Origin of the sequence: Streptosporangium heterodermiicola, from assembly GCF_051390675.1 — a bacterium.
Lineage (GTDB): Bacteria > Actinomycetota > Actinomycetes > Streptosporangiales > Streptosporangiaceae > Streptosporangium.
In genome coordinates, this window is record NZ_JBPJSR010000003.1 from 1 (window position 1) to 115,343 (window position 115,343).

The 115,343-nt window shown below is 66.5% G+C and carries 92 protein-coding genes, 3 tRNA genes and 2 pseudogenes (1 of these 97 running past the window's edge); 39 read left to right on the forward strand and 58 right to left on the reverse strand.

The genetic code is table 11. The annotated features are described in order from the left end of the window. Window positions 1-34: 34 nt before the first annotated feature. From ACSC1Q_RS07215 to ACSC1Q_RS07240, 6 genes are all read right to left on the reverse strand, one after another. Window positions 35-685: an HAD family hydrolase gene (locus ACSC1Q_RS07215; RefSeq protein WP_436757881.1), complete on the reverse strand. Its 651-nt coding sequence runs from the start codon at window positions 683-685 to the stop codon at window positions 35-37. Between the two features lie 312 nt (window positions 686-997). Further along, window positions 998-1,765, reverse strand: a complete 768-nt coding sequence (locus ACSC1Q_RS07220; RefSeq protein ID WP_436757882.1) for a restriction endonuclease subunit S — start codon at window positions 1,763-1,765, stop codon at window positions 998-1,000. A 13-nt stretch (window positions 1,766-1,778) separates the two neighbouring features. Then, on the reverse strand, window positions 1,779-3,221 hold the full coding sequence (locus ACSC1Q_RS07225) for a class I SAM-dependent DNA methyltransferase (RefSeq protein WP_436757883.1): 1,443 nt from the start codon (window positions 3,219-3,221) through the stop codon (window positions 1,779-1,781). After that, window positions 3,218-5,686, reverse strand: coding sequence for an EcoAI/FtnUII family type I restriction enzme subunit R (hsdR, locus tag ACSC1Q_RS07230; protein ID WP_436757884.1), 2,469 nt, complete (start codon window positions 5,684-5,686; stop codon window positions 3,218-3,220). Before hsdR ends, ACSC1Q_RS07225 begins: the two co-directional genes overlap by 4 nt. After that, window positions 5,667-5,921, reverse strand: a complete 255-nt coding sequence (locus ACSC1Q_RS07235; RefSeq protein WP_436757885.1) for a GntR family transcriptional regulator — start codon at window positions 5,919-5,921, stop codon at window positions 5,667-5,669. The genes hsdR and ACSC1Q_RS07235 overlap by 20 nt, the downstream gene beginning before the upstream one ends. Window positions 5,922-6,415: 494 nt before the next feature. Then, window positions 6,416-6,682, reverse strand: a complete 267-nt coding sequence (locus tag ACSC1Q_RS07240; protein WP_436757886.1) for a GntR family transcriptional regulator — start codon at window positions 6,680-6,682, stop codon at window positions 6,416-6,418. 260 nt (window positions 6,683-6,942) lie between these two features. On the opposite strand from ACSC1Q_RS07240, the gene ACSC1Q_RS07245 reads away from it, so the two are divergent. Then, window positions 6,943-7,242 (forward strand): hypothetical protein, encoded by a 300-nt coding sequence (locus ACSC1Q_RS07245; protein ID WP_436757887.1) that lies wholly within the window; start codon window positions 6,943-6,945, stop codon window positions 7,240-7,242. Beyond that, a complete protein-coding gene (locus ACSC1Q_RS07250) occupies window positions 7,230-7,817 on the forward strand; it encodes a hypothetical protein (RefSeq protein ID WP_436757888.1) in 588 nt (195 codons plus the stop codon). Before ACSC1Q_RS07245 ends, ACSC1Q_RS07250 begins: the two co-directional genes overlap by 13 nt. On the opposite strand, the gene ACSC1Q_RS07255 is transcribed toward ACSC1Q_RS07250, so the two are convergent. From ACSC1Q_RS07255 to ACSC1Q_RS07265, 3 genes are all read right to left on the reverse strand, one after another. After that, the gene (locus tag ACSC1Q_RS07255; RefSeq protein WP_436757889.1) at window positions 7,753-8,346 is read right to left on the reverse strand and encodes a nucleoside/nucleotide kinase family protein; all 594 of its coding nucleotides are present in this window, start codon (window positions 8,344-8,346) and stop codon (window positions 7,753-7,755) included. The two genes, ACSC1Q_RS07250 and ACSC1Q_RS07255, sit on opposite strands and share 65 nt — an antisense overlap. Next, window positions 8,343-9,083: a P-loop nucleotide/nucleoside kinase family protein gene (locus ACSC1Q_RS07260; protein WP_436757890.1), complete on the reverse strand. Its 741-nt coding sequence runs from the start codon at window positions 9,081-9,083 to the stop codon at window positions 8,343-8,345. Before ACSC1Q_RS07260 ends, ACSC1Q_RS07255 begins: the two co-directional genes overlap by 4 nt. A gap of 576 nt (window positions 9,084-9,659) precedes the next feature. Beyond that, a complete protein-coding gene (locus ACSC1Q_RS07265; RefSeq protein ID WP_436757891.1) occupies window positions 9,660-9,998 on the reverse strand; it encodes a winged helix-turn-helix domain-containing protein in 339 nt (112 codons plus the stop codon). 220 nt (window positions 9,999-10,218) lie between these two features. Here ACSC1Q_RS07265 and ACSC1Q_RS07270 point away from each other — a divergent pair, with 220 nt between their 5' ends. The 10 genes from ACSC1Q_RS07270 (at window position 10,219) to ACSC1Q_RS07315 (ending at window position 17,662) form a co-directional block, all read left to right on the forward strand. Continuing rightward, window positions 10,219-10,566, forward strand: coding sequence for an SCO3933 family regulatory protein (locus tag ACSC1Q_RS07270; RefSeq protein WP_436757892.1), 348 nt, complete (start codon window positions 10,219-10,221; stop codon window positions 10,564-10,566). Beyond that, window positions 10,563-11,939: an FtsK/SpoIIIE domain-containing protein gene (locus ACSC1Q_RS07275; RefSeq protein WP_436757893.1), complete on the forward strand. Its 1,377-nt coding sequence runs from the start codon at window positions 10,563-10,565 to the stop codon at window positions 11,937-11,939. The genes ACSC1Q_RS07270 and ACSC1Q_RS07275 overlap by 4 nt, the downstream gene beginning before the upstream one ends. A 22-nt stretch (window positions 11,940-11,961) precedes the next feature. After that, complete coding sequence (locus ACSC1Q_RS07280; RefSeq protein ID WP_436757894.1) at window positions 11,962-12,696, forward strand: DUF2637 domain-containing protein; 735 nt, start codon at window positions 11,962-11,964, stop codon at window positions 12,694-12,696. Between the two features lie 17 nt (window positions 12,697-12,713). Continuing rightward, window positions 12,714-13,064, forward strand: a complete 351-nt coding sequence (locus tag ACSC1Q_RS07285) for a hypothetical protein (protein WP_436757895.1) — start codon at window positions 12,714-12,716, stop codon at window positions 13,062-13,064. 17 nt (window positions 13,065-13,081) lie between these two features. Continuing rightward, window positions 13,082-13,258 (forward strand): hypothetical protein, encoded by a 177-nt coding sequence (locus ACSC1Q_RS07290; RefSeq protein WP_436757896.1) that lies wholly within the window; start codon window positions 13,082-13,084, stop codon window positions 13,256-13,258. Then, window positions 13,255-13,386, forward strand: coding sequence for a hypothetical protein (locus tag ACSC1Q_RS07295; protein WP_436757897.1), 132 nt, complete (start codon window positions 13,255-13,257; stop codon window positions 13,384-13,386). Before ACSC1Q_RS07290 ends, ACSC1Q_RS07295 begins: the two co-directional genes overlap by 4 nt. Before the next feature lie 104 nt (window positions 13,387-13,490). Then, on the forward strand, window positions 13,491-14,849 hold the full coding sequence (locus ACSC1Q_RS07300) for a replication initiator (protein WP_436757898.1): 1,359 nt from the start codon (window positions 13,491-13,493) through the stop codon (window positions 14,847-14,849). Beyond that, window positions 14,842-15,027, forward strand: coding sequence for a helix-turn-helix domain-containing protein (locus ACSC1Q_RS07305; protein ID WP_425958134.1), 186 nt, complete (start codon window positions 14,842-14,844; stop codon window positions 15,025-15,027). The genes ACSC1Q_RS07300 and ACSC1Q_RS07305 overlap by 8 nt, the downstream gene beginning before the upstream one ends. Then, window positions 15,027-16,256, forward strand: coding sequence for a site-specific integrase (locus ACSC1Q_RS07310; RefSeq protein ID WP_436757899.1), 1,230 nt, complete (start codon window positions 15,027-15,029; stop codon window positions 16,254-16,256). The genes ACSC1Q_RS07305 and ACSC1Q_RS07310 overlap by 1 nt, the downstream gene beginning before the upstream one ends. A gap of 257 nt (window positions 16,257-16,513) precedes the next feature. Beyond that, complete coding sequence (locus ACSC1Q_RS07315) at window positions 16,514-17,662, forward strand: Fic family protein (RefSeq protein ID WP_436757900.1); 1,149 nt, start codon at window positions 16,514-16,516, stop codon at window positions 17,660-17,662. A 201-nt stretch (window positions 17,663-17,863) separates the two neighbouring features. On the opposite strand, the gene ACSC1Q_RS07320 is transcribed toward ACSC1Q_RS07315, so the two are convergent. The 3 genes from ACSC1Q_RS07320 to ACSC1Q_RS07330 form a co-directional block, all read right to left on the reverse strand. Continuing rightward, a tRNA-Ser gene (locus tag ACSC1Q_RS07320) sits at window positions 17,864-17,939 on the reverse strand. Between the two features lie 307 nt (window positions 17,940-18,246). After that, a tRNA-Thr gene (locus ACSC1Q_RS07325) sits at window positions 18,247-18,323 on the reverse strand. 64 nt (window positions 18,324-18,387) lie between these two features. Then, window positions 18,388-19,893: an alpha/beta hydrolase gene (locus ACSC1Q_RS07330; RefSeq protein WP_436757901.1), complete on the reverse strand. Its 1,506-nt coding sequence runs from the start codon at window positions 19,891-19,893 to the stop codon at window positions 18,388-18,390. A gap of 346 nt (window positions 19,894-20,239) precedes the next feature. Here ACSC1Q_RS07330 and ACSC1Q_RS07335 point away from each other — a divergent pair, with 346 nt between their 5' ends. Further along, complete coding sequence (locus tag ACSC1Q_RS07335) at window positions 20,240-20,968, forward strand: Crp/Fnr family transcriptional regulator (protein ID WP_436757902.1); 729 nt, start codon at window positions 20,240-20,242, stop codon at window positions 20,966-20,968. A 229-nt stretch (window positions 20,969-21,197) separates the two neighbouring features. Here ACSC1Q_RS07335 and ACSC1Q_RS07340 read toward each other — a convergent pair whose 3' ends face one another. Beyond that, window positions 21,198-21,647 (reverse strand): Pycsar system effector family protein, encoded by a 450-nt coding sequence (locus tag ACSC1Q_RS07340; RefSeq protein WP_436757903.1) that lies wholly within the window; start codon window positions 21,645-21,647, stop codon window positions 21,198-21,200. Between the two features lie 270 nt (window positions 21,648-21,917). Here ACSC1Q_RS07340 and ACSC1Q_RS07345 point away from each other — a divergent pair, with 270 nt between their 5' ends. Genes ACSC1Q_RS07345 through ACSC1Q_RS07360 form a run of 4 tightly spaced genes read left to right on the forward strand, consistent with a single transcriptional unit; the run spans window position 21,918 to window position 27,144 of the window. Next, the gene (locus ACSC1Q_RS07345) at window positions 21,918-22,655 is read left to right on the forward strand and encodes a hypothetical protein (RefSeq protein ID WP_436757904.1); all 738 of its coding nucleotides are present in this window, start codon (window positions 21,918-21,920) and stop codon (window positions 22,653-22,655) included. Beyond that, the gene (locus ACSC1Q_RS07350; protein ID WP_436757905.1) at window positions 22,652-24,721 is read left to right on the forward strand and encodes a hypothetical protein; all 2,070 of its coding nucleotides are present in this window, start codon (window positions 22,652-22,654) and stop codon (window positions 24,719-24,721) included. Before ACSC1Q_RS07345 ends, ACSC1Q_RS07350 begins: the two co-directional genes overlap by 4 nt. 16 nt (window positions 24,722-24,737) lie before the next feature. Next, a complete protein-coding gene (locus tag ACSC1Q_RS07355; RefSeq protein ID WP_436757906.1) occupies window positions 24,738-25,730 on the forward strand; it encodes a hypothetical protein in 993 nt (330 codons plus the stop codon). Continuing rightward, window positions 25,723-27,144, forward strand: a complete 1,422-nt coding sequence (locus ACSC1Q_RS07360) for a DUF4407 domain-containing protein (RefSeq protein ID WP_436757907.1) — start codon at window positions 25,723-25,725, stop codon at window positions 27,142-27,144. Before ACSC1Q_RS07355 ends, ACSC1Q_RS07360 begins: the two co-directional genes overlap by 8 nt. A gap of 357 nt (window positions 27,145-27,501) precedes the next feature. On the opposite strand, the gene ACSC1Q_RS07365 is transcribed toward ACSC1Q_RS07360, so the two are convergent. The 9 genes from ACSC1Q_RS07365 to topA form a co-directional block, all read right to left on the reverse strand. Then, complete coding sequence (locus tag ACSC1Q_RS07365; RefSeq protein WP_436757908.1) at window positions 27,502-28,359, reverse strand: PSP1 domain-containing protein; 858 nt, start codon at window positions 28,357-28,359, stop codon at window positions 27,502-27,504. Window positions 28,360-28,560: 201 nt separating this feature from the next. Then, window positions 28,561-29,715: a glycosyltransferase family 4 protein gene (locus tag ACSC1Q_RS07370; RefSeq protein WP_436757909.1), complete on the reverse strand. Its 1,155-nt coding sequence runs from the start codon at window positions 29,713-29,715 to the stop codon at window positions 28,561-28,563. Further along, a complete protein-coding gene (locus ACSC1Q_RS07375; protein WP_436757910.1) occupies window positions 29,712-30,446 on the reverse strand; it encodes a hypothetical protein in 735 nt (244 codons plus the stop codon). The genes ACSC1Q_RS07370 and ACSC1Q_RS07375 overlap by 4 nt, the downstream gene beginning before the upstream one ends. A 258-nt stretch (window positions 30,447-30,704) precedes the next feature. Beyond that, window positions 30,705-32,021: a ricin-type beta-trefoil lectin domain protein gene (locus ACSC1Q_RS07380; RefSeq protein WP_436757911.1), complete on the reverse strand. Its 1,317-nt coding sequence runs from the start codon at window positions 32,019-32,021 to the stop codon at window positions 30,705-30,707. A gap of 155 nt (window positions 32,022-32,176) precedes the next feature. Next, window positions 32,177-32,677, reverse strand: a complete 501-nt coding sequence (locus ACSC1Q_RS07385; RefSeq protein ID WP_436757912.1) for a SigE family RNA polymerase sigma factor — start codon at window positions 32,675-32,677, stop codon at window positions 32,177-32,179. A 107-nt stretch (window positions 32,678-32,784) separates the two neighbouring features. Beyond that, a complete protein-coding gene (locus ACSC1Q_RS07390) occupies window positions 32,785-33,966 on the reverse strand; it encodes a DNA polymerase III subunit delta' (RefSeq protein ID WP_436757913.1) in 1,182 nt (393 codons plus the stop codon). 193 nt (window positions 33,967-34,159) lie between these two features. Continuing rightward, the gene (gene tmk, locus ACSC1Q_RS07395) at window positions 34,160-36,220 is read right to left on the reverse strand and encodes a dTMP kinase (protein ID WP_436757914.1); all 2,061 of its coding nucleotides are present in this window, start codon (window positions 36,218-36,220) and stop codon (window positions 34,160-34,162) included. 237 nt (window positions 36,221-36,457) lie between these two features. Beyond that, on the reverse strand, window positions 36,458-37,918 hold the full coding sequence (locus ACSC1Q_RS07400) for a metallophosphoesterase (protein WP_436757915.1): 1,461 nt from the start codon (window positions 37,916-37,918) through the stop codon (window positions 36,458-36,460). A 375-nt stretch (window positions 37,919-38,293) separates the two neighbouring features. Next, the gene (topA, locus tag ACSC1Q_RS07405; RefSeq protein WP_436757916.1) at window positions 38,294-40,945 is read right to left on the reverse strand and encodes a type I DNA topoisomerase; all 2,652 of its coding nucleotides are present in this window, start codon (window positions 40,943-40,945) and stop codon (window positions 38,294-38,296) included. On the opposite strand from topA, the gene ACSC1Q_RS07410 reads away from it, so the two are divergent. Then, window positions 40,872-41,288 (forward strand): DUF5703 family protein, encoded by a 417-nt coding sequence (locus ACSC1Q_RS07410; RefSeq protein WP_425581893.1) that lies wholly within the window; start codon window positions 40,872-40,874, stop codon window positions 41,286-41,288. The genes topA and ACSC1Q_RS07410 overlap by 74 nt on opposite strands. Before the next feature lie 195 nt (window positions 41,289-41,483). Here ACSC1Q_RS07410 and ACSC1Q_RS07415 read toward each other — a convergent pair whose 3' ends face one another. From ACSC1Q_RS07415 to ACSC1Q_RS07425, 3 genes are all read right to left on the reverse strand, one after another. Beyond that, window positions 41,484-43,841 (reverse strand): chaplin family protein, encoded by a 2,358-nt coding sequence (locus ACSC1Q_RS07415; protein WP_436757917.1) that lies wholly within the window; start codon window positions 43,839-43,841, stop codon window positions 41,484-41,486. Between the two features lie 243 nt (window positions 43,842-44,084). Beyond that, a complete protein-coding gene (locus ACSC1Q_RS07420; RefSeq protein ID WP_436757918.1) occupies window positions 44,085-44,705 on the reverse strand; it encodes a hypothetical protein in 621 nt (206 codons plus the stop codon). Between the two features lie 110 nt (window positions 44,706-44,815). Then, the gene (locus ACSC1Q_RS07425; protein ID WP_436757919.1) at window positions 44,816-46,123 is read right to left on the reverse strand and encodes a M20/M25/M40 family metallo-hydrolase; all 1,308 of its coding nucleotides are present in this window, start codon (window positions 46,121-46,123) and stop codon (window positions 44,816-44,818) included. Window positions 46,124-46,289: 166 nt separating this feature from the next. Here ACSC1Q_RS07425 and ACSC1Q_RS07430 point away from each other — a divergent pair. Further along, a tRNA-Leu gene (locus ACSC1Q_RS07430) sits at window positions 46,290-46,375 on the forward strand. 535 nt (window positions 46,376-46,910) lie between these two features. Here ACSC1Q_RS07430 and ACSC1Q_RS07435 read toward each other — a convergent pair. The 5 genes and pseudogenes from ACSC1Q_RS07435 to ACSC1Q_RS07455 all read right to left on the reverse strand — a co-directional run. After that, window positions 46,911-48,029, reverse strand: a pseudogene (locus tag ACSC1Q_RS07435) (recombinase family protein); the annotation flags it as partial. Between the two features lie 5 nt (window positions 48,030-48,034). Then, window positions 48,035-48,304 carry a hypothetical protein gene (locus tag ACSC1Q_RS07440; RefSeq protein ID WP_436757920.1) on the reverse strand — a complete coding sequence of 90 codons (270 nt, stop codon included), beginning with the start codon at window positions 48,302-48,304 and terminating at the stop codon, window positions 48,035-48,037. 106 nt (window positions 48,305-48,410) lie between these two features. After that, entirely contained in the window at window positions 48,411-48,698 is a 288-nt protein-coding gene (locus ACSC1Q_RS07445; protein WP_436757921.1) for a hypothetical protein, read from the reverse strand. After that, a complete protein-coding gene (locus ACSC1Q_RS07450) occupies window positions 48,695-49,186 on the reverse strand; it encodes a hypothetical protein (protein ID WP_436757922.1) in 492 nt (163 codons plus the stop codon). The genes ACSC1Q_RS07445 and ACSC1Q_RS07450 overlap by 4 nt, the downstream gene beginning before the upstream one ends. Next, the gene (locus ACSC1Q_RS07455) at window positions 49,187-49,585 is read right to left on the reverse strand and encodes a hypothetical protein (protein ID WP_436757923.1); all 399 of its coding nucleotides are present in this window, start codon (window positions 49,583-49,585) and stop codon (window positions 49,187-49,189) included. A 699-nt stretch (window positions 49,586-50,284) separates the two neighbouring features. Here ACSC1Q_RS07455 and ACSC1Q_RS07460 point away from each other — a divergent pair. From ACSC1Q_RS07460 to fxsT, 3 genes are all read left to right on the forward strand, one after another. Beyond that, on the forward strand, window positions 50,285-50,632 hold the full coding sequence (locus tag ACSC1Q_RS07460; RefSeq protein ID WP_436757924.1) for a GntR family transcriptional regulator: 348 nt from the start codon (window positions 50,285-50,287) through the stop codon (window positions 50,630-50,632). A 1,847-nt stretch (window positions 50,633-52,479) separates the two neighbouring features. Next, a complete protein-coding gene (locus ACSC1Q_RS07465) occupies window positions 52,480-53,013 on the forward strand; it encodes a hypothetical protein (protein WP_436757925.1) in 534 nt (177 codons plus the stop codon). Between the two features lie 876 nt (window positions 53,014-53,889). Beyond that, the gene (gene fxsT / locus ACSC1Q_RS07470; protein WP_436757926.1) at window positions 53,890-56,553 is read left to right on the forward strand and encodes an FxSxx-COOH system tetratricopeptide repeat protein; all 2,664 of its coding nucleotides are present in this window, start codon (window positions 53,890-53,892) and stop codon (window positions 56,551-56,553) included. Between the two features lie 183 nt (window positions 56,554-56,736). Here the strand turns inward: fxsT and ACSC1Q_RS07475 are convergent, their stop codons facing one another. The 3 genes from ACSC1Q_RS07475 to ACSC1Q_RS07485 form a co-directional block, all read right to left on the reverse strand. Further along, the gene (locus ACSC1Q_RS07475) at window positions 56,737-57,198 is read right to left on the reverse strand and encodes a hypothetical protein (RefSeq protein ID WP_436757927.1); all 462 of its coding nucleotides are present in this window, start codon (window positions 57,196-57,198) and stop codon (window positions 56,737-56,739) included. Between the two features lie 247 nt (window positions 57,199-57,445). After that, window positions 57,446-57,787, reverse strand: coding sequence for a tyrosine-type recombinase/integrase (locus ACSC1Q_RS07480; RefSeq protein WP_436758360.1), 342 nt, complete (start codon window positions 57,785-57,787; stop codon window positions 57,446-57,448). A gap of 617 nt (window positions 57,788-58,404) precedes the next feature. After that, window positions 58,405-58,602 carry a hypothetical protein gene (locus ACSC1Q_RS07485; RefSeq protein WP_436757928.1) on the reverse strand — a complete coding sequence of 66 codons (198 nt, stop codon included), beginning with the start codon at window positions 58,600-58,602 and terminating at the stop codon, window positions 58,405-58,407. 356 nt (window positions 58,603-58,958) lie between these two features. Between ACSC1Q_RS07485 and ACSC1Q_RS07490 the strand changes: the two genes are divergently transcribed. Both ACSC1Q_RS07490 and ACSC1Q_RS07495 read left to right on the forward strand, forming a co-directional pair. Further along, complete coding sequence (locus ACSC1Q_RS07490) at window positions 58,959-59,105, forward strand: hypothetical protein (protein ID WP_436757929.1); 147 nt, start codon at window positions 58,959-58,961, stop codon at window positions 59,103-59,105. A gap of 284 nt (window positions 59,106-59,389) precedes the next feature. Further along, window positions 59,390-60,103, forward strand: a complete 714-nt coding sequence (locus ACSC1Q_RS07495; protein ID WP_436757930.1) for a hypothetical protein — start codon at window positions 59,390-59,392, stop codon at window positions 60,101-60,103. Here ACSC1Q_RS07495 and ACSC1Q_RS07500 read toward each other — a convergent pair. The 3 genes from ACSC1Q_RS07500 to ACSC1Q_RS07510 all read right to left on the reverse strand — a co-directional run bounded on the left by ACSC1Q_RS07500 (window position 60,090) and on the right by ACSC1Q_RS07510 (window position 61,598). Then, entirely contained in the window at window positions 60,090-60,848 is a 759-nt protein-coding gene (locus tag ACSC1Q_RS07500; protein ID WP_436757931.1) for a tyrosine-type recombinase/integrase, read from the reverse strand. The genes ACSC1Q_RS07495 and ACSC1Q_RS07500 overlap by 14 nt on opposite strands. 141 nt (window positions 60,849-60,989) lie before the next feature. Continuing rightward, on the reverse strand, window positions 60,990-61,178 hold the full coding sequence (locus tag ACSC1Q_RS07505) for a hypothetical protein (protein WP_436757932.1): 189 nt from the start codon (window positions 61,176-61,178) through the stop codon (window positions 60,990-60,992). Window positions 61,179-61,181: 3 nt separating this feature from the next. After that, entirely contained in the window at window positions 61,182-61,598 is a 417-nt protein-coding gene (locus ACSC1Q_RS07510) for a hypothetical protein (RefSeq protein WP_436757933.1), read from the reverse strand. Between the two features lie 267 nt (window positions 61,599-61,865). Here ACSC1Q_RS07510 and ACSC1Q_RS07515 point away from each other — a divergent pair, with 267 nt between their 5' ends. Continuing rightward, complete coding sequence (locus ACSC1Q_RS07515) at window positions 61,866-62,126, forward strand: hypothetical protein (protein WP_436757934.1); 261 nt, start codon at window positions 61,866-61,868, stop codon at window positions 62,124-62,126. 434 nt (window positions 62,127-62,560) lie between these two features. Here the strand turns inward: ACSC1Q_RS07515 and ACSC1Q_RS07520 are convergent, their stop codons facing one another. The 6 genes from ACSC1Q_RS07520 to ACSC1Q_RS07545 form a co-directional block, all read right to left on the reverse strand. Beyond that, on the reverse strand, window positions 62,561-62,692 hold the full coding sequence (locus ACSC1Q_RS07520; protein ID WP_436757935.1) for a hypothetical protein: 132 nt from the start codon (window positions 62,690-62,692) through the stop codon (window positions 62,561-62,563). 251 nt (window positions 62,693-62,943) lie between these two features. After that, window positions 62,944-63,228, reverse strand: a complete 285-nt coding sequence (locus ACSC1Q_RS07525) for a recombinase family protein (protein ID WP_436757936.1) — start codon at window positions 63,226-63,228, stop codon at window positions 62,944-62,946. Then, on the reverse strand, window positions 63,225-63,434 hold the full coding sequence (locus tag ACSC1Q_RS07530; RefSeq protein WP_436757937.1) for a hypothetical protein: 210 nt from the start codon (window positions 63,432-63,434) through the stop codon (window positions 63,225-63,227). The genes ACSC1Q_RS07525 and ACSC1Q_RS07530 overlap by 4 nt, the downstream gene beginning before the upstream one ends. A 382-nt stretch (window positions 63,435-63,816) precedes the next feature. Continuing rightward, on the reverse strand, window positions 63,817-64,200 hold the full coding sequence (locus ACSC1Q_RS07535) for a hypothetical protein (protein ID WP_436757938.1): 384 nt from the start codon (window positions 64,198-64,200) through the stop codon (window positions 63,817-63,819). A 241-nt stretch (window positions 64,201-64,441) separates the two neighbouring features. Further along, window positions 64,442-66,259: a relaxase/mobilization nuclease domain-containing protein gene (locus ACSC1Q_RS07540; RefSeq protein WP_436757939.1), complete on the reverse strand. Its 1,818-nt coding sequence runs from the start codon at window positions 66,257-66,259 to the stop codon at window positions 64,442-64,444. Beyond that, on the reverse strand, window positions 66,256-66,816 hold the full coding sequence (locus ACSC1Q_RS07545; protein WP_436757940.1) for a plasmid mobilization protein: 561 nt from the start codon (window positions 66,814-66,816) through the stop codon (window positions 66,256-66,258). The genes ACSC1Q_RS07540 and ACSC1Q_RS07545 overlap by 4 nt, the downstream gene beginning before the upstream one ends. A 365-nt stretch (window positions 66,817-67,181) precedes the next feature. Between ACSC1Q_RS07545 and ACSC1Q_RS07550 the strand changes: the two genes are divergently transcribed. After that, the gene (locus tag ACSC1Q_RS07550) at window positions 67,182-68,348 is read left to right on the forward strand and encodes a hypothetical protein (protein ID WP_436757941.1); all 1,167 of its coding nucleotides are present in this window, start codon (window positions 67,182-67,184) and stop codon (window positions 68,346-68,348) included. A gap of 313 nt (window positions 68,349-68,661) precedes the next feature. After that, a complete protein-coding gene (locus ACSC1Q_RS07555; RefSeq protein ID WP_436757942.1) occupies window positions 68,662-69,639 on the forward strand; it encodes a hypothetical protein in 978 nt (325 codons plus the stop codon). A gap of 41 nt (window positions 69,640-69,680) precedes the next feature. Here ACSC1Q_RS07555 and ACSC1Q_RS07560 read toward each other — a convergent pair whose 3' ends face one another. The 10 genes from ACSC1Q_RS07560 to ACSC1Q_RS07605 form a co-directional block, all read right to left on the reverse strand. Next, complete coding sequence (locus tag ACSC1Q_RS07560; RefSeq protein ID WP_436757943.1) at window positions 69,681-72,854, reverse strand: type I restriction endonuclease subunit R; 3,174 nt, start codon at window positions 72,852-72,854, stop codon at window positions 69,681-69,683. Further along, a complete protein-coding gene (locus tag ACSC1Q_RS07565) occupies window positions 72,854-74,083 on the reverse strand; it encodes a restriction endonuclease subunit S (RefSeq protein ID WP_436757944.1) in 1,230 nt (409 codons plus the stop codon). The genes ACSC1Q_RS07560 and ACSC1Q_RS07565 overlap by 1 nt, the downstream gene beginning before the upstream one ends. 62 nt (window positions 74,084-74,145) lie before the next feature. Next, on the reverse strand, window positions 74,146-75,897 hold the full coding sequence (locus ACSC1Q_RS07570; RefSeq protein WP_436757945.1) for an N-6 DNA methylase: 1,752 nt from the start codon (window positions 75,895-75,897) through the stop codon (window positions 74,146-74,148). A 287-nt stretch (window positions 75,898-76,184) separates the two neighbouring features. Next, entirely contained in the window at window positions 76,185-76,985 is an 801-nt protein-coding gene (locus ACSC1Q_RS07575) for a WbqC family protein (RefSeq protein WP_436757946.1), read from the reverse strand. After that, window positions 76,927-78,048 carry a YdcF family protein gene (locus tag ACSC1Q_RS07580; RefSeq protein WP_436757947.1) on the reverse strand — a complete coding sequence of 374 codons (1,122 nt, stop codon included), beginning with the start codon at window positions 78,046-78,048 and terminating at the stop codon, window positions 76,927-76,929. The genes ACSC1Q_RS07575 and ACSC1Q_RS07580 overlap by 59 nt, the downstream gene beginning before the upstream one ends. A gap of 34 nt (window positions 78,049-78,082) precedes the next feature. Then, window positions 78,083-78,211 (reverse strand): hypothetical protein, encoded by a 129-nt coding sequence (locus tag ACSC1Q_RS07585; protein ID WP_436757948.1) that lies wholly within the window; start codon window positions 78,209-78,211, stop codon window positions 78,083-78,085. A gap of 127 nt (window positions 78,212-78,338) precedes the next feature. Beyond that, window positions 78,339-79,604, reverse strand: coding sequence for a hypothetical protein (locus ACSC1Q_RS07590; RefSeq protein ID WP_436757949.1), 1,266 nt, complete (start codon window positions 79,602-79,604; stop codon window positions 78,339-78,341). A gap of 130 nt (window positions 79,605-79,734) precedes the next feature. Then, a complete protein-coding gene (locus ACSC1Q_RS07595) occupies window positions 79,735-80,808 on the reverse strand; it encodes a methyltransferase (protein WP_436757950.1) in 1,074 nt (357 codons plus the stop codon). Between the two features lie 8 nt (window positions 80,809-80,816). Further along, window positions 80,817-81,767, reverse strand: coding sequence for an ABC transporter substrate-binding protein (locus ACSC1Q_RS07600; protein ID WP_436757951.1), 951 nt, complete (start codon window positions 81,765-81,767; stop codon window positions 80,817-80,819). Between the two features lie 524 nt (window positions 81,768-82,291). Continuing rightward, the gene (locus tag ACSC1Q_RS07605; protein ID WP_436757952.1) at window positions 82,292-83,134 is read right to left on the reverse strand and encodes an SAM-dependent methyltransferase; all 843 of its coding nucleotides are present in this window, start codon (window positions 83,132-83,134) and stop codon (window positions 82,292-82,294) included. 167 nt (window positions 83,135-83,301) lie between these two features. Here ACSC1Q_RS07605 and ACSC1Q_RS07610 point away from each other — a divergent pair, with 167 nt between their 5' ends. The 9 genes from ACSC1Q_RS07610 (at window position 83,302) to ACSC1Q_RS07650 (ending at window position 95,558) form a co-directional block, all read left to right on the forward strand. Then, window positions 83,302-84,573 carry an NsdA family TPR-like regulatory protein gene (locus ACSC1Q_RS07610; protein ID WP_436757953.1) on the forward strand — a complete coding sequence of 424 codons (1,272 nt, stop codon included), beginning with the start codon at window positions 83,302-83,304 and terminating at the stop codon, window positions 84,571-84,573. Then, window positions 84,570-85,127, forward strand: coding sequence for a GNAT family N-acetyltransferase (locus ACSC1Q_RS07615; RefSeq protein WP_436757954.1), 558 nt, complete (start codon window positions 84,570-84,572; stop codon window positions 85,125-85,127). Before ACSC1Q_RS07610 ends, ACSC1Q_RS07615 begins: the two co-directional genes overlap by 4 nt. 375 nt (window positions 85,128-85,502) lie before the next feature. Then, window positions 85,503-85,676: an FxLD family lanthipeptide gene (locus tag ACSC1Q_RS07620; RefSeq protein WP_425958083.1), complete on the forward strand. Its 174-nt coding sequence runs from the start codon at window positions 85,503-85,505 to the stop codon at window positions 85,674-85,676. A gap of 108 nt (window positions 85,677-85,784) precedes the next feature. Continuing rightward, window positions 85,785-85,949, forward strand: coding sequence for an FxLD family lanthipeptide (locus tag ACSC1Q_RS07625; RefSeq protein ID WP_355610875.1), 165 nt, complete (start codon window positions 85,785-85,787; stop codon window positions 85,947-85,949). Between the two features lie 247 nt (window positions 85,950-86,196). Then, on the forward strand, window positions 86,197-89,136 hold the full coding sequence (locus ACSC1Q_RS07630) for a lantibiotic dehydratase (protein WP_436757955.1): 2,940 nt from the start codon (window positions 86,197-86,199) through the stop codon (window positions 89,134-89,136). Then, window positions 89,133-90,410 (forward strand): lanthionine synthetase C family protein, encoded by a 1,278-nt coding sequence (locus tag ACSC1Q_RS07635; RefSeq protein ID WP_436757956.1) that lies wholly within the window; start codon window positions 89,133-89,135, stop codon window positions 90,408-90,410. The genes ACSC1Q_RS07630 and ACSC1Q_RS07635 overlap by 4 nt, the downstream gene beginning before the upstream one ends. A 40-nt stretch (window positions 90,411-90,450) precedes the next feature. Then, on the forward strand, window positions 90,451-92,544 hold the full coding sequence (fxlM, locus tag ACSC1Q_RS07640; protein ID WP_436757957.1) for a methyltransferase, FxLD system: 2,094 nt from the start codon (window positions 90,451-90,453) through the stop codon (window positions 92,542-92,544). 4 nt (window positions 92,545-92,548) lie between these two features. Continuing rightward, the gene (locus ACSC1Q_RS07645) at window positions 92,549-93,646 is read left to right on the forward strand and encodes a hypothetical protein (protein ID WP_436757958.1); all 1,098 of its coding nucleotides are present in this window, start codon (window positions 92,549-92,551) and stop codon (window positions 93,644-93,646) included. Window positions 93,647-94,073: 427 nt separating this feature from the next. Beyond that, window positions 94,074-95,558, forward strand: coding sequence for a hypothetical protein (locus ACSC1Q_RS07650; protein WP_436757959.1), 1,485 nt, complete (start codon window positions 94,074-94,076; stop codon window positions 95,556-95,558). Window positions 95,559-95,639: 81 nt separating this feature from the next. Here the strand turns inward: ACSC1Q_RS07650 and ACSC1Q_RS07655 are convergent. From ACSC1Q_RS07655 to ACSC1Q_RS07665, 3 genes and pseudogenes are all read right to left on the reverse strand, one after another. Continuing rightward, window positions 95,640-95,961 (reverse strand): annotated as a pseudogene (locus ACSC1Q_RS07655) (transposase); the annotation flags it as partial. 270 nt (window positions 95,962-96,231) lie between these two features. After that, entirely contained in the window at window positions 96,232-96,603 is a 372-nt protein-coding gene (locus ACSC1Q_RS07660) for a hypothetical protein (RefSeq protein ID WP_436757960.1), read from the reverse strand. A 651-nt stretch (window positions 96,604-97,254) separates the two neighbouring features. Continuing rightward, a complete protein-coding gene (locus tag ACSC1Q_RS07665) occupies window positions 97,255-104,517 on the reverse strand; it encodes a LamG-like jellyroll fold domain-containing protein (RefSeq protein WP_436757961.1) in 7,263 nt (2,420 codons plus the stop codon). 954 nt (window positions 104,518-105,471) lie between these two features. Here ACSC1Q_RS07665 and ACSC1Q_RS07670 point away from each other — a divergent pair. Beyond that, window positions 105,472-105,687, forward strand: a complete 216-nt coding sequence (locus tag ACSC1Q_RS07670; protein WP_436757962.1) for a hypothetical protein — start codon at window positions 105,472-105,474, stop codon at window positions 105,685-105,687. Between the two features lie 109 nt (window positions 105,688-105,796). Here ACSC1Q_RS07670 and ACSC1Q_RS07675 read toward each other — a convergent pair whose 3' ends face one another. From ACSC1Q_RS07675 to ACSC1Q_RS07685, 3 genes are all read right to left on the reverse strand, one after another. After that, complete coding sequence (locus tag ACSC1Q_RS07675; RefSeq protein ID WP_436757963.1) at window positions 105,797-106,558, reverse strand: DUF2637 domain-containing protein; 762 nt, start codon at window positions 106,556-106,558, stop codon at window positions 105,797-105,799. 490 nt (window positions 106,559-107,048) lie between these two features. Beyond that, window positions 107,049-110,981, reverse strand: a complete 3,933-nt coding sequence (locus ACSC1Q_RS07680) for a type I polyketide synthase (RefSeq protein WP_436757964.1) — start codon at window positions 110,979-110,981, stop codon at window positions 107,049-107,051. A gap of 381 nt (window positions 110,982-111,362) precedes the next feature. Further along, window positions 111,363-112,412, reverse strand: coding sequence for a ketoacyl-ACP synthase III family protein (locus ACSC1Q_RS07685; protein WP_436757965.1), 1,050 nt, complete (start codon window positions 112,410-112,412; stop codon window positions 111,363-111,365). 311 nt (window positions 112,413-112,723) lie between these two features. Between ACSC1Q_RS07685 and ACSC1Q_RS07690 the strand changes: the two genes are divergently transcribed. Together ACSC1Q_RS07690 and ACSC1Q_RS07695 are read left to right on the forward strand one after the other, a co-directional pair. Beyond that, window positions 112,724-113,971: a multidrug effflux MFS transporter gene (locus ACSC1Q_RS07690; protein WP_436757966.1), complete on the forward strand. Its 1,248-nt coding sequence runs from the start codon at window positions 112,724-112,726 to the stop codon at window positions 113,969-113,971. 641 nt (window positions 113,972-114,612) lie between these two features. Beyond that, window positions 114,613-115,343: the start of a thiamine pyrophosphate-binding protein gene (locus ACSC1Q_RS07695; protein ID WP_436757967.1), read on the forward strand. 940 nt of this gene lie beyond the right edge of the window; 731 of the gene's 1,671 nt are visible here — the first part of the coding sequence; its start codon is at window positions 114,613-114,615; its stop codon lies beyond the right edge, outside the window.

Genomic DNA, 115,343 nt, shown 5'->3' on the forward strand with positions numbered 1-115,343 from the left:
AGCAATCCTCGCCGGACTGCAGCACGCCGCTCGATCACCGTTCGCTGTGCAGGATCTCCATGGCCTGAAGCACGTCAGTCACAACATGATCAGCGCTGTGATCGTGGCCGGCCCAAGTGCCTCGGTCAATCCAGATCGTACGTAGTCCGGCCGCCTGTCCCCCGCCGATGTCGGCGACGAGGTTGTCACCGACCATCCATCCCCCGCCTTCGAGAGTCATACCGCAGCGCCGGGCCGCGACCTCGAACAGGCCGATGTCGGGCTTACGGATGCCTTCGAGTCCTGAGAGCACGTAGCCGTCGATGGCCTCGGCCAGTCCCGTCTGCTGGATCTTGCCGAACTGGTTATCCGCGGTGCCGTTGGTGACGATCGCCACCTTCCACCTCGACGCGCGGAGTCTAGACAGCCCGTCCATCACCTCGGGTCGACAGTGGACAAGGTACGGCATGCGGTGGCGGTAGCGATACCACAACTCGTCGACCGGCTCGGGTAGAGCGAAACGATCCCGGACCTTAGTGAAGAACACCTCACGGTGGGGGTATCCGGCTTGGTCGAGAGCGATCAGCCAATCAACCGCTTCGCGGCCTAAATCGTGCTCCCCGGCGAACTCCCAGGCCCATACCTGGAACGCCTTGTCCAGATTGACAAGGGTGTTGTCTAGGTCAAAAAGCGCAAGTTGTTGCACGATGCCACCTTATGAGGGCGCTTCATTGCGAGACACCCGGATTAGGAGAGCGGCGGCTGTACGGCTGGCCTACACAGTGTGAGCCACGCGAACGCCCCGCACCGCTTGCATGATCATCTCGCGCATGTCCCGCACTCGCAAAGGCCGGCTATCACGTTATTCGATGGCAAGCTGACCCGGAGCGCAGGGCCGTCAAGGCCCGAGCACCGGAAGCGGCGCGGCAGTCTCAGACACGCACCCGGCAGGTCATAAGGCGCGGGCGCATCAACTATTCACTTCGATGAGCAGCACTCTCTGTCCGAAAACTTGATCTTAATTCAGAATGAGAGAAAGCCGATCAAGCAGGCGGAAAGCCTCATCCAATCGTTTTGCAATACGCTCTTGTTCGGAGAGTGGCGCCAACGGGATAGTGAAGGACTTGAGCTGCTTACCATTAATGCCTATATTTCCAGCGGTTGTTGTCGCAACACTCTCGATTTGCCCGCGGACAAAACGAGAATTTATCACATGTCGAAGATAGGAATGTGAGACAATAATGGCGCGCATGCAAATGAGCTTATCTGGATGAAGAATCGGTCGGTTAACTTCCACGGGAACCTGAGAGACTCTACCGACATAGCGCAGGTTGCCATTGAAGCGGCAAGCAAGCAAGTCGCCTGGGCGAATAGTGAATGGGTCGGCTTGACTCTCCGGAAGATCAGCAAACTTATGATCTGATAGGTCAACAACCCCATCGCTTCGCGAAGTTGCCGCACTGATTCGAAGGAGTGGGTAACCCACTCCTATATTGTTCGGCTTCGCCGATGTTCCGTTTCGACAATGGGCTAAAATTTCACCCAAGGCTACAATTCGCCAGGTATCAGGTAGGGCAAGAGAGCTATCCGACTCTAGTGCACTTACGCCACCTTTGAGCCCTAGAGAATCCTTTTCAATGGCAATTTGCGCAAGCAAATCATCAGCGCTCTCATTCGACAGCTCTGACTCCACTAGGTGCCCGGTAAGCGCAAGATCAACTATTGCATCCCTTACCCTGTTGATTCCACCAGGAATGCGAACCAGCTCGTCTAGGCTCTCGATCATGAGCCGGAGATCATCAATATTCATAACTCTTCAACGCCTGATTCAGCAGATTTCTAATGGCATCGATAGTTTGTGCCGCCTGGAGCTGCCTACTGCGATAATCAGCAAGTAGCTCGGCAAGGCTTTCTTGTCGATCAGGATCTACGTTCGGATTCTTGATATCGAGATTGAAATCGCGTTTCCGTACTTCCTCAACGCTGACGCGCCATGCATTGACCGACTCAGTTCGGTCTTGCCACCAAGAACGCTCTTCATCGAACTCTTCGGACCGTATAGGCTTGCTTTTATTATAGCTCTTCAATTCTATTGGAAGCAGGTGCTCGTAATACCAGATCTCTTTTGTGGGTTCCCCTTTGGTAAAGAAGAGGAGATTTGTAGCTATATTAGTGTAAGGAGAAAAGGCGCTATTTGGTATTCGTACAATGGTATGCAAGTTACAGTCTTCGAGCAATTGCTCTTTGATGCGAGTCTTGACGCCTCCGCCAAATAGGGTCCCATGCGGCAAAACAATACCAGCACGACCGCCCGGCTTCAGTAATCTCATGATCAAGACAAGAAACAAATCTGCGGTTTCCCGAGTCCTGAAGTTATGAGGGAAATTCTGCTCAACTCCAGGCTCTTCAATCCCACCAAACGGCGGGTTTGTAACAATCACATCTACACGGTCAGCCGGACCGTAGTCACGGAGCGGTCGAGTGAGTGTGTTAGCTCGGCGAATGCCTGTAGGAGCATCGATACCGTGCAAAATCATGTTCGTCAGACACAGCAAATGCGGCAACTGCTTCTTCTCAATGCCACGCACAGATGATTGCAGCAGGGTCTCATCATCGGCAGTCTTTACCTGCTTTCGCATGTGCTCGATAGCATTAGCGAGAAACCCGCCAGTCCCACATGCAGGGTCTAAAACAACTTCACCTAACCGAGGGTTTACCATCTCAACGATGAACTCCGTCAAGGCTCTGGGCGTGTAGTACTCGCCAGCATTTCCAGCGCTCTGGAGGTCTTTGAGAAGTTTCTCATAAAGATCGTTGAACTGATGCCTGTCGGCTTGGGCTGTAAAATCAATTGAGTTAATCTTGTTTATTACTTGACGCAGTAGCGTGCCGCTCTTCATGAAATTATAAGAATCCTCGAAGGCTTCACGAACAATAAGTGTACGAGGATTGCTTTCACCAGTCAGCTTACGCAGCCCTGGAAACAGGTCGTTGTTGACGAAATTGGTGAGATCGTCACCAGTAAGACCCTCAGCGTTGCCGGCCCATGACCGCCACTGATATCTCGCTGGTATTGTCGATATGTACCTATCGGTCATCAGCTCCAGTTCTTGCTCAGTGTCGTCTAGAATCTTCAAAAAAATCATCCAGACGAGCTGGCTGAGGCGCTGGGCATCACCGTCCACGCCTTGGTCCTGCCGCATAACGTCCTGGATAGACTTGATCAAAATAGGTGATATCACAACGCCTCCGGATACAGCTGCTGCTCAAGACTACGGACTTCCTTGAAGTAAGTCTCACGATCTCCGAAGAGTTGAATGATCTCCATAGGACGACCCACTGAGCGGAACGGCTCCACCCGCAAGACGCCGATATCTTCGACTGATCGCACGCCAGAATCAACGTACGTGTCGAGCAACGCCTCCATCACGAAACGTACCTTACCTTGGTACCTGTCAAGGTAGCCGCCAGTGCGAACGGCACCTGCTCGTTCCTCGCGTTGGCGTGATCGCCCTGTGGACTCATAGCAGACGCTAAGAGCTACGTCGAAAGGATCAAGCTCTTGATCGGGTTGATCCACCAAATCCTCCAGTGGAATGCCCGCTTCAGCCAACTCATCCAGGAGAGTAGATAGACGCTTGGCAGCCAACCAAGCTGCCGAGAATGTCTCCACGGTCGGATACCGCTCTAGCAAATTTTTGCGGGCAAACTCCTTGAGCTTCGCCGTGACCGGCTTGCCGTCGGCACCCACCATCTGGACCTGCTCGCCGATGATTGTCACAGGTTGGCCGCTAACTATGATTCTCTTGCGCCGAGTCTTGCGGGCTTCCGGCCGCTCGACCCACTGATCCCGCGTGTCATCGTCTTCATCGACGTCTTGAGTCTCGCCAATATCATCGAGATCTGTGACGGCGTCACCCATATTTCCGGTAGAAGATAATTCGTATACCTTGACCGGTTCTCCGTCGAAGTGCTTGTCTGCAAACAGCCTCGTGACATTTTTGAAGTCCATGACGACGAAAAACCACTTATCATAGTCTGTCCGCACACGGGAGCCACGACCTATCATCTGCTTAAAGTCGGTCATGCTATCGACTTTGCTGTTTAGTACGATGAGTTTGCAGGTCTGTACGTCTACACCTGTGGCGAGGAGCTTTGACGTAGTCGCAATTACGGGATAGGGAGACTCGGGGTCGATGAAATTATCGAGCTCCTTCTTGCCCTGCTGGTCATCGCCCGTAATCTGCATAACATATCGTGAGTTCTTGCGAACTTCGTCGGCGTTAAGGTTAGCCAAGGCTCGCCGCATACGGTTCGCGTGGGGGATATCTTCGCAAAAGACGATCGTCTTTGCATACCTGTTGGTGCTCTTCAAGTACTCTGTAATGCGCTCCGCAACACGCTTGTCGCGTTCCGGAAAAATTATCGAGTCGTCGATGTCTTCGTAATTGTAGTGCCGATCGGGAATCAGCGTCCCCGAGTCGTCATGCTGGCCCTGCTCAGGACGCCAGCCAGAAGCATCAATATCAAGGGATGCTTGAATTACCTTATAAGGAGCGAGAAATCCATCTTCGATTCCCTGTTTCAGGGAGTATGTATACAGCGGGTCGCCGAAGTAGTCGCTATTGCTAACGGTCTTCGTCTCTTTGGGTGTCGCTGTCATGCCAAGCTGGATTGCTGAGGTGAAATACTCGATGATGTCGCGCCAAGCGCTGTCTTCTTTGGCACTTCCCCTGTGGCACTCATCAACGATCACAAGGTCAAAGAAGTCAGGAGAAAATTGCTTATAGATCTTGTTTATCTCGCCCGTTCCGGTTACAGCTTGGTAGAGTGACAGATATAACTCGAAGCTCTTATCTATCACCTTATTGACAGCATTAGAACCGTCGGGACTCGAGGTTTTAGTAATCGTCTTATGGGTCGTACTGAGCTTCGCCATACGGCCCTTAAACATGGCGAAGTCGTTCATCATCGTTTGATCGACCAGAATATTGCGGTCAGCCAAAAACAAGACGCGAGCTTGGCCTTTGCTGGGATTGATCCTCTTGAATGACTCCATGAAACGCCAGATGATCTGAGCGGCAGTGTAGGTCTTACCCGTCCCAGTTGCCATGACAAGTAACAGCCGCCGCTGCCCCTTCGCGATGGCTTCCATGGCGCGGTTGACTGCAATGCGCTGGTAGTAGCGGGGACGGCGGCCTGACCCGTCATCATGGAACTGGCTTGCGACTACAGGTTCTTCCGAATCCGTAATGCCTTTCCACTTCTTATATAACGCATAGAGAGTTTCCGGTGAAGGGAACTTATCAAGTGAAATTTCAATCTCGACATCTGGTCGGCTCCCAGTGCGGTCATGCCACACGAATGATTCGCCGTTACTAGTGAATACGGAAGGTATATCGAGTTGCTCGGCGTACTCGATGGCCTGCTGCATTCCGCTACCTGGCTCATGATTATTGTCTTTGGCCTCAACGAGGGCAACCGGCAGGCCGGAGCGCCATTCAAGCAAATAATCGACCCTTTTGGCCTTCTTTCGCACCCCCTTTTTGCCGATCACTTGGATACGTCCGGCAGAGAAGTAGTAGTACTCCTCACGGAGCGATGTAAGTGGCCAGCCAGCCTTGATTAAGGCGGGAGTGATGTAACGAGTACGGATCTCCGTCTCGGTCAACTGGCCCTTATCAGAATCACTCACGGTGTTGCCCACTTTCTTCGGGAGTGATCACGAAACTGCCCATGCCTGGCTCGGTGTGGATCAAACCGTCGGCGCGCAGGGCTCGCATGACCTTCTGTCCGGTAGCGTTGGCGATGCCGAATTCCTCAATAAGGGCGACAAGTGAGGGAATGCGCTCACCTGGCTTGTACTCACCAGCGTGGATGCGCTCCGCAATGATCGCGTGCACTTGTCGCCACCTGGGCTGATTTGCTTTCAACACCACCACCTGAGCACGGTAGAGGGCTACTACGTGCCATGGCGATGAACAGCACGCTATAGTGCGCTATAGCGTGCTTCTTTGAGTACAACTATAATTGGCCACGACCGGGTCTAAGCTGTGGATACTGGCTTGTTGGGCTTGCATGCGTCAGTGGTGAGTGAAGCAATCAAGGCCCCCATCGCCCACTTCCCCAGTCATCTCCATGATGACCTTGCGACCGAGATCCTACGGAAGGCCCATAAAGACCTAAGCCCACTGCAGTGCGTTTGATTGACCGTCGATAGCTGTCCCGCTGCTGGCCGGTCTCAGCGTGTATGAAGCGCTTCGCCTCGACTTCTGAGGGCGCGTGGGCGGCGCTGGCCGCGACCGGCCGAAGAGCCGCAGCGCGGCCAGCGACCGCCCGACGCGCGCGGGGCGCCGCAGGCGGCACGCGCCTTGAAGACGTAGAGAAAGTTCTCATCCGGAGTGAGCAGACTCCGATGATCTTGAGTTCGTAGCAGCTACTCGGACGCCTCGTCGGATGCCGTGGTTCGTTCCTCGGCAGTGGTGACGAAGCTGCCCATGCCGCGTTCGGTGCGGATCCATCGATCCTTGCGCAGGGCGTTCATGACCTTTTGTGCGGTCTGGGTAGCGATGCCGAACTCTTGGGTGAGGTCAACGACCGAGGGGATTCGCTGACCTGGCCTGTACTGGCTGGCTTCGATGCGCTGGACGATGATGTCTCGCACCTGGCGCCACCTGGGCAGATCGTCCCGCAACTCGGTCATGAGTACACGGTAGGAACCCGCAGTGGAGGGTACCTCAGTGGAACATACTGCTGTGTTCTATGGTGTACCACGGTATTGCCTGCCTATGATGCAGCCGTGGGCATCGGTGAGCGGTGGGCCTACAAGCTCGGAACCGGCTTCCCCATACCAATCCGTTCCTCGGTGCTGGAGGGCTCCGAGGGACATGGTCCCGGGTTCTGCTCACCGGTGCCCACCAAGGCAAGGACCTTCGCCGGGCGACACGGAGAAGAAAGCGAATCGTGAGCACCTTGGGCCACCTGGCGGCGTACTACCACGGGATCCACCTGGCTCCGCTGCGCGACGGTCACGAGGTGCTGCACTGGCGTCCCAGGGTGCCGCGCTTCGATCGAGTCCGGGTGCGTGAGCACACCTGCGAGTGCGAGCCGCTCACCTACGAGTTCTGCACGGCAGGCGGGGTGGCGTTCATCCGCCGACGTCGGGGTGAGGGCAAGAAGATCACCCTGCGGGAGACCGAGTGGCTGTTAACCGCCGAAGGGGAGCGCTTGTGGACAGCGATTCTCACCGGATGGGCCTGCTGATGGTGTCGGAGACAGGAAGGGAACCAATGTCCGATCGGCTGCTCTCGGCGCACACGTCGACTCCGGTGACCTATGGCCCGTTGCTCGATGGGTGGTACGCGGAAACCGGTGCGTCGGGCGTCCTCTACGCGCGCCGGACTCTCGAACGGCCGTTGGAGCGTCATGAAGTGCTTGCCGGGTTCACCCGCTACCTCGTGGCGCACAGCCTGAACGAGCTGATCCGCCTCATCGCTGGGCAACTGCGTATCGAGGAATACCTACAGGCAGGATCGCCGCCACCGACGTGCCCGTACTGCGGGCGCGGTCCTGGGGAGGCTCCGATCATCGTGACCGTGGATGAGTCGTCTGTCACGGCGGAGAGCTGCGCGCGGAGCTACGGGATCGGCGCCGAGTGCGGGCACACTCGGGTCGAGTGGACTTATGAGCTTCCGCTTCCCGACGGTGCGCGCTGCCGTGACTGCGGCATCTGGTGGCGGCTCGACTTGATCCCCGACAAGGTGGCGGCCCGGCTCAATGACGGCACTCCTGCGCCTGGGGGCATCCAGCGTCCCGCAAACGATCATAGGCACTCATGATCTCGCGTGCTGCGGCATCGGCTCCGAGACGGTTGGTGTGGATGCGCAGATGAAAGAACCCGGCGTCGGTGTTGGTCTCCAGGTCGGCGAGCGTCTCGTCCCACGCGGCAAGGCGCTTGGCGGTGTCGACGTCACCGCGGGACTGGGATCGCTGCTCGGTGACCTCACGCGGGATCCACAGCAGCACACGAAGCCACCCGTCGGGGACCTTGCCGACGAGTTGCCGCAGATCACTGACATTGCCCATGTGAACGACGGGGACGTAGCCGGCGGCGTGGCGGTCTTCGATCGTCTGGCGGTCGATGGCGTAGACGTTGCCGTAGCGGTGTGTCTCGGCGACCAGGCGGCCAGCTTCCCGAAGCTTGTCCAGGTGCTCGGCGCTGACGAACTCGTACCCGTCGGCTCGGCCGGTGCCGACCTTGAGCTTGGACAGCAACGTGAACCGCGGATCCAGGTGGGTGAGGGCGGCGGTGATGGTGTCCTTGCCGCTGGCGGGCGGGCCGTAGATGACGATTCCCTGTGGGCTCACGTGAGGATCCGCTTGAGGGCTTCGCGGGTCTGGTCGGCAAGGCTGATCGCCGCGCCGAGTCGGTTGTCGATGGTGACGTGTGCGGTGGGCGGGCTGGACTCGACGTTCAAGCTCGCGGCGTACTGCTCCCAGTTGTTCAGCTTCCAGGCGTCGCGGGCGGCGCCACGGAACTCGATGTACTCGCGCATCGACTCGGGGTCGCAGCGGACCCAGATCGCCGCGACGTCGATCCCCTTGGCGGCGCACCGGTTCTCCAGGCGGGCGAACCATGCCTCATCTTTGAGCTCGGCGATGAACGGGGCCGCCAGGATGGCCGAGGTGCCGACGTGGAGGTTGTCCCACGCGGTCTCCATCAGGCACCGGTACTCCAGCGGCCGGACCTCCTTGAGATACAGGTCGGTGTGGCGGTCGTTGGGGTCGCCACCGAGAGAGACGAGCAGCCGCTCGACGATGCATCGGGTCAGAGAGTCCTTGTCCAGGAACGCCCACCCGGTGATGTCGGACAAGAAGCGGGAGAACTCCGTCTTGCCGGATCCGGCGTACCCACCAACCAGGGCGAGGATGGGGCGGGGGCTGCCTCCGCCGTGTCGTCTGCGCCAGGCGTCGACCACGCGGCTGCGGAGAAGTCCCGGCGGGGAGTCGCTGGACTCGATGCCACCAACGGAGACCTTGGTGAACGTCTCCTCGATGACCAGGGCGGCAGCGTTGTCAGCGGCGGGATCAGCGGGTGCAGGCAAATCGGAAATCACAATTTTCGCTTTCTGTGATTCACCGGGCAGGGGGGGACGAAACCCTAGTTCGGGTTCGGTGGCCTGATAAAGCAGGCAGTAAGCGCGCCGGTAATGCGGGCCTGGGAACACGGTTCCTTGCTCGTGTCCCCAGAGCGTTTGGAAGTTGGCGGCCGGAACGCTCAGCCCGTGACTGGCGGCTGCCTGGCGTAGACGTTCGCCCGCGGCTTCCAAGGTGAGGCCGTGGGCGTCGCGGTGTTCCCGCAGGCGGGAGGGGTTCCAGCCGGGTCGCTGGGCCGTCTTCAGTTGCATGCTTTCGCCTTCACGCTTCGGGGAGTGGGCGCGGTGTGCGGTCGTGCATGTGAAAACGCATGTGTAAATGGCGTTGAGCGGAACTGAAGAAGCTTAACTAGATCGGCGTGATACCGGAAACCCCCAGCTCACGGTGAACTTAAGCCATCGCGAAAGGCGAACCGCACCGCAGAGCAAGGGAGGAACCGATGAACGTCGACCCGCAGCGGATCATCTGGGAATTGGCCGCGATTCGGTCGGAGCTGGAAGAGTTGGCATGCCGGATCGGTGAGATCACTTCGGCTCTGCGAAGACTGCCGCCTCCAGAGCGGCGAGTCGATCCCCCAGCTCCTTGAGGGTCTGGCGCGTCTGGGCAAGCTGGTCCAGGATCTCGGCGTTCACGTCCGACGTCTCCTCGGACTTGGAGGTCTCGGCGGGGGTTTGGCGGACAAACACGCCCTTGCCCTGCTGGCCGATCACCAGTCCCTCGGTGCGGAGCACGCTGATCGCGGCCTTGACCACACTGGCGGAGACGTCGAAGCGCTCGCCCAACTGGGCGATGGAGGGCAGCGCCGTACCGGGCGTGAGTGAGCCGGTGCGGATCTGACCGCGCAGCTCTTCGACGATCTGCAAGTAGGCCGGCTGGCCAGTCCTCTCCACCATCGCACTCGTCTCACTTCGTGTTGTCGCTTGTGACGCACTTGGCGCGCCTGACGCGTTTTCACTGACCTTTTGCGTCCAGTTCAACACACCCCCGCAGAGAAACCAACCAAGCCGCCGAAGAACTCATTGACAACATAGAATGCCAAGTGTTCTATGTACTCCAAGAGTCCCAGCTAGCAGAGGAACGATCATGCGCAACATCCCCATCCCCGTCGACGTCACCAAGCTTCAGATCACCTGCGTCAAGGCTGCCAAGCCTCGCCTCGTCAACAAGGACACCGGCGAGATCAAGCGCGACAAGGACGGCAACGTCATGTACGAACTCACCTTCCTGTTCGAGGACGACCTTGGCCGGATGGAACTGGTCAAGGTCAGCACCACCCCCGAACCGCCCATCACCCCCGGCGAGGAGATCGTCCCGGTCGGCCTGGTCGGCTACGTCTGGGAACAGGGCGGACGCTGGGGCATCTCCTACCGGGCCGCATCCTTCCTCCCCGCGGGCTCCGCCATCCCGACCAGAACGGGGGCGGACCTGTGATCGACCTCGACCACCCCCTGTTCAAGGTCCTCGCCGTCCTGCTCGTGCTCATCGCCTGGCGGCGCTGGGCTCCCACCTCCTACTGGTACGCCCTCGTCTTCCCGCGCAAAGCCCTGTGGCTGCGCTGGACCTGGCGTCACGTCGCCTCCGGCTGCGGGCTGACCAAGAAGCGGCACCGCTGGTGGTTCACCACCGTCCCCGGCCTGGTCGCCTCCACCGGTGTCGTACGGGTCAAACGGCGCTTCCAGCGGGTCGCCGTCGACACCAAGCCCTGGATGGGCCTGCCCCGGCCCGTACGGTACGGCTTCCGCATCACCTTCCACCTCCTCGACGGCCAGGTGCCCGACGACTACGCCAAGGTCTGTGAACGGCTCGCGCACGCCTGGCGCATCGAGGCGGTTCGCGTCGTCGGCTCCCGGCCTGGCCGCGTCACTCTCCAGGGCATCACCCAGGACCCTCTAACCCACGTTGCCCCCGCCTCCCCTCCAGCTGAACCGCGCGACGGCTGGCGGGCCGATGACCTGCTCCGGCCCATCGTCGGAGTACTGGAGACCGGCGCGGCCTGGCGGATGGACCTGCGGCTCATCCCGCACTGGATGAACGCCGGCGCCACCCAGTCGGGCAAGTCCAACCTGATCAACGCCCTCATCGTCGGACTGTCCCCCCAACCCGTCGCCCTGGTCGGCTTCGACCTCAAGGGCGGGGTCGAACTGTCGGCCTACGCGGCTCGACTGACCGCACTGGCCACGACACGCGCCGAGTGCCTCGACCTGCTCAGCGATCTCATCGCGGTCATGGGCGCCCGGATGCTGGCCTGTCGCCGCTACGGGGTGCGCGACATCTGGCAACTCCCCGACGCTGCTCGCCCCATCCCGGTCGTGGTCCTGGTCGACGAACTCGCCGAGCTGTACCTGACCGCGGACAAGGCCGAAAAGGATCAAGTCACCCGTACGGCTACCGCGCTGCTGCGCATCGCCCAGCTCGGTCGCGCCTTCGGCATCCACCTGATCCTGTCCGGCCAGCGGATCGGCTCCGACCTCGGCCCCGGCGTGACCGCGCTGCGTGCCCAGATCGGCGGACGGGTCTGCCACCGGGTCAACGACCCCGAAACCGCGGTGATGACCCTCGGCGACCTCGACCCCGACGCCCTCGTAGCCGCCCGATCTATCGCCCCCGAACTCCCCGGTGTCGCCGTGATCACCGGCTCCGACGGCCGGTGGTACCGCGCCCGGTCCGGCTACGTCTCCACCACCGCCGCCGAGCAAGCCGCCCACACCTACGCACAGATGACCCCCTCCTGGGCGCAAGTCGCCGCCTCCGGCCTCGGCCACGAACTCCCCGGAGTCGACGACATCCCCGAAATCGCCGCCTAACCCCTGGAAGGAGAACACCACCGTGACCACGACCGCGCCTCGCCTGGCCCTACGGCTGGCCGACTCCGCCCCCGTCCTCATCCTCGCCCTGATCGCCGGGGCCGGCAGCTTCACCCACATCCGCGACACCGCCACCGAACACGGGCAATCCGGCCCGATGGCCTGGGCCGTGGCCGTCTGCGTCGACCTCACCTGTGTCATGGCCGCGCGGGAACGGCAACGCGACAAGAAGAACGGACGGGAACGCAACGGCTGGATCTCCTGGCCCACCCTCGTCCTCATCGGCGGAATCGTCCTGTCACTGGCCGCCAACCTCGCCCAAGCCGAACCCTCGGCCTGGGGATGGATCACCGCCGCGACCCCGGCCGGGGCGTTCCTGATCGCGGTCTCCATGCTGGAGCGCCGCGCCTCAGAACCCCGTCCCGAACCGTCCCCGGTACTCGTTCCCGCTGCGGACGCCGTACCGGAAACCCTCCCCACGGGCATCCTCGAACCCTCGGCGCCTGCCCTACTGCCCGGCCTCGCCGTCCCCGCCCAGAACGAACCCCAGAACGGACAGAACGGCGCCGAGAACGGCCAGAACGAAGCCGGTACGACCGGTGCGCTGCTCGATTACGCCCGCCGCGTCGCCGACGAACACCACGCCCGCCATGGCAGACCCATCACCCGCGACACCCTGCGCGCCCGCCTCGGAGTCTCCAGTCAACTCGCCTCCGACCTCCTGCGCTCCATGCGCGACAGCCCCGAACCCGCCTGACAGCGAAGGACACCCCCATGAACACCACCGACCACCGCACTGCGGTCATCACCGGACTCCTCGACCTGGCCGCCTTCCTGGAAGCCAACCCCGACGTCCCCGTCCCGACCCTCCCCAAGCTCCTCCACTTCGCCGCCGGAACCGACCCCGACATGTGCGCCGAGATCGACGCCATCGCCGAACTGCTCGGCACCGCCATCGACCCCGGCGACATCGGTTACGGCCACTACCGGACCTGCCGCGCCTTCGGGCCGGTCGAGTACTCGGCCGTGGGCATCCTCGCCCGCGCCAAGGCCCGCTACGACGCCGAAAGCTCTTACTTCGGCTGCGTCGACCCCGACCCCGTCCCCTCGTCCCGTACCGCCTGACCAGAGAAGAGCCCCTCATGCGCATCCGCATCGACGGCACCTACGCCGAAATCGTCCACGCCGCCAACAAGATCCGCACGATCCTCCCGATCGGCTCCGTCTCGCCGGTTCTGCCGCTGCACGAACGGCCCCACACCTGGCGCGTGTTCCTCGACACCGCGCCCAAGCGCACCGGAAGGAGGTGGATCACGTGACCGACAACCAGGACGCCCCGCTCGTCGACATCGCTCCCAAGCGCTGGCTGTGCTGCCACTGCGGAGGAACCGGCGTCGACAGCCACTCGGAAACCTGCGAGCACTGCGAGGGCCTCGGCTTCAGCTGAGAGTCCTCAGCGCCCCCGGCGTGACCACACATCCGCCAAGACGTCCGCCACGTCGGGGGCCATCCCACACCGAACATCCACAGCCCGGAAGGGACACCCCCATCATGCCAAGCACCTACGCGGTAGCCGGGATGATCACCCGGCTCCACGACCCCCAATACGCCCGCTGGGCCTCCCAGATCCGCCGAACCGGCGGCTGCCGACAACCCATCCACCTCCGCGGCCACGTCCACCACCTCGACCCCGCCACCGGCAAGCGCCTGCACAGCTACAGCACCGCAGGCGAACCCGACGGCATCCTTCGCGTCCCCTGCAAGACCCGGCGCGCCTCCCGCTGCCCGGCCTGCGCCGAGACCTACCGGGCCGACACCTACCAACTCATCCGCGCGGGCCTCGTCGGGGGCAAGGGTGTCCCGACCTCGGTCACCGCGCACCCCTGCCTGTTCGTCACCCTCACCGCTCCCTCCTTCGGCACCGTCCACACCCGGCGAGAGAAGAACGGCACCGTCCTGCCGTGTCACGCTCGACGCGACGCGGCCACCTGCCCCCACGGACGCGTCATGTCCTGCACCACCCGGCACGGGGTCGACGAGAGTCGCCTTGGCGAACCGCTCTGCCCGGACTGTTATGACTACGCGGGCTCGGTGTTGTTCAACGCGATGTCCCCGGAGTTGTGGCGGCGCTTCACCGAAGCTCTTCGCCGCCGCGTCGCCAAGAACGCCGGACTGACGCAGCGAGAGCTACGGGAACAGGCCGTGATCTCCTTCGCCAAGGTCGCCGAATACCAACGGCGCGGCGTCGTCCACTTCCACGCGGTCATCCGCGTCGACGGTCCCGAGGGGCCGGCTACAACTCCACCGGCCTGGGCGACGGCCGACCTGATGACCGACGCCGTACAGCACGCCGCCTCCGCCGTCGCGGTCACCGTTCCCGCGGTACCCGGCGAACCCGCGCGAGCCTTCCAATGGGGCGCTCAACTCGACGTCCGCGAGATCACCATGACCGGTGACCTCACCGAACAAGCCGTAGCTGCTTACATCGCCAAGTACGCCACCAAAGCCGCCGAATGCGTCGGCACCCTGGACCGGCGCATCAACCCCCTCGACGACCTGACCGCCCTGCCGATTCGGGACCACGCCCGGCGGCTCATCGCCGAGTGCCTGCGCCTGGGCGCCTTCGACGAACTGACCGAGTTCCGGCTCATCAAATGGGCGAACATGCTTGGGTTCCGCGGCCACTTCTCCACCAAGAGCCGCCGCTACTCCACCACCCTCGGCGACATCCGCCAGGAACGCACCGACTACATGCGCGGGGAAGCCATCACCACCGGACGGCTTCCGCTCTTCGATGAGGACACGGTGCTCGTCGTCTCGCACTGGGAGTACGCCGGACAGGGCCACTCGGCCGGTGATGCCCTTTTGGTAAGCGCCCTTACCGGAGCTTCGGGAGGCGTCCATGAGTAGTCCTGCGTTGCTCACCGTCCCGCAGGCCATGACCGCTCTCCAGGTCAGTCGGTGGACGCTCTACCAGCTCATCCGCTCCGGTGAACTCGACTCGATCGTGGTCGGCGTGCGCTGCCGCCGTATCCCCGAATCCGCCCTGAACGACTACGTGAACCGACTCTGTGGAAAGGCCGCCTGATGGGCAAGCGCTCGAACGGTGAGGGCTCGGTCTTCCCGTACAAGGACGGTTGGGCCGGCTACGTATGGGTCGTCACGCCAGAGGGCAAGAAGACTCGCAAATGGGCCTACGGCAAGACCCGCGAGGAGACCCACGAGAAGTGGCTCAAGCTCCACGACCTCGCGAGCAAGGGACCGGTACCGACCAAGCACCCCACCCTCGCCGCGTACCTGACGCGCTGGCTCGCCGAGGTGATCGAACCTAACCGGGAGCCGACCACCTACGCCGGTTACGAAGCGCTGGTCCGGCTCTACCTAATCCCCGGTCTCGGCAAGAAGCGGCTCGACAAGCTCACGGTTCGCGAGGTTCAGACATGGCTGAACACGCTAGTCACGCTCTGCACCTGCTGCGACCAGAAGAAGGATCACCAGCGGCCGGAAGCCAAGCGTCGGTGCTGCTCCAAGGGAGAGTGCTGCAAGGGGTATCCGTCCCGGAGCACGATCGCGAGCATCCGCCGCATCCTGCGTTCGGCTCTCAGTAACGCCATCCGCGAGGAACTGATCTCCAAGAACGTCGCCGCGCTGACCGTCCTGCCCAACGCGAGCAAGACCAAGAAGGCCAAGCAGCACAGCGTGTGGAACGTCGACGAGGCGCGGAAGTTCCTTGAGCACCTGCGCTCGGTGGACGAACCGCTCTACGCCGCGTACGTGCTGATCCTGATTCTCGGCCTGCGGCGGGGCGAGGTGCTCGGACTCGCCTGGGACTGCGTCGACCTTGATAGAGAACAGCTCTGGATCTCCCGCCAACTCAACCGAGTCCGTGGTGAGCTCCTGCATCGAGAGACGACCAAGACGGAGGACTCGACGGCCTCTCTGCCCCTGTTCGGGCTGTGCATAGCTGCGCTCCGGGACCGTCAGCGGATTCAGGAAGAGGCCCGCCGGGATGCCGGGAAGAGGTGGAAGGGGTCCGACCTCGTGTTCACTACGAAGAACGGGACCCCGATCGAGCCGCGCAACTTCTATCGGTCCTTTGAGCGCTACTGCGAGAGGGCTGGCGTCCCTCGTATCCGCGTCCACGACACACGCCACACCTGCGCCTCGATGCTCGCCACGCTGGGCGTGCATCCTAGAGTCGCCATGCGCATCCTGCGGCACTCGCAGATTTCGGTGACCATGAACGTGTACACCCAGATCGCCGATCCAGAAGCGCGCAAGGCACTCGATCAGCTTAACGAAAGCCTAGATCGTTAGGTGCTCAACACTCTGTACTGCTGGGCTAGAGCGAAGGCCACTCCTATGCAACCGGGGTGGCCTTTGCGAAATTCTCAGGGTTGTGATCTAACCCGCAAGCAACCCGTAGACCCACTCCGGACGATGCTTTGGATGATCGCTGAGCTTGTCCTACATCTAGATGCCCCGCCATAGATCGCCTATGTGGCGTCACGCAGCGTGACAGAAGATCCATCCAAGATACAACGAAAGTCCGTTTCTTGTTGTACCCTACCAACGTGGACCCACAGCGCTTTGTATCCGACGAGTATGGCCATGTAGCAAAACATTCGGACGATAAGTGGGCATTTTGGTTTTATCGGCCGAACACGATGCCTCGTGAGCTCAACTTGTCCGCAGATACCGTGTTGGCTTTGTCGAGAGCAGATCGCGCACTCGGACGGTTAAGTGGCACTGGGCGACTACTAAAAGATCCCTCAGTCCTACTTCATCCTTACATGACAAGGGAAGCTGTTTCCAGCTCAAGGATCGAAGGAACAGTTGCATCTTTGTCGGAAGTTTTTCAAGCAGAAGCTAGCGATGAGCCGTCGGAGGATGAGGAAGTCAATGAAGTACTGAACTATCAGCGTGCACTGGATCGTGGACTAAAGCTTCTCGAATCCACCAATATGGGCATTGCCATTGCCCGCGAGGTTCATCGTGTTCTCCTTACCGGTGTTCGCGGCGAGGAAAAGAAACCAGGAGAATTTCGGGACGGCCCTGTCTGGATTGGTTCGGCAACCGACTCACCCGAAACCGCTGCCTTCGTACCTCCCACGCCTGATCACCTGGATGAAAGCCTCGCAGACTGGGATGACTTTATACGGAATTCCAGACGTCTCCCACCGTTAGTACGGTGCGCCTTGATGCACTATCAATTCGAGACCATTCATCCATTCTTTGATGGGAATGGTCGAGTTGGACGCCTTCTGATAATCCTGATGCTGACAGAACAGCAACTACTTCCAACCCCCCTCCTATACGTAAGTCCTTATATGGAGGCGCGGCGCCGTGAGTATTATGGACATCTTCAGGCCGTACGGGAAGAAGGACGACTAGAGGAGTGGATCCAGTTCTTCCTAACAGCTGTAGAGAAGCAAGCCGAGGATGCCGAGAATAGAGTCGTGAAGCTCTTTAAGCTTCGCGAACATTACCGCAATGAGTTGCTCGGAACTCGAAGTCGAGCCATAGAGGTCGTCGAACTCCTATTCAGCAATCCGTTTCTTACGGTCCGTCGGGTCGAGCGCGCATTGAATATCACCAATCAAGGCGCCAGGAACTTGATCGAGGCGGTAGAGAAGAGGGGATGGATTAGTCGCATTGGCTCGATCGGTCGGGCAGGACGCTTGTACTGGGTAGGGGACGAAGTCTTCGAGACCATCCAGTAGGCTCCGACGCATTCTTGGAACATCGTCGGCTAGCACCCAAGCTTGTTGGAGGTCGAGGACCTAGCTCCAACGGTTTGCCTTGGTTGGTTGGAGCGTCAGCTCGTGCACCCACACCAACGTTGGACCCTAACCGGCGCGATACAACAGAAGGCCAAAGAGCGTTGGACCATTGGGTCCAACGCTCTGGGACAGGTATGATGGTGGTGGCGCCGGCGGGATTCGAACCCGCACCTGGACCTTTAGCGGAGGACTGCTCTCTCCATTGAGCTACGGCGCCACACGAAGCCCGATCGCATGCGTCTTGCCGGACCAACTGCGCTCGGGCTTCAGCTGTTTACAACCTTACCATGAGTCTCCAACGGTAAGTCCTCTTACGTAGGACCCCCTCCCAAGACAGAGGCATGAACGTTGGATGCTGGGCCTCCATGGTCACGACGGCCTCTAAGACGGTGAGATCGCTACCTCAAGGGCCTTAGCCAGGTGCCCAGTTCCAGGCCGCTCCGATCTTCAGCGACGGTTGCTGTACGGCGCTGCTGTACAGCCACGAAAAAGGCCCTCCGGGATCTCCCGGAGGGCCTCTGACCTGGAGCCGCCTTGGGGAATCGAACCCCAGACCCCTTCATTACGAGTGAAGTGCTCTGGCCGACTGAGCTAAGGCGGCGTGCCGTGTTTCACCACGGCCTACGGCAGTCTACAGGCTCCCGGGGCCTTCCCGCGCCCTGGAATCAGCTGATCTTGGGACAGTGGGTTCCGTCCTTGGGAACGGTCAGATCGATCAGGTAGTCGTCCACCAGACGGTCCACGCACGTCGACCCCGTCAGGTAGGCGGTGTGCCCGTCACCGTCGAAACCGACGAGGACCCCGGAGGAGAGCTGGGAGGCGAGGGCCTCGGACCACTGGTAGGGCGTGGCCGGGTCGCGTTCGGTGCCGACGACCATGATGGGCGGGGCGCCGGGGGCGTCGATCTTCGCCCGGGGGCCTCCCTTGGCCGGCCAGTACGCGCAGGGCAGCGAGCTCCACATGACGTACGCGCCGAAGAGCGGGGCGTCCTTGGCCGACTCGCGGGCCGCCGTGGCGTAGGCGGCGGAGTCGCGGGGGTAGGGGGCGTCGACGCAGTTGACGGCCAGGTTGGACTCGGTCTGGTTGGTGTACTCGCCGTTCGCCTCGCGGTCGATCAGCAGGTCGGCCAGGCGGAGCAGGGTGGTGCCGTCGCCCTTCAGCGCCCGGTCGAGCGCCTGGCGGAGGACCGGCCAGGCCTGCCGGTCGTAGAGCGGGGTGATCAGGCCGAGGGTGGTCCAGGCCTCGGTCACCGTACGGCCGTCGCCCGTCCCGTTGGTCAGGGGGGCCGTGTCCGCGCGGCGGAGCAGGGCGGCGATCTCCGCGCGGGCGGAGCCGACGGAGCCGCTGAAAGGGCAGTCGGTGGCGGTGAGGCAGTCCCCGAGGAACGCGTCGAGGGCGACCTCGAAACCGCGTGCCTGCGCGGTGTTCAGCTCCAGCGGGCCGAGCGAGGGGTCCACGGCGCCGTCCAGGACGAGGGCGCGCACGCGGCCGGGGAAGAGGTCCGCGTAGGCGGCGCCCAGCTGGGTGCCGTACGACTTGCCGAGGTAGGTGAGGCGGGAGTCCCCGACCGCGGCGCGCAGCAGGTCCATGTCCCGGGCGGCGTCGGCCGTGCCGACGTGCGGCAGGAGCCTGCCCGAACGGGCCTGGCAACCGGCGGCGAACCGCCGCGACCCCTCCTCCAGCATGGTGACCTCCCCCGGCGAGTCGGGCGAGCTGTCGAGGCCGACGTAGGTGTCCAGCTCGCTCGTCGACAGGCACCGGACGGGCGCGGACCCGCCGACCCCGCGCGGGTCGAAGCCCACGACGTCGAAGCGGTCCCGTACGGCCTCGCTCACCGCCGTGCGGGCACCTCGCGCGTACTTGACCCCGGCAGCGCCGGGTCCGCCCGGATTGAGAAGGATCGAACCGATCCGGTCACCCGAGGCGGGCAGCCGGATCACGCTGAGCTCGATCTTCTCGCCGTCCGGCTTGGCGTGGTCGAGGGGCACGGGGAGCTTCGCGCACTCGAAACCGTCCCCGCACTCCTCCCAGCCGAGCGACGACCTCCCCGCCCCCGCCTCACCACTGCCCGTGCCACTGCCGTTACCGGAGCCGGCGTTGGCATCGGTTCCGGTGCACGCGCCCGCCAGCAGGGCCACCGCCGCCAATACGGCGGCCACCTGGGATTTCACGCCTTGTCCGGCCCGTGGGGAGAGTCGTATGCCGATCCGGCATACGAGGTCCGGTCACGGAGCTCCCGACGCGACGAATCCTCATACTTCTGAGGTGCACGCATCCGCTTCACCTTCTCAAGGCCGGAATGTCAAGATTGTGGGACACGACCGTCACGCGCTCGGTAGGAGAGCCCTGCGTCCTTCACGTGACCACCGGCCGAGCAGGCACCGGTGGCATCTTAGCCAACCGGCCTGATCCCGATGGCTGTCCTCCATGTTCTCCCGGTTCTCCCGGTTCTCCCGGTTCTCCCCCGCGAGTATGGCGAGCGGATGAAGCACGCACCCTCACCGTCGAGGAGGCCTCATGTCCAGTAGAGCACCCCGCCAGGCCCCGGGCTCTCCCTGGCCCGCGGGGACCCTGATCTCAACCCTTGACGAGAAGGGGCGCAACGAGCTCTTCGGCCTCGGCGAGTCGCGGCGCCACGAGCCCGGAGCGATTCTGATCCGGCAGGGCGACCTTCAGTGTGATCATGTCCTGCTGCTTCGTTCCGTCCGGTCCACGTCGCCCGCCTGCGCGAAGATCACGGCGATCCTCGACAACGGCGCCGAGGCGTTGCTCGGCATAAGACTGAGCGGTGACCTGGTGGGCGAGATGGCCGCGCTCCGGGAGACGGGGCGCTCGGCGACGGTCACGGCCTGCACCCCGCTGGTGGCCTTCCGGATCCCCGCGACCACGTTCTTCGCCTATCTCGACGAGCGCCCGCGCCTGTGGTCCGCACTGGCCTCCATGATCGCGGAACGGCTGGAATGGGCCAACCAGCGTCGGCTTGAGTTCGCCGCCTTCGAAGTCCCGGTACGGCTGGCACGGGTGCTCAGCGACCTGGCGGCACGTCACGGATTCGCCGTCGCGGGCGGTACCGACCTCGGTATCAGGCTGTCGCAGCCCGAGCTGGGACGGCTCATCGGAGCGAAGGAGGCCGCGGTGAACAACGCGGTCCGGCTCCTCAAGAGGGACGGGTTGCTGCTGACCGACTACCGGCAGGTGGTGATCACGGACCTGGAGGCGCTCCACGCCTTCGGCGCCGCGAGTTGAACGCGCCGCACGGGTGTGGCGTCCGTCGCCACCACCCGGATCGCGCTCCGCGAGACGCCTTCCCGTGACGCTCCCGGAGCGCTTTCCCATGACGCCCCCCGGAGCCCCTCCCATGACGCCCCCGAAACGCCTTCCCGCGACGCTCCCGGAACGCCCTCCCGCGACGCTCCCGGAACGCCCTCCCGTGACGCCCCACGGGTCGCGCCCGCGGAGGCGTCGTGCGACGGGGTCATCGCCATGCCGCGACGAGCACCGTCAGCGATATCGCCGAGACGAGCGACAACCCGGTCCAGGGCAGCGCGCTGGACACGTGACGATACTTGCGGTCGGCGATCTGGGCGAGGAGACGCGTCATCGCCCACGCCTCGCCGATCCTGGTCGCGACGTCCTCGTCCATCGCCGGGGGTCCGTGGTCGGCGACCCCGGTGATGCCGTACCTGCTCCGCGTGCTCGGTGGCCGCAGGACCGGGCGGATGGTCTGGAGCATGTGGTAGCCGGACACGAGAAAGCCCAGCAGGAAGAGCCCCAGCAGCACGGTCCCCGCGACGAGACCCGCGTGGGCGAGCCTGGCGGCGCTTCCGGCCTGGGCGGCGACCATCGCCGCGGCCCCCGCGTGCGACACGGCGAGAATGCCCACCTTCCCGTCGGCGTGCTGAACGTAATTCTGGAACGAGATCATCACCGCCAGCGCGCCTTCTAGATCCTGATTCGTTAACTTTTGAGGTTTTTGTCGCATCCAGGACACCGTTTTCCCTTCGCCTCTTGGCACCAAACTCCAGGAAAGAGGGCAAACTAGGTTGCGAGTAGGTATTAATCCACCTTGGGGTTTATTCTCCATGTTTGCTAGGGCCACATCCCCTATCAGTAGGGGATGTGGCCCTCGACATTCCCTCATACTGATGGCTTCAAGCTGGAATTACGCCCAGATCATAAGGAACCGGAATAATCCATGAAAAGCGGCGATTTCGGACGCGCCCTCATCATGTCCAGCGATCTTCGAGGATACGGACAAGGAGCTGACAAACGCCACGAGACCATGCAGCACGGCTTCGTCGGCCTTCACGAGAGCGCGGCCGCCCAGGCGGGGCTCAATCGGCACCGGTGGGCGATCCAGCCGGGAGGCGACGGCGAGCTCGCGGTGCTCCCCGCCGACGAACCCGACCCCCTAGTCGTCGACCAGTACGTAAAGGCCCTCCACCAAGGGCTCGTCGACCACAACGACGGCCTCCCGGCGGAGGAACGGCTCCGCCTCAGGGTGGCCCTCGCCTTCGGCACCGCCTACCCGTCGGCCAACGGATACGCCGGCCAGGCGGTCGTCGAGGCGAGCCGGCTGGTCGAGTGGCAGCCACTAAAGAAGATCTTCAAGAAGAGAGAGGACATGAATATTGTTCTCATTCTCTCGGAGCGGGTTTTCGAGGACGTCGTACGGCAGGGACACACCTCCTACGAGATCGGCGACTTCCACCGGGTGGAGATTCGGGAGAAGGAGTTCTCCGGCTCCGCGTGGATATGGAGCCCGGAATTCAGGCCCGGGGATCTGCGTCTCCTGTCCGGCTCAGCGGACACGAAGGCGAACGATCAGGCGGAGAACCTCGGAACCGGCCCTTCTCAGCGAGCAGATGTGATCAACAATCTGAGCGGGCCCGTCGACGCACGCCGCGCGGTCTTCGGGATCGGCCGTAAATGACGACGGCGGAACCCCCTCCGAACGAGGATTCACCGGCCGAGCCTCCCGCCGAACCGGATCGGGAGGAGCGGCAGCAGGCCGCCCCGGACGAACCGGCCGCCGGGCACGCGGACGAGGACTTCGACGAGGGCGCTCTCGGCCAGACGGCCACGGTGATCAACAACTTCTTCGCCGAGGTACAGGCGCGGAACGCGACGTTCGGCATGGCGGGCACCAGGACGGCGCGATCGACGTCGCGGCGGCTCGACGAGAAGGAGATCGAGCACGCCCTCCGGCACTTCGTCAGGCCGCCGGGTTTCGACAGGGCCGTGACGACCCTGCGCGAACGCCGCGTGGTGGTCCTCGCCGGGAACGAGGGCATCGGCAAGTGGACGAGCGGGACCGCCCTCCTCGACCGGGTCAGGCTCCCCGCGGACACGGTCGTCGTCCTCTCCCCGCGCCGTGACCTGGAAGACCTGCTGTCGACCTCGTTCAAGAAGAACCGCGTCTACTTCATCCACGGCTGGACCGACGACAAGGCCGAGAAGGGCCTGCGGCGCTTCACCTTCGACACGCTGAGCGCCAACCTGACCCGGGCGGAGGCGTATCTGGTGATCACCCTCAACCGCGCGGAGGCGCGCTTCGAGCCCGAGGCGTTCGAGATCGCGTGGGAGCCTCCCGACTCCCTGAAGCTGCTCGAAGCCCACATCGGCATGGATCACCCCGCTCTCTCCGAGGACCGGGTCCGCGAGCACGTCGCCGGGCTGCGCTCGCCACAGCGGGTCGTCGAGCTGGCCGAGCAACTGGCCGGTGGCGCCCGGCACGCGGGGGAGATCCTGGCCGACCTGGACGGCAGCACCGTCGTCCAGTGGTTCGACGGCGAGCCGAAACGCTCCGAGGTGCTGGCCGTCGCGGCCCTGGCCTTCGCGTACGGCGTGCCGGAGCGGGTCTTCGAGCGGCTCCTGGTGCGGCTGACGAGCGTCGCGGACGAGATCGAGCGCCAGGGGGCCGAACGCGAGACGCGCCCGATCGGGGAGGACCTGCCGCAGAGCCGGAAGCTGTGGAACAGCCGGCACTCGCTGATCGGCGTGTCCGCCGAGGCGGGCGAGCCCAGGGTGGTCTTCTGCGGCCCCCGCCACCGCGAACACGTGATCACCCAGCTCTGCCTGCGCTACGGGTACAACGTGTGGGAGCCGTTGCGCGAGTGGATCCGCGGGCTGGCGGGGGAACTCCCCGAGGTCCAGGTACAGGTCGCGGCGGGGCTCGCGCTGCTCGCGAGGACACGTCCCGAGGAGGTCGGGGAGTCCTTCCTGCGCCCCTGGGCCGGGGGCCTGGTCCAGGAAAGGCTCACCGCGGCCAGCACGCTCTCCATGATGTGCGTGGACGACGTCACCGCGGCCATCGCCTTCGGCACCGCCCTGAGCTGGGTGGAGAACGCCGGGCAGCCACAGGCCATGACCGCGGCCCTCGCCTTCGCCGGCGGCCTGTCCATCCGCTATCCGGGTGAGGCCGTCGACTGGCTCTGGTATCTGTCACTCCGCGGGATCCGGGTGAGCAACGTGGCCCAGCGGGCGCTGACGCTCCTGTTCCAGACCGCGGCGGAACGGGACGGTGAGGCGCTGACCGGGCTGCGGCTGCTCGCCAAGCACCTGGAGCGCGACCTCGCCGAGGGCATGCCGCCGCAGCTGGCGAGGAGGGCCCTCGGAGCCGTGCTCGGCGTGCTGGAGTCCGACCGGCTGGAGAGCGAGAGTCCCCTCATGACGTGGCTCCTCCTGTCCCAGCCGTCGAGCGCCGAACCGATCGGCGTCCTGTGGGCGTGGACCCTCCACAACGCCCACCACCGCGCGGAGGCGGTCCGGGCGCTCTGCCGCACCCTTCAGGCTCTTGAAGGGCGGGACGGTGCCGTGGCCGCCGCGGAGTCGCTGGGCCGGGTGATCTGGGCGATCCTGCCCGGTGGCGTGTCGGTGCTGGTCAGGCGCGCGATCGACCGCGCCTGCAGCGAGACGTACGCGCGCTGGGATCCCCCGGTCGCCAAGGAGATCGTCCTCGCCCTGCTCGACGCGGGCACACGGCGAAGCCATCAATGACACCAAGGAGAACACGATGCCCGCGCACAGCGGATACCCGATCATGGAAGAACGCGCCCTGCGGCCTCCCCGGCGACGGCTGGGAATCTTCTCCCGCCGCGATCCCGGCGAGCTTCCCGAGACCCCGGTGGGAACCGTCCTCGTCTTCGCGCTGAACGGGGGTTACAAGGCGTACACGGAGGGCCAGCACCTGCGCGGGTCGGAGGACGCCGTCGTGGAGGCGAGGTCCGTGAGCGTCGTCTACATGCGCAACCGGCAGATCACGCTGGGGATCGAGATCCCGTCACAGGACATGGGTTATCAGTTCCTGCTCAAGGTCGTCTTCAGGTGCAGGGTGACCGACGCGGAGGCGGTCGTCTCCGCCGGGGTCGAGAACGCCGCGGACGTGCTGACCAACCATCTCCGTGACGACGCGCAGCTGATGCGGCTCGGCACGACGCGGCCGATCGAGGACGTGCACCTCCTGTCCGTGGAGGTCACCAACAGGGTCCGGGCCTATCTGGAGTTCTACCCGCCCAGGATCGACGGGCTGGAGGTGGTCCTGGTCAACGTCGACCTTCTCCCGCCCGACGACATCCTCGCCCACGGCCAGCAGCTCAAGCGGCTCAAGTGGAACGGGGAGAGCAAGGACCTGGAGTGGGCGATCGAGAACCGCGACGTCGCCAGGATCGAGGAGATCTTCAAGCGCGGCGCCGAGGCGACCGTGGCGTTCGGCGTCAGCCGGGACCAGCTGCTGATGAACGACGCCGTCGGCATCACCCGCGAGGCGCAGGGGAACCGGATGAAGGCCCTGTCCGATCTCATCAACGGCATGCCCGACGGGGCACTGGACTTCCTGCCCATCGACACCCAGCGGCTCATCGAGAGGGTGGTGACATCGGTCACCGGGGACAACCTGTTCGCCGAGGCGCCGAAGGCCGTGGAACCCCCCGCGCCGGGCGGTGGCCGGTCGTTCCAGAACGGGCACGACGGCCCGCGCAGGATCGGCCTGGAGGACCTCGATGACTGACGAGGTGCCACCCGGCAGGCACTCGGCGACCGACGAGGTACCGCCCGGCAGGCACTCCAGGACGCCGTCCGCCAGGCCGGGCGGGCGGTTCGGCCTGGGGCGGCGGCTCCGGGTCCTCGCCGGGGTCGACGAGAGCGTCCTGGACCAGGTTCCGCTGGAGCGGACACGGTACGTGGGTCTCGGCGGCGTGGTGCTGGGCACGGCGGTCGTCGCCGGGATCTCGATGTGGTTCGCCCTGAGCCAGGTCCTGGGCGGCTCCCACATCGGGCTGATCGTCCCCACGGCGATCTGGATGCTCGTCGTGCTCAACCTCGACAGGTGGCTCGTCTCGACCGTGACCGGCATCTGGCAGCGCAGGCTCCTGATGCTGGTCCCCCGCCTGCTCGTCGCCGTGGTGCTGGGTTTCGTCATCGCCGAGCCGCTGGTCCTGAAGGTGTTCGAGACCGCCGTGGTCCAGCACGTCCAGGACGGACGCCAGGACGCCCGCGACGCGCGGCGGGCCCTGCTCCTGAGGTGCAACCCCCAGGAGCCCGCCGACGCGCGGGAACAGCGGGGTTGCGAGGGCGCCAGGCTCCTGGCACCGGCCGCCGAGTCGGACGCGACCAGGCTGCGCGACCTGGAGGAGGACGCGGAAAGGCTCCGCACCCGGGTCAACGCCGACACCGCGCGGCACGACAGGCTGTTCGCCCAGGCCACGAACGAGTGCGGAGGGGTCAAGACCGAGGGGACGAGCGGCAGAAGGGGGATGGGACCGCTCTGCGAACGCCTGGACGCCGCGGTGAAGTCCTTCGCCACCCGCAGCAAGCTGGCCGAGAACCAGCGGAGGCTCCGCTCCCTGGACGACCAGGTGTCCGCGCTGCGCGCGCCTCTCGCCGACAAGCGGGCCGACTTCGGGCAGCGGGTCGAGGCGGACGTGCGGAAGCGGGTGGACGCGATGCCCGGGGCGGACGATCCCGTAGGGCTTCTGGAGCGCATGCGGGCGCTGCACGAGCTGACGGCCGAGAACCCCTACCTGTTCGGGGCGAGCTGGCTGCTCCGGCTGTTCCTGATCCTGATCGACTGCCTGCCCGTCCTGGTCAAGCTCATGGGAGGAACGACCACCTACGACCGGATGGTGGATCTCGCGAACCGTACCCAGGAAAGGGTCCACGAGAAGCGCCTGCAGTTCAGCGCGGACAGGCGCATCGGCGAGCTGGAGCTTCAGGCGCACCGCGACGCGGAGGACCGACGGCGGCGGCGCCAGCTGATAGACCTCGACGGCAAGGCCGCCGACGCCGAGGCGCGTGCCGCGGTGGAGGCCATGATCAGGCGCCGGACCGAGGAGATGAGTTTCCAGGGTGTCACGCACGCCCTCAAGGAGGAGCGGCGCAACGGCTCCCACCCGCACATCGACCTGACGAACTCCCAGAACTGACGAGCTCCCGGAATCGACGGCGTTCAGGGCGGGCGCGGCCGGTTCCGAAGCCGGGGCACCTTCTCCGCGGGCTCACCCCGTGAGCCCGCGGACGGCCCCGATCCCCCGGACGGGTTCCGAGACAGGAAGCCCGTGACCGGCCCACCGGGTCACCGGGGCACCCGGTGGGCCGGTCACCCGGTACGACCGCCCTCCCCGCCTCTTCTCCGAGGAACCCGGCCCTTCGAGAAGCCCGGCGGGCCTCGTCGCCGCCCGCCGGTCTGGCCGGACCGGCGGGCGGTCAGTCTTCCCCGCTACGCGAACCCGCTCATGTCCCCGCTACGCGAACCCGCTCATGTCCTCGCTACGCGAACCCGCTCATGACCCGGGCCCGCCGTCGGCGGCCTTCACCGCGTCCCCGTACGCCGCGTCGTGCTGCTTGCGCGGGGAGCACACCGAGGCCGACGGGCACGCGCAGCGGCGTCCGCCGTCCTCCAGGCGGACCACGACGGAGTCGGAGGGCACGTTGCGGCCCACGACGGTTCCCGCGCCCTCGGGGGTGTCGACCTTCAGCCCGACGCGGGGCATCCTGCTGTGCGCGTCGAGATAGAGAGGGTGCTCGTACTTCAGACAGCACATCAGCCGCCCGCACGCCCCCGCGATGCGCAGCGGGTTGACCGGCAGGTCCTGGTCCTTGGCCATGCGGACGGAGACCGGTTCGAAGTCCTTCAGGAAGGTGGCGCAGCACAGGTCACGGCCGCAGGGGCCGATGCCGCCCTGGAGGCGGGCCTCGTCGCGGGGGCCGATCTGGCGTAGCTCCACCCGGGCACGCAGGTTGCGGGCCAGGTCGCGGACGAGGGCGCGGAAGTCGACCCGCTGGGGGGCCGAGAAATAGACCGTGTAGACGTTCTCGGCGTCCGTGTAGTCGACGCCGACGACCTTCATGGGCAGCGTGTGCCGCTTGATCAGGCGCTTGGAGACGCTGCGGGCCTCGGCGCGACGCCGCTTGTTGCCCTCGTCACGGGTCAGGTGCTCCTCGTCCGCGATGCCCGCGCACACCGGCAGCCCGCCGACCTCCTCGCTCGTCCACTGCGGCGCCCAGACGCATTCGGCCACCTCTGGCCCGGCCTCGGTGGGAACCAGCACCTTGTCTCCGACCTTGGGACTGTGCTCACCGGGATCGAGGTAGTACAGCCTGCCGTAGCGGGTGAAACTCACCGCCATGATCATGCCCATATGGCTCCAAACCTGGGGGTACGGCTCGTGCTCACCCTACGCGTCATACCCACGGGCGCGGCGTCCGCCCGAAGCGCTCCGCGCGGCACGCGAGCCCCTCCGGTCAGTCACTCGAAGCCGGTCAGTCGCTCGAAGCGCTCCGCCCGGTATGCGAAGCCCTCCGGCCGGAAGTGCTCCACCCGGCGCCAGAAGTCCCTCCGGTCAGCGGCCGAGTTCGGCGAAGGACTTCTCCCAGCGGTTGACGATCATGGAGATGTCGTAGTTCCTCGCCGTCTGGAGGGCGTTCTCGGCCATCCGGCGGCGTCCCTCCTCGTCGTCGATCATCTGGATCAGCCCACCGGCCAGGGCGTCCACGTCGTCGGCGGGGACGAGCAGCCCGTTCACCCCGGAGGTGATGATCTCGCGGGGACCCCGGGGGCAGTCGAAGCTGATCACCGGCACCCCGGAGGCGAACGCCTCGATGATGGTCATGCCGAAGCCCTCGAACCGGGAGCTGACCGCGTGGATCGAGGCCTTGGCGAGCTCGCCCTCGATGTCCCCGGTGGAACCCATGAACGTGACGTTGTTGTGCAGGCGCAGCTTGACGGACTGCCTCACCAGCTTGTCGCCGACCCGGCCCTCACCGTAGATCCGCAGCTTCCAGTCGGGGCGTTCCCTCGCCACCCGGACGAACGCCTTCAGCAGCCGGTCGTACCCCTTGACCGGCACCAGCCTGCCCGCGGCCAGCACGATCCGGTTCTCCTGCCTGGAGCGCGGGCGCGGCCCGCCGGGCAGCCCGTTGCCGATGGTGAACACCCGGGTGGGCGACCCGTTGAGCATCTTCCGGTAGTCGTGCTCGTCGGCCTCGGTGAGGGTCACGACGGCGTCGAGCTTCGGGTACCAGGTCCGGATCTCCTCGAAGATCCCCGGCTGGTGGGCCTCGAAGTGCAGGTGCTCCTGGGCGATCGTGACGACCCGCTTGCGGGCGTACCTCGCGGCCATGATGTTGAGCCCCGCGCGGGTGGTGATCAGCACGTCGCTGCGGAGCCTGCGCAGCTCGCGGACGAGGACCTCGTCACTCCAGGCGCTGAAGGAGGCGTACGCGCGCTCCTCGGGGTGAATCAGCGCGCTCTCCTGCGCACTCAATCGCTCGGCCCTCTTCGTGTACGGCCAGCGGACCCTGGCCCCCTCCCTCAGGTCCACCAGCGAGCGCAGGCGGACCTGGGAGCCCAGCGGCAGGAAGGGGTTGTCGGCGTGCTGGAAGACGCTGACGATCTCGACCTCGTGCCGCTCGGACAGGGCGGTGGCGAGGTCGAAGGTGGCGCGGATGGTGCCGCCCATGCCGTAGGCGTTGAGGATGAGAAAGGAGATCTTCACGGGCTCTCCTCCTCGATGCTGAGCGCGACGGCGAGGCTGTCGGTCTCGGTGTAGTACGGCCGGACCCTCACCTGCCCGACCCGCTGGGCAGGAAAACGAACTTTGGTCTTTTTATCCGTTATGTCATCAAGTCGGGTCGCCAGCGGCAGCCGCGTCCCGGAGATCTCCGCGTAGAGGTCCCAGAAGACCCGGCGCCGCACCTGCGTCTCGGCCATCGGCGCGATCTCCACGCCCCCGTCGAACCACCGCCCCTGGAAGCTCGCGGGCCCGCTCACGGGCTCCGGCCCCCGGCGGGCCACCGCGACGAGCCTGGCCGCCCCCCGGATCGGCTCGCCGTACGCGATGGCGCCCTCCACCTCGATCACGCCGTCCTCCGCGGTCACGCGGATCACCTCGACGTACGGCTCGACCTCGCGGACCTGTAGACCCAGCGTGCCGAGGGAGGTACGGAACGCCCTGATCTCCCGGTTGCGACAGGTCTCGGCGTAGGACCACAGTCCGTCGAGCGAGAACCCCGGGTCGTCGGTGACGACGGGCTCACCGCCGCGCGACGCCATCCAGACACCCGCGGACAGAGCCGTCAGATCCGCGGCCCCGCACTCCTCGCCGGTCTCCACATGCCGCAGGACGATCCCCGCGTCGTGCCCGTCATCACTGACATTTCCGCCGTTCCCGCCGTTCCCGTCGGCCGGATCAGGCCATTCGATCCTCAGCGCGTCGTCGTTGCCCACACGGCTCGTGACAGCCCGCCCGCTCGCTGGCGGAATCACCCCGTAGCGTGCCCCACTGCTCACCAAGAGTCCCCCGGTCTTCTCTGCTCATCCCCGTAGAGCAGGACACAGTCCACTGATTTATAACGAAATAGCTTATTTTTGTCTGTTAATCTTAACGACTCACACTCATACTTTGAGGTGACTTAGCGGTGAATGGTTCCATCTAATCGGAAACAAACGAGTAGTGACCGCTTGGTGACGGTCACTACCCGCTTCTCACCAGCCGATATCCATCCCGTCGGTTCTGGGGAAATTCCGAAGCGTCCGATACCGGCCAGAGTCGACCACCCCGAACTCCGTCCCCCGGTGGACCACTAGACGCCCGCCCGAACCGTCCGCGTCGACCAGCCGGAAACCTCCCCGATCGTCGCGGTAGAGCACGGCCTCCTGCCCGCCGTCCTCCGCGTCGAACCGCACGATCTCGGCGGCCCCGGGCACGACGGAAAGGCCGCTCCCGTCGGCCTTCAGGCCGATCCGGCCGAGCGCCGCGACGAACGAGCGGCCGTCGGCGTCGATCCGCGCCCCGTGCACGTCGGCGGCCACGCCGGAAGCGGTCCTGAGCCGTACCCTCCGCGCCCTGTCCAGGTCGTCTCCGTCCTCGTCCGTGTCGAGCACCCACACCTCAGGGGGATCGGGACTGATCTCGAAGGTCGCCGTGGACCCGCTCCGCTCCAGCACCTTGGTGGCACCGGGCAACGGGGTGCCCGTCACCACCGGGCCCGGCGCCGGAGTCGTCGTCGGGGTCGTCGTCGGGGTCGGCGCCCCGGACGGTGAGGCGTCCGGGGTGGGAGGCACCGCGGTGGGCGTCCCCGGCCCGGGATCCGACCAGGTGGGAGGGGCCACCGTGGCGGAGGTCGGGCTGACGGGGGGCTCGGGTACGAAGGCCGGAACGGGCGAGTTCGAGGGGCCCGTGACCAGGACACGCCCCGAGGGATGACGCTGGAAGGCGACGAAGCGGCCGTTTGCGGTGATCGACACGTCCTTGACCTCTTCGTCACCCGACGAGCCGAAGATCCGGCTCTCACCGGTGGCCAGATCGGTCACGCCGAGCCGCGGGACGATGGAGACGCCTGCCTCGCACGGCGACAGGCCGTAGGCGAGCGTGCCGCCGTCCGCGCTGACCGCGAGCGACGTGGGCACGGTGCCCCGCGGCGGGCCGTTCAACGACTGTTCCGTCAGCGAGGTCCCACCCGGCCGGCCGACCGTGAGGCGGACGAACCGGTGCTCGCAGGGACCCGTCGTCATCACGGCGTAGAAAACGCCTCGCGCGGAGTCCACCAGGGAGAAGCGCTCCGCCGTGGTTCTCGTGGACCGCCTGCCGGCTCTCTGACCGGTGTCCGCCCGATAGAACCTGACGCCCTCGTCACCGGTCACCGCGAAGTACTCCGGATCCGCCCCCGGCACCGGACCCGGGACAGCGGTCGGCGCCGGGGTGGTCGGCGCGACGACGCCGTCCCGCCGGCCGTCGCCCTGGACGACCATCACCCCCGCGGCGGCCACCGCGGTCACCGCCGCCGCGGCCGCCAGCGGCATGACCCAGGACCTTCTCGTACGGAGCGGCCCCGGCCTGAACGGGGGGACGTGCCGAACGGTCCTCCCGACTGCTCCGGCCGCGTCCCGCAACCGGTCGACGACCTCGTTCGCCGGCTCTCCCCCGGGAGCGTCCGCCGGTCCTCCTCCGGGAGCGTTCACTGGTTCTCCTCCAGGAGACGGCCGAGCGCGTTCAGCGCCCGGTGCGTGGTGGATTTGACGGTGCCCCGGCTGACCCCCATGGCCCTGGCGGTCTCGTCCTCCGACAGATCCGCGTAGAAGCGCAGCAGCAACACCTCGCGCTGCCGGCGCGGCAACCGGTGGAGTGCCTCCACGACCGCCCGGCGCTCGTCGCCGAGCATCGCCTCGGACTCGGCCGACCAGACGGGCGGCGCGTACGTCCCGGCGAACCACGAGGGCAGCCGCCTTCGGCGCAGCACGGTACGCGCGTTGTTCAGCACCGCGCTGCGCAGGTAGACGAGCGCCTTCTCCGGGTCCCTCAGCCTGCCGAACCGGCGATGGAGACCGAGGAACGCCTCCTGCACCACGTCCTCGGCGGACTCGCGATCCCCGACCATCAGCAGGGCCAGCCGGGTCAGCCCGAGCGCATGCCCGGCGTAGAGCCCGCTGATCGTCTCAGCGGGCCCGGGTCTGCCCACGTCCAACGTTTCGGGTTGCATGTCCAAGAGACGCGGAAACCGCGCCCGGGTTGCCTCCCGTCACGGGCCGGATCCACGAAACCGGAACCGGCTCACCGGTACGGCTTTCAGAGCCGGGGCCGGTGCAGTGAGATGGTCATCGATTCGACCGCCATCTGCGGGCTGACGTTGGACGCCAGCCGCCTCCGGCAGCGCATGATCGCGTCGATCCTGCGCAGGGTGTCCTCCGGCGTGGAGGCACGGGCCAGCTCGTCCAGGTCGGCGCGGCGGTCCTCACCGGCCAGCTCCACGTGCGCGCCGAACTGCACCGCCAGCACGTCGCGGTAGTACGACACCAGGTCGAGCAGGGACGCGTCGATGACGTCGCGCTTGGTACGGGTCGCCCGGGACTTCTGCCGGTCCTCTAGATCCTTGAGCGCCCCGGCGCCACCGCGGATCAGGCCCCTGTTGAGCCCCTTGCCGGTGGAGCCCTCGCCGTAGACCTGGCGCAACTCGGTGATCTCCGACTCGTTCAGCACCGCGGTGACCGCGGCGGCCTCGTCCTCGGCGGTCTTCACCAGCCGCTCGGCGGCCATCACGCACTCCCCGACGCCGGTGAGCGACCGGGGGATGGACAGCACCGCCTCGCGGCGCGCCCGCGCCTCCGCGTCGAGCGCGAGCCTGCGGGCGCGGTCGATGTGCCCCTGGGCGGCCCTCGCGGCGAACTCCGCCATCGCCGGAGGCACGTTCTCGCGCGTGGCCAGCACGTGGGCGACCGCCGCGGTGGGCGGGGTGACGAGTGTGACGAGCCGGCAGCGGGACCTGATGGTGATCATCATGTCGTCCGGGGAGGGCGCGCAGAGCAGCCACACCGTCTTCGGCGGCGGCTCCTCGATCGCCTTGAGCAACGCGTTGGACGCCCCCTCGGTCGCCCGGTCGGCGTCCTCGAACAGCACGACCCGCCAGCGGCCCAGCGTCGGCGCCCCGGCCGCGCGCAGGATGAGCCGCCGGGTGTCCTTGATGCCGTACGAGAGCCCCTGCGGGCGGACGATCTCCAGGTCGGGGTGGGAACCGACCTCCACCTGGTGGCACATGTCACAGTGGCCGCACCCCTGGTCGGGGCAGAACAGCGCGGCGGTGAACGCCCGCGCGGCCTCCTCGCGCCCGGACCCGGGGGGACCGGTGAACAGCCACGCGTGGGTCATCCCGGTGCCACGCCCCCCGGCCAGCAGGTCGGCCCCGGCCGCCGCCGCGCGGCGGAGCGTCGCGGCGGCCCGCTCCTGCCCCACAAGATCATCAAAGACTCCCACGTCCCCCAACCTACCGCCGGGGACACGGGCTCGGTCGCGGATCGCGCTCCCGGCCCGGGCGCCGGCGTACCGGCTGCCGCCAGGCGGGCTCGGCCACAGACCGCGCCCCTGGCCGGGCGCGGACGCGCCGTACCGGCCACCGCCTCCGCTCCGGCCGGTGCGAGCCATACCGCCTGCCGCCGGTGAGGCGGGCTCAGTCGCGGATCGCGGGCATGGTCCCGGTGACGTCCTCCGACTCCCTCGGCACCGGGTCGGGCAGGATCTCGCGGACCCGGTCATGGATGATCAAAGAGATCTGGTTCTGGGGCAGGGTCCCGTCGACGACCAGGTAACGGTCGGGCTCGGCGGCGGCGAGCGCCCGGAACTCGCGGCGGACGCGCTCGTGGAACTCCAGGGGCTCCGACTCGATGCGGTCGGCGGCCCCGCCCAGCCGGGAGAGCCCCACCGACGGCGGGGTGTCGATGAGCACCGTGAGGTCGGGGACGAGCCCGCCGGTGGCCCAGCTGTTGATCCTCGTGACGTCCTCGGAGTCCAGGGCCCGGCCCGCGCCCTGGTAGGCGAGCGACGAGTCGACGTAGCGGTCGGAGATCACCATCGACCCCCGGTACAGGGCCGGGCGGATGACCTTCTCCACGTGCTCGGCCCGGTCGGCCGCGTACAGCAGCGCCTCCGACCTCGCGGACAGCCCCTGGTGCACCGCGTCGAGCAGGATCGCGCGCAGCCGCATCCCCACCTTGGTCGAACCGGGCTCACGGGTCTGCACGACGTCGAAGCCCTGGTCACGCAGCCAGATCGCGAGCAGCCTGGACTGGGTGGTCTTCCCCGACCCCTCGCCGCCCTCGAACGCGACGAACATCCCGCGCCCCTGCTCGGCGCTCTCGGGGGCGAACCGCTCGCCCCGCACCGCGGCGACCAGGTCGGTGACGATCGAGACGCCCCTGCGGTCGTCCATCTGCCGCAGCGCGACGATCCCGACGATCACCGCGAGCAGCCCGCCGACCAGCAGCACCAGGTTGGAACCGTCGAACCGGTAGACCGGATCCGGGCCGACCCTGATCTGGTGCTCGCCGAACAGGCCCGCCAGGGTCGGCGCGACCGCGACCACCAGCAGCAGGGTCACCCGGGCGAGCGACTGCAGGAAGGAGAACGTACGGCCCCGCAGGCTGTCGTCCACCTCCAGCCCGATCATGGTGTAGCCGATGATCCAGGCGATCCCGGCGCACGCGCCGAGCAGCACGGTCAGCAGGACGACGATCACCAGGTTGTGGACGAGCGCGATCGTGACGAGGACCAGCCCGGCCACCACGATCGACAGGCCGAACAGCCTCCGCCGCGACAGCTCCCTCAGCAGCTTGGGCCCGAAGAACATGCCGGACGCCATGCCGACGAAGACCGAGCCGAAGACCACGCCGTACGCCGCGTCGCCGCCGCCCAGCGCGTCCACGTAGATCTTGGCCACCCCCACCACCGCGCCACCGGCGGCGAACGCGCCCAGCATGCCGATGATCAGACCGCGGATCAGCCGGTTGCCGCCGACGAACCGCCAGCCCTCGAAGATCTGCCGCAGCACCGACGGCGTGGCGGTCGCCCGCGCGCCCGTCTTCGGGATGTCCTTGAGCGAGAAGATGATGACGGCCGAGACCAGGTACGCGAGGGCGTTGATGAACAGCGCCAGGTAGGTCTCGCGCTGGGCGAGGAAGGGCACCAGCCTGCCCAGGAAGTCGTCGGCGACCGACAGCAGCGCGAACAGCAGCGCCGCGATGGGCGCGGTGCCGTACGTGACCAGGAGGTTGAGCTGGTTGGCCTCCTCCAGCCGCTCCTTGGGCACCAGGTTGGGCACCGTGGCGTCCTTGGCCGGGACCCAGAAGAGGTTGACACACTCGACCAGGAACGTGGCGATGATCACCCACTGGTAGCTGCCGATCAGCGGGATCGACAGCACCAGCGCGAAGCGCAGCAGGTCGCAGAAGAACATCGTCAGCCGCCGGTCGAACCGGTCGGCGAACGCGCCCGCCAGCGGGCCCAGCAGGATGGCCGGGAGCATCTTCGCCACGAAGACGCCGCCGATGGCCAGGCTCTGGACCTTGTAGCCCGACGCCGCGGTGAGATTGCCCGCCAGGGCGGTCAGCGCCAGGAGGTTGAGCCAGTCTCCCAGGCTGCACACCGACATCGCCGTCCACAGCTTGCGGAACGGGGCATTGGCCAGCACGTGGGGGGGCTTGCGTCGCGCGGTGCTCCGGCCAGGGGTGGTCATAGTGTCAGCGTATCCAGATGCTCGCTGGGCTGGGGAAAACACGAGCCAGGCGGAAATGCCCGGCTGCCCGTCGCATGAGGGTAATACGTCCGCCCCGCACCTCGCAGGCCACCCCGGCGAAAAGAAGCGCCAGGTGCCGCTGTTTCCAGAGGTGCTCGCGACGGAGCTCCCAGGGGGTTCTCAGCGGAGTTTCCGGAGGCGCTCCGCCCCTGTTTCCAGGGGCCCGTGACGGAGTTCCTAGGCTCGCTCGTGGCCGACTTCCAGAAGGGTGATCTCGGGGGGAGCGCCCACCCGGACCGGCGGCCCCCAGAAGCCCGCGCCCCGCGTCACGTACACCTGGGTGCCGTCCACCTCGCCGAGGCCGGAGACGACCGGCTGCTGCATCGGGACGACCAGGTTGAAGGGGACCATCTGCCCCCCGTGCGTGTGGCCGGACAGCTGGAGGTCCACACCGTACGTGGCCGCCTGGACGGCCTGGACCGGCTGGTGGGCGAGCAGGACGGTGGACCGGGAGCGGTCGCGGTCGCCGCCCAGCGCCCGTTCGAAGTCGGGGCCGTCCCCCGAGGCGACGCCGCCGAGGTCGTTGACCCCGGCGAGGTCGAGCACGGCTCCCCCGTGGGCGATCTCGACGCGCTCGTTGCCGAGCGGGCGGACGCCGAGCGCGCGCAGCTCCTCCATCCACTCCTGCGGGCCGTTGGCGGTGTAGTACTCGTGGTTGCCGGTGACGAAGTAGGCGCCGTAGCGGGATTCGAGGTCCTTCAGCGGCCTGGCCAGCGGGCCGAGCTCGGCCACCGTGCCGTCGACCAGGTCTCCGACGACGGCGACCACGTCTGCCTTCAAGGAATTGATCATGCGGACGATGCGCCGGGTGTGCGCCGTACCGGTGAGCGGGCCCAGGTGGATGTCGCTGACCACCGCGAACCGCAGGCCGCTCAGGCGCGGGTCCAGCCTGGGCAGCACGACCCTGACCGGTTCGATCACCGGGTCGCCGAGAGCCGTCCTCACCCCGAAACCGACCGTGCCCAGCGCGCCCGCCCCGGCGGCGACCGCGGCCGTACGGGCGATGAACAGCCTCCTGCTCATCGCGGCCGGATCGTTCGCCCCGCCCGTGGCCCCTCCGCCGCGCCGGGCGTCCCCGGCACCCGGAACGACGATCACGCCACCGACCGCGGACCCCGCCTCGGGCTCGGCCAGGCCGACGGCATCGGCCTGAACGGCGGACACCGGTCGCACGGCGGGCACCGGCTCAGTGGCAGGCACCGGCTGAACGGCGGGCACCGGCTGAACGGCGGGCACCGGCTCGACGGCGGGCACCGGCCGGGCCGCGAGGAGCGCGGCTCGCTCCGCCCCGCGGGCGGCCACCCCCGGCGGAACCCAGCGGCGCTCCGCCCGCCGCTCGACCGTGCGCAGGACCCCCAGGGCCACGGCCCGGGGAATCTCCAGGATCACCAGGAACACGAAGAGGTAGAACATCACCGCGATCCAGAAGAACCCCGGCCACGCCAGGAAGTGCCCCCACTCGCTGCGGGAGGCGATCAACGTCACCGGGGCGAGCACGGCCAGGGCGACGAGGACCCACGTCAGCACCCGGCGGGTCCGGCCGGGCCGCGTGGTGGAGCGGATCAGGCGATGCCACAGGTAGCAGTGGACCAGTGTGATCGCGCAGACGACCAGCGACACGAAGCCCACGATCGTCACTCGCCCCTCCCGCTCGTCCACCGGCCGTTCCCGGCGCGTTCCGAAGAACGCCCGGGACGGCGGATGCGTTCCCGGGGCACTGGAAAGAACCCTGGAAATTCCCAGAGCCCCGGAAACAGGACGTCAGACCTCTCGACCCACCCGTCCCAGGACCCTGGACCCTGGACCCTGGACCCTGGAACAAGGCATCCAGTCCCCTCGCTCCCGTCCCGGAACCCTGGAAACAGGCGTCAAGCCCCTCGTTCCCACGTCCCGGAATCCCGGAAGTCCCGGCGCCCCGGAGGCTCCCCGAATCCCGGAAGTCCCGGAACCCCGAAGCCCCCATACCCCGGGAGTCCCCGGAACCCGGAGGCCCCCGGAACCCCGGGAAAGGCGTCAGGCCTTCGCCTTGGCCCTGGTGGTGGTGCGCTTGGGCGCCGGGCCGCGGGCACGGCGGTCGGCGAGGAGCTCGGCGGCGCGCTCGGTGGTGATCTGCTCGACCTCGTCACCCTTGCGCAGGGAGGCGTTGGTCTCCCCGTCGGTGACGTAGGGCCCGAACCGCCCCTCCTTCACCACGATCGGCTTCTTGGAGACGGGATCCTCACCCAGCTCGCGCAGCGGCGGCGCGGCCGCGGCCCGCCTGCCCCGCGCCTTGGGCTGGGCGAACAGCTCCTTGGCCCGGTCGAGGGTGACCGTGAACAGCTCCTCCTCCGACGCCAGGGAGCGCGAGTCGGTGCCCTTCTTGATGTAGGGCCCGAACTTGCCGTTCTGGGCGGTGACCTCCTGGTCGTCGATCACCCCGAGCACCCTGGGCAGCGAGAGCAGGAGCAGGGCGTCCTCAAGGGTGATGGTGTCCAGGGCCATCGTCTTGAGCAGCGACCCGGTGCGCGGCTTGGGGACGTCGGCCTTCTTGGTCCTCTTCTTGGCGCCCTCGGCCGGAGGCGCCTCCTCCGGCAGGATCTCGGTGACGTACGGGCCGTAACGACCGTCCTTGGCCACGATCACGTGCCCGGTCACCGGGTCCTTGCCCAGCTCCCGGTCACCCGTCGGGCGGGAGAACAGCTCCTCGGCCATCTCGGCGGTGAGCTCGTCGGGAGCCAGGTCCTCCGGCACGTTCACCCGGGCGCCGTCACGGTCCAGGTACGGGCCGTAGCGGCCCACCCGGATCATGATGTCGGTGCCCCTGATCGGGAACGAGCTGATCTCCTTGGCGTCGATCTCGTCGAGATCGGTCACCATCTCCTTCAGGCCCTCGTCGCCGTCCACGCCGAAGTAGAACCGGCGCAGCTCCGGCACCCGCTCCGCCCTGTCGTTGGCGATGTCGTCGAGGACCTTCTCCATGTCGGCGGTGAAGTCGTAGTCGACGAGGTGGCCGAAGTGCTGCTCCAGCAGGTTGACCACCGCGAACGCCAGGAAGGACGGCACCAGGGCCGTGCCTTTCTTGAAGACGTAGCCCCGGTCGAGGATCGTTCCGATGATCGACGCGTACGTCGACGGGCGGCCGATCTCCCGGTCCTCCAGCTCCTTGATCAGCGACGCCTCGGTGTACCGCGCGGGCGGCTTGGTGGCGTGTGCCAGCACGTTGAGGGCGGACGCGGTGAGCGGGTCGTTCTCTGCGAGGTTCGGCAGGCGCTTCTCGGAGTCGTCCCTGTCGGTGGACGGGTCGTCCGCGCCCTCGACGTAGGCCTTCAGGAAACCGTGGAAGGTGATCGTCCGCCCGGAGGCGGTGAACTCGACCCGCTCGCCGGAGCTGGACGTGCCGTTCACCTTGACGGTGACCGACTCGCCGACCGCGTCCTTCATCTGGGAGGCCACGGTCCGCTGCCAGATCAGCTCGTACAGGCGGAACATGTCGCCGCTCAGCCCGGTCTCGCCCGGCGTGCGGAACTCCTCGCCCGAGGGACGGATCGCCTCGTGCGCCTCCTGCGCGTTCTTGACCTTGCTGGCGTAGACGCGCGGCTTGTCGGGCACGTACGCCGCGCCGTACAGCTTGATCGCCTGGCTGCGGGCCGCCGCGACGGCGGTCTCCGACAGCGTGATGCTGTCGGTCCGCATGTAGGTGATGAAGCCGTTCTCGTACAGGCGCTGGGCGACCTGCATGGTCGACTTCGCGGAGAAGCCCAGCTTGCGGCTGGCCTCCTGCTGCAACGTGGTCGTCCTGAACGGCGCGTACGGCTTACGGGTGTACGGCTTGCGCTCGACGGACTTGACCTTGTACGAGACACCGGCCAGCCGCCCGGCCAGGGCGTGGGCGGCCTGCTCGTCGAGGTGGAGCACGTCGGCGTTCTTGAGGGTGCCGGTGCTCGCGAAGTCACGGCCCTGGGCGACGCGCTTGCCGTCCACGCCGGTCAGCGTGGCGGTGAACTCGTGCGGGACCTCGTCGCGGCCGGTGTCGAGCAGCGCCTGCAGGTCCCAGTAACTCGCGCTGGTGAACGCGAGGCGCTCGCGCTCGCGCTCCACGACGAGCCGGGTCGCCACGGACTGCACGCGCCCGGCGGACAGCTTGGGCTTGACCTTCTTCCACAGGACCGGGCTGACCTCGTAGCCGTAGAGGCGGTCGAGGATGCGCCGGGTCTCCTGGGCGTCGACCAGCCGCAGGTTCAGGGTGCGGGGATTGGCCACCGCGTCCTGGATCGCCCGCTTAGTGATCTCGTGGAACACCATGCGGTGGACCGGGACCTTGGGGTTGAGCACCTCGCGCAGATGCCAGGCGATCGCCTCGCCCTCGCGATCCTCGTCAGTGGCGAGATAGAGCTCGTCGGCGTCCTTGAGCAGCTGCTTGAGCTTGCTCACCTGCGCCTTCTTGTCGTGGTTGACGACGTAGAGCGGCTCGAACTCATGATCCACGTTGACGCCGAGGCGCGCCCACGACTCCCCCTTGAACTTCTCGGGGATGTCATCGGCCTTCTCGGGGAGGTCGCGAATATGCCCGATGCTGGACTCCACGACGTAGCCGCGGCCGAGGTACCCGGCGATGGTCTTCGCCTTGGAAGGCGACTCGACGATCACCAGGCGGGTTCCGTCGGCGTTGCCGTTCTTGGCTGGCACGCTGCTTCCTACCTCGCTGTTCGCATTCGTTCCCCGTTTTCTTCCCCTCGGGTTACCCGGTCTCAGCCGGGGACACTCCCAAGAGAAGCCGCAAGGACGCAGAATAAAGCCCTATGAGTGTCGACGTCCCCCAGCTCACCCTCGGAGACTAATCGCTGTGCTCGACTACTCCTACTTGGTTCTCCACCTTCCGCGTGGCACATCCCGGGACGCAGCCCGGCGGATACTGACCGAACATGCAGAATACGGCGACTGGGAACTCGACCGCCTGCGACTGTATCCCGACGGCCGCCGGGACGTCCGACTGCGCCGGAAGATCATACGTGTGACCAGGACGATGTGATCCCGGACATGGCTTTGCCCGCTCCGGGCCGCGCCCCCGGAACGGGCAAAGCTTCCATGCCCCGACGGCCGGGCGGACGCCGCGCCACAGGGGCGCGGTCGTCCTGTCTCACGGCCGTCGGGGCGTCTGCGTGCCTTCCTCAGTGGCTCTGGGAAAGCATGTCTAATGGGTGACTAATGTCTTACTTTCTACGTCTTACTTCTTGCCGAAACGGATCCGGCGGGTGGTGCCGAAGACCGTCGCGGCGACCGCGGCCATCGCGCCGATCATCAGGGTGACCAGGGAACCGACATTCATCCCGGTCACCCCCACGGGCTGGGCGGCGCTCATCAGACCCAGGTCGCCGACCGGCAGGGCGCCCGCCGGGGTCGAGGAGCCCAGGTCGGTGACGGGAGCCAGCGGCGAGCCGTTCCCGGCCGACGTGGCCCGGTCACCGGCCGACGCGGCCCGGTCACCCGCCGGAGCGGCGGGCACGGCGGGGAGCTCGGGCAGCCTCGCGGGGGCCGCGAACCGCGCCTGGTCCGCGGGCGCCGACGACATGTCGGAGGCGGACGCCTGGCCGGTCGCGCCGCCGAGAGCCGGGACCGCCGGGAAGGCGGGCAGCAGACCGCTGGTCTTGTGCCTGCCGGGCTTGGAGTCCCAGTGACCGTGACCGTTGTCGTAGCCACCGTGACCGCCGTGACCGCCGGGGCCACCCCACTGGCCGCCGCCGGAGCCACCGGGGCCACCGGGGCCACCACTGCCCGGACGCCCGGACGGGCCGCCGACGCGGGAGCCGCCGAGGCAGCCCGCGGCGGCGTCGCCCAGGACGGCGACCGCGTTGCCGCAGATGTTGACCGGCGCGGTGATCGGCGCGACCACCTGGTTACCGCCCAGCACCGAGCCCCGGCCGGAGGTGCGGTTGCCACCGGCACCCGTACCCGCGCCCGCGCCGCCCGCGACCGAGGCGCCGCCCCGGCACGCGGCCGCGGCCTGGCCGAGCACGCCCACCGCGTTGCCGCAGACGTTGACCGGCGCCGTGATCGGCGCGACCACCTGGTTGCCGCCGCCGACGCTGTGCTCACCGTTCGTGCGGTTGCCACCGGCACCGCCACCACCACCGGCGCCGCCGCCCACCACGGACGCACCGCCCTGGCAACCGGCGAACGCGCCGCCCAGGACGGCGACCGCGTTGCCGCAGACGTTGATCGGCGCCGTGATCGGCGCGACGATCTGGTTGCCACCCAGCACGGAACCCCGGCCGGACGTGGTGTTGCCACCCGCGCCCGCACCGCCGCCCCGGCCCGCCGGAACCGACACTCCTCCGGGGCACCCCGCCCGGCCGTTGCCGACGGCGCTGCCGCAGACCTCGGCGGGCGCGGTGATCGGCGCCACCACCTGGTTGCCGCTGCCGGCGCCGAAGCGCCCGTCGGTGTCGTTCCCCTGCCGGCCGTAACCACCGGGGCCGCCGGGGCCACCGGGACGGGGACCGCGCTCCCAGCCGTCGCCGGGGCCGCCGGAACCGGGGCCGCCCGGACGCGGGCCGTGCTCCCAGCCGCCACCGGGGCGCGGCCACTGCTTCCCGCGGTCACCGTGGCCACCGTAACCGGGCTTGCCGGGCCTGCCGTGCTCCCCGGACCCGCCGGGTCCGCCGGGCCGGCCGGGTCCTTCGTGCTCTCCGGGCTTGCCGGGCCACCCCGGACCACCCGGGTGTCCCGGACCGCCGGGGTGCCCTGGGCCGCCGGGGTGCCCGGGACCGCCGGGGTTCCCAGGGCCACCGGGGTTGCCGGGACCGCCGGGGTTCCCAGGGCCGCCCGGGGTGCCGCCGACGACCTCGGCGCCGCCCTCGCAGCCGGAGAAGGCCTCGCCGACGACGGCGACCGAGTTGCCGCAGATGTTGATCGGCGCGGTGATCGGCGCGACCACCTGGTTACCGCCCAGCACCGAGCCCCGGCCGGAGGTGCGGTTGCCACCGGCACCGGACCCGCCACCGGACCCGCCCTGGTTGCTCACCGAGGCCCCGCCACGGCAACCGGCCGCGGCCCCGCCGAAGATCGCGAAGGAGTTGCCGCAGGCGTTGATCGGCGCGGTGATCGGCGCGACCACCTGGTTACCGCCGCCGACGCTGTGCTCACCGTTCGTGCGGTTGCCACCGGCTCCGCCGCCGCCTCCGCCCTGGTTACGCACCGAGGAGCCGCCCCGGCAGCCCGCCTCGGAGCGGCCGAAGACCGACACCGCGTTGCCACAGGCGTTGACGGGCGCGGTGATGGGAGCGACGACCTGGTTGCCGCCCAGGACGCTGCCCCGGCCGGACGTGGTGTTGCCACCGGCGCCCGGGTCGCCGTCGCCGGGCTCGACGGAGGCGCCGCCCTCCGAGGAGGCGGCCGACTGCCCGGCCACACCGACGGCGTTGCCGCTGATGTCGATCGGCAGGGTGATCGGGAGGTTGACCTGGTTGCCTCCGGCGATCGAGTGGTCGCCGTCGGTGTCGGCGAAGGCCGTACCGCCGCCCATGGCCATGACGCCCAGCGCGAGCAGTGCCGCGGGGGCCGTGCCCGTAACCCACGTACGCATGATTGAAGCTCCTAGCAGTTCGGGGGGGACCTGACCCTCGTGAGGGCGTGGAGGCCATGCGAAGGCCGGACAGGCCCGCACAGCGGAGGCCCCGACGGGCCGTCACGAGGAATGGGAAATGCCTTTTCCGCTGCCTGCTGGTCGCTCACCGGACGGAGCGGTTCTCCTGGGGACGGAGGATGAAGGCAGGCTCCGCGACCGGCGGATCACCCGAGAGGGGATGGGCCGGTCCGTGAGACGAGATCAGTCAGGAGAGAAGGAAGGATCGTCCGCCGCTGTGCGGACGACAGGGGGGAGCACGAACGCCGGCGGGACCCGCTGCGTCATCTGCCGCGGGTCGTGGGCGAACAACGCGACATCCCCCGGACCCGGTCCTGAGAGGCCGGATCCACCACCGCTCTGGGGCACGAATCCATTGGCGCCAGAGCCGTGCTCGACGGTGGCGGGTGCCGGGAACCCCGGCTTGGACTGGCTGGTGAGCCCGTCCACACCTCGCCCCGCCATGGCCTCGGCGTTGTGCGTCGCCGACAGCCCGCCGCTGACCGTGGGGAAGACATCGGCTCTGGAAGCCGATCCGGAAGCGGCTGCGTGAGGGGTCTGGGAGCCCGCCTCCCCTGTCGTCGCGGTGGTGTCCGCGACCGCGGGAGCGGCGCCGAGGAGCCCGAAGACGACCGCGAGCAGCCATGCGGCGGCCAGGAGACCGCCGATAGCGAGGGCTCGCCTGACGCCCCGCCGAGTGCCGGCCGCGAACCGCGCCATCCGGTCAGCCCGGTCGGGGATCGTGTCGTCGACGGGAAGGGTCACGGGCGCGCGTCGGGCAGCGGGCGAGAACGCCCTCCACTGCCCGTGCGGCACACGTGCCACGTGACCTCCCCAAAGCTCCTGGACGGGCCCGTTTGGACACGAGCCATCCCTCAACGGAGAGTTACGCTAGCACCACATCGAGTGAGCGCAACGGATTTCCCGGGAACGGCTCAGCAGCCGTCCAGGAAACGGTCAAGCACCCGGACCCCGAACTGGAGCGAATCCACCGGCACCCTCTCGTCGATGCCATGGAACATCCCGGAGAAGTCCAGGTCCGCGGGCAGCCGCAGCGGCGCGAACCCGAATCCCCGGATGCCCAGCCTGCTGAACGCCTTGAGGTCCGTGCCCCCCGACAGCGTGTACGGCACGGCCAGCGCCCCCGGGTCCTCGGCGAGGAGGGCGTCGGCCATCGTGCGCACCAGCGGCCCGTCGAAGCCGGTCTCGATGGCGATGTCGTGGTAGACGAACTCCCTGGTCACGTTGGGGCCGAGCAGCCCGTCGAGCGTCTCGAAGAACTCGTCCTCGTACCCCGGCAGGAAGCGGCCGTCCACGTGCGCGGTCGCGGTCTGGGGGATCACGTTGGCCTTGTAGCCGGCCTCCAGCATCGTGGGGTTGGCGGTGTTGCGCAGCGTGGCGCCGATCATCCGGGCGAGCGGTCCCAGCTTGGCGACGGTCTTCTCGGCGTCGTCCAGGTCAAGCTCCAGCTCCAGGGCCTTGGAGGTCTCCTCCAGGAACGTCCTGACCGTCCGCGTCATCCGGACCGGCCACTCGTACCGCCCGATGCGGCCCACCGCCTCGGCCAGCTCGGTGACCGCGTTCTCGGCGTTGAGCATCGAGCCGTGCCCGGCCCTGCCGGTGGCGGTCAGGCGCATCCAGGCGATGCCCTTCTCGGCGGCCTCGATCAGGTAGAGCCTGCGCGCCTCGTCGATGGAGACGCTGAACCCGCCCACCTCGCCGATCGCCTCGGAGCAGCCGTCGAACAGCTCCTTGTGCTCGTCGGCCAGCCACTGCGCGCCGTACTTGCCGCCCGCCTCCTCGTCGGCGGTGAAAGCCAGCACCACGTCCCTGGGCGGACGGCGGCCCTCGCTGAGCCGCTGCCGTACGACCGCGAGGATCATCGCGTCCATGTTCTTCATGTCGACCGCGCCGCGCCCCCAGACGCAGCCGTCGGCGATCTCGCCGCTGAGCGGGTGCTGGGTCCAGTCGTCCGCGTTGAAGGGGACGACGTCCAGGTGCCCGTGCAGCAGCAGGGCGTCACGGGAGGAGTCCTCGCCCGCGATGCGGGCGATCACGTTGGCCCTGCGGCTGTCCGACTCCAGGATCAGCGGCTCCAGCCCGACCTCGGACAGTTTCTCCGCCACGTACTCGGCGGCGGCCCGCTCACCGGGCCCTGAGTTGTCGCCCGCGTTGGTCGAGTCGATCCGGATCAGGTCGCGGCACAGCCCGACGACCTCGTCCTCAGCGTTGATCGCCGTCATGTGGACTCCTTGGGGTTCGGTACGGCTTCCGCCTCCCATCCTGCCGTCGGCCTCCCCTTCCCGGCACCCCGCCCTTGCCCGCCCTCTTACCGATATGACGCTGGCTCAAGAGTTTGCTAACCTGAGTCCGCCGACGCGGGATGACGGTCCCACGTGCAGGCACCACGTCCGGGTGGCGGAATAGGCAGACGCGCTAGCTTGAGGTGCTAGTGCCCTTTGCGGGGCATGGGGGTTCAAGTCCCCCCTCGGACACGTTCGATTCGCCCATGAGGTCCTGGTCAGACGTAGAGCTGACCAGGATTCTTTTTTTGCCGGGGTGATAGGTCAGCCGAACGCCGAGCCCGGCGTACAGCCGGGCCTTCCTGACCGGCTCAGCCTTTCCCAGAAGCCGTACTGCGTCACCCATGGTGTTCATCACCTTCGCAAGGTCGTCTCGGGTGAGCTGCCGCCTGCGGTTCGGTTCACGGCGTAGCTGTGCTTCGGCTCGGATCTTCTTGGCCTGTTCCTCTCGGATCCAGCCGGCGACCACGGCAGGGTCCGCACCCGCCTCCAGCGCGGCACGATGCTGGGCGAGCTTTCGATCGCATTCAGCCAGTTGACGCCGCGCCACGGGGAGATTTTCATGCTCCGACGGCTCGATCCGCTGGGCTTCGACCAGAAGGTCGAGCGTCTCATCGACTCGGTGAGGAAAGAACAACCTCCCCAGCCAGCGATCAAGCTTCGGAACGATCGCGTCCTCTCGGATGTAGACATTGCGAGGGTGCATGACCCGATTCGCCAGGGCGTACTCCTCGGGAAAGCGGCACCGGTAGTACGGCGCCTCGTTGGACCAGTTGCCCTGCATCCGTCGATCACATACCCCGCAGAAGAGCAGCCCTCGGAGGATGTACGTGTGGCTCGCGGCCTTGAGGCGGCGACCGGTCTGCCGCCCACCGCGCCCGGCGAGCAACTCCTGGACGACCTCGAAGTCCTCTGCGGTCACGATCGGCGGTTGCGCGATCTCGTCGGACCACACCCACTCCTCGCGCGTGTTCCAGCGGAGCTTGGTGGCGTGGCCGAGGCCGACGTCGTCAACGTCGATGAGGACCTCGTCTTTTCGCTGCCGGTTCCAGACCTGGCGACCGGTGTAGCGAGGATTGGTGATGATGGCCCGTATTGCGCTCTTGGACCATGCGATCCCGGATCTGTGGCGGTTGCGGCCCGGGTCGTGGGCCGAAGGGCAGGGAATGCCATCGGCGCTCAGACGTTCGGCGATGGCGTAGAGACCACGGCCTTCCAGGAACTCACCGAAGATCCGGGCCACGACGGCAGCGGCGAACTCGTCGAGTTCCAATCGGTGCTGCCGCTTGCCTTCGGCCGCCTTGGCGGGATTGGGATGGGGGCCGGCATCAGCCAAGCGATAGCCGTACGGCGGCCTGCCCCCGAGGAAGCGGCCTTCCACCTGGGCCTGGGCTTTCATGGCGCTGCGCACGCGGATCTTGATGCGATTGCGCTCGCCCTTGCTCATCCCGGCGAACACGCTCATGACGAGGTCATGAGCCTCGTTGTTCGGGTCGATGGGGCCGCCCACCTCGGGCACCCAGAGCGGAACCCTGAAGTGCTCGAAGACGGGGAAGGTCAGGCCGTACTGGTTGCCGTAGAAGGCTCGTTGCGGCTCGCCGATCACCACCGCGTCGAAGCCGCGGTCGGGGGTGCGTAGTTCGGCGAGCAGCGCCGCCGCGTGCGGGCGGCGCTGCCAGGGGATCGAGCGGGACTTGTCGATGTCGAAGAACTCGGTGACGATCACGCCCCCGCGCGACTCGATGAGCGCGCGGGAGCGGGTGATCTGCCAGCCTCGCGAGGACTGGGGATCCTGCTTGTCCTCGGTGGAGACTCGGCCGTAGAAGGCGAAGCGGATGGTGTTCATGGGTCCTATGCGACGTTGGGGCAGTTGACGAGCATGGTTTGGTGAGCCTCCAGCAGGATGGCGAGCAGTTCTGTGGCGGCGCCGGGCGTCAGGCGGGGCGGTTCACTTGGTAAGACGATGTGCGGAGTCCGCTGTTTGCGAGTGGTGGATGCGGTCATGATGAGAGGCGCTCCTATGCGTTCGTTGCTGGCGGGTAGGGGTACGGCCCCGGCGACGTGCTTGGCGGTACTGGAGTCGGGGCCGTTTTGCTGCCGTACCTTGGCGTAGATCTGCACGTTGCGGCTGGCACCTCGGCAGGGCGGCGGGTCGGATGTTTCCGTGACGTCGAAAGCGCAGGCTGCCTGCGGTGCTTTCTCAAGCAGGACAGTGCTTTGCGTCTGGTCATGACGCAGGTTTCTTAGCTGCAAGTGGGTGGCACGCCGGGCAGCGCGCCACAGTGTTGTCGTGAAGTTCCATCTGCCGGGTGCGCTCGTCGCAGTAACCGCACCAATCTGGGGCGATCCTCAGCGACGGACTGGGCTCGACGCCCTCGAACGCAGGCAGGAACTTGTCGGGGTCTTCCTTGATCGCCTTGGCCACGTAGTGACTTCGGTGCTTGACGGACCGGCCATCGAGGATCGCGTGGCGGATCGCGGCCGCGTCGAGGAGGCGGATCTCGCGGCCGGTCAACTCAGCCAGAAGCTGGACGATAACGCGATCGACGGAGTCGTCGTCAGTAACGCGTTACGTTTGGCGTTACTGACGCCACCGTCGACTGCGGGTGGCTCGGTCCGGTCGCGTTGCCTGTCTCGCCACCTCTTCTGCCGCTCGGCGTTGGCCTTTCGTTCTTTCTCCGCCCGCTCCTTAGCGGGCACGAATGCGAAGAAGTCATGAATCACCCACCCCTTCGCCACAGGTGCCGGGCAGAGATCGGAGGGACACTCTTCGCCAGACGGATGCCAGGTACCCCGGGACACGAGTTCGGTGATGAAGCGCAGCGGCTTTCGCACCCGCGGACACACGTCGATCAGGTCTTCCTGGAGTACCGCACCGTCGGTCAGGTTGTGGGCACACCAGAAGATCGCTGTGAAATGCATACGAAATGCGGCGTCCGACAGGCTTGCTACCTGCCTCCGAGTCGGGAACCGGTCGTCGAAATACAGCCCTTCTCGTTTCATCTAGTGCCTGCCTCTGTCCGTCAGATGCAGACCGGCCGTGGTGTTGAAGGCACGGTCGATTCGGAGCGCGAGGTCACGTGCCGTCTTCCGGGCCGCCGTAAGTTCTGACAAGGCCTTGTCAAGACGCTCGTCGGGGTCGCCATGGTCGTCACCCAGTTGTCCGGATGCCTGCATGCGCCGCAACGCCTCGCCGAGTTGCCCCAGCAGTTGGTCAAGCCCAGCTGTCGAACTGCTGATACGGCCGAGGACGTCGTACACGGTGGACGGATAGGTGACGCCGACATGGGAGAGCGTGGCGTGGTTGAGGACGCGGACAGCCTCGGATACGGCTACGGCGACCTCGCTGGTGTAGTCGTCACCATGGGGGCCATCTGACGACAGCCAGACAGTCTCAGCCATCGACGTTGACTCCGATCGCTGAGATCTTGTCAAGATGCCCGCGTCCCGTCAGGGTGGTGACGAGAGTCAGCAGCCGACGCATGAGCCATTGAGGCACCCCTAGGGTGTCCGTGCTCGCGATCGATGGGATGCTGAACATGGCCTACTCCCTTCGAGTGGGTCTGATGGGAGGCCCGGCGCCAGCGCGCCTCCAAGCAATGCGGGCGCTGGGTCCTCCTGTAGTGAACGTGCAGAGGGCCAACTTCATGATTCGGCGGGGAGCTGTTCAGCTACGCCGACATGCGCAGTTGTCCGCTTCTCATCTGCCGGTGCTCCCCCAGACGTCTCACCCCCTCGTGTTCCAGGAATCACGTACGTAGCAGGCGTATCTACCATGATGACACAAATCGCTTTGCTGGACTTGACTCGAAAGAGTCAGAAGATTCGCCTCGTGTTTCAGCGCCTCGCGATCCCCCTGCCGTTCTCATCACCTTCACACCGCACCGCTGGCTTGCCATGCGCGCACATCCACCCGGCTAGTGATCCAAAGCACGGCCGACATCACACCAGGCCAGAGCCATCAGCCCATGGTGATCGCTCTCACTTTTCCTCCTTGCCTAGCGGTCAGATTAGCCTAGGTAGGCAGTACTGTACTAGTTCAATCTAGGTGTAGCTCAACTGTGCTTTCCTAGTACACCTGAAGGGCGTAGCCTTGGCGTTGTGTCCGTGCCTGATTTCAGCGATCCTCAGCCTGCCTACCTACAGATCGCAGACGACCTGCGTCAAGAAGTGGCGGCAGGTCGACTCAAGCTCGGCGAGCGGCTTCCGGCGCGGCGGCAGTTGGCCCAGCGCTACGGCGTGGCCGTCGAGACGGTCCGTCGAGCCTTGGACGAACTCGCGCACGATGGCCTGATCAGCACGCAATCGACGCGCGGCACATACGTGGTCAAGACTCCTGACCGGAATGAGCCGTCCTCCGAACTTCAGCAGGCGATGACCGAGGTGCGCCGGCTGGCCGAACGCATAGAAGGTCTGGAGTCTCGCGTGAAAGACCTCGAAGGCCACTGACCCCCTCCACGCGTCCCTTCGAGCTTCATCCCTTCAGAACGTCGCGCGTGTAATGCAACGCACCTTCGAGATTTTTTCCTCTCGGAGCTCCGGGCTCTTCCTGGCAGCAGCCGAATCGGCCTGCGCGGAGCCACAGGTCCAGGCGGAGCGGCCCGAGCGGAGCGAGGACGACTACCTGGAAGTGCGGCTTCGCGACGACCATCATCAGCCTGCGAGGAAGACTCTGGCGACCGCGATTCTCCCCCGCCGCCGAAGATCGTTTTTGATGGTTCCGGCTGGGTTGCGTCTTCTCCCAGAGCTCGCGAAAGGTAGTGAGGGGCAGACCAAGCAAACCGGAAAGGGGCAACGGCGGCGGGCACATAGGACAGAACATGGATCCTGTTCCGGGACCATCCCCGCAGGCGCGGGGAGCACATGTTCCAGCAGATTGTGCCGCTGATCGGCCAGGGACCATCCCCGTGCGGGGATGGTCCTCGGGCACTGCCTGACTGTCTCGGAGGTCTCCTGTCGGCCCCGCGTCCACGGGGAAGGTCCTCAGGGGCTTGGCGTGCCTATGCGTCAGCTTTGGTCGGCCCCGCGCCTGCGGGGATGGCCCGGAGACGACGATCTTCCCAGAGAGGGGCTACGCGTCGACCTCGCCTACGCGGGGATAGTCCGATGACCCGCGCCGTCTGGCTGGCCCGTGCCCTGTCGCCCCGCGCTCGCAGGGATGGTCTCTGGCCGCGTTGTTTGAAGCCAGAGGAGGCGAATCAGTCCTCTCGACCCGTCTCCTTCTTATCCGGGGAGTCTCGAAGCAGTCAGCCAGAGTACATGCCGACGAGGCGTTGAGATGCGAGCGGCGCAACCATCCGGCCCGGCAAGAAGATAACCATTTCCCAACGACGCTATTTTAAACATTTTCAAGAAGTTGCCCATACACTCAAAGCCGATTACAGAACGAGCACACAGGGTTACCAAAATAGATCTTGATGGTTTGTGGAATCCAATGTTATAAATTTGTGTAAATCACACAACACCCCTCTTCTTCAGTGCACGGAGGTGCGTTTCATGGTGTCCCAGCGCGGAGTGATCACAAGAATGGTAACGGCAATTTCTTTGATTGCATTTACTCTTGCCACTCCAAGTGGATCGGCCAGCGCGGACACATGGCCGTTCAATGACCTTAAGCCAGACGGCGGGAATCATATTTACTGCTACGCCGGGACCGTCGGTGTTACTCTCACGGACAACATGCAGTTAGCCATCAACTATCTAGACTCCGCAACTGACACTGTTACCCAATATCATTCGACGTGTAACCTCAGCGGTACAGGTCAGACGGATATGGTGTGGATGAATTACGTACTGGGCAGCGGCAACTACGGGGGAGCTAGATGCGATGTTTGGTGGCCTGACGCCCCGTATACCGATCGCTGCGACAGATCTCGCGCGGTTTTGGATAAAAACTACATTGACGCTTCAACATCCAATACAGAAAACCAATACACCAAAACCGCCTGCCATGAACTGGGGCACACGGTTGGTTTGGCCCATTACGACCCAATGCTGTCGGCCCCCCCAGAGGGTCACGACTGCATGCGCAGTGGCCTATGGGCAGATGGTTCAACCTGGACCCGAACCTACAACAGCCACCACATAGCCCATATCAATGCCTGGTTCTAAAGAAACTAAATATGGGAGCACTTGTGAATAATTCGATACTGCGCATTGCGCTCTGTTTGACTGCCACTGCCTTCTTTGGCGTGAGCTGCGGAAACGCAGACCCGTCCCCACGCTCACAAGGACAGACAACTACTACTCAGGCTGCTCCCTCACGCCACAATCTCAATGTTTCCGTACTCCGAGCGATGCATTTCGACTACGACCACAAAGCCACTCCCGAAGAATTAGTTAAGGCACGCAACCATGAAGCGATCACGACAGGTACCGTAGAAGGATTCGAACAGGGGCGTGACATATACGCGATAGAGGGTGACCCATACCCCGAGAAGCGCATTGTCATGCGCGTAAAAGTAGAGGACTCAATCAAAGATCGCGGTCTCGTCAAAGACGGCTATGTTTATGTTGACCTCGATCAAGGGGGCGTATACCACGACGGCACCCCACGCACGTCTCTTGAAGACTTCCGCAAAGCCATTCCCTCAGGAACAAGGGTCATACTTTTCCTTTTCAAAGAACAGCGAGCCGCATTCCGAATCGACGGAGAAAAAAATGGACTTCCTGAGGGGGCCCGTCTAGCGGCTGCCGATCCTCAAGGAATTATTTTCGATACAGGTAACCAGCTGGTCGGAGGTCAAGAAGATCTCGATACCCAATGGAAAAGCATAAATCGCATCGACGTTGTTGCCGAACGCGTCCGTAACGCACTAAAAGGCAATTAAGTGACGTGCGGATCGTGGCCATGGCTCGCTTGATGGAGGTGGGGGCCAGCGGGCGACCGGTGCGTGCCGAGGGCTCCGCGCTCAGGTGCGCGGTGTACTCGGCGGTGGCGAGCAGCAGAGTGCGGTCAGTCGCCGCGCACCAGGCGGTGAACGCCGTCCAGTTGGCGGCTTACACCCGCCGGGTGGCCTCGAGGGTTCCTACCTCGACTGCGGCGCGGGCCGCCGGGCTCAGCGTCTGCTCCGCCTTAGGGGTGGCCGCGCCGGGCCGAGGTTAGGTCGAGTAGCCAGTTCGGTCATCGAGGAGGCTCCGCAGGGGGTGAGGACGGTGGCCGTTCTGGCTTTTGATAAGAGATCCAACCTGCTCATTCTCCCCGGGTAATGTCGTCGTGGCTCGGTGGCACGCCGACGACGAAGGAGTTGGCGTGGCGTCGATCGCCGTCGACCGTCACGGCGAGCACCGAAGTGGCGATCGCGGACGGTTCCACACACCGCACCGGCGCCCTGGAGGCGCAGAGCGTGTCATTGTGGTGGCAATAGTAAGACCGGCAACCGGGTTGACGGCAGCCTCTTCGATGCGGCTGCTGCGCCTGCGACATCCCCGACTTCTCCCTGCAAGTGCGCCAGGTTGTGCCGGGCGGTCATGGTGTCGGGGTAGTCGGGGCCTACCACCCGGATCCGGTCGATCAGCAGCTCTTTCAGTGCGGCATAACCTCCTTTTCCGCACTCTCCCGCCGTCTCGACCTGTCCAGCCTTAAGTTCGAGCTGGTAACAGCTCTGTGACATGTCTGCACGTTTTGTAGTGGATCGGTCACTGTTAACAGGGTGGAGGGGTCTTCGCAGCAGGTGCCCGGCCGCAGGCGGCGGGGGTTGCGCCGTGTGCTGGTCTGGGCTGTGGCCGGGGTGTCGCTGGTGCTGGTGGCAGCGGGACTGGTGGGGTTCTTCGCCGACCCGCTGCACCTGCCAGACCAGCTACTGGACGTGCTGGACAGGCGGGCCAGCGTGATCAGCATGTTCGTCGGGATCGCTGGCCTGCTGGTGGCCGGGACGGCGCTATGGACACAGCTACGCTCACCCGCTCCCCTGCCAGCGATAGTGCCGAGCAGGCTGGGTTCGCCGGTGATCGGTGCCCCGATGGCCGGTAGCCAGGTGATCGGACAAGTGGCCGATTCAGCCCAGGTGAGCGGTCCGGGCAGCGCACACGCCGACCGGCGCTCGGTGGCCGGGCAGGTCGGCGCTCCGGTGATGACCGGCGACGGCGTCATGATCACCGGTGGAATCGTGGAGTCGGTGGGCGGCGTGCACTTACCGCCGCGACCGCCGGTGCCGGCCCGCCCGGTCCGGCTGGCGCCCCGCCCGCCCCAGCTGGCCGGCCGCGATCAGGCGCTTGCCGAGGTGCACCGGCGGCTGAACGCCGATGTGGCCCGGCCGAGTGTGCTTGCCGTGCATGGGCTGGGCGGGGTGGGCAAGACCAGCTTGACGGTGGAGTACGCCTACCGCCACCAGCACGCCTACCAGTTGGTGTGGCAGCTGCCCGCCGAGGACACCACCGTGCTGTCGGCGGCGTTCGCCGACCTGGCCGCGCTGCTGGGCGTGCGCCAGCCCGGGGACATGGCCGATCCCGTGCACCAGGTGCACGCCACCCTGGCCGCTCATCCCGGCCGGTGGCTAATCCTCTTCGATAACGCTCCCGACGCCGAAGCGGTGCGCGCCTTCCTGCCGCCCACCGGCGACGGGCACATCCTGATCACCAGCCGCTCCGGCCACTGGCCAGCCCGCCATGGCATGGAGCTGCCCGTGCTGGACGACGGCCCCGCCACCGTGTTTCTGATCGAGCGCACCGGCGACGATGACCAGGACGCCGCCGCCGCGCTCGTCGGTGAGCTGGGCGCTTTGCCGCTGGCGCTGGAGCAGGCCGGCGCCTACAGCGCAGCCGTCGGCATCACCCTGGCCGGCTACTTGGACCTGCTGCGCAGCCGCCGCGCCGAGATGCTGGCCCAGGGGTGGCCGTGGGGGTATGACCAGCAGGTCGCCTCCACCTGGCACCTGACCTTCGAGCACCTGTCCCGCACTACCCCGCAGGCCATCACCCTGCTGCGGCTACTGGCTTGCTACGCCCCCGAGGACGTCCCCTACCGTCACCTGCTCGCCTCGCTTGACCCCGACGACCCGCACGACCCGCACGAGGGCTACGGGAGGGAGGCTGAGATTCTCACCCTTCCCCGCGGCGAGCTGGCGGTCAACGCCGCGGTGAGCGCACTGCGCCGCCACTGCCTCGTCAACCGCCCCGCCGGAGGCAAGGTGTCGGTGCACCGCCTGGTCCAGGCGGTCACCCTCGACCAGCTTCCTCCCGGCCAACGCACCGCCTGGCGGCAGGCGGCAGCCGCTCTCCTGCAAGCCGTCCTCCCCGACGCACCCGAGTCGCCGGACAACTGGCCACGCTTCGCCCAACTGCTGCCACACGCCCGCGCCGCGTTTTCCCCCGCTTCACCGGCACTGCTCACGGTGGCCGAATATCTCGCCCAGAGTGGAAACTTCCGTATCGCCATCCCCCTCTTCCAAAAGCTCCACGAAGCACACACGGCCACGCTCGGCGCCGAGCACCCCCAGACTCTGGCCGTCCGACACGCCCTTGTTCACTGGACCGGGCGAGCGGGAGAAGAAGCTTCCGCCCGCGACCAGCTCGTCACCCTGCTCCCCGTTCGCGAGCGGGTACTGGGCACCGACCATCGCGACACCCTGACCACTCGGTACGCCCTCGCCGTTTGGACGGGGTGGGCCGGAGACCCTGTCGCCGCTCGCGACCAGTTCGCCGCCCTGCTCCTTATCCGCGAGCGGGTACTAGGCGCCGAAGATCCCGATACCTTGAACACCCGAAACGCTCTCGCCTTCTGGACAGGGATGGCCGGGGACCCCGTTTCCGCCCGCGATCAACTCGCCGCCTTGCTCCCTATCCGCGAGCGGGTACTGGGCGCCGAGCACCCCGACACTCTGGTCACTCGAAGCGTCCTCGCTGACTGGGAAGGGGAGGCGGGAGACCCTGTCGCCGCCCGCGATCAATTCGCAGCCCTGCTTCCCATTCGCGAGCGGGTATTAGGCACCGACCACCCCGATACCTTTCTCGCTCGAGCGGCCCTCGCCCATTGGATAGGGCAGACGGGAGACCCTGTCGCCGCCCGTGACCAATTCACCGCTCTGCTCCCGGTCTGTGAGCGTGTATTGAGCGCCGACCATCGCGACACTTTGGGCGTCCGACACTCCCTCGCCGCCTGGACCGGGCGGGCGGGAGACCCAGCCGCCGCCCGCGATCAACTCGCCGCTCTGCTTCCGATCTGCGAGCGCGTATTGGGCACCGGACATTTCCTCACTCTGACCATCCGGTATGAGCTCGCCAACTGGACCGGACAAGCAGGAGACCCAGCCGCCGCCCGAGACCAACTCGCCGCCCTGCTCCCCATCCACGAGCGCGTACTGGGCACTGACCACCCCGATACCTTGGCCACTCAGCATGAGCTTGGCACCTGGACTAAGAAAGCTCAATGAGTGACTATGTCGTTAACAACAGCGCGCAGGTATGCGCTTACCTGCGCGCCTAGGCGCCTACGCGCGCGCGAGGCCTCGCCCGTCGGGGGCGGTCCGGTAGCCGGTGGGGTCCTACTCGCCGTAGCCAGCAGAGCGCCGATCCTCGGTGGCCGCGGCGATGCGGTCGGCAGGGTGCCCGTCGCCCTAGTCCTGCGCGTCGTCGAACGTCTCGTATTGGGGGTCGAACGCGCTGGCGGAGTAGCAGGGCTGGCAGAGACCCCAGCTCCACACCAGGGGACGGACCTCCTTGCAGATGTCGCACGTGCCGGGGCCGGGGTCGGAGAACGCCACCTGGTAGGCGGCTTGGCGGTCGGCGGCCTGACGAGCCCGGTCGTCGGCGTGGTCGGGGTGGTACAGCTCAGCGTAGGTCCTGCCGCGGGCGCTGGGGTCCTCGCCGCGCTCGGCGCTGTTGGGCTCAGGGAGCAGGCCCAGCACCTCGCGGTCGCCCGAGCGGCCGAGTCCGTAGACGTCAGCGAAGGGTAGCGGTGGCCAACCACGCCGATCAGCAGGTGGGCGGCGGTCACGCTCGCGGCTGAGCAGGAGCTGAACCACGGGCCGCAGGTCCCACCGGCGGCCACGCTCGTCATAAGCGGCCTCAACGGTCACGCCAGTGATCGTCTCCAGCTCCGCAGCGAGGCGGCGAATCTGCGTTGAGCGGCTGGCCACCGACTCCTCCTCTTAGGGCGTCAACGCGGTGTTGACGCGCCTCATCATGCCAGGCTTGGAGCCTCGCGCAGAAGAGCACCTGGGCCAGCACGGGGCGGCGATCCTGGCCAAGCGCGATGAGTGCCCTCTTTAACGAGGGGGCATGGCCACCGCCTGGGCGTGCCGAACACCGGCCACGCGTCCCCGGTCAGGTTCCCCCTCCGAAGATGGAGGCCATCCGGTAGGCGGCGTGGGAGTCGAGTTTGCGCCGTCCGCGGTTGTAGCGCTGGGTGGTGACGGGGGAGGCGTGGCCGAGGAGCTCCTGGACGTCGACCAGCGACACCCCGGCGTCCAGGGCGGCCGTCGCGCGGGCGGTGTGCGGAGTAAGCCCGGCATAGTTGACCCCGGCGGCGGTCGCGGCCCGGCGCAGCGCGGTGGTGAGACGCCAGCGGTCGCAGAGCCGGCCCTCCTCGTCGACGAACAGCGGCTCGCTCGGAGTACGGCCTTCGAGAAGCGGTTCTGGCCGCCAGGGAACTCCGCGCCAGCCTATCTCGGATGCCTGTCGTGCTCGCTGCTTCCCTGGCCCGCCGCGCCTCCATCGTCAGAATTTCCTGGCATCGGCAAGCGGCTCTCGGACCGGCACCATGACAAGCCCGCGATTCGGCTCCAGAGCACACTTTTGGTCCCGATATAACGGCGGCTACGGTGAGGTTCTATCACCGAATGATCGTTGGGATGATCGCTCGACCTCAATGGGGTGGCAGTGCCGTCTAGGGCGGCACCCGCAGGGCTGAAGCGGCGGTCGGCCGCTCCGTTGCAGGTCATGAGGTGAGGCGCAAAGAAGATGGGACAAGAAGGTCAGAACGGCAATCCCGGTACGAACATGGCAGACCAGTGTTTCGTGCGCGCTTCGTCGTTAACACCACGCTTGCGACATGATGGGATGTAGGTGACGCGATGACCGTTTTGGCTTGATTAGAGCCTGCATGCAGGGTTTACTTGGCTCGCCGGTGGGCTGCATCCATTTAGCGTCTACCGGGGCACAGTCGTGGAAAAAGGAAGCCCCTCGTGCCAAGGATGTGCCGTCCCAGGCGGCACGAAGGGCCTCCGGTACTGCGGTAGTGCGGATGGTGCGTGGCTCCGGTGGACCGGACCCCTTGTGAGGGGTCAGGCGCCGGGGCCTCCGCCATCGAACAACCCACGGATCACGTCGCCGACCTTCTTCCTCAGGTCCCCATCGGCCAGTGCGCGGACCCCCTCAATGAAGAAGCGTCCGACGGCCGCTGCGGCCTGAATGATCTGCCAGCGCTGTGACTCGGTGTTCGGGTTGCTCGGCTCGGGACGCTTGTGACGCCGACGAGGCATAGCGGTGCCTCCTCTCCACCATCCCCTCGGGGTGAGGGGTGAGCGACGACCGGGGGGACTCCGGAGAGCTCCTGGTCGGCCGCGCCGCCCTTCGGCCAACCCGGGTTTCCGTTAGCCGAGAAGCCTGGCGAAGCTGAGGCACGAATCACGGTACACGTTCGAGCCGCCACAGAAAGGGCCAGCGCCTCCCCTTTCGTCGGCGATCGGAAACAACAACCTTAAAAGTGGAGGTATTCACCTGAAGTAGCGCCAACGTCGCTTGATGATGCACTCAACGCGAACCAGTCAATGGTCCTTCACGAAGAGCTACCACCGATCCGGATGTCACCGACGGAGGCGGACACCAACATCTAGTGGTGGAAGTGGTGATCGCTCTCCAGTACGACCTGGTCTGGTGGATTCGAGCCGACCAGCAGATGTTCGTCTTCTCCTCGCCTCCCCTGCCATCTCGACATCAACGCCCCTGGAAGGAGTTGTTCGCCAGGAGGCACTACAGCCATTGAGGGCTTCTCTAGCTCGTATCGGCTCTGGGTCGAGGAAAGGGCCGCGCCTAGCGCAGCAGGGTCAGCGTCGTAGCCGCTACGGCCGTTTGCGTTGACAGCTTGGCGGTGGTTGGCCAACCCCTCGCCGTCGACGACGGCCTGCAGCCCGTCCTCGCCCAGGGGCCAACCTAAGTGCTTCGTGGCCCTGTCATCACGGTGTCGGCCGACTACCTCGCGCGCCCGCACGCAACCACTTCTCTTGAGGTACCCCTTTTATTCCATAGAGGTACCTCTATGATTGGGTGATGGCCGACAACCCGACGTTCCCCGCATTCGACACGTTCAACGACGCACGCGCCCACCTCCTCGCCGTGCTCCCCGAGGTCCAGCTTCTGCCAACCTTGTCCAAACACAGCAGCACTCCCGACCAGGAGGTGGAGATCTATTTCGACCTCACCACCGCGACGGCCTACTCGGTCCACGCCCAGGACTGGGAGGGCGGGCCGCCCTTCATCATCCAGGTGACTTCCGCGGAAGTCCTCCTGCACGACTGTGAACAGGACGTCTCGGACGCGGTGACGTACTTCACCGACCCCACGTCCTACATCGACGACGTCAACGGACCGTTGCGCCCGCGCCGGGACCGGCAGACCGATCTCGCCACCATCGACGAGGCGAACAGCGTCGAGCTGGCCTGGATGCGCGTCAAGAACGAACGCCACGCGGCGGATATGGCCACGTTCGACGAGGCTGACTACGACTACGACCCCGTCGCTGCTGTCGAGTTCGAGCTCACCGGGCAGATCATGGAGATACGCGCTGAGATGACTCGCCTGGCCATGGCCCGTGCGATGCACATGCGCAACCTGCTGCAGAGCTATCCCAACCAGCACGGGGCCAAGGCCGCGCTCGCCCGGCGCCTGGGGATTCCCGCCCAGTCCGTGCACGACGCCTTGGGCGCCGATGCGCGGCGGCGCGTCGATCCCGCCGCGCACGCCTCCTCGCTCACAGGCCGGTGACCGGGTTGTCGCTCCAGCGATCGGCCTCTTCGATGTAGCCGAGCAGTGCGGTGGAGCCATCGGCCCAGCCGCCGTGGCGGCCGATGCGTTCCAGATCGGCGCCGGCGCGACGGGCGGCGGTGGCGAACCCCCGGCGCAGGGAGTGGCCTCTCCAGCAGCCCTCCAGGTCGGCGGCCGCGGCGATCCGGGTCACGACGTCGGCCAGGGCCTCGGCGCTCAGGCGCCCGGCCGGGTCCCCGATCGGGCGGCCGCGCCGCATCAGCGGTGGGGCCAGGTGGCCGTGCCGGTCGACGCGGATGAACAGCGGACCGCCGGTGCGGCCAGCCTCAGCGAGCGCGGTGGTCAGCGCGCGCACGGCGCGGACCGGGCAGGTGGCCGGGTTGGCGCCGTAGGGGACCGCGACCTCGTCGTGGCGCTTGAGCTTGCGCCGATACAGCCCCACCAACAACCCGTCGGGGGTCTCGCGGACGTTGGCGACGTCCAGGGCGGCCAGTTCGGAGACCCGGGCGGCGCAGGCGTAGCCGAGCAGCAGCGCGGCCGCGTCGCGCCTCCCGGCCAGGGTGGTGCGATCTACGGTGGCGAGCATGGCGCGCAGCGCCTGGGGGATGGCCGGTTCGGCGCGGCGGGGCCGTGAGCGGGCCCGGGTGGCCGGGTCGGTGCTGGTGGCCAGCATCTCGCGGTAGCCGGCCAGCACCTTGCGTGCTCCCTTGGTCTGCGGCGGGGAGACGTCGGCGGCGGCGTGCATGGTGTGGATCGCGGCCAGGGCCCGCTCGATGGAGGCCGGGGCCAGCGGCCGTCCGGTGCGCGCCGAGGGAGAAGCGCTCAGGTGCGCGGTGTACTCGGTGACGGCGGTGGCGGGTAGCGGGATGCGGCCGGTCGCAGCGCACTAGGCGGTGAAGGCGGTCCAGTCGGTGGCGTAGGCGCGGCGGGTCGATTGCGGTATGCCGGCCTCGATGGCGGCGCGGGCGGCCGGGGTGAAGTGGTGGTCGACGTCGGTATGCGTCGCCGGCGGCTGCGTGGCTGGAGAGGAGACGGACCTCACTCGCGCCGGGGCGGGAAGAGATGGGCTCGTCATCGCTTACCTAGTTGTCAGGGTGTCGATGAAGTCGGCGGCTGCGTCGAGTGCCGTGGTGAAGTCCGCCACGGCGGCCGCGGACAGCGCTGCTATCTCCTCCGGGCTGTCCTCGGGAAACCTGGTGTGCTCCACAAGCGAATAGGACTGCAGGGCGGCCAGCGCGCTGGCCACGCCGCGCGCTTGGCCGGGTGACAAGGTCAGATTGGGCTGCTCCTTGCGGACGATGGTGACCAGCACGGCTGGCGGGTCAGCCGCTGCGACCGGCTGAGCTACCTCGACGGTGATGAGGCCGCCGTCGGGGGTGTCGATGAAGCCGAACCTGCGAAGGTGTGCGGTGGCGTGCTGGGCGGTGCACCACGGTGGGCAGGCCTCCGGTGCGGAGGCGGTGTGGGTCGTGCTGTCGGTCGTTGTGCCGTCCATGCGGGGCTCCGTGGGGGGATGCGAAGAGGGCGGTGATGATGGTGTCCTGGCTCTTGATAAGAACCATTATCTGGAGCCAGACCGCCAGAGATAGCCCTCCCGTTCACGAGAGACGACGCGAACGGACCGACGTCCTCTTCCTCTTCGGATCGCTACCGCGACGGACAGTGTAAGGAGGACGAACCCGCGACCTGCACGACCTGAGTACCGCCGAGGACGACGAGATCTGACCAGCGTGGCGGAACAGAGGGTGGCAACGTGGGAGCCATGAAGGAGACACCGGACTCGGCCCCAGCGACCTACGAGGACCTGCTGCGCCAGACCCGCCGGATTCACCAAGAGCTGGAGCGGTACGACGGGATAACCCGGCGGCAACTCCAGGAGGAGTGGAAGACCGTCGAAGCCGCGATCTACGTCGCGCTGGACACCACCGATGACGAGTCCGGCCAGGTGGCAGGACGGGCCGCGCTGGACGCCGCCCGACAGATCCGGGCGCGGTGGATCCCAGACGCAGACGACCTTCCGTAGCCGTGTCCGGTGCGTTCATCTAACGACCGTTAGATGAACGCCATAACGGACCATCAGCCCGTCTCTCGCGTGTTGGGACACCGATAGGACTCAGATGTGAGAGCCATCACATCGGTATCGGTGCGCGCGTCTTCTCCAAGCCAGGAAGGATGTGGATGGAGGAACCGCTAAGGAGACCTGCACCACCGTCCCTTACCGCTACACCCGGCAGTCTGCGTGGAGCGACCGCCCGGTTCCTTGTGGACATCACGCCGGGCATCTTCAAAAGGAGATGCCCGCAGTATGTCCAAACGATCTCGTCGCCCTCGTCGGCGTGGCCGCGCCCGCCATCACGGCCAACCGTCCAAGCGGCGGATTCACCGTCCCGGCCCTGCGCCCTCCTCCTTGGCGAGGCCGCACGGATCGGCCCGCCGCGGCGAGCGGTGCGCGATACCTCAGCCAGCAAGGCGGAGCCACGCGACCAGGCCGGGACCGGCGGTGCGGCTGTCCCGTAGGGCGAAGAAGACGGCCGAGCTCGCGCGGGCCCTCTGGGACCGGTGGTGGGTCCGCTGGCTCTGTCGGCTCATCCTCTTGCCCCTCCTAGTGGCCCTGGCGCAGCACTTCCTTGGGGTGTCCAGCCCGCTCGACGTGCTGCACCTACTCGGCTTGTAACCAGGGAAAAGGAACCTCGGAGCCGCCCCCTTGATAAGCCGTCGGCCCGTCTCCTGCTCACAGGAGACGGGCAGGTGGTCGGCGGCGTGTTATTCGCCTGCTCTCCGGACGTGACGAACGCCCCGCCGCACGGCTCTCGCCGGGACGGGGCGTTCGTGTTGAACTCCTATGCGGACAATTCGGCAGTGGGCTTCGACGCCTTCTCCGTGCCCTGGCGCTGCATGGCGATCTCCTGCTGGGCGTGCCGGGTGTGCAGGAGTCGGTCAACGTAGGACTTGGCCCATCGAGGTCCACCTGCCGGAGTCGGCACGCCCTCGGCGTTCAACACCTCACCGATCTCCGTGAGACTGAACCCCTGAGTGCGCAACTGTATGACGCGACTCACCACTTCGGGCGGACAGGAGGGCGGCCGGCCACGTCCTGAGGGACGCGGCCGGGTGAAGGCGTTCACCGCCCCTTCCGGTGAAACAGCTGCAGCATGTCACGAAAGATCCGGTACCGGACTTCTGCCTGATGCTCATCGGCGGCCCGCAGGGCCGCCATCATGGCGATCCCGACGTACAGCGCGAACACGGCGATGACCGCCGCGATAAACCCGGCAACCCAAGCGGTTACCGGGCCAACCTCCGCCAACATCTGGCGAAGCAGACCCATCATTCATGGCTCCCCAGCTCAGAGCGGGGAGCATGATCTAGCCAGGCGCTAGATCAGCTCCTTCGCCTTTCCCGGCGCCGGTTGCGCCAGGTAGGGGAGTGGAGCAGTGGCTGAGCAGGAGGTGACGGCTAGCGTTGTATCGGTGCCGCAACTGTCTCGTCGCGGACTGGCTGGGCATCGTCGCGGACTGGGTCAAGCCAACGAAGAACATCAAGATCAAACCGAAGAAGAACATCAGGAGCATGTCCACCATGGTGTGCACTTCATCCCCTTCCCGAGGGCTGAATCAGGACGGTTGCTCCTGATCCTTCAACGGTAAGTCCTCGAAGGAGACGTACCGGTAATTCTTCCGATCTGGTTGTTCCGATGACCGCCTCGGAGGCGGTCATCTCGGGCTTTGCGACCCACGACAGCGCGTTGCCAATTCGTCGGCCACCCGGGCATGCTCGCGAGCGCGACGGGCCAGCTCGACAGCGCGAGCGGCCACGGCCTCGGCGAGCGCGACCGTCAGCGGTTTCCAGCCGGGAGCCGGGTCCTCCTGGTCGACGAGCTCCAGGAGGTCGTCGACGGCATCGGCGACCCGGTCAGCGTCACCGGCCAGATCGCCGCGCACCTCGGCCAGCCGGTCGGCCAGGTCGATCCCTCGACGCCGGGCGCGGTAAGCCGCTTGACGGCACACCGCCGAGCAGTACCGGGGGCGCCGACCGGTCTCGGGCAGACTCAGCCGGGTCTCACAGACCGGGCATTCCATGTTCAGCGGACGCGGCATCGGCCCTCCCTGCGAACAAATTCGTAACGGCCTTTTCTGGCCCTCGTATCGTGACGAAAGTCGCGGATGTCTTAGCACTGTCTCGTGTGACAGTCCGTTCTGAACTGTCTGATCCATCTCTCTGGGTCTCTGGTCTTACGCTTCTGTGATCTTGTTCTCTGTGCTGCTTGCCTGTCTTGGTGATCTTTGCTGTGTGGTGCCGACTGCTCGTTCCTTTGTGCTGTCCTGTCTGCTCTGACGGTTATCGGCCTCGGCCGCCCCGCCCCGGCGAGGGGCCGCGGTGAGGCCTCGTCCTGGCGGCCTGCTGAGCCTGGGCACGTTGTGCCTGTTGGGCTTGCGCGCGTTCGGTGCGCTCTTGGACGACGCGCTCGGCGGGCATCACGGCGCGCAAGTCGAGCTCCTTGGTGACGGCGGCCAGTTGTCGGCGAGCCTCCTCGAGGGTGGTCGGGTGCCAGCGCCCGGGGAAGGCCAGCGCGGCCGCCGCCGCCGCGCCGTGCGCCTCCGCCTCGACGGGCTGGGCCGGGCGAGGCGGAGCAGCGGGCGGCGGGGAGCTGAACCGGGCTACATCAGCGACGGCCACAACTGCCAGCTGCTCCAGGCGGGCATCGGTGAGAGCGCCGTAGCGGCGCTCCGCCCAGGTCGGGGCCACTACGGCGCGACGCCGGTCTAGATCGCGGGCCAGGGTCTTGGCGTGCTCGGCGAGGGCGGCGGCCTGGCGCACCTGGCGGTGCTGCTCGTGCCACGCGGTGATGGCGGCCACCAGCCCCAGCAGCGCGGCACCCACCACCATCCACGTCACGGTCGCCGGACCCTTACGGGCAGCGTGGCCGATGATCTGGGCAACAGCCCGCACCTCCTCCCAGCCCGCAGGGCGGCCGCGCCCCTCACCGCGGGGAGCTTGAGCCGACCAGGCCAGGCGGTCGGCCAGCGCCGAGATCGGCCCCGGCCCGCCCGCGCTCGGCGTTTCGATGCGCTCGGCGAGCGCGGCCACCATCGCGGCCGCGCCCCGGCACCCGATCCGCCAGGCCACGACGTCGCCGGGCGAGGTGTGCTGCAGCCGCTCGCGGACCGCGTCGACCAGCTGCGCGGCGCGCTCCCACTGCTCGACGTCGACGGCGGCCCGCTCGCCGGGACCGGCCGGGCCCGCGACCTCGAGGGAGCGGCGCCACTCGGCGAGCGCCTGGTGCTCGTCGACGCCGACGCCAGTGTCCCACTGCTGGCGCAGCCGGGGCAGGGTCAGATCCGCGGCGAGCTTGCCACCGCCGAACCACACCGGCTCCTGCCCCTCAGCCGGGCGCAGCGCGGCCGAGTAGCCGACGACGCGGTCGCGGCCGCCGGTGGCGAACCGTGCTCGCACCAACACCCCGGATGCCTTGGCCCGGCGCATGAACTCCGCTTCGCTCGCCGAGCGTGCGGCGGCCGCGCGCACCAGGCGGGCCAGGCGCTGCCGTTCGGAGGGGGCGCCGGCGCGCATCTTCTGGTGTTCGGCCTTGGAGTAGCCCGGCATGCCGTGCCCGGCCCGGCCCTCCACCACCACCAGGTCGAAGCGGCGCTCCATGTCCGCGCACACCCGGCTCATGGTGCGCCGGTCGTTCCAGGTGGCGGCGACCTTGCCATCCTCGCGCACCAGGTTGACCATCAGGTGGAGGTGCTCGTTGCCGCCGACCGAGCGGCCGTGGTGCACCGCGATCCACCGGCACGGCGCCCGCCCGTCCGCCGCGTCAAACCCCATCCTGGCGATCGCCTCGTGGGCGACCTCGGCCCACTGCGCATCAGCCAGCTCCTCGCCGGGCGGCAGGGAGATCGCGCAGTGCCACACCCACCCGTTCGGCGGCGTGACCCCGAGCAGGATGCGGTGCGAGTCCATGTCGCGGCCCAGCGCGTAGATGACGTCAGCGTCGGCGACGTGGTCCAGCCGAGTCCCCTCGGCCAGGCCGAGCGTCACGTCGGCCGCGATGATGCGCTGATCGGTGTGCTCCCCGCTGGAGCCAGGGCCGAACAGGTAGCGCACCAGCCCGGCGGGGCTGCTGCCGCGCTGGGCGGAGATGAAGTTGTTCACCAGCCCCGGCCCCCGTCGTGGCCGTCGTCCTGGTCGTGGTCGACGTCGTGACTCTGGTGGCGGTCGACGTCGACCTCGACGTCCAGGCCGGGATCGGCGGCGTCCTCGAGTGCGGCGCGGCGGCCGTACGGCAGGCCGAACTCCCCGTAGAGGGCGGTCGCCGCGTCCAGCCGGGCGAGGAAGCGCAACGTCGCATGCATCGTCGCCTCCAACGCCGCCGGCACCTCTCCGGTGGCGTTGGCCACCTTGGCCAGTTGGTTGAGGTTGACCCCCACGGCCGCCACCAGGCGTCGCGCGGCCAGCAGCTCGGCGGCGTTCGCACGCAGCTGACTCGCGGTCGCCGCGTCCCCGGCCAAGCCCGCCTCCACCAGGAACCGCGGCACGCTCACCCCGGCCTGCCCGGCCCGCGCGTCCACGACGGCCTGCTCGGCGTCCGACATCCGCACCGAATGCTTGTGCGGCCGCCCGCCCGGCTCGCGTCGCTGGCGCACCGGCGGCCGCGCTGCTGGCTGACCGCCTACGCCCTCGTCCTGGCCCCGATCGTCTCCTGCCGTCATTCGGCCTCCCCAGCGGAGCGACCCGCCCCCCCGGCGGGACATCTCCTCCCAAACGATAGGAGAGGAGATCAACCGGGCGAAAGCCCGCGAAGCGATCCGGAGCCGGATCAAATATCTTGCTGACGTAGGAAACCGGTCCTCGCCTACGCACGAGGCCCCTCGACACCACAGGTGTCACGCGCGGAGATGATGTCAGCCGATGCGCGGACTTGCCGCCCAGCGGGTCGCTACGGTGAACGGCCATGCCCCGCCCCCGCCGCCCTCCGATCTGTTGTCCTGGCGAGTGAGGGGCGCGACGATGTGGAGGCCTTGGAGCCCCCGATATTCGATAACGGTCACTGTCGCGGCACGGCTACGCTCTCGCTGTGGACCGCTACGCCTGGCTACCCAGTCACCAGCAACACGCCGCCTACAGCCTCGCTCATGCCGACAACCTGATCGAGCGCGCCGGCCGCATCGCCCTCGATCACACCCGGCGAGGCACGGTGACCCTGAACGACATCGTCGTCGGAGACTTCGCCACCATGACGGTGACCGGCGTGGCGCCCCTCCCACAAGCCATGGTGCGGCTTGCCTCCGATGCCCTCAACCAGCTGCGGTCGACTCTTGAACACGTCCTTTATGCCGAGATAGAACATCGAGTCGACGCTCCTCTGACCAGTGGGCAAGCCCGCGCGGTGGAGATGCCTTGCACCTCATCCGTCGACAAGCTTCAGGAGTGGGCGACGAGGAGACCGCGTCGCGATGTGGACGTACTGCAACCCGGGACAGACCTGTACCAACGGATCGCCGACCTACAGCCGTTTCACCACAGAAACTCCCAAGACGCCCACCCATTGGAGGTTCTGGTCGAGCACACCAACCACTCCAAGCACCGCACCCCGTCGCTCGCCGCCACTCTTATTGGCGCTGTGACTCCTGACCGGCCATCCGATGACATCCAGGTGACGATGCCATCAGACCGTCCAGTTCAGGTCGGCGACGTTCTGGCCAGGCTGCCGGTCGGCCGCGTCGTCGAGGTCAACCTGTGGCCAAAGGTCTCGATCCAGCGCCCCCACACCCAAACCTGGCACATCCTGATCCACGAACTGCGCGACCTTGAATCCTGGGTTCGCCAAACCGTCCTACCGACGCTGATCGCAGGTAGCACCGATGTCAGCCCGCTGCCTCCCCACCTCGACATCACCGTCGGCTACGCCGACTTCCGCACCGCGCTCGACGCAGCCAGCCCCGCTCCTGCTGCGGACCGTCTCGAAAAGCTGGTGGGCGCCGAGATAGCGCGTGAAGGGCTCCCCGGCATCCTGCTCTTGCACCCCCACGGCGTACCACACGGACAGGCCCTCACCGCATGGGCCGCCACACTGAGCGACGACGAAGTACTCCAAAGATTCGAAAGCCTGCATGGGCTTGAATGGCACGACTTCGATGCCACCGTCCGCGCCATGATCGACGAGGCGCTCAACGGTCACCGCGGGCCTACTGGTCCGCTACACCCTGCGCCGCGCCCCCCATGCCCAACCATGATCCCTTAGGTCAGATCTCCACGGTACGAAGGGAGGGCCACTCTCCTCGCTGAGATCAGGTACTCGATGTCAGCCCTCTGCGGAAGAATGCCGTCATGGGCGAATCCCTCGCGACCCAGTTCCTTCGAACAGATCTTGAGATTTCCTGCACTCAGTGCGGTTACCCGATATGGATCAGGTACTCAGAAGTCGTGGCGCAGGCCAACGTCACATGTCCCTGCTGTTTCATCCAGCTCCGGCTAGTCGACGACACCGGCAGCGCTCAGAACGCGGGCAAGGTCATCGACCGGGAGATCGCACGAGCTCTGAAAGGCCTCAGCCGATGAAGTACCAACAGCAGCTGCAGGTGGCTGTACGCGAACGACTTCGCCGACTCATGATCGCGTCCTTCGCCAGTGCTGGCCACGAGGTACATCTCACAGTCGCATGGATCAAAGGCCAGCCGGCTCTCAGAGGCCTGCTGGAGGAGGCTGGCAGAGCCGAGTCCGGCCTGGACCGAGAGCGTTTCCGCGCAGGTTTGGCCCGCGACGAGCCGTTCGTCTGGACAAGTAGGACCGAGGAAGGACGCGCCACCCTTGTCTGGGAGCTGTTGCAGGACATCGCGGTGGAGGACGAACGCAATTCCCAGGCAGGGTTTCGGACCGCCATGGAATACAGCAACAAGTCCAACCTTCAGGACAGCTGGCGAGAGTTCGCTGAGGACATCTTGCAGCCGCTGTTCGATTTCCTCGGCGAACGTGTCGGCGCGGCGAGCAGCATCCTGCACACGCTGCAGCGCTATCGGACCCGCATCGAGTGGTTCGATCGCGACGAGCTGCACGCCCGGTACACGGCCGACACTGGCAACGGCGAGGAGATCTACAACCTCGACCTTCAGCGTTTCCTGTTCCTGGAAGGCGATCACCTCACGCACGCCAAGCCACGATCAGCCTCAGGCGAAGCGGATCTGATTGGCGACCTCGACGGCAGCGAGCCCTTGATCTGCGATGGAAAGATCTTCGACGGCAGCGGGCGAGGCAAGGCCTACCTCATCAAGGGCATGCACCAGATCATCAAGTACGCGCACGACTACGGGCAGCACACCGCTTACCTCGTTATCTACAATCTCACCAACAAGCTCCTCGATTTCCCCACTGACGGCACCCCCGACGCCTGGCCGCCGTACGCCGAACTCGCTGGCGTCCGGGTGTATTTCATTCACGTCCGGGCCCTGCCACCGACGACCACCGCCAGTAAGGCTGGCAAGGCCACCCGTGTGGTCATCGCCCGCGATGACCTCTCCAACCCCGATAGCGCCTGACACCCAATAGACGGTGTGGTCTCCACTGACCACGGGGCGATTCAGGGTGAACTGTGAGGTGATACCTCAAGATCCTGAGCAAGGCCGACATGCCCCTTGTCGATCGCGGCCTCGTAGAACGCGTCAGCGAGGGCCACGATGATCCCTTTGATCGCAGGCCCGTCGGTGAAGAAGTAGTCAGCCATGGTGTTGTGCGCCTCCTGGTTGTCGGCGACGGCCTCGGTGACGGCGGACTGGAAGTCCTGCGACTCCATGAACTGCTTTTTCGAGTTCTTCTGGGTCTGCTGGACCAGGTTCGGGTTGGTGAGCAGCCGCTGCACGAGCCCCTGCACGAACTCCCGGATCTGGGACTCAGCAAACGACTCGGCACCGAAGAGGTCATTCATCTTGTCGATGACGACCTGGAGCGCGACGTATTTCGGCTCTTTCTTGGTGCCGGTCCCTGCTGCACTGATCCCCTTCAACTGGCCGTCTCCGGTCAGCGAGATGTCAACCGCGATTGCCTTGCTGTGCTTCACACCGACCAGGACCACGTCCGAAAGGTCGACGTCGGCGCTCCAGGAGGACTCGGCGATGACCTTCTCCAGAAGCCTGAGGAAGATCGAGAGCATCTCCATGTACGGGTCGCCGTAGTCGATGATCTGGCTCATGAAGTCATAGAGCCGTACGTAGGTGGAGACGTCCTTGCGAAAGAGGTCGAGGGTGTTGAGCGTGACCTTGTCCTCGGCCTCGATCGCTGCCGCGTAGCGACGCCGGAAGTCATGCTGGGCCGGGCTGATTGCCGCTGAGAGCGCGTTGTTGCCCTTGCGGGTGACCCACAGCTCAGCGACCTTGCGGACCTGCTCCTCGGTGTAGATCCCCGCCTGGGCGAGCTTGTTCGCGAGGTGTACGACCACGTACGGGTCGGTCTCGGTCTCCAGGGTGGCGTTGGTGAAGTACGGCTCGAAGGCGGCCCTGATGTCGTCGGGCTTGTTGACGAAATCGATTACGAACGTCTTGACCTTCTGCTCCCCGCCGGCGGTGCGGTGGGTTCGGTTGAGCCGGGAGAGCGTCTGCACGGCGGTGACCCCGGAAAGCTTCTTGTCGACGTACATCGCCGATAGCAGCGGCTGGTCGAAGCCGGTCTGGAATTTGTTGGCGACCAGCATGATCTTGTACGTCCCGCCCTTGAACGCCGCGCCCAGGTCGGCGCCCGCTCGGGGGTTCATCTTGGCCTCGGTGAACTCGTCGTCCTTGGACGGCGTCGGCCCCCAGTCCTGGCCCCACTCCTCGTTCTCGGTCATCGACACTGACCCGGAGAACGCGACCAGGGTCCGGTAGTTGTACGACGCGTCCTCGGCGGCCCGCTTGGCGATGTAGGCGTCGATCGCCTTCTTGTACTTCACCGCGGCCTTGCGCGAGTCAGTGACGACCATCGCCTTCGCCTTGCCCTCCAGCAAGTGGGCGACGTTGGTGTGGAAGTGCTCGACGATGATCTGCACCTTTTGACTGATGTTGGTCGGGTGCAACTGCACCCACCGCATCAGCCCCTTGCGCGCAGCCGACTCCTCAACCTCGCCACCGTCTCCGTTCTCGACCTTACCGGCGATCTTCAACGCGGTGTCGTAGGACTGGTAGCCCTTGAGCACGTCGAGGATGTAGCCCTCCTCGATCGCCTGTTTCATCGAGTACAGGTGGAACTCGCGCCGCCTGCCGTCCGGCCCCTCGCGGCCGAACAGCTCCAGGGTCTTGTTTTTCGGGGTCGCGGTGAAGGCGAGGTAGGAAATGTTCTCCGACTCGGCCCGCTCGGTCATCTCCGAGGCCAGGACGGCCTCGACGTCGACCGAGCCGCCGTCCTCGATCTCCTTGATCTCCTCGGCGGTCAGGACCTTCTTCAGCTTCGAGGAGATCTGCCCCGACTGCGACGAGTGCGCCTCGTCCGCGATGACGGCGAACCGTTTGCCCTTCAGGCCGGAGTCGGCCCGAATCTCATCGTGTGCATGCGGGAAGGTCTGCATCGTCACCGCGATGATCAATTCACCATTCTTCAGTGCCTGGGCCAACAGGCCGGACTTCGACTTCGCGCCGGCCTTACGCACGTCCTCGGGGCTGATCGTCGCGACGATCTTGCTGCTGCCGTCGATCTGCCGGATCGCGTCCTGAAGCTGCCCGTCGAGCACCGTACGGTCGACGACCACAATGACCGAGTCGAAGACCTTCTCATCGTCGATGTGAAGCCGCGCGAGACGGTGCGCCGTCCAGGCGATCGTGTTCGTCTTCCCCGACCCCGCCGAGTGCTCGATCAGGTAACGTCGGCCGACACCCTCCTCGGCCACGGCGGCCACGATGTTCGTGACCGCCTCCCATTGGTGGAACCGAGGGAACAGCATGCTCGTACGGCGCACCGACGTGCCGGTCGCGACGTCCCACTCCTCCTTGGTTTCCACGATCATCAGCCGGCCGATGATGTTGAGCCAGGCGTGCTTCTCCCAGACCCGCTCCCACAGATACGCCGTCGCCGACCTTCCGTCCGCACCGGGCGGGTTCCCGGCACCGTCGTCGAAGCCAGTGTCGAACGGCAGGAAGTGCGTCGGCTCACCCTCCAGTCGGGTGGTCATCGCGGCGCGGTCGTTGGAGACCGCGAAGTGGACCAGCGCCCGGTGTCCGAACGACAGCAGCGGCTCGCGCCGACCGTTGGTCAGCGGATTGCGCTTCTTCCGGTACTGCTGAACCGCCTCGTCCAGCGACTGCGTGAAGTCGGTCTTCAGCTCCACCGTGGCGACCGGAAGCCCGTTGACGAAGAACACCAGGTCGATGCTGCGCTGGTCAGCGGTCGAGAAGTGCACCTGCCGCATCACCCGCACCCGCATCGCTGCATACTCGGCGATCGTCGTCTCGTTCAACGTCGTCTCGGGCCGGAACTGCGCCATCTTCAACCGGCCGCCGCCGATGTACTGCACCCCGGTCCGCAGGATGCTCAGCATCCCGCCGCCGTGCTCCAGCGGCTTGTCGAGCGCCGTAACCAGCACATCGAGGAACTTCGCCTGCGACCCCGCCGCCTTCAACGCCTTCTCGTACGCCGATTTATGCGTCGCTTCCAGCCACGCGAAGAGGTCCTCGGGAAACAGCGCTCGCTCCCGGTCATACCCGGTGTCGTTGGCTGAGTACAGCCAGCCATGGGCTGCGAGGTGCTCACAGATCTCGGTCTCGAAGACAACCTCGTTGTGGTCGGCCATCACACGGCTCCTCGTACGTCGATCTGGCCGGTCACCGCCGCCGTGATCAGCGCGGCCCGGCGCTCACGGGCGAGCTCGACGAGTCGTTCCGATTCGGCGATCAATGCATCGATCTTCGCAGTCTCTTCGTCTAGGTGCGCAACGATGCGCCGCTGTTCGTCGAGGGGTGGAAGCGGAATGCGAAATGCCTTGAGGTCTCCCATTCCGATGGTCCGAATGGTCGAACCGTTCTGGAACGAGTCAAAGAAAGGCTGCATTGCATCCGTGAACAATACCCAGAGGTATTCAGGGTCAAGCAACGGACCGCAAACCCAGGCAGCGAAGTGCTGAGACGTGGCCATCGGTACACTCATGATCGCTGTTCGCCCGACAGTTGCGTCGCGGGAGAGAACGACCGTGTGGGCGGGAAGCAGGCGGGCAGAACTGTTGGCCATCCCGGCCTCGCTGATCTCCTGCGCCGTCCTTTCGAGATACTTCACACCGCGCATCGTCCCGACGTCATGAAGGCTCACCCATGGGATGTAGCAGTCCTGCCACCAGTCCTCTCGAGAGCGGCTTGGCGTGTGACCGCTTTCAAGCCTCGCGACTGAGGTGAGGGGCACGACGCGCCATCCAACTGGAAGCCGCTGCGCCCACGGCAAAGTGCTCTCAACCTGCGCACTTGGAGCCGCCCCCTGTAGAGCGACATTTACCCGAACTGCGAACCGCCGTTCGCGGAGCATCTCGATCAGGCGCTGCTGCTCCTCGACGAGCGTGTCGATGCGGGCGATCTCGCGGTCGAGGTAGTCGGCGATGGCGCGCTGCTCGTCCAGCGGCGGCACCGGAACAGCCATGCGAAGGAAGACTTCTGGGTAGATGCGGAGGCGGGAGGACCAGATTCCTCGCGAGACCCGCGTCATCTCCATGACGTACTCCGTCGACCGATATAGGTGGTCGAAGAACCTCGGCTCGAAAGGCGCAGTCGGACGCGGTCGGTAGACACCGTAAGCCGGACTGACGATGCCTGCATGCCCGGACACGCCGAGGGCGCCCATCCACGCCCACATTGTGTTGATCACGAGGTCGCATGGCTCGACAACTCGGTATCCGTCGAGACTCGCGGCCTCAGTCATCGTGACGTTCTTTTCCGAGCGGGGGCCGACGCCAGAGAGGTGCGAGACGCTCAGAAGCTCCTCGGATCCGTCCGTCGACAACCCCTGCGCCTCGAACAGCAGTTCTTTGTTTCGCATCCAGTTCCAATGGCTTGGAATCGGGGCGGTCCATGCAGGCGCTAGATCGTGGTGTGCCCTGGTCACTGCTCAACCTCGCGGAGCAGATCGAGGATCTTGGCGACCTGCTTCTCCAGGTCGGCATCAATCTCGGCGAGCGGTCGGGGGGGAACGTACTTGTAGAAGTGGCGGGTGAAGGGGATCTCGTAACCGACTTTGACCTTGGCCCAGTCGATCCAAGCGTCGGGCACGTGCGGCTTCACCTCTGTGTCGAAGTATGCCTGGATGACCTCGACCTCGACCTTGCCCGCAGGACCGGCGGTCGAGCCGCCGTAGGTAAACGGCACGTTCTCGGTGTCGCGCTTCTTGGAGTCGGGCTTCGGCTTGCCCTTGCGGTCGACGGCGGGCTTGCCAGCCTCGTCCAGGAGTGGCCGCTCGACGGTGATGGTCCAGTAGCCGAACTCGTCGCTGCGCAGCACCTTGGAGAAGTCCGGGTCGGCGTCGGTGAAGTCGGCGTACAGGCGGAGGACCTTGGCGCGGTCGGCGTCGCTGATCTCGCGGCCCTTGCTGCCGAGGTTCTTGCGTATCTTGGTCCAGAACGACGTGCCGTCGATGAGCTGGACCAGACCCTTGCGGTCAGGGTGCTTAGTGTTGTCGAGGATCCAGATGTAGGTGGCGATGCCGGTGTTGAAGAACATGTTGGTCGGCAGCGCGACGATCGCGTCGACCAGGTCGTTCTCCAGCAGCCACCTGCGGATGTTCGATGGGCCGGACTCGGCGGCGCCGTTGAAGAGCGGCGAGCCGTTCATGACGATCCCGACCCGGCCGCCGCCGTCCTCAGGGGCGCGCATCTTGTGCGCCAGGTGCAGCAGGAACAGCATCTGCCCGTCCGAGGTGGCAGGCAGGCCCGGCGCGAACCGGCCGTACGGGCCCGCCTCGTCGCGCTCCTTGGTGACGGCCTTGGCGTACTGCTTCCAGTCGACGCCGTACGGCGGGTTGGACATGCAAAAGTCGAATTGCCGGCCCTTGAAGGCGTCGTCGGTGAGCGTGTTGCCGAAGGCGATGTTGGACGCGTCATGGCCCTTGGCGAGCAGGTCGGACTTGCAGATCGCGTACGACTGCGGGTTGTACTCCTGGCCGTACAGGGTCAGCCGGGCGTCCGGGTTGTCTGCAAGCAGGTGCTCCTCCGCTAGGGCGAGCATGCCGCCAGTGCCGGCGGTGGGGTCATAAAGCGTGCGGACGATGTTTGCCTCGCCCAGGGCGGCATCCTTCTCGGCGAAGAGCAGGTCGACCAACAGCCGGATCGCATCACGCGGCGTGTAGTGGTCACCGGAGGTCTCGTTCGCGGCCTCGTTGAACTTGCGGATGATGTACTCGAACGCGTCCCCCATGTCGGCGTTGGACACGACATCGGGGTGCAGGTCGATGGCGCCGAAAGACTTCACGATCTCGCGCAGGAGACCGGCCTTCTCCAGGGCGATGATCTCCTTCTTGAAGTCGAAGTACTCGAACACATCGACATCGGAAGAGAACCGGTCGATGTAGTCGACGAGGTTGTCCTCGAGCCCGTCCGCGTCCTGCAGCAGGTTGGCGAAGCTGTACTTCGAGGTGTTGTAGAACGGCCGACCGGTCGCCTTCTTGACCTCGATCCGGAGCCGGTTCGGGTTCTCGTATGCCGCGGCCAGGCTTCGGACGGTTTTGCGGTCCGGCTCCAGGATGCAGTCGAGGCGCCGAAGGATCGTGAACGGGAGGATCACGTTCCCGTACTGGTTGGGGCGGTAGGGACCCCGAAGCTGGTCGGCGATCGACCAGATGAAACTACCGAGCGTGCTCACAAAGCTCCTCACGAGAATCACTCAAAGTGCATAATTACGCTGGTCCACTGGGGTAGTCGCGCCCACGAGAGGCAACACACGTCCGCTGACAGGGCGTCATGAAGCCATCTTCGTGCACCTTGGCCTCCTGCATACCCGGGAAATTAGACCCGCCCGCACCCTAGAGGAGGGGGCCGACACCGGTTGGCGAGTCACCCTCAGGGCTGTCGGGATCCTTGCCGAGGAGCCGGAGTGCCGTGATCCCGGCATGGTGAGGAGTGCGAACCGATCTCCAAAGCCCAGCAGGGCTAGGCACCAGATCGGGGATTGTCCTCAAGAACTCGTCCGCGCAGGGCCTTCAGTTCCCGCCTCAGAGCGCCCGACCCGACGAGCATCAGGGCGTGTACCGCGCTCACCTCCCGGGCTGATGCCCATATGCCCGATCCGCGGGCCTGGAACGGGAAGACCTCGATCGAGTGGACCCGGAAAGCGGCCGGGTCCAGATATCGCATGCCCCCGGTCCCGCACAGGTAGGTCGTGGCGCCTGTCAGCCAGGCCAGGTCGGCCAGGCGTTGCGAGCGTTCACCGGGTGCGAGCAGATCGCTGCTGTGCAGGATCTGCCCCCGCCACCCGACCTCCTCCAGCAGCAGGCGCGTGGACAGCTCCGTCACGCCCGCCAGTCGATCCGTGCTCTCGAACGCGGCGAATGCGAGTTCGAGCCGCCTCTTGAACGGCGGCCAGTAGACACTGTGCCGGTAATGGTCGGCGAGAAGCTGGGCGACACAGCACCGGCAGCGGGTGGGATCAGCCAGGCGCGCTCTGCGGATGGAGGTGGAGCGGCCGTGCGGCAGATGGGTGGAAATGGAGAGCCATTGCGGCTGCCACGAGCCGTCGAGCGAGGCGAGGCGCGCGCGGTGCTGGTAGTCCCTGCGTGCGAACTGCACGTCATCCAGGACGATCCAGTAGTCGGCGGCGAACAGCTTGGCCAGCGTCACCAGTCGGGGGAAGAGGTTGGGCTGGTGGATGGCGCACACCTCGCCGTACGGCAGGTCAGGGCGTAAGGAGCCTGCTGTCGAATCCGGCGCGGAGAAGAGCCTGGTAGGCATCATGGACCTCTCCCGGGACGGGCTGCTCGACGGCGTAACCGAGCTGGGGGTACTCGATCACGCGCTGGAGGTCGCCGACGAGCATGTCGATGACCAACTTCAGATCACCGATCGAGCTGACGTAGTCATCCAGCTCAAGCGGCTCGGAGGCGCACACCACCTCGACCTCGGGCCATACCTTTCGTGCCGTGGCATAGGCCCGGCGCTCCATGTACGGCTTGGAGATCAAGAGCACCGAACCGGGCCGAATACCCGCATCGGCCAGCACCTGGCGGGACAGTGCGATGTTCTGGCCGGTGTTGGTGGCATTCGGCTCCAGCAGAATCGCCTCGGCGGACATGCCGAGGTCGAGCGCGTGCTCGCGGTAGTGGACGGCCTCGCCTCGGGGGAAGCGCGCCGCGGTGGTGGGGCTGGTGGCACCGGAGAAGACGAGCAGCGGGAACCAACCGGCGCGGTGCAGGTCGACCGCCGCGCGTGCCACCCCCAGATCGTGGCTGCCCAGGCCGATGGCCACGTCACACCGGCTCAGGTCGTGGTACATCTGGTGGTAGTCCCAGATGGTGTGGGCGTGCTGCCACTGCTCGTCGGTGATGACCTGCTGCTTGACGCTCACTCGATTGCTCCCTGGTCGCCGTGGCAGAGGGAGGCGGATCTCCCCCTGGATGGTCCGCTGGATGCCCTCGATGCTGCGCAGTTGGTGCGCGAGCCCGTGCTGCGCGGCCTCGCGTGCGGCACGGTCGAGGATCACCACCCCATCATCCACGGTGGCCCGATCCGAAAGCAGGACGTGCCCGTACGCCGTCTCCAGCCGGACCCGCTGCATGGGCGCATCGATGGCCGCGGTGGCGCGGGCGAGGTCGATCAGGCGTAGCGCCTCCGAGAGGTTCCCTGCGCCACGGTGGGCCAGAGCGAGTTTCTGGTGCGCGACGGACCAGTCCTCGGGTTCGCCGAGGTTCTCGAACTCGCGGATGGCGGTCGTCATCAGGCGGGCGGCGTAGTCGTTCTTGCTCAGGGCGGTCCCTACGTTTCGACCGTTGCGCAGGTCGATCCCAGGCAGAAGGCTCAATGACCACCATGCCACGTCGTTCCAGACGAGATCGTCATTGGCGACCAAGCGCCATGCCCAACGGTCCGCCTCGTTCCGCCTCGTTCCGGCTCATCCGTTCATCGAGAACCGCGATGAAGCACTGCTCGATCTCATCCAGACCCGGCTGCTCATCGCTGTTCATGAGCTGACCGTACGTTGAACAGGGAAAACGTTGCCTGATGCGGCACCAGCAGGTCCGGGATGGCACCGCACCGCTCGGCCACCGTCGGGATCTTCTCGCCAGCCGCATCTGCGTTCGCTTTCGCAAGTCAGAAAGGCGGGCTACAACGCTGAGCGGTCGGGTCGGTGACCCGTTGCCGCTCGTCAATCAGACCCAGCGCCTTTCTGTACACGTCCGGCGGGAACTCGGCCAAGGACACGACGGCCTCGAAGGCGGGCAGTGTGTACCAGCCAGCCATAGGGTTGTGCGCGAAGTAGGACGCCGACTCCTTCCACAAGGAGGAGCCTCCCTCTGCTTGCTCGCGTTCCATCGCCACCGTGAGACGGTGCTCACCGCGGTAGGCGTCGACCCACACCCGGGGACCGTCTCGAACAATCCGCGCCGCCCACCCCAGGGACTCCAGGCAGGCCTTGTGCTCCTCGAAGTCAGGCGGCACACCCGTATCGTCAAGGAGCCGGGCCTTGTGCTCCTCCCCGATACGGTATCGGGAATACTCGACAAAATGCCTGCTGCGAAGTTGTTCGGCTGCGGGGGCGAGCACCTTGTCCTCGTGCTTCTGCTCATACAGCCGAGACTGGCGGGAGCACTCAAGCAACCGGGTCCGCATGTGCGCCAGAAACGTCAGTCGGCGGCTCCAGGTATTTATCTCGCCCTCTTGGAGCTCACTGGGAAGACTGGTGTCGGGGACCACGAAGTGCATGTAGTCCTCAGTGTGCACCAACGGCTGGTCCAGCATTCCCAACGTCACATTGCCCCAGTACCGCAGCGCATCCCGCCAGCGCTTCAATACGGCGCTGTGCATGAGATGGTCCACCTCGACACGGGCCTGCACGTCTTTGCCGACCAGGTCACGGAACGCGGCCTCGTCCAGGTCGAGGAGTTGCTGCACGGCGGGGGTGATCGGCTCGTGCTCAGGCAGGTCATGGGCCAGGCGCAAGGAGGCGATCAGGGCCGCGTACTCCTCGGCGTGAGCCTTCTGGAGTTGCTGGTGTGCGGCGTGCTCCGCCAGCGCGTAGCAGCCCACCTTCAGGCGCTCGTCCTCAATGGCTTGCGCCTCCGGTAGCCGGGCCCGAATGGCGGCCAGGGAGCGGCGCGCCTGGACGGTCTGATAGTTGTCACCGAGTCTAAGTTGCCGCTTCCACCACGAGATTTGGTGTTTTCCTTCGTAGACGATCAATGTGTCCAGCCAATCGGACACGTTCTTGAGTTGGCGCAACCAGGTGACGATGCCCAACGGCGGGGAGGTCAAGACGGCTTCGGCCACGACGAGCAGGCTGAACAGTTCGTCGTTGTCGCCGACGAGCTGGTCGAGCTCCTCGGGGGTGATGTGGACCAATTTGGTGACGTCGTTCACGCGCTTAAGTTGAATCACGGGGGTTCCTGTAGGAGGCAGGTTGAAAGGTTCGGTGCGCCAGAGCTGATCGGCAACGCCAGCGCGTGCGTACGGTGTGGGGTCCGTACGCACGCGCTGACGTTGCCGAGCTTCACTTGAGCGTCGCGACCACCAGGTTCAGACCGCCGGCCAGGGGCTTGTTGCGCCGTGGCACGAACCCGGCCTTGGTTAACAGCTCGGTGTACTGGCTGCTGGTGCGCTCCTGTCCTCCGGGGAAGAACTTCATCATGGTGACGTCCAGGAGGGCGTTGAGCGTCAGCTTGTCGATGCACCACAGCGCGGTCGGGCGCTGCGACATGACCATGGCGGTACGGACCCGCGCCAAGAGCCGCAGCGCGTCCTCATCACCCCAGTTGTGCAGGATGCTGCCCAGCAGGTACACCCCGCTCCCGGGCGCCGCGTCGAGGCAGGGGACGCCTTCGAAGGCATCGCCTGCCAACACCTGCCAGCGGTCGGCCATCCCGCGAGCGGCCATGGCCGCCTCGGCTCGTTCGGCGACCGACGGCAGCTCCTGCAGAACTCCGTTCAGGTGCGGGTGGGCCTCCAGGACGGTCGCGAGCATCATGCCGGTGCCGCCACCCACGTCCACGATGGTCCGCGCGTTGGAGAAGTCCTGATCGGCGAGTGCTCTCGCGACCGGGTGGGAGCGGGAAGACATGAACTCGCCGAACATCTCCCTCTGCTTCGGGTGGCCTTCCAGGTACGCGTACAGCGAGGGCTTGCCGCCGGGCAGGACGGGCCGGCCGGTGCGAATGACCTCCCCCAGCTGGGGCACGGCGCTCCAGCTGACGGGAGTGGCGGCCCAGGTCACCGCGTGCCGCATGGAGCCCGGGACATCGCGTCGCAACGCGGCCCCCAGGTCGGTCAAGCTGACGCCCCCGGGGGTCAGGGCGACGACGCCCGCGGCGACCATCGGGAGCAGGATCCGCTCCAGCAGATCCGGGATGGCGCCGCACTGCTTGGCGACCTCGTGGACCGGAAGGATTTTCTCGTCGGTCGCGTCCAGGGCGTCGGCGACGCCAAGCTCGCAGAAGGCGTTCAGCGCACCGAAGAGCGCGATGCCGTCGATGATGTCCTGGATGTTCTCCTGCTGCCGGGCGCTCACATGGTCGGTGCTGGGTGGTGGAGTGGTGCGAACGCGCTGGGGCAGGCTGGCCTGGCTCATGGGTGCGATTACCCTTTCGGCGTTGAGGTTGGTGTCGGCGTCGTCAGCAGCTGGTCCACGTTGAACGGTTTGGTCAGGTAGCCGATCTCGTGCATGGTGTCGGCGACGCGCTGCAGGCGGTTCTTGTCGCGCGTGACGGGCCAGGTGCCCAGGGCGATGACGGCGGCGGTCGGGGGGTCGATCTTGGTGTAGGTCGGCAGGATCTCCTCGACGGCGTTGCGGTCACCGGCGGCGTCATGCTGAGCCCGCACGATGGCGCGCTGGAACCTCGCGGCGAGGTCCGGGTTCCGGGCTGCCCACTCTGAAGAGACGATCCACCCGGCGATGGGGAAGATGTCCAGAGGGCCGCCGGCTGCGGTCATGTCCCCGATCTGTGTGCCGCCGGAGTAGCCGATCTGCGTGCTGTAGGGCTCGGTGACCCATGCGGCATCGACCCTGCCCTCCAGGAGATGCGTCTTCATCTCAGGGAGCGGGAACTCCTTGAATGTCACGTCATTCGCGGTCAGGCCAACCTGCCGCAGGGCCACCGTGACCGTCAGCGTCCCGATGCTGCGCAGCGTCGCGACCCCGATGGTTTTGCCCTTCAGGTCCGCCATGCTCTTGATGGCAGAGTTTTTGGGGACCATGACGACGAACGTGCCAGGCGCGGCCTGGTAGTTGTCGGCGATCACGGTGAGCTTCCGCCCGGCGTCAGCGGCTTGGATGACCGTGACGTAGTTGCCCTGGATGACGTCGAAGCTGCCACCGATGAGGCTTTCCAGGGCTGGACCGGCACCTTGGATGGGCGCGATGCTGACGTCGAGCCCTTCGGCCCGGAAGTAACCGCGATTTCTGGCGATGTGAGCGGTGGAGGCGTCCGGGACCGGCAACGCACCGACCTTGATCTCGGTCAGAAGAGACTCCGCGTCGTCCTTGGAGGGATCCGTGGCGCCACAGGCCGATATAGCGACAGTAAGCAATAGGGCAATTACTGAAAGTGTCCGTTGAGGGGAACGCAAGGACCGCTCCGAATCGTAAAAGGAAATGTCAGATGAGTGGGCGACCGACTGCCGCTCAGCGAAGAGGGGGGAACTTGGCTCTCATGAGAGGGCTGAGCGAAGCCGTAGGGTGAGATCGAAGGGAAACGATCGGACGCGTCAGAGCTCGTGCGATATGCGAGGTGGCGGCCTCGATCTCACTGGCGGGGGCGATGGGCGCTCCCCAGATCCACCACAGCCACGGCTTACCCTGCCGGGGTCTCACGGTGATCCGTCCTCCGAAGGCGGCGTTGTCGCGCCTGACGACGACGAGAGACAGATGTGATCGCGTGGTGAGGTTCGCCTGGAATCTTCTGCCCTCCACCGCCTGGCCAAGGGCACGCAGAATGATCTCGTCGCCGGACTGGTCCATCACGTTGATCACCTCCGGTTTCGTCGTGAGGTCGATAGACAGCGTGTGAAGGTGGGCGGCGCTCGCGGCCTGCCGGGGACGCCCTCGCTGTGCATCATCGGTTCCGCAACACGGCGATACCTCCGACGAAGTGCCCGCTCTGCGTCACCGGTGCATTTGTCCGACGAGGCCTGCGGGGCTCCAGCGGTACCACTCCCGGCTCCAGCACCTCGAACCCGTCGAACAACCCGACGATCTCCTCCATCGGTCGCGGGTAGACCTGCGCATCCGCAGCCACGTAAGCGGCGGTCGCCTTCTCCAGATCCTCTTTGCTCATGGCACCAGGGCAGGCGTGTGAGAGCACCAGGTGGCTATCCTCGGGCATCCACTCCCGCAGCGTGGTCAGGATCCGTCGGGGCTCATCGTCGGGCATGAAGTGCAACAGCGCGCCAGCGATGACCGCACCCGGCTTGCCGCTGGATCGCAGCGCCTCTATGTCCGGGTGCTGCAGCAGCACCGCGGTGTTTCGGACATCGGCCTCGACGATGCACACCAGGTCGTTCGTCGCGAGCAGCGCCCGGCCGTGGGCTGCGACGTTCGGGTTGTTGTCCACATACACGAACCGGGCGTCAGGCACGATCCGCTGGGCCACCCGATGCAGATCATCCTTGGCGGGACTGTTCGAAGGCAGGCCCGACCCCAGGTCGAGAAACCATCGCATCTCCATGCGGGCGAGGGTCTCAACGCTCTCGATGAGGAACTGTCGGTTGGCGCGGGCCAGCTCGGGCAGTTCAGGAATGATCTCGGTGAGCTGCTCGGCCGTAGCGCGGTCGCCCCCGAAATTGTCCTTGCCACCCCGCAGCGTGTCATACACGCCAGCGGATGTAGGAGGCGAACCGGGCAGCTCAACGTATGGTCTGAGGTCTTCACTCATCATGGAACTTTCCGGGCTGGTCATCGTGTTCTCCTTGCCTTTGCTTGCCCTCCCCTCCATGCAACTGTGCGGGCGGGCCACCAGACCGGACGCGAAGGGGGACCTTTCACCGGACTTTTCCGTCTCTCGGCGGACTTTCGCTGGAAAAGTCCTGCGCTACCGTGAGGAACGGTGACTACCCCGAGGCGGACATGACCGAGCAGTGGACGGCGTTCGATCGCGAGTGCAGACTGCGTGGCTGGGGACAAGCGGCTGCATTCCTTGCGGAATACGCGAGGTCAGCGCAGTTGATGGGGGAGGAGGCTAATTTGACCGAGCGACAATTACGTCGTTGGCGCAAACCGAATCCGCCTCTTCCTCGTCCCCGAGCGTGGCGGGTGCTGCACGCGATGTTCGGCATGAGTCCTGCTGAACTGGGATTTCCGTCGCCGCCTCCGAGCAGAACGGAATACATCGAGCGGACATCCGAAAACACGTTCGGCCTGGACCGTAGAATGTTCCTGGCCGATACCCTCGGCACTGCTGCGAGTATTGGCCTGTCCGGTTCCGACTCTGTAGGTACCACCCATATCGCTGAGCTGCGCGAGGTCTTGCGTTCGCTCTATGCTCTCGACGACGCCTATGGCGGGGGTGATGTGCGATCTCTTGCCATACGGCATCTGCAGCGGATTCGTCGTGTGATCAACACTGGAAGCTACCCCGCCAGTGTCGGCCGACAACTCCAGCTTCTGGCAGGAGAAACGGCGGAGCATTGTGGTTGGTTGCATTATGATGCCGACCAGCAAGACGAGGCTCGCCGGTTCTGGGGCGAGGCATTGACCACCGCCACCATGCTGCGTGATCCAAGCCTTGAAGTTATGGTGTTCGCCAGCCTCAGCATGCAAGCCATTCACGAAGACCGGCCTCGGGACGGCTATGACCTAGCCCGCGCGGCCCGGCTGCGCGCTGAGGCTATGCAGTCGCCAATTTTGGTATCGATGATCGTCGCACGTGAAGCTCGCGCTCTTGCGAAAATGCGAGACAACAGTGGTGCGCGACGGGAACTCGCTTGTGCGATGCGCGTGATCGAACGTTCCGACCGAGAGCGGCCGGCGCCGTCATGGGCAGCCTTCCATGGACAGGCCGAACTTGGTTACACGCAGGGCTTGATCTACGCAGAAACCGGACACCATAACGCGGCTGTTCCGTTCCTGCGCGCTGCCCTGGCCCATCAAGAGCGCACCTACACCCGTAATGCTGCTCTTTATCGGATCACTCTGGCCCGCAGCCTGGTACTTGCCGGAGAGGCTGACGAGGCCGCTTCCGAAGCGGTTGCTTCTCTGCCTCACCTGGAAGAAGTCGAATCCGGGCGTGTGATCCGGCGGCTGAGGGAGGTCCGCAACCTTCTCGCGAAGACCGACAGTCGAACAACAGCCGGTTCGGTAAAGGTCTTATCGAATCACCTAACGGAGAGGGCGATATGACTGATCAGGTGACCATCCAGCGATGGGACGGCAGCGGGGCGGTGGCTCAGCTGGACGCGATCCTTTCAGCGTACGAAGAGGTATACGCAGAGCCTCCGTACCTGGAGGGTCCACGGGATATCGCAGAGTTCATCGAGCGCTTCCAGCGTCAGGTCGAGCGTCCGGGTTTCCGGCTTGCGATCGCGTATGAGGATACAGAGGTCGTCGGCTTCACTTTCGGATACCTGTTGCCGCCGGACACCCAGTGGTGGCGAGGGCTACTTCGACCGGTACCGGAGGAGTTCACTCGGGAAACCGGGGACCGAACCTTCGTCATCATAGAACTGGCTGTCCGAAACCCGTGGCGGCGGCGCGGCATTGCCAAAAAGCTTCACACCGCTCTGATAGAAGGTCTGGAAGTCGAGCGGGTTACGTTGACGATGCGACCCGAGCCAGAAGCCAGACCGGCCCAATTGGCGTACGAGTCATGGGGATACAAGAAGGTCGGGGAGTCGCGACCTTGGGACGAGGCGCCACTGTATGACTCAATGGTCCTCAACATAAAGAGCCGCTGATCCCTAGCAGGATGTCAGCGAATACATAGACGTCCACCGGCCGGAGCCGCAGGATCGAATAGGGTCCGGCCGCGATATCTGCATGCCGCTTTCACGGGTAGGGCCGCCTTTAATCACTTCGCTTTCCGTAAACCCGGAAGTCTCATTCGCAATTCTTGCAATAAATGCTCGGCAAGCAGCTCAACGTTAAGCGCGCCCACAGTCAGACATTGCATCATCGTCGATTGCTTCTTTGGGTTGCCCGGAATTTGAGAAGGTGGCCGAAAGTAGCGCCACACCAATCAAGTACCAAAAATAAAACTCTTGACAATGCCAAGTGGAAGGCATGCAATACGGAGCACTTCCAATCAATCGTTAAATCGGAAGGAGCTTTTGATGAGCGCCAGCACGATGACGCTGGAGTCGCGGGTCGAGGAGACGGCCGACTCGGACCTCTTCGACCTGGACATCCGTGTCGTGGAGACCAGCGGTCAGATCAACAGCCTGATCTCGACCACAGACGGCGGGTGCGGGTCCACCTGCGGCAGTAGCTGCGTCAGCAGCACGTAACCGGCGAACGTGGGTGCTGGCTGTGCATATCGCCAGGCATCTGCTCTCGTACGGAACTCAGGGCGGGGCCATTCCAAGCTCCGCAATCGAGCGGAAAGGAGATTTCGGATGACCGCGACAGTACTGGAGTTGCAGGTTGAGGAGCCGGCCGAGTCGGACCTCTTCGACCTGGACGTCCGCACACTGGAGGTAGCGGACTCGGCCGGTCTGATCAACATGACCGATGACGGTTGCACCAGCACCTGCGGTGCCTGCGTTACCAACGCCCCCTGATCGGGCGCACACCTGATCACAGGCCGGTGCCGTTGCATGGGCCCTCCCGCAGCGGCGCCGGCCATCCCCTGATCACCGCGACATCACGGAGGTATGCATGCCCTCCCCTGTCCGTCCGGGGTTCCGATCTGCCGGCACGGCCCTCATCCGTGCCAGCGCTCACGCCTGGCCAGATCTGCCGTCGTGGCCTGACCTAACCGACCCCGCGCCCGAGCGCGTCGCTTCCTGGGCGCACTGGCTCCGGCAGGTGTGGGCGGTCGACGGCCTCGCCGAAGCCCTGGGCCACGCCAGCCCGGTGCTCGCAGCACAGGTGCGGACCCTTTGCGCGGCCGAGGACCCCGCCGTCCGCGAGACGTGGCGCGCGGTGCTGTCCGTGGCCCGCTACCTGCAGCGCATGGTGGGGCGAGCGACGCCGTTCGGCTTGTTCGCCGGAGTGGCCCCGGCGTCCTTCGGGGCCACCGCGCAACTGAGCTGGGGTACCCGGCATCACGCCGTTGCCCGAGCAGGGGCGGAATGGCTGGCCGACGTCGTCGCACAACTGGAGGGATGCCCCGGCCTTATGGCCCGGCTGCCGGTGGTGGCCAACACCACGCTGATGGTGCGCGGAAACCGTCTGATCGTGCCCTACCAGCCGCGGGGAACAGGGGCGGTGGAGATCTCGCTGCGCCACACCGCCGCGGTGCGCGCCGCGATCGACGCGGCCCGCGCACCAATCCGCATGGAGGACCTGGAAGCGAAGATTAAGGCAGAATTCCCGGCGGCCGCGTCGGCGAAGATCTCGGCGATGCTCATCGAGCTGGTCACTCGGGGCGCATTGATCACCAGCTTGCATGCGTCCAGCACCGAACCCGACGCCCTGGGCCACTTGGTGGAGCAATTGGAGGCAGCTGGGGCCGCGACGGTGGCACCGGTCGCCGATCTGGCCGTCGAGTTGAAAGAGGTCCACGCACTCCTTGAGCGTCACAACCAGGCGCCTGCGAGCGAGGGCCGCGTAGTTCGCGCGGACGCGACCGCGCGGATGCGCCGCCTCGCCCGAACCAGGCAACACCCGCTGGCGGTGGATCTGCGGCTGGATGCGCAGGCTGTCCTCCCCGAAGAGGTCGCCCGTGAAGCAGAGCGTGCCGCGCTGACCCTGGTACGTCTGAGCGCCTACCCCTACGGCACACCCGCTTGGAGGGCCTACCACCAGCGGTTCTACGAACGGTTCGGCATCGGGTCGATGGTGCCGCTGCTGGACGTCGTCAGCGACAGCGGTATCGGCTGGCCTGATGGATACCCGGGCACGGTGACACCCGCCCAACGCTCGCCGATGTCGAGCCGCGACGAGGTGCTGCTGGCGCTGGCTCAAGACGCGGCACTCGACGGCCGCGCCGAGGTGGTCTTGGACGAACAGCTGATCGCGGCCCTGGAGCTGGGTTCCCAACGGCTGCGGCCACCGTCGCACCTGGAGCTCGGAGTACGCATTCATGCCGCCGACCAGCAGGCTTTGCAGCGCGGCGACTTCCGCCTGGAGATCATGACTCTCTCACGAGCTGCAGGGGTCGTGGCCGGCCGGTTCCTGAGCGTCCTTCACCCGCGGGACCGGGAAGAGTTGGCCGCTGAGCTGGCTGACCTGCCGGGCGGCGACCCCGACACCATGGCGGCGCAGCTGTCCTTCCCGCCGCTGGACCCGGCAACCACACACGTGACCCGAGCTCCGCGGACCCTGCCGACCGTGATCAGCCTGGCCGAGCACCGCACCGCCGACGAGGGGACACTGACTGCCGAGGATCTGGTGGTGGGCTGCGACGGCCGCCGGATGTACCTGGCCGCGCCCGCGCTCGGACAGCGGCTGGAGGCCGCGGGGATGCACGCGCTGAACCTGCAGACCCACACACCGCCGCTCGCCCGCTTCCTGACCGAACTCACCCGCGCCCAGTGCGCCCAGGTGGCGATGTTCGATTGGGGGGCCGCCGCACGCCTGCCGTTTTTGCCGAGGTTACGCTTCGGCCGCACGATCTTGTCCCCGGCGAGGTGGCGGCTGAAGGCGGCCGAGCTGCCTGTTCGCTCGCAACCGTGGACGGTATGGGATGAGGCCCTGACCGCCTGGCAGGTGCGGCGTCGGGTGCCGAGTCTGGTGCGCCTGACCGAGGGGGACCGGCTGCTGCCTCTGGACCTGGACGTGGCCGGGCACCGGGCGCTGCTGCGCGCGCACCTGAACACCTCGTCGCACGCCGTGCTGACCGAAGTCTCAGCCCCCGAAGACGCCGGTTGGTGCGACGGACGGCCTCATGAGGTGATCGTGACGCTGACGTCCGTCGAACCGCCACCGTGGCCGCGCTTGCCGACACCCACCCGGGCACGGATCGTCGGCCGCACGCAAGGTCAGATGCCCGCCACGTCCCGTGTGCTGCTGACCAGCCTGTATGGGAACATCCACCGCCAAGACGTCGTCCTCACCGAGCACCTACCCATCCTGCTCGACCGGCTCGGCCAACCGGCCTGGTGGTACATCCGCTACCGCGACCCTGACCATCACCTGCGCCTGCGCATCGCCTTGCCCGACCCGACAGAATTCGGCCTGGCCGTGCGTACGGTGAGCACCTGGGCCGAGGAACTGCATCGGGCCGGTCTGCTACGCGAGGTGACCTACCCCACCTCCTACCCCGAGACCGGCCGCTGGGGATCCGGCCCGACGATGGGCGCGGCCGAGGCGGTGTTCGGTGCCGACTCGCGCGCCCTGCTCGTCCAGCTTGGCCAGCCGGTCCGCCCCCATCACCAAGCGCTGGTGGCCGCCCATAACGTCGCGATCGCCGTGGCGTTCACCGGCAGCGTCGCCACGGGCATGCAGTGGCTGATCGACCACATTCCCGCCACCGCACCGGGCCGAGTCGCGCGGCCGGTGTTCACCGAAGCCGTCCATATCGCCGACCCCCGCGACGACTGGGCGGCGCTGCGCGCGGCCCCGGGCGGCGCCGCGATCGTCGCCGCCTGGAAGCCGCGAGACGAGACCCTGGCCGACTACCGTACCCACCTGTCCGGCCCCGACGCCGTGGGCATCGACGTCGACGACGTCCTCGGCTCCCTGATGCACATCCACTTCGTGCGCGCCTTTGGCATCGACTTCGACGACGAGGCCGTGGGCATGTACCTCGCCCGCGCCGCGGCCCTGGCCTGGCGTGCTCGCACCTGCGGTGGCCGCTCGTGATTGATGACCACCCCGCCGCCGCGTTCGCCGAAGCGGTCGCTGACCAGTTGGCGCATCCCGATGCCGTTGCCGGGCCGTCGACCGCTCAGCCGTGGTGGCGCCAGTCGCTGGCCCACGGGGCGCCGGGCATCGCCCTGCTGCACATCGAACGCGCCGCCGTAGGCCTCGCACCGTGGCAGCGCGCCCACGACTGGCTCACCTACGCCACCCGAGTTCCGCTCACCGCCGGAGCCGACAGCCACCTGTTTCATGGTGCTCCGGCTATCGCTCACGTTCTCGCCTGCGCGGCCGCCGCCCGGCCCGGCTCCTACGAGAAGGCCCTGGAAGGCCTCGACAGGGTGATCACCGCTGATGTCCGGCGCCGGGCTGGTTTCGCGCAGGCCCGCATCACCGCAGGTCGCCTGCCCGCACTGGCCGAATTCGACGTGATCCGCGGCCTGGCCGGCGTCGGCTCCTACCTGCTGCGGCGCGACCCCGGCGGCGAAGCGGTCCGCGCCGTCCTGGAGTACATGGTGCGCCTGACCGAGCCCCTGAAGATCAATGGGGAGACACTTCCGGGCTGGTGGACCTCCTCCGGCCCCTCCGGACGCCACAGCGTCCGGTTCGCCGGGGGACACGGCAACTGCGGGGTGGCCCACGGGATCGGCGGCCCGCTGGCCCTGCTGGCGCTCGCCGCCCGGCGCGGCGTCACCGTGCCCGGCCACCGTGACGCGATCGGCCGGATCTGCGCGTGGCTGGACCGGTGGCGCACCGACACCGGCGCCGGCCCGCTATGGCCGTACTGGGTCAACCGCTCCCAGCTACGCGCCGGACATCGCGACCTCGACGGCCCGCAACGTCCCGCATGGTGCTACGGCACGGTCGGCCTGGCACGCGCCCAGCAACTCGCCGCCCTGGCCACCGATGACGTCGACCGCCGACATCTGGCGGAAGACGCCTTGATCCACGCTCTGACCGACCCTCTCCATCGCGCGGCGATCACCGACACTTCGCTGTGCCATGGCTACGCCGGGCTCGCCCATATCGCCACCATCTCGGCCTCTGACGCCACCCCGGACGCCGCGGCCCGGCTGCATGCCCTCGTCCCTGACCTGCTGGACGCCGTCCAGCCCGCCGCTGGCGATCCCGAACACACCGCCGCCGCTCTCCTGGGTGACGTTGGATGCGATCCGGCTTTTCTCGATGGCGCCGCCGGCGTCGCCTTGGCCGCCCTTGCCCCCAGCACCGCGACCCTGCCCCGAACCGGCTGGGATGCCTGCCTGCTCATCGCCTGACCGCCCGCGACCGACCTACCTTGTGAGGACGCCCCACCTGATGCTCACCACCGACTGGCGCCAGTACAACATCGAGGTCCCCGACCGTGCCACGGCCGAACACGTCGCCATCTGGGATCTGCGCCCGACGCTGACCGCAGCCCAGGACGCCGGTCTCCTGCACGGCTGGTGGTTCGTCCGCAAGCACCCCTGGCGGCTGCGCTACCTGCCCGATGATCCCATCTCCACCGTCGTCGCCGACCTGCTGGACAAACTAGCCGCCGACGGCCGGATCATCAGCTGGGCGCTCGGGATCTACGAGCCCGAAACGACGGCGTTCGGCGGGACTGCGGCCATGAGCGTCGCCCACGAGCTGTTCCACCATGACAGCCACCACCTGCTCACCCGCGCCGCACGCCACGACGGTCCGGTCCTGGGGCAGCGTGAGACCACGGCCCTGCTGTGTAGCGCGATGCTGCGCGCCGCCGGTCTGGACCTCTACGAGCAAGGCGACGTCTGGGAAAAGGTCGCCGAGCTACGCCCCGCCGAGCCCGGGACCGTCGCCCCCGAGCGGGCTGCCAGGCTGGCCGCGGCGATGCGCCGCCTCATGACCGTCAACGTCCGCGATCTGTGCGATCCGGCGAACGCCGGTCCCCTCGTGGGCTACGACGGGTGGGTCACCGCCTTCGAGAAGGCCGGGCAAGCCTTGGCGGACCTGTCGCGCCATGGACGGCTGACGCGAGGTCTGCGCGCTGTCCTCGCCCACCACATCATCTTCCACGCCAACCGCGCCGGGCTCCCCGCAGCCGACCAATCCGCCCTTGCCGCGCTGGCGTTGGACACCGTGTTCACCACAGATCGGGACCTCGCGTCTCGGCCTGCCACCATCTCCGAAACAACTAAGGTCGACCGAATGACTACTCTCAGCGATAACCCCGCGTTGTCCGCCGACCGGCTCCGCGCCGAACTGACCGACCGGCTGCGCGAGCAACAGGTGCTTCGCACCCCCGCCGTCGAGGCGGCCTTCCGGCAAACCCCTCGGCATCTGTTCCTTCCCGGCGTACCGCTCGACCAGGCGTACGCCGACAACCCCGTCTACACCAAGACGACCGAGGACGGCACCCAGATCAGCGCCGCCTCACAGCCGTGGATCGTCGCCGGAATGCTCGAACAGCTCGCCCCGAGCCCCGGTGAGCGAATCATGGAAGCCGGGGCGGGCACTGGCTACAACGCGGCGATCATGGCCGCCATCGTCGGTGAGAGCGGCCACATCGTCACGATCGACATCGACGAAGATCTGGTGGACGGCGCCCGCGAGCACCTGGCCGCCGCAGGGGCCGACAACGTCGAGGTCATCCTCGGTGACGGCGCGCTTGGCCATCCTCAGCGCGCTCCCTATGACCGGATCATCGCCACTGTCGGCGCGTTCGAGACGCCGACCGCGTGGCTGGAGCAGCTCGCCCCCGGCGGGCGCCTGCTTGTGCCGCTTCGCCTGCGCGGAACCAACTCGCGCACCATCGCCTTCGAGCGAGGCGAAGACCGCTGGCACAGCGTGGGCAGCAAACTGGCGGTCTTCATGCCGCTGCGCGGGATCGGCGACGACGCACGGCGCATCGTCACCCTCACCCCCGAGGAGGACGTGACCCTGCAGGTCCACAAGGACCAGGCCGTCGACGGCCACGCCCTGGCTGGGGTACTGGACACCGAACGGCACGAGAGGTGGACCGAAGTGCTCTTCCCGCCGGGAGTGCTGCTGGAGTGGATGGAACTGTGGCTGTGCCTGCGCCTCGACAATGCCCTGATGCGGATGAACGTCAAGCCCGCGGCCAAGGATCGTGGCCAGGTCACCCCCATGTTCCCCTGGGGCTCCATGGCCACCACCCGAGGCGCTGACCTCGCCTACCTCGCCATCCGCCCCGCCACTCCCCCGCCGGCCGATGGCGGCAAACTGTACGAGATCGGCGTCATCGGCCACGGGCCCACCGGTCAGAACCTCGCGGAACTGGTGGCCGAGCAGGTCCGGATCTGGGGTACGGAGTACCGCACCCGTACCGTCCGTTTCGAAATGCCCGATACCCCCGAGACCTCCGATCCCGCCTCGGGTCGGTTCGTCTTGGATCGACCACACCACCCCATAACGGTCATTTGGGAGTAGCGGCATGGATCCGGCCGGGCCAGTAGCACGCCGGTTTCCCCTCGTCGCGCGCCCACGCCCGGCCTGTACACCGCTCGATGCCCGCGTCGGCGAATTATGCGCCCTCGCCGACGCGGCCAAGCGCGACAGAGATCCATCTTCGGCCTCAGTCGTCTTCAACCAGGCCGCCCTGCTGGCCTCCGATCTCGGGTTGCCGGACCTCGCGCGGGCCTGGTGTCACCGTCACGCCGAGCTCTACCTGCTTGCCTGTCCTCTGAGCGGGCAGGCCGCACGCCGTGCGCTGGAACCCCTCGTCAACCTCGCTCGCCTGCGCATCCGCGACGGTGACGGCGACGGCGCTCTGCGGCTCCTCACCGACCTGTACGAGGCCGTCACCACCCTCGTCGACACCGTCCTCGACGGTCTACCGGTGCGGGCGGGAACGCTCACCTCGACCACCGACGGTCACCGAGAGGTTCGCCAGTGGTTGTGGGGCGTCTTGCTAGCCGAGGGGGCTCGTGCCCTGACCGGCGCGGGCCGCTGGCAGGACGCGCTCGCGCATCTCCAGCAGCACAACGGTGTCGGCCGGCGGATGCTCGACGGCCGCCAGGTCGCGGTCATCGCGAGCAGCACCGCGGGCGACGCTCAAGGCGCCTTGGCGCTGCTCGCGGACACCGTTCCTGGTGAGCCGTGGGAAAACACGGTGACGGCGTGCCTGACCGTGCTGTCCCGTCGTGCTGCCCACCAGCCGGTCGATGACGACCTGGCCGTGCTGATAGACCGCTACCAGCGGCTCGTTCCCGCGCCTGGCCTGACGGTGTTCGGCGTGCGGCTGGGCTTGTCCATTCTCGACGCCGCTGAGGGCGCAGAACATCCCGGTGTGAGGGATGTCGCCGCCACGCTGATTCAGCGAGCGATAGCGTCCCGCGATGGATACGCGGCGCGTGAGGTGCTGGCCCATGAGGGGTGCGCCGCGCTACTCACCGGCGAGCAGACGCGCAAGCTCGCCGGAGTGGTGGAGGTCTGCGCTATGGGACACCGGAGATTTCCGATGCGGTCGAGGGCCGGTCTTTCCATCGCGCTGAACACCAGCGAAGCAGTGCTTTCCCACTCATTGAGGTGATCTCAATAACTTTCAAATGAGTCTGCCGTGCTCGATTAGGTGAGGGCGAGGGCGGCGCGGGCGGTATTGCCGATCTTGCTAAGGGTGGTGGTGATGTGCTGCAGGGTGCGCCAGCGTTGGGTGAGTCGGACTGGCGGCTGCTGGGGTTCGCCAGCATAAGCGTATGCCGCGCCGTTAGACCCGATTTTGTCGATTTGAGTCCGGAAGTGGCCACCTTGCGCGCTCATTCCGAGCATGAGACGTCCGTCCATGGGGCATCGACCCTGCTCAGGGGATAGGCGAACAGTTCAAGTCCCCCTGCATGCTTCACGCCAAGAAGGTCGACAAGCTCGCCGACGCGACGCAAATCCTGAAACCACTTGCCTGCGGTGACATTGCGGTGTGATCTGATGACGTGCAGCGATGGGACAAGTTAAATGATCGTCAGTTGACGGTGTTGCAGCGGATCGAGAAGGGGCAGGAACCGGTCAGCGCAAAGACGCCGGAGCTGGCTATAACGGTGTACGCGCTTCGTGACCGTGGCTTGGTCACCACGCCGCGAAAGGACGGATTCTGGCAGGCCGAGATCACTGAGGCTGGCCGCTTCTATCTGGAGCATGACCATCACCCAGACCGGCCAACTCCAGGCACAGCGAGCAGTGCCATCGTTGCCCGTACACCAGGCGCCTCCAGAACACGTGACGCCGGCCAAAGCCCCCTCGGCCTGGCCAAGGAGTTGATCGAACGCCTACAACACAATGGGGGAACCTTCGAGATCCAGAACCCTGACCAGGAGACACGCGCGTCCTACCGGCGGGCGATGCACGCGGCCAAACAACACAACCTGGTACCCGCAGATTTCCATCTGCGGCACACCGGCCGAAATGGCGGCGATCTGATCATCCGGCTCTTCGACGACGCGCATCCGGATGAGACGGACTGGAACCGCATCCGCCTTAGTGCACGCGACAAGGTCACCGATGCCGACGCACTGGTCAAGCTGCTTCGGGATCATCCCGAGGTACTGGCCGTCTCCGAGGCACTCATGCCCCGGGCCATCGACCTGGTCAAGTCCCTTGCAGAAGAAGCCCGCCGACGCGGCCACAAACTCGCGATGTCCAAGAAACGCAAAGCTCGCGGACTGTACATGCAGGTCGGTACGGGGCAGTACCCGGTTGCCGTCAAAGAGGAACAGGACCAGGTGGTCCGCGAGCCAGGTCCCGAGGAAAAACGCCGAAGACCTTATGCCTGGCAGCGAGTCTCCGTGCAATACGAATCCGTACCAACGGGACGCCTTCGCCTGGAGTTACCCCAGTCGCCGCATAGTCGACGCGACCAGTGGACGGATAGTTCGCGCTCGCTGGTGGAAAGCAAAGTACGCGAGGTCGTCAAGGAGATCGAGCATCGCGCCGGGGCGGAGGAACAGGCTGCCCTCGCCCGAAGACAGGAATACGAGGAGTGGCTCGCCGAACAAGAACGAGAAGAAGCTGCGAAGCGGGCGCGCTGGGAGGCCGCGATGGTGCAGGCCCGGAGCCGCGCAGTTGACGACTACCGCAACACGACATTCGCCAATGCCTTGGATGCATGGGGGGCGTCCAGCGAAATCCGCGAGTTTTGCGCCGCTCTCGACCAAGCCGCGGCTGGCTGCCAGGAGCCAGGGGAAGCCGAATTCCTGCGGCCCTGGATCGAGTGGGGACACGCGATCGCCGACCGCCTGGATCCACTCTGCGGTTCATCTGGTCTCGCCCACGCGGGCTTCGACAAGGATCCAGCCCCAGACGACCTGCGCCCTTACCTCGGGGACTGGAGTCCCCATAGCCCCCAAAAGGAGTATTACCGGCCTCAAGCCGAACAGCGAACACAGGTCAGCGATGCATACAGCGAAAGCTGGTTGTATGGACGCCGAGGTCGGCCTCAATGGTGGCGGCGATAGCGTGACACTTGCGGGCCCTCAATTCTGACACTGCGCGCTGGACCAGCCCACCCAGACGTTCGACCTCGGCTCGTAAGGCCTTATCTTGCCGTCCTTGGGGAAGGAGACATCATCGATCACCCACACCTGCGGGGTAATGGCGGCGCTCAGCGTGGTGGCGATCGCCCGCAGCACGGGCGCATGGTCCCAGGTCGACTGGCTGACGAACTGTTGCAAGGCTTGCATGTCGCCGTCCGGCAGGCGCTCGGCCATCGGCTGGATCAACTTGCGTGGCCGTCCAGCATCAGCCCCCGCAGATAGCAGTTGCCCTTCGCCCGCTGTCCCGGCGTGGCACCGACGCGAACATCTCGGCCACGAACGCGTCCAGCTCGCCCCGCAGCTGCTTGATTTCTCCCAGGTCCACGAGAGCAGCATTCCGAACCCAGCACCCACGATCAAACCAACCTAACGAAGTACTACTAGCGCTACACCGAATGGGCGACCACCTCAACCTGCCGTCCCTGATCACCCTCGCCGAAGCTGCGACCCGAGCTGCGGTCACTCAGAAGCACCTGGATGAGGCCGTCGGCCGGGCTCGCGCGATACCGCTCCTGGGCCGACATCGGCGCCGCAGTGGGTATCGGCCTCTTAAGTACTGCCTTAGAATAATCTGATCACACTTCCCAGACGCCCTTTATTTGCGTTGTTTCAATGTGACTTTTGCTTGCTCGGCCACCTCCTCATTGGAATCCTTTTTGAGGATCTCAAGTATGGAATCTGGCGTGTCAGGCCAAGCGGCAAGCCACCATCTTACATTGATTGATTTGTCGCGAGCCAGCAAGCGGAGGTCCTCTTCAGGAAGTTCTACAAATTTCAAAAGGTTTGCGCGAACCAATGCGGAAGAATCACGTGCCAGAGTATGACGTTGTTCGGGTGTCGTCCTAGGATTCTGCGCTGCTCCAGCACGAACTTTAGGATCAGAATGTCCAACCAGTGTGGCAAGCACGTCGGGGAGAGCAGTGTGTGCTGCCAGATTCTCCTTAACTTCGCTTGACTCATCGTCCATGAGTAGATGGACGATTTCACGCTCTAGTTCATCGAGCTCAGCTAAGAGTTGGCGAAGTACGCTGTCCGAAGATGCAGCGATTTCTCGTTTTACATTTATGTCGGAGTTGGGATGGTGGGGAACTAGCCAGCGAACAGCATTATGAGAATCGTTTAAGAGCTCTCGAAGAACGTCTATTGGACAATTTCTGTTCGCGACGACGGCTTGGCGGACTTTTAAATCGGGATCGTGACACAGAGTCCGAAGTAGGTCGGCAGAGCCTGAACCGTCCCAGTTAGCGACGGCCCGCCTGACAGCTTGAGACTCATCCGTCACTAGAAAATTAAGTATCTCGTGTGTGACTTCAGGTGATTGTGCTGCAGCAACCCGATTCTTTATTTTTTTATCTCTCGCAAGCCTCCACAGTGCTTCTATATTACCGTAATTGCTGTTACTTGGACACATTCTTTACCGCCACAACCCACAGTTCCGGGACAATTGGAGAAGTCTTTAGTTAAAAACTATAGCATAGAGGCGACTCGGTAGCGCGCAATGGTAAAACGGAGTGGGGATGCCATGGACCTCAACGAGGGTGTTCTGTCTCTCCCCTGCGCAGAGATCCACGGCCCTTCGTTCCTACTGCTACTTGCTATCTAATCGGTTGCGGCCTACCTATCGACAGATAGGCGGCTTATGTCCTGGAGGGCATTTGCCATTCGAAAGGACATAACTCCAAATAAGTCCCGCTTCGATTGATCGGGCCGTGTACCAGCCCGTCACTCGATGGAGAGTTACCGCAGTACATACTCCAGTGCCGCCATAGCTTGACCTGCATGTGCTTAGCTGACTATTGGCCCTCTTGATCCCTGCCTGGCGGCTAATGCCATACTTCCATGTTTGCGCGGCAGGTCCTTTTATTTCGTAGACGATGTATGGCGTCTGGGCATGACGTATTGCAGTAGTGGAATTGGAGGACGGAAAAGGGACGGTTATCGACCCTAATTTCGCCATGTTTGCGACACAGGAGGTTCGATAGCACTCGTACGCTATTATCGATGCGCCGAGGGCAACTGTCGTGCCAACCAATAAACCAATTAGCCCCTTAGCTGAAATTGCAACAAGCGGGAGAATGAGCGGGAATACCCTTGCTGTTTTCTTCGTTTTGCTGGGGGCCGGGATTAGCGTCGCGTTTGCAACGAAGGCTACACCCTTCGCCTTTTCGGAGGTTAATGAATTTATCTTTTCCCATAAGGCGTTAAGCGCCCTATCGTCATCCACAAATTCGGCGGAACGATCGAAGAGATCCCGCTTCTCTTTGCTCGCGTCCCAGTAGCCTTTCGGTGCAGTTTTTCCTTTCTCTGTGACACCTATCGCTCTCCCTCTTTCCTCGTCGAACCACCAATCCATCGCCACAAGACAGCACGGCTGATCAGGCCATGAGTAGTACGGCTGCCCTGGGATGACCTCCGGCGGGTTGAAGTCCCAACTTGAGGAATCTCGGTCTAGGTATTTTTCCCAGTAGCCACTGGTGTCGTAGGACTGCCAGCCGGAGCCGCCACTTGCGCCGTTTTGAGAACCCACGGTGTTGAGCTGAATGGAGTTGTGCCCGCTGGGGTCGGCGTTAGTAAGGGGACTGGCGTTGGCGTAGGTGTAGCGGTTGGCTTGGACTGATGGGTCCGGGTTGAGGGTGGCGGTGTCACGGGAGGCAAAAGCGCCGGTGCCGGGCTGGTACCAGCGGGCGTGCATGTTGACCTTGCCGGTGTCAGGGTCGGTGTACTCGCCCTGGTAACCGAGGCCGCGCTGGGTGCCGGAGCGGTGGGTGACGGTGCCGAAGGGATCGTAGGCGACCGAGTCGACCAGGGCAGTGCCGGAGAAGGTACCCACCACATCGCCGTGCAGGTCGGTCATCGTGGCGAGCGCGGGGCTCGCACCCTCCTGGAGGCTGAGCAGGCCGCCGAACGGGTCGCGACCGTACTTGGCCTGAACGGCGCCCACGCTGTCGGTGGTGGTGACGAGGTCGTTACTCAGGCCGGAGTAAATGAAGCGCTGCTGGGTGGCGCTAGCGGTGCGCGAAGTCATCCGGTCCAGGGCGTCGTATCCATAGGCGGTATCCCCGTCGGAGATGAGCCGGTCGAAGGCGTCGAAGGTGAGGTTGCGGGTGACGCCGGCCTTGGTCTCGGTGGCGGTGGTGCCACGGGGGGTGTAGGTGTAGTCGGTTCCGGCTCCGCTGGTGAGCCGGTTGCGCTGGTCATAGACGAAGGTCTGGTTGCCGGCTTTGGTGCGGTTGCCGGAGGCGTCCCATTCGTAGGTGGTGGTGGCGCCGCCGGGGGCTGTCCAGGAGGTGAGCCGTCCGGCGCGGTCGTGGGCGTAGGTGTTGGTCCCGGCTCCGGCGGTGCCGGTGGTGTTTTTGGTGGTGAGGTTGTCGTCCTTGTCCCACCCGTAAGTGATTTTCGACAGTTCGGTGCCGGAGCTGTTCTTTACCGCTTGGGAGGTGAGCCGGTCCACAGCGTCGTAGCCGTAGGTCTGGGTGCTGACCGGGTTGGCGGAGGTTTTGCTGGTGAGCCGGTTGGCGTTGTCGTAGCCATAGGTCCAGGTGCGTCCGGTCACCGGGTCGCTGGCGGTGTTGAGCCGGTCGGCGGCATCCCAGGTGTAGTTCGCCGTCCCTGCGGGGTCGACGCGCTGGGTGAGGTTACCGGTGGCGTCGTAGGCGTAGGCGGCGATCTGGTTGGTGGCCTTGGAGATCTCGGTCGGCAGACCGCGGTCGTTGTATTCCAGGCTATAGTCGCCGATCGCGGTGAGGCGGCCCGCGCTGTCGTAGGTGACCGTGCGGTTCACCGTGGCCATTGAGGTTCCGCTGCCCGCTTCCGTGGTCACCCGGTTCAGCTGGTCGAAGGTGCGGTCGATGCGCACCCCGCCCGGCTGGAGGGCGGCGGTGGCGTTGCCCGAGGCGTCGTAGATGCTGGTCCAGGTCCGATCAGCCGCGTTCGGGTGGGCGGTGGTGGACGGTTCGATGACCGATTCGACTAGGCCGAGGGCGTTGTAGGTGGTCCAGGTGGCGTTGCCGCGGCCATCGGTGATGCGGGTGCGTGCCCCGGTGGCGTCGTAGCCGAACGTCGAGGTGATCGACGAGGTCGCGGAGACCGGTTCGATCAGGGAGGTCAGTCGCCCTGCGGCGTCGAACGTGCGCTGGGTGACATATTCCTCACCCGAGGTGGTGCTGGTCGGGTTACCGGCCGGGTCATAGCCGAAGCCGACGGTGCGCACCGTGGTGGCGCCGGTGAGATCCTTGGCGGCGGTCTTGCGGCCGGCCAGATCGTAGGTGGCCTCGGTGGCGTTGCCCAGAGCGTCGGTCACCTTGGTCTGCCGGCCCATCAGGTCGTAGCCGAAGCTGGTGGTGCGGCTGGCCAGGGTAGTGCTGCTGGGGGTGGCCGGGGCGATGGTGGCGGTGACCTCCCCGGCGGCGTTGACCGTGTAGGTAGTGATCTTGTTGCCTGGCCCCGGTGCGACGGTGGTGGTGAGGTTGCCCGCCGCGTCGTAGGTCAACTTGGTGATGTGCGCCACGGTGGCGGGGGTGCGCTCAATCTGGGTCTGGGTGACCTGTCGGCCTAGATCGTCGTAGGTGGCTTCGGTGCGCGCCCCGGTGGGATCGATCACCGCGAGTTGCTCGCCCAGCAGATCGTATTCGGCCACCCGGATGCCGCCGGGCCCAGATGAGCCGGGTTCGGTTACCTTGACCGGGCGCCCCAGCGCGTCGTAGACGGTGGAGGTGACGTGCTCGCGCGGGTCGGTGATGGTGGTCTGCCGCCCGGCCGCGTCATAGCTGAAGCTCACCGCAGGGGTGATCGCGCTGCTGCCCGGCGGGGTGTAGGACGCACCGATGGTCGAGGTCAGGCGCCCGGCCTTGTCGAAGACGGAGGTGGTGGTGCGCCCTTCAGCATCAATGAGGTGGCTCTGCAGGCCCGCGCTGTTGTATCCGTACCTGACGGTGGGCCGCCCGGTGGTGGCGGTGGTGCCGTTCTTCTCGATCGTCACCTGCGGTGATTTGGCTTCCACCAGTTGGCCGGCGAGGTCGTAGCGCATCGTGGCGGTGAAGTCCGCGGCCGTGGCGCCGGAGGCGTTGCCGCGCGGGTCGACGGTCGCGGTCAGCAGGCCGCGGTCGTCGTAGACGCTGGTGGTGACCAGGTCCTCGGCGCCGTTCTCCACGGTCTGCTGGGTCACCTGGTTCAGCGCGTTGTAGAGGTAGGAGGTGGATTCGACGCGGGTGGTGCCAGCTGCGGTGAAGGTCTTCTTGGTGACGTTGTCGTTCTTGTCGTACTCGAAAGCGGTCTTGCGGCCGAGAGCGGCCGGGTCGAACGTGGTGGAGGTCAGACGACTAGCGGCGTCATAGACGTAGTCGGTGGTGACCTTCTCGCCGCCAGTGTCTTGGCCTGTCGGGTCGTTGGTGACCTTCTTGGTGAGGTTGCCGGCCGGATCGTATTCGCTTGATTCCAACACCACATCAGCTGGAGTTGTCAGGCCGTTGAGGCGGACGTCGTCGCCGCTCGTCGTCGCCGCGCGGTTATCCATCCAGTAGGTATAAGCCTTCTTACGGCCCATCGCGTCGATGTGACCGGCCAGTCGGCCGCCGGGGTCGTAGGAGGAGGACTCCAGCACCACGTCCTGGGCGGCTTGTGGGCTGACCGGGCTGCCGGTCCAGTTCTTCAACGTGGCAGAGGTCGGCTCTCCGCGTTTGGTGTAGGCGAAGGTGATGACCGTGCCCACCGGGTCGGTCTGGGACGTCTGAGTGCCGGTGACATCCCAGGTGGAGGCGGTCACTCCGCCCTCGGGGTCAGTGACCGTCTCCACTCGCCCCTTGGTGTCGTAGGTGTAGGTGGTGGTGCGCGTCGCATCGCCGCCGGTCAAGTCGGTCATGATGGTGGTGAGCTTGTTGCCGTCAGCATCGTAGGTCAGCGTGGTCTTGGCGGTGTGGGTGAGGTTGGTGACCTCGTTCTTCACCCCAGGATCGGTGCGGGTGATCAGGCGGCCGAGGCCGTCATAGGTGAAGGTCGTGCTGATCCCGGCGGGATGGGCCGCTGAGATCTCGGCGCGTGAGGTCAGCCGTCCTACCGCATCGTAGGTGAAGGTGGTCTTCAGCCCTGATGGGCTGGTCTGCTCGGCCACCTGCCCGGAGGCGGTGTAGCGGTAGGTTGTCTCGTTGTCTTTGAGGTCCTTGGCCACCTCCAGCAGCCCGGCCGGGGTGGTGCCGCCGCCGATCGCGGACTCGGTGCCATCGGTATAAGTGGAGATCGTCCACCGGCCGGTGGGGAAATCCGGGGTGGCCGGGCTGGTTACCTTCGTCACCTCACCGTAGGTGGTGTATTCGGTGGTGGTGGCGTAGGTGGTGTCGGTGTCGGAGGCCGAGCGACCATCGCGGTGCACGGTCACCAGGTCGTTACGCGGATCGAAGGCGTCGCTGGTGTTGAGGTGATACTTCCAGGTCTCGATCGCGCATTGACCAGCGGCGCGGCAATACTTGCGGGCGATGAGATTGTCGCGCTCGTCGAAGTAGACGTCGTTGACGATGTTGTTGCGGTCGATCAGCTTGGCCAGCGAGCCCGACAGGTTGTACTCATGCCAGGAGGTGTGTCCCAGTTGGTCGGTCTCACTGATGATGCGATACCCACGCCAGGCGTCGTAGAGATACTTCAACTCCTCGTTGCGCGGGTCGACCACGGTGACGCGGGCGGCGCCGTTTTGCGAGTCGTAGCTCTGCGTGCCGATCTGCCAGGTGCCGCCATTGCGGTCGACATGGGTTTTGAGCCGGTCGGTCGCGGCGTCGTAGATGTTGGTCGCCCAGATGCGCCCTGAAGGCAGGGTGACGCCGGTGAGCTTGTGCACCGTCTCGGCCCGGGCCGCGTGGTGGGCGCTTACCTCGGCCTCGGTCAGTGGCTTGTCGTAGATCGCGACCTCGTCGATGAACCCCTTGAACGGGAACGCCGCCCGCGGGGTAGGCACCGCAGGTGAGGTGGCCGGGTCGGCGACGCCGTTGCCCACCGTCGCGATGTTGCGCCACGCGGTTACCGCCGCACTCAAGGTGCCAATCGGCGCGCCATCCAGGAACAACGTCTGGTTCTGGCCGGAGACGGTCAGTACCACGTGGTGCCAGGTGTTGTCGTTGACCACGCTGGTGGAGGTGATCGGCGCGGCGACCGCGGCCAGCGAGCCGCGCAGCTTGCCGTCGGTGCCGACATACAGCATCGGCCCCCACGGGATGTTGGAGGTCTCCTGGGTGCCGGCGGCCATCAGCACCCCGGACTGGCTGGTCTTGAACCACACCTCCACCGAGATCTGATCACCCAGGTGCGGCACCGTGTTGGCGGGCAGCTTCAGCGCCGAGCCGGTGGTGAATTCCACCGCGGTGTCGGTACTGCCAGCCAGTGCGCCGGGCTTGGCGTAACCAACCCCCTGATAAGTGGCGTCACTTCGGCCCGCGCCCTGGTCGGCCGCCACCGTCCCCGATGTCTCACCCAGCCGCCAGTAAGCGTAGGGGTCGGCGTCCAACACGCCGCTGCGGTATTGAGAACCGGTGCCGTAGCTGTAGTGGGTGCAGTTGGGGGCGACCACCGGCGCGCACACCCCGGTCAATCGATCCCCGTCATAGTGGTAGGTCCACGTCAGCGGTGATCCGCCCACCGAGTCACTGGAGACCGAGATGACGTGGGCGCCGCTCCAGGTGAACATGAGCGACCGGCCGCCGGTAGCCGTCACCGTCGCCAGCTTCCCACCCGTGCCATACGTCAGTTCCTGGCTGCGGCCCCGGGCGTCGGTGACCTCGGTCAACCGGCCCTGGGCGTCGAAGGCATAAGTGGTGGCCGACTTGTCCATCAGCCGCCAGGTGCCGCCGCTTTCCTCGGCCAAGGTGGCGTGCATGCCCGGCGGCGGCTGAAAGACCCCCGCCCCGCTGCCCATGAACCGCACCTGACGGCCATCGGGGTAGGTCACCAACGCCGCAACGGCCGCGCCCCGCACCTCCTTGACGATCTTCATGTCCCAGCGGGTCGACCAGCCCGCGCCGAAGATCCCGTCGGTACGCGGATCCATGCTGTTGTAGGAGCGCGTCACCGATAGCGGCGGCCCAGCGGTGGGAACCGACAAATCGGTGACGGTGGTGGTGTAGTTGCCGCTCTGCTGGTGAAACTCCTGCCCACCCACCCCAGAAGTGGCCAGTTGCGAGGTCACCACCGGCTGGCGCACCCCGGTGACAAAGGTGTGCACCGGCGAGAGGGTCGACATCGAGTTGGAGGTGTCGGTGACAGTAACCGTCCACCAGTACTGCTTGCCCCACGCCAGCTTGGCCGCCGGCACCTTCCAGGTATTGACCCCGGCGGCCAGGGTGCCCGAGGAGGTGCACCCCGTCCCGGTCATCGTTTCCTTGTCACAGATCTTGAAGGCGTACCGCACTGACCCGCCTACAGTGCTGCGCCCTTGGGCCCGCAAGGTGGGAGTCAGCGAATCCATCAGCATCCCGTTGCGCGGGAAGGTATTCAGCAACGTCGGCTCATCGGCCAGCAGCGAGGCCTGCGACTGCGCCGGGGCGGCCGAGGTCTTCGACGACGTCCCGGTTTGGGTGCCGGTCACCCGCTGATCGACAAAGCGCTCTTCGACGGGGACCGCGCCTTCGGGAGGTTCGATATCTGAACGCCACTGGCCGTCGACCACCACCGCCGACACCTCGGTGGTCGCCTTGCTGTCCACTAAGGAAGGAAATCCCGCCGCCGACCCGGTCAACTGGTCTGGTGTGTCAGGGATGCTGTGGAAGAGCGCAGCCGATTGCATCGCGGCGGCCACCGGTACTGCCTGGAAAAACAGCAGCCCCGGGGTTACAGCCGTAACGACGACCACCGATGCCCACGTTTTCACGCGCACCGAAAACGACCATGACAAACTCCGGCGCATACGCCGTCATCCTCCGAACACGTCATCGCGAGAACGAACGCTCTCGCGTTACCCCAGCCCGCCGCAGCGCTCTGGCCAGGCCAGATGCGATGGTTCGGAGTGCAGGACAGCAAACGATTGAAAATTACACAAAGAACCTTTGTGTCCGCAATACGTGCAGCTGCGGTTGAACAAGGCTCATTTTTTAGGTTTAGAAATGCGACATGCCGGGTTCACACTCAAATGATTACTCTGAGTTATCGATTGGGTGGGCCGAAACGATCACACAAAGAAAAGGGTGCTGATCTCTGGTTCAGCTCCTACATGGTGCCCTGAGCTGCTCCAAGGGTGCGATTCACGCTTGATGGGGCGTGGCGGTGTCCACGGAAGTGCAGCGAAAAGGCGTCAGGGACGGGGTCGCCTGCTTTTGGGACGTTCCATAAATGACATGGCGGGGCGGCAAAATACAGAAGAAGGTGGCCGCCGGGGATGGAGGCAACAGTGGCTGCAGTCGCTCGGTGTGACGCAGAACACACCACGCTGCTTGGCGTTTCCTCGGCTTCGCAACAGGTGTCAGGTGGGCGAACCTGTCGAACCCTTGGTCGAGGGGGCCAGTCCGAGGGCATCACCAGCGCTCTTACTCCCTGGATAAGTGCCATCATCCGAGGTGAACCGCGCCGGGGTACATCACCTCCAGCAATCCTGGTGCGGTTCACCTCAAATCATGCAAAGACACTGACAAAGCACAGCATGTTGTACAGGAACCGGTGGCCCCTACGCTATCGATGATTCCGAACCGGGATTAACGTCCGCCGTCTATCGTTCACAGCCGCCAACTACAGCTCACAGGCACAGATCGCCGCCCGTATCCCGCTGGTCTGCCGACCCAAACCCCCCGGGCTTCCACTGGACAAGCGCATTGCAGAGCTCACCGCGCTAACCGCCGAAACACCCGACGCGAACCACTCCAAGCGGGTGACCCGCGCCTGCGGTGTCCTCAACTTCTCCGCGCTCATCGCCTCCGATAGCGGCATGCCCGACCTGGCAACCGAACTGTGCTGGCGACAGCACAAGGTCTTCGCCGAAGCCGAGAGCCTGGACCAGGACATCGCCGTGATGTCGCTAATGCCGCTGGTGAACATGCTCTACGGAACTCAAATTAATCTTGGCGCCAATCCTGGGCCGCGATAAATGATTTATCGCGGCCCAGAATCTTGATCGTTTCGGAATGGGGGACCGTCCGATGATCAAACTGGACGATTGGAGGACGACCCGACCACCCTGTTACCGATGTCCTTTACTACGCGCCATAGGCCTCGCTCGTTCCGGTCGAACGGAGGCCTCCCGGCGGCGGCACGACACTCTCTGATTCGGCCACCTCGACGATGGCGTGAGCCCGCTCCTTCTCCACCTCGGCGATGATCTCCTCGGCCTCGCGCTGTTCCAGCCCCCAACGGCTCATCAGCGGCCGTCGGCCGACCCGCTGATTGCCCTCACTGAGGCTCTCGATGTAGGTGAGACGCGCCGCCTCGTACCGGTCGGTGGGCAGCAGCGGCACCACGCGTTCCACCTCAACGAGAGTCTCAACGGGCTGGTGCACGTGGTCCTTGGCCAGGGTCTCGGTGGGCGGTTGCCGGGTGTTCCGGACGATCCACATGAGCAGTTCGTACGCGCCCGCGAAGGCCAGCGGTGCCAGGGCGCTGATCAGGCGCGATCCGAGTCCGCCGGACCAGCCGTGCGCCACGTTCGCCGCCAGCGTCACCGCCCCGCCCAATGCGAGCGCCACCCATGCCAGCACCGGCACACGTAGCCGACGACGCGAGCAGTAGACCATCACCAGCGACGCCATGACGATCACACCGTCAGACATCGCCGGATACAGGATGGCCATGTCGTGCCGCTCACCCAGAGCGATCGCCAGACCGTAGAAGTGGTGGTACGAGACGTAGGCGGCCGCGCCGGCGACCGCCAGCAGGACAGCTATCGCAAAGCCCAGGATGATCCGGTCCCCGTGCTGATCGCGCTGAGTACGCTCGCCCCAAGCCCCTTCGACCGGAACCACCTCCCCGGCGATTTCTGATGTCGAGGGGCGGCGCACGGCCTGGCTTCCGGGTTGATCAGGTCGCTGGGATGCAGGAAGGGGTTCGGTGCTGCGATCACCGAGCTCCTGCCCCTTTACCACCGCTGCCCTGAGCGCAGTTGAGATCCTCTGCTGAGGATCTTGAACTGGTGGTTGCTTGGCCTCCCCGGCATGGGCGTGTGCCGCGAGGTAGGACCCAGCCTCGTTGAGGTGGGTGTGGGCACCGCCCCCTCTCCGCGCGCCTATTCCGGGCATGAGAGGTCCAGCCACGGAGCGTCGGTGCTGCTCAGGAGATGGGCGAACGGTTCAAGTCCCCCCTCGGACACGTACGATGGATACATCCGGATCATTCCGGGCATGATCAATAGTCACCTGAGGTCAGCAGACCTCAGGTGATTTTGTTTTGCGGCGTCTTTCCCCGCGGTGGCCCCTTCGGCCGCCGGGAACTTCGGCCGCCGGGGAACGTCAGGATCTACACGGGCCCGCCCACCGGGGCGTCGGCGTGCCCGTTCCCGGCCGAGACTGACACCAGGCCGGCGATGTAGTCGGAGACCGCGGCGACGGTCGGCTGCCGCCACAGCAGGGTCGTCGGCAGCGAGCACCGGAACCGCCGCTCCAGCCGCCGCCGGACGATCACCGTCAGCACCGAGTCCAGCCCCTGCTCGACCAGCGGCCGGTACGGCGACAGGTCGGCGGGCGCCAGCCGCATCTCCTGGGCGATCTGCACGCCGACCTCCGCGAGCAGGAACGCGCGCAGTTCCTCCGGTCCCAGGTCGGCGATGGACTCGGCGGGCCGGACGCCTTCCGAGCCGTTGTCGGCGGCGGCCGGCACGTCGATCACCGGGTACCGCAGTCCCGACAGCCAGCCGACGACGGCGCCGGCGCGGTCGGTCACCCGTACCCGCACCGTGTCGGCGCGCCCGGGGTCGAGCCAGACCTCGATGTCGACCGTGTCCGGCGGCTCTCCGAGGGTGACCAGCCGATCGACGTTCGTCACCATGCGCAGCAGCGGGTCGCCGGGGAACGCGCTCGGCGCCACGGACATCGCCGCGTCCAGGACGGGTGCCCACGTGGCGGCAGGCCCGCACCGGACCCGGGCACGCAGCGCGCCGTGGCCGCGCAGCAGCTCCTCGACCTTCCAGCCGAACCCGGTGCCGGGCACGCCGACGGCGGCGAGCCGCTCCATGATCAGGCCCGGCTCCGCCTGGACCAGCGGCACTGCCGGGGGAGCCGGGGCCTCTCCCGGCTCGGCGGGCACCTCGGCGGTGGCGATCATCTGCCAGGCGGCGTCCGGTTCGCCCGCGGTACGGGCCGCCAGCCGCAGCCCGGTTCCCTGCCGTACCACCTGGACCTCGCGGCGGTCGGCGGTCAGCAGCGGCGCCGACATCGTCACCTCGCCGAGCGCCTGGCCTCCGGCGGCGGCGAAGAAGGTGGCCGCCAGCACCGCGGCCGGTACGATCTCCACGTCCTCGATGGCATGGCTGCCGGGGTAGGGCCGGCTCTGGTCGTCCAGGACGGTCCGCCAGAGCCGCACGTCGGTGCCCGCGAGCTCGATGTCGTCGCCGAGCAGCGTGTGCGTGCCCGGATCGTGGCCGCGACCGCCGGTGTCGGGGACCGACAGCGTACGCCAGTGCCTGCGGTGCTGCCAGGGGTACGAGGGAAGCACGACCGGCCCGCCGTCCGGCTGCAGCCGACGCCAGTCCACGTCGAGGCCGGCGCAGTGCGCCGCGGCGACACTGTTCAGCAGGGCGGCCCCCGCGGGACGGTTCCGCCGCAACGACGCGCCGACGAAGATCTCCTCGTACCCGCCCGCGCTCAACGTCTCCAGCACCGAATGGGTGACCACCGGGTGTGAGGACAGCTCGACGAACGCGCGGTATCCGTCGGCCGCGGCCGCCGCGACCGCGTCGGCCAGGCGCACCGGCCGGCGCAGGTTGGCCGCCCAGTACGCGCCGTCGAAGCCGTGGCCCGCCCGTGGATCGTCCAGTGCCGTCGAGTAGACGCGGATGCCGGGGACACCGGTCGTGAGGCCGTCCGCGGCGGCGGTCAGGCCGGCCAGGAGCGGATCCATCTGCGGCCCGTGGAACGCCACGTCGGAGGCGACCCGGCGGGCCGGGACGCCCTCCTCGATCCAGCCGGCCACCACGCCGGCCACGGCGTCCGGGTCACCGGAGACGACCGTCGAGCCGGGCGACGACGCGATCGCGGCGACCACGTCGGCGCGGTCCCCCAGCAGCCGCGCCACCTCGGCGAACGGCAGGTGCACCATCGCCATCGCGCCGCGGCCGGCGACCCGCCGCAGCAGCAGGGACCTGCGGCAGATCAGCCGGGCGCCGTCCAGGCGGCTCAGCGCCCCGGCCGTCACGGCGGCGGCGATCTCGCCGACCGAATGGCCGATGACCGCGTGCGGACGGACCCCGTGCGCCCGCCACAGCTCGACGAGGCCGAGCTGCATCGCGAAGATCATGGTCTGGATCCGGTCCACCTCGGTCAGCTCGTCCTCGGTGAGCGCCTTCCGCGGCGAGAAGCCGATCTCGGCGGCGAACACCGGCTCCAGCTCGTCGATCACCGCGGCGAACGCCGGCTCGGTCTCCAGCAGTTCCCTGCCCATGCCGGCCCACTGCGAGCCGTGCCCGGAGAACACGAACACCGGGCCGGGGCCGGGATCGACGAGCACCCGCCCGGTGGTCACCGCGTCGTGCGAGGTGCCGGTGGACAGGGTGCGCAATCGGTCGGCCAGCGCGGCCGGGCTCTTCGCCGCGACCACGGCCCGGTGCGGCAGGTGGGCGCGGCGCAGCGCGAGCGTGTGCCCGACGTCGGCCGAGGGCAGGCCGCCGGCGACACCGACGACACCGGCGAGGTTGCCCGCGGCCTGCCGCAGGGCCGCCGGCGACGCGGCGGACACCGGGTACAGCCGCGGCACGGACGACGCGGACGGCACGGGCAGCGCGGACGACGCGGACGACGCGGACGACGCGGACGACGCGGACGACGCGGACGACGCGGACGACGCGGACGACGCGGACGAAACCGGGTACAGGCGGCCCGTGTTCCCCGTGTTCCCCGTGTTCCCCTCGTTCTCCGCGTTTCCAGTCGCGGGCGGTTCGGCCGGGGGCGCCTGTTCGAGGACGACGTGGGCGACGGTGCCGCCGTAGCCGAAGGCGGAGACCGCGGCCCGGCGCGGATGCGCGGAGACGGGCCAGGGCGTCGGCGCGTCGACCACCCGCAGCCCGGCGCCCGCCCAGTCGACGGCCGGGGTGGGCGCCTCGATCCGGCTCGGCGGTAGCTCGCCGCGGTCGAGCGCGAGGACGGCCTTGACCAGGCCGGCGACGCCGGCGGCGCCTTCGAGGTGGCCGATGTTGGACTTGGCGGAACCGATCAGGCACGGCTGCTCCGCCGGCCTGCCCGCCCCGTACACGGCGGCCATCGCGCCCGCCTCCAAGGGGTCGCCGACCGCCGTGCCGGTGCCGTGCGCCTCGACGTACCCGACCGTGCCCGGCTCGACGCCCGCCTGCCGCAGCGCGCGGCGCATGACGTGCTCCTGCGCCTGGCCGCACGGCGCCATGATGCCCGCGGTACGGCCGTCCTGGTTGACCGCGCTGCCGCGGACGGTCGCCAGGATCCGGTCCCCGTCCCGTACGGCGTCGGCGAGCCGCTTGAGCACCACGACGGCCGCGCCCTCGCCCCGCCCGTAGCCGTCGGCGGCGGCGTCGAACGACTTGCTCCGCCCGTCGGGTGCCAGCGTGCCCGCGGCGTCCAGTGTCAGCGTCTCGCCGGGCGACAGGATGAGGTTGACCCCACCGGCCAGCGCCACGTCGGTCTCGCCCGCGCGCAGGGCCTGCACGGCCAGGTGGACGGCGACCAGCGACGCCGAGCACGCCGTGTCCACCGCCATGCTCGGGCCGCGCAGGTCGAGCGCGTACGACACCCGGTTGGCGACCGCGCAGGTGGCCGCGCCGATCCCGGTCCACGCCTCGATGTCGGGCAGGTCCTCCAGCAGGCGATGGCCGTAGTCGCCGGTGCAGACGCCCACGTACACGCCCGCGTCCGTACCGGCCAGCGCGTCCGGCGAGACCCCTGCGTGCTCCAGCGCCTCCCACGCGGTTTCCATCACCAGGCGCTGCTGCGGGTCCATCAGCTCCGCCTCGCGCGGCGAGAGCCCGAAGAACTCCGCGTCGAAGTCGGCCGCCCCGTCCAGGAAGTTGCCGTACGAGAGGGTGCGGCGCACCGCCGCCGCGTACGAGGGGCCGCGGTCGGCGTAGTCGCGCCAGCGGTCGGCGGGCGCGGGCCCGCCGGCGTCCCGGCCCTCGCACAGCAGGTCCCAGTAGTCGTCCACCGAGCCGACGCCGCCGGGCAGCCGGCAGCCGATCCCGATCAGCGCGATCATCTCGACCGGTTGGTCCATCACACATCGCCTCCCCATATTCGCGCCCACGCGGGCGATTCGAGAATTTCCACAACGGCGGCGGGAATGGTCACGCCTGGCGGAAGCCAGGTGTGTCCGCCGTCTCCCAGGCCGGTCGAACCCGACCGCCGACACACGGCCGCCCAACCGGGTGTCTTCTTCGTCTTCCGGGCCGGTCGGGCCCGATCATCGGCGCGTACAGCCGCTCAACCAGGTGTCTTCGCCATCTCCCGGGCCGGTCAGGCCCGATCGTCGATGCGCACAGCCGCTCAACCGGGTGTCGCCGTCGCCTCCCGGGCCGGTCGGGCCCGGTCATCGATGCGTACGGCAGCTCAGCGTCCCTCGGGCCGGTCGGGCCCGATCGTCGGCGTGTACGGCCGCTCAGCCGAGGTCGTCGGAGGCGTACTGCCCGGGGATGTCGAGGATCCGCACGACGGCGCAGGCCAGGGTCTTGCCGGCCCCCACCCCGATGAGCAGCACGTAGTCGCCGGGGGCCAGTGCCCCGCCGGCCATCAGGTGGTCGAGGGCGACGAACTGGTCACTGACCCCGAAATGGCCGACGCCGGAGCCGTACTCCCAGGTGGTGTCGGCCAGGGTCAGCCCGAACCAGCTCGCCCGCTCCTCCACGTTGTCCCAGCGCCCGTGGGGGAACGCCACGCGCGCCACCTCGTCGAGGGTGATCCCCGCCTCCTTGAGCGTGCGGTCGACCAGCTCCATCAACGTCGACTGGATCGCCAGCATGACGCCGGCGCCGCCGTCGCGGGCCAGCAGCCGCCCGCGGAACGCGCGGTGCCGGGTGGCGAAGTCGAGCTGGCTGCCCACGGTCGCCTCCGGCGGGAACAGCGGCACGCCGCCGTCGTTGACCGACTCGGCCTCCGGCAGCACGACCACGTTGACCGACAGCAACCGCGCGAAGCCCGTGTCCGTGGTGAGCAGCAGCGCGCATCCGGCGTCGCCCACCACGTAGCCCTCGATCATGCGCCACCGGTCGACCCGCGGGCTGCCGTGGTTGTCGGCGCCGACCAGCAGCGCGGTGCCGCCCGGCCGCAGGTACCCGGCGGCGAACTGCAGCGCGTTGAACATCCCGCAGCATCCCTGCCGCAGCTCGGCCGACAGGACGTCGCCGCCGACCAGGTGCTGCTGCAGGTAGTACTGCGGCAGCCAGCCCTCCGGCCCCTGGTGCCAGACGTCGACGTACAGCATGAGGTCCAGATCGCGCGGCGACATTCCGCCGGAGCGCTCGAACGCGTGCCGGGCCGCGCGGAGCGCGAGCTCGGGAGCCGGCAGGTCGCCGGCCACCGCCGCACCGCCGAGGCGGAAATACTCCTTCTCCTCCGCCGGGTAGCGGCCCTCGGCGACCGCCGTCTCGATGCTGACCACCGGCGGTAGGTGGACGCCGATACTGCGCAGGTAGATGTCGGGTGTACGCATCCGTCCTCCTTCAACGCGGGCATGCCGCGGCGCGGGATGGGGTGGAACGAATAACCCTCTACTGGGGAAAAACAGCCTGCTGGAAAAGCTGTCGGGTTGCCGATCACAGGCCGGCGATACGTATGTCGGGCCTCACAACCCTAAATGTCAACAGTTGTGTCCGGAAGCGGTCAGCGCCGATGCTAATCGAATGGATCATCTGTGACTAGTGGTGTCATTCTTCCGGCGGACCATGCATAATCTTCACCGCCGATGATCACCGGCGTATCGGCGGCTCCCGCCCATGCCCCCGGCCGGAAAGCGGCTCACCCATGTCCCAGAACCAGTCCCTCGTCAACGACCCCGAGCACACCGGCCGGAGGCACAACGGCCGGCTCATCCTCGTGCTCGCGGCTCTCACCGCGGTCGCCCCGCTTGCCATCGACATGTACGTGCCCGGCTTCCCTGGTCTGGCCAGGTCCTTCGGCACCGAGGCCCCCTCGGTCCAGCTGTCCCTGACGGCCTTTCTCGTCGGGCTCGCCGCGGGGCAGCTCCTCCTCGGCCCGGTCAGCGACGCGGTGGGCCGCCGCCGCGTCCTGCTGACCGGCGCCGCGCTGTTCACGGTGCTGTCGCTGGCCTGCGCCGCCGCCCCCGGCATCGAGATCTTCAACGCGGTGCGGCTGTTGCAGGGGGTCGCCGGGGCGGCGGGCATGGTGGTCGCACGGGCCGTGCTCACCGACCGCTTCCACGGCACCCCGGAGGCGGGCCGCCACTTCGCGACCCTGTCCGCGATCGTGTTCACGGCCCCTGTGGCCGCGCCGGTGCTCGGCGGGGTGATCCTCGGTGCCGGCTCCTGGCGCCTCGTCTTCGTCGCGCTGGCGGGCTTCGGCGTCCTGCTGATCGCGGGGATCCTCGCCTGGGTGCCGGAGAGCCTGCCCGCCGGCCGCAGGCGATCGAGCGGGGTGACCGGCGTGGTCAGGGCCATCGCGACGCTCGCCGGGCGGCCCGCCCTGGTGGGGTACGTGCTCGCCTCGTCCTTCACCGGGGCCGCGCTCTTCACCTACATCGCCGGCGCGACGTTCGTCTTCCAGGACGTGTACGGCCTCTCGGCCACGCGGTACAGCCTCGTCTTCGCCACCAACGCCCTCGGCATGCTGGCCTCCAGCCTCCTCTTCGGCCGTCTGTCGGCCCGCGTCCGGGTGGACACCCTGCTGGTCACGGGGCTGGCCGTGGCCGGAACCGGTACGGCGGCCCTGGTCGCGTCGCTGGTCACGACCGGCGGTTCCTTCGCCGTCACGTGGGCCTGCCTGTTCGTCACCGTCTCCGGCCTCGGCACGGCGCTGCCCGCTACCACGACCGTCGTCCAGTCACTCGGCCACGACGCTCCCGGAGCGGCCTCCGGCCTGCTCGGCGGCAGCCAGTTCGTCCTCGGCGCGGCCGCCTCCCCTCTGTCGGGCCTCCTCGGCGGCGGCACGGTCTCCATGGCCGTCGTCATGCTGGCCGCCTTCTGCCTCGCCGCGCTGTCCCTCACCGTGGTGCGCGGGGCTCGGAGGCGTGACTCCCTTCGCGTGCCCGCCTGATGTCACGGCGAATCCTTCGACGGCTTCCCACTGAATCCGCCGACCGTTTCCCGGGTTTCAGGAAAGGTTCGACACACGACCACCATTGCGGCCTTCCCGCCGGTATCGGCGAAGGCAGCAGAATGGTTTACTCTGATTTACCGCACGGATGTTTCCGCCCGTTTTCCCGGCGCCCCTAAATGCGTACGCCGGAGATGGAGAACCGCTTCCGGGCAGCTCGCGGCGTGTTTCTCGACATCCGGACGATCTCGATGCCCCTGGATGAAAATCTTATGCGCGTGCGGAGACCAGGGCCTCTGTTTCGCGTTTTCGAGGACTGCGGGTCAAATATCAGGCCGATGCCAGGGCAAAGAAAGGCCGTGCCGTTCAAGGGCGCGATTATCGGACGGTCGCGCCGCCTCGGCGGGGCCGCTGGATCGCCTCCGCGGGAGCCGGAAGCCCCGGCGGGCATCGTCCACGTGACCCGCGCCGGCCACCGGGCGGTCGGGTGGCGTGGAGGGCAACACCATGATCATCGAAGGTGGCGGTGTGCCGTTACTGTAGGGCGCCATGGATGCGATCGAGGGCGCCGACCTCATCACCCGCTCGTCGTCGCGGACCGCGGGCCGGATCCGCCGCGCCGCCGGCCCCCGGGCGGGGCGATGATCGTCGCCGAGGTGGTGGGCCGCGCACTGGCCGCGCTCGGCGTCGACACGGTGTTCGGCGTGGTGGGCAGTGGCAACTTCCGCGTGACCAACGCGCTGGTGGACGGTGGCGCCCGGTTCGTCGCCGCCCGTCACGAGGCCGGGGCCGCCACGATGGCCGACGCGTACGCCCGCGTGAGCGGCAAGGTCGGCGTGGTGAGCGTGCACCAGGGGCCGGGGCTGACCAACGCGCTGACCGGGCTCGCCGAGGCCGCCAGGAGTGGCACTCCGCTGGTGGTGCTGGCCGGCGAGGCCACCGACCCGCGTTCCAACTTCCACATCGACCAGGACGCCCTGGCCACGGCGGTCGGCGCGGTGCCGATGCGGGTAGACGACGCCGGTTCCGCGATCGAGACCGCCGTCCGGGCGTACGCGACGGCGAGCCGCGAACGCCGGGCCGTGCTCCTCAACCTGCCGCTCGACGTGCAGGGGGCCGACGCCGGGCCCGGCCCCGGTACGGCTCCGGTCCTTCCCGCGCTTCCGGAGCGGAAGACCGGCACCCTGGCCCGCGTGTGGCCTGACGGCGGTGCCGAGGCCCTGGCCTGGATGCTGACGCGGTCGGAGAGGCCGGTGTTCGTCGCCGGACGCGGCGCCCGGCACGCCAGGCACCGGCTTGAGGAGCTGGCCGACCTCGTCGGGGCGCTGCTGGCCACCTCGGCGGTGGCCAAGGGGCTCTTCCGCGGCAACCC

What these genes read in the sequence shown, in the direction of transcription:
- ACSC1Q_RS07220 (WP_436757882.1), bottom strand. Translation starts at nt 1,765, where the DNA reads ATGATCGAGAGCCTAGACGAGCTGGTTCGCATTCCTGGTGGAATCAAC.
- ACSC1Q_RS07240 (WP_436757886.1), bottom strand. Translation starts at nt 6,682, where the DNA reads ATGACCGAGTTGCGGGACGATCTGCCCAGGTGGCGCCAGGTGCGAGAC.
- ACSC1Q_RS07250 (WP_436757888.1), top strand. Translation starts at nt 7,230, where the DNA reads ATGGGCCTGCTGATGGTGTCGGAGACAGGAAGGGAACCAATGTCCGAT.
- ACSC1Q_RS07270 (WP_436757892.1), top strand. Translation starts at nt 10,219, where the DNA reads ATGCGCAACATCCCCATCCCCGTCGACGTCACCAAGCTTCAGATCACC.
- ACSC1Q_RS07285 (WP_436757895.1), top strand. Translation starts at nt 12,714, where the DNA reads ATGAACACCACCGACCACCGCACTGCGGTCATCACCGGACTCCTCGAC.
- ACSC1Q_RS07290 (WP_436757896.1), top strand. Translation starts at nt 13,082, where the DNA reads ATGCGCATCCGCATCGACGGCACCTACGCCGAAATCGTCCACGCCGCC.
- ACSC1Q_RS07300 (WP_436757898.1), top strand. Translation starts at nt 13,491, where the DNA reads ATGCCAAGCACCTACGCGGTAGCCGGGATGATCACCCGGCTCCACGAC.
- ACSC1Q_RS07305 (WP_425958134.1), top strand. Translation starts at nt 14,842, where the DNA reads ATGAGTAGTCCTGCGTTGCTCACCGTCCCGCAGGCCATGACCGCTCTC.
- ACSC1Q_RS07310 (WP_436757899.1), top strand. Translation starts at nt 15,027, where the DNA reads ATGGGCAAGCGCTCGAACGGTGAGGGCTCGGTCTTCCCGTACAAGGAC.
- ACSC1Q_RS07335 (WP_436757902.1), top strand. Translation starts at nt 20,240, where the DNA reads ATGTCCAGTAGAGCACCCCGCCAGGCCCCGGGCTCTCCCTGGCCCGCG.
- ACSC1Q_RS07340 (WP_436757903.1), bottom strand. Translation starts at nt 21,647, where the DNA reads ATGATCTCGTTCCAGAATTACGTTCAGCACGCCGACGGGAAGGTGGGC.
- ACSC1Q_RS07345 (WP_436757904.1), top strand. Translation starts at nt 21,918, where the DNA reads ATGAAAAGCGGCGATTTCGGACGCGCCCTCATCATGTCCAGCGATCTT.
- ACSC1Q_RS07350 (WP_436757905.1), top strand. Translation starts at nt 22,652, where the DNA reads ATGACGACGGCGGAACCCCCTCCGAACGAGGATTCACCGGCCGAGCCT.
- ACSC1Q_RS07355 (WP_436757906.1), top strand. Translation starts at nt 24,738, where the DNA reads ATGCCCGCGCACAGCGGATACCCGATCATGGAAGAACGCGCCCTGCGG.
- ACSC1Q_RS07360 (WP_436757907.1), top strand. Translation starts at nt 25,723, where the DNA reads ATGACTGACGAGGTGCCACCCGGCAGGCACTCGGCGACCGACGAGGTA.
- ACSC1Q_RS07365 (WP_436757908.1), bottom strand. Translation starts at nt 28,359, where the DNA reads ATGGGCATGATCATGGCGGTGAGTTTCACCCGCTACGGCAGGCTGTAC.
- ACSC1Q_RS07380 (WP_436757911.1), bottom strand. Translation starts at nt 32,021, where the DNA reads ATGCCGCTGGCGGCCGCGGCGGCGGTGACCGCGGTGGCCGCCGCGGGG.
- tmk (WP_436757914.1), bottom strand. Translation starts at nt 36,220, where the DNA reads ATGACCACCCCTGGCCGGAGCACCGCGCGACGCAAGCCCCCCCACGTG.
- ACSC1Q_RS07410 (WP_425581893.1), top strand. Translation starts at nt 40,872, where the DNA reads ATGGTCTTCGCCTTGGAAGGCGACTCGACGATCACCAGGCGGGTTCCG.
- ACSC1Q_RS07415 (WP_436757917.1), bottom strand. Translation starts at nt 43,841, where the DNA reads ATGCGTACGTGGGTTACGGGCACGGCCCCCGCGGCACTGCTCGCGCTG.
- ACSC1Q_RS07425 (WP_436757919.1), bottom strand. Translation starts at nt 46,123, where the DNA reads ATGACGGCGATCAACGCTGAGGACGAGGTCGTCGGGCTGTGCCGCGAC.
- ACSC1Q_RS07450 (WP_436757922.1), bottom strand. Translation starts at nt 49,186, where the DNA reads ATGAAACGAGAAGGGCTGTATTTCGACGACCGGTTCCCGACTCGGAGG.
- ACSC1Q_RS07455 (WP_436757923.1), bottom strand. Translation starts at nt 49,585, where the DNA reads ATGGCTGAGACTGTCTGGCTGTCGTCAGATGGCCCCCATGGTGACGAC.
- ACSC1Q_RS07465 (WP_436757925.1), top strand. Translation starts at nt 52,480, where the DNA reads ATGCATTTCGACTACGACCACAAAGCCACTCCCGAAGAATTAGTTAAG.
- ACSC1Q_RS07485 (WP_436757928.1), bottom strand. Translation starts at nt 58,602, where the DNA reads ATGCCTCGTCGGCGTCACAAGCGTCCCGAGCCGAGCAACCCGAACACC.
- ACSC1Q_RS07495 (WP_436757930.1), top strand. Translation starts at nt 59,390, where the DNA reads ATGGCCGACAACCCGACGTTCCCCGCATTCGACACGTTCAACGACGCA.
- ACSC1Q_RS07500 (WP_436757931.1), bottom strand. Translation starts at nt 60,848, where the DNA reads ATGCACGCCGCCGCCGACGTCTCCCCGCCGCAGACCAAGGGAGCACGC.
- ACSC1Q_RS07505 (WP_436757932.1), bottom strand. Translation starts at nt 61,178, where the DNA reads ATGACGAGCCCATCTCTTCCCGCCCCGGCGCGAGTGAGGTCCGTCTCC.
- ACSC1Q_RS07510 (WP_436757933.1), bottom strand. Translation starts at nt 61,598, where the DNA reads ATGGACGGCACAACGACCGACAGCACGACCCACACCGCCTCCGCACCG.
- ACSC1Q_RS07515 (WP_436757934.1), top strand. Translation starts at nt 61,866, where the DNA reads ATGAAGGAGACACCGGACTCGGCCCCAGCGACCTACGAGGACCTGCTG.
- ACSC1Q_RS07520 (WP_436757935.1), bottom strand. Translation starts at nt 62,692, where the DNA reads ATGAGCCGACAGAGCCAGCGGACCCACCACCGGTCCCAGAGGGCCCGC.
- ACSC1Q_RS07530 (WP_436757937.1), bottom strand. Translation starts at nt 63,434, where the DNA reads ATGATGGGTCTGCTTCGCCAGATGTTGGCGGAGGTTGGCCCGGTAACC.
- ACSC1Q_RS07535 (WP_436757938.1), bottom strand. Translation starts at nt 64,200, where the DNA reads ATGCCGCGTCCGCTGAACATGGAATGCCCGGTCTGTGAGACCCGGCTG.
- ACSC1Q_RS07545 (WP_436757940.1), bottom strand. Translation starts at nt 66,816, where the DNA reads ATGACGGCAGGAGACGATCGGGGCCAGGACGAGGGCGTAGGCGGTCAG.
- ACSC1Q_RS07555 (WP_436757942.1), top strand. Translation starts at nt 68,662, where the DNA reads ATGAAGTACCAACAGCAGCTGCAGGTGGCTGTACGCGAACGACTTCGC.
- ACSC1Q_RS07560 (WP_436757943.1), bottom strand. Translation starts at nt 72,854, where the DNA reads ATGGCCGACCACAACGAGGTTGTCTTCGAGACCGAGATCTGTGAGCAC.
- ACSC1Q_RS07565 (WP_436757944.1), bottom strand. Translation starts at nt 74,083, where the DNA reads ATGCGAAACAAAGAACTGCTGTTCGAGGCGCAGGGGTTGTCGACGGAC.
- ACSC1Q_RS07575 (WP_436757946.1), bottom strand. Translation starts at nt 76,985, where the DNA reads ATGATGCCTACCAGGCTCTTCTCCGCGCCGGATTCGACAGCAGGCTCC.
- ACSC1Q_RS07585 (WP_436757948.1), bottom strand. Translation starts at nt 78,211, where the DNA reads ATGAACAGCGATGAGCAGCCGGGTCTGGATGAGATCGAGCAGTGCTTC.
- ACSC1Q_RS07595 (WP_436757950.1), bottom strand. Translation starts at nt 80,808, where the DNA reads ATGAGCCAGGCCAGCCTGCCCCAGCGCGTTCGCACCACTCCACCACCC.
- ACSC1Q_RS07605 (WP_436757952.1), bottom strand. Translation starts at nt 83,134, where the DNA reads ATGACCAGCCCGGAAAGTTCCATGATGAGTGAAGACCTCAGACCATAC.
- ACSC1Q_RS07610 (WP_436757953.1), top strand. Translation starts at nt 83,302, where the DNA reads ATGACCGAGCAGTGGACGGCGTTCGATCGCGAGTGCAGACTGCGTGGC.
- ACSC1Q_RS07615 (WP_436757954.1), top strand. Translation starts at nt 84,570, where the DNA reads ATGACTGATCAGGTGACCATCCAGCGATGGGACGGCAGCGGGGCGGTG.
- ACSC1Q_RS07620 (WP_425958083.1), top strand. Translation starts at nt 85,503, where the DNA reads ATGAGCGCCAGCACGATGACGCTGGAGTCGCGGGTCGAGGAGACGGCC.
- ACSC1Q_RS07625 (WP_355610875.1), top strand. Translation starts at nt 85,785, where the DNA reads ATGACCGCGACAGTACTGGAGTTGCAGGTTGAGGAGCCGGCCGAGTCG.
- fxlM (WP_436757957.1), top strand. Translation starts at nt 90,451, where the DNA reads ATGCTCACCACCGACTGGCGCCAGTACAACATCGAGGTCCCCGACCGT.
- ACSC1Q_RS07645 (WP_436757958.1), top strand. Translation starts at nt 92,549, where the DNA reads ATGGATCCGGCCGGGCCAGTAGCACGCCGGTTTCCCCTCGTCGCGCGC.
- ACSC1Q_RS07660 (WP_436757960.1), bottom strand. Translation starts at nt 96,603, where the DNA reads ATGGACGATGAGTCAAGCGAAGTTAAGGAGAATCTGGCAGCACACACT.
- ACSC1Q_RS07665 (WP_436757961.1), bottom strand. Translation starts at nt 104,517, where the DNA reads ATGCGCCGGAGTTTGTCATGGTCGTTTTCGGTGCGCGTGAAAACGTGG.
- ACSC1Q_RS07680 (WP_436757964.1), bottom strand. Translation starts at nt 110,981, where the DNA reads ATGGACCAACCGGTCGAGATGATCGCGCTGATCGGGATCGGCTGCCGG.
- ACSC1Q_RS07685 (WP_436757965.1), bottom strand. Translation starts at nt 112,412, where the DNA reads ATGCGTACACCCGACATCTACCTGCGCAGTATCGGCGTCCACCTACCG.
- ACSC1Q_RS07690 (WP_436757966.1), top strand. Translation starts at nt 112,724, where the DNA reads ATGTCCCAGAACCAGTCCCTCGTCAACGACCCCGAGCACACCGGCCGG.